At 64.0% G+C, this 87,577-nt stretch carries 84 protein-coding genes, 2 tRNA genes and 1 riboswitch; of the genes, 47 read left to right on the top strand and 39 right to left on the bottom strand.

Features of this window, described 5'->3' with window-relative positions; translation table 11 throughout:
- The coding region (locus tag F758_RS0129260) for a transposase (RefSeq protein ID WP_024513315.1) at positions 1-235 on the bottom strand (235 nt) is incomplete at its 3' end.
- 84 nt (positions 236-319) lie between these two features.
- On the bottom strand, positions 320-1,198 hold the full coding sequence (locus tag F758_RS0129255; protein ID WP_024511227.1) for an HpcH/HpaI aldolase/citrate lyase family protein: 879 nt from the start codon (positions 1,196-1,198) through the stop codon (positions 320-322).
- 104 nt (positions 1,199-1,302) lie between these two features.
- Between F758_RS0129255 and F758_RS0129250 the strand changes: the two genes are divergently transcribed.
- The gene (locus F758_RS0129250; RefSeq protein ID WP_024511226.1) at positions 1,303-1,953 is read left to right on the top strand and encodes a carbonic anhydrase; all 651 of its coding nucleotides are present in this window, start codon (positions 1,303-1,305) and stop codon (positions 1,951-1,953) included.
- 89 nt (positions 1,954-2,042) lie between these two features.
- On the opposite strand, the gene F758_RS0129245 is transcribed toward F758_RS0129250, so the two are convergent.
- Together F758_RS0129245 and F758_RS0129240 are read right to left on the bottom strand one after the other, a co-directional pair.
- Positions 2,043-2,591, bottom strand: coding sequence for a TIGR00645 family protein (locus tag F758_RS0129245; protein WP_024511225.1), 549 nt, complete (start codon positions 2,589-2,591; stop codon positions 2,043-2,045).
- Positions 2,592-2,618: 27 nt separating this feature from the next.
- On the bottom strand, positions 2,619-3,653 hold the full coding sequence (locus tag F758_RS0129240; RefSeq protein WP_024511224.1) for an aspartate-semialdehyde dehydrogenase: 1,035 nt from the start codon (positions 3,651-3,653) through the stop codon (positions 2,619-2,621).
- A 115-nt stretch (positions 3,654-3,768) separates the two neighbouring features.
- Between F758_RS0129240 and F758_RS0129235 the strand changes: the two genes are divergently transcribed.
- Both F758_RS0129235 and F758_RS0129230 read left to right on the top strand, forming a co-directional pair.
- Entirely contained in the window at positions 3,769-4,569 is an 801-nt protein-coding gene (locus F758_RS0129235; protein WP_024511223.1) for a hypothetical protein, read from the top strand.
- A gap of 144 nt (positions 4,570-4,713) precedes the next feature.
- Positions 4,714-5,091, top strand: coding sequence for a hypothetical protein (locus tag F758_RS0129230; RefSeq protein WP_024511222.1), 378 nt, complete (start codon positions 4,714-4,716; stop codon positions 5,089-5,091).
- Positions 5,092-5,285: 194 nt separating this feature from the next.
- Here F758_RS0129230 and leuB read toward each other — a convergent pair whose 3' ends face one another.
- Positions 5,286-6,398, bottom strand: coding sequence for a 3-isopropylmalate dehydrogenase (gene leuB / locus F758_RS0129225; protein WP_024511221.1), 1,113 nt, complete (start codon positions 6,396-6,398; stop codon positions 5,286-5,288).
- Between the two features lie 242 nt (positions 6,399-6,640).
- On the opposite strand from leuB, the gene F758_RS0129220 reads away from it, so the two are divergent.
- Entirely contained in the window at positions 6,641-7,819 is a 1,179-nt protein-coding gene (locus tag F758_RS0129220) for a YbfB/YjiJ family MFS transporter (RefSeq protein WP_024511220.1), read from the top strand.
- Positions 7,820-7,938: 119 nt separating this feature from the next.
- On the opposite strand, the gene F758_RS0129215 is transcribed toward F758_RS0129220, so the two are convergent.
- From F758_RS0129215 to F758_RS0129205, 3 genes are all read right to left on the bottom strand, one after another.
- The gene (locus F758_RS0129215) at positions 7,939-8,724 is read right to left on the bottom strand and encodes a molybdopterin-binding protein (RefSeq protein ID WP_024511219.1); all 786 of its coding nucleotides are present in this window, start codon (positions 8,722-8,724) and stop codon (positions 7,939-7,941) included.
- Positions 8,725-8,740: 16 nt separating this feature from the next.
- Positions 8,741-9,370, bottom strand: coding sequence for a cytochrome b/b6 domain-containing protein (locus tag F758_RS0129210; protein ID WP_024511218.1), 630 nt, complete (start codon positions 9,368-9,370; stop codon positions 8,741-8,743).
- A 432-nt stretch (positions 9,371-9,802) separates the two neighbouring features.
- Positions 9,803-10,564, bottom strand: a complete 762-nt coding sequence (locus F758_RS0129205; protein ID WP_024511217.1) for an SDR family oxidoreductase — start codon at positions 10,562-10,564, stop codon at positions 9,803-9,805.
- Positions 10,565-10,749: 185 nt separating this feature from the next.
- Between F758_RS0129205 and F758_RS0129200 the strand changes: the two genes are divergently transcribed.
- The gene (locus tag F758_RS0129200; RefSeq protein WP_024511216.1) at positions 10,750-12,279 is read left to right on the top strand and encodes a malonate--CoA ligase; all 1,530 of its coding nucleotides are present in this window, start codon (positions 10,750-10,752) and stop codon (positions 12,277-12,279) included.
- Positions 12,280-12,307: 28 nt separating this feature from the next.
- Positions 12,308-12,796 (top strand): DUF3658 domain-containing protein, encoded by a 489-nt coding sequence (locus F758_RS48215; protein ID WP_024511215.1) that lies wholly within the window; start codon positions 12,308-12,310, stop codon positions 12,794-12,796.
- An 84-nt stretch (positions 12,797-12,880) separates the two neighbouring features.
- Here the strand turns inward: F758_RS48215 and F758_RS0129190 are convergent, their stop codons facing one another.
- The gene (locus F758_RS0129190) at positions 12,881-13,738 is read right to left on the bottom strand and encodes a sulfite exporter TauE/SafE family protein (RefSeq protein WP_024511214.1); all 858 of its coding nucleotides are present in this window, start codon (positions 13,736-13,738) and stop codon (positions 12,881-12,883) included.
- Between the two features lie 107 nt (positions 13,739-13,845).
- Here F758_RS0129190 and F758_RS0129185 point away from each other — a divergent pair, with 107 nt between their 5' ends.
- The 9 genes from F758_RS0129185 (at position 13,846) to F758_RS48210 (ending at position 22,091) form a co-directional block, all read left to right on the top strand.
- Complete coding sequence (locus tag F758_RS0129185) at positions 13,846-14,757, top strand: LysR family transcriptional regulator (protein WP_024511213.1); 912 nt, start codon at positions 13,846-13,848, stop codon at positions 14,755-14,757.
- Positions 14,758-15,012: 255 nt separating this feature from the next.
- Positions 15,013-15,411 (top strand): succinate dehydrogenase, cytochrome b556 subunit, encoded by a 399-nt coding sequence (sdhC, locus tag F758_RS0129180; protein WP_024511212.1) that lies wholly within the window; start codon positions 15,013-15,015, stop codon positions 15,409-15,411.
- Positions 15,408-15,827, top strand: a complete 420-nt coding sequence (gene sdhD / locus F758_RS0129175) for a succinate dehydrogenase, hydrophobic membrane anchor protein (RefSeq protein WP_024511211.1) — start codon at positions 15,408-15,410, stop codon at positions 15,825-15,827. Before sdhC ends, sdhD begins: the two co-directional genes overlap by 4 nt.
- A gap of 3 nt (positions 15,828-15,830) precedes the next feature.
- On the top strand, positions 15,831-17,675 hold the full coding sequence (sdhA, locus tag F758_RS0129170) for a succinate dehydrogenase flavoprotein subunit (RefSeq protein WP_024511210.1): 1,845 nt from the start codon (positions 15,831-15,833) through the stop codon (positions 17,673-17,675).
- Between the two features lie 131 nt (positions 17,676-17,806).
- A complete protein-coding gene (locus F758_RS0129165) occupies positions 17,807-18,589 on the top strand; it encodes a succinate dehydrogenase iron-sulfur subunit (RefSeq protein ID WP_024511209.1) in 783 nt (260 codons plus the stop codon).
- Positions 18,590-18,735: 146 nt separating this feature from the next.
- Positions 18,736-19,122 (top strand): VOC family protein, encoded by a 387-nt coding sequence (locus F758_RS0129160; protein ID WP_024511208.1) that lies wholly within the window; start codon positions 18,736-18,738, stop codon positions 19,120-19,122.
- A gap of 70 nt (positions 19,123-19,192) precedes the next feature.
- Positions 19,193-19,678, top strand: coding sequence for a pyridoxamine 5'-phosphate oxidase family protein (locus tag F758_RS0129155; protein WP_024511207.1), 486 nt, complete (start codon positions 19,193-19,195; stop codon positions 19,676-19,678).
- Between the two features lies 1 nt (position 19,679).
- The gene (locus F758_RS52075) at positions 19,680-19,973 is read left to right on the top strand and encodes a hypothetical protein (RefSeq protein ID WP_024511206.1); all 294 of its coding nucleotides are present in this window, start codon (positions 19,680-19,682) and stop codon (positions 19,971-19,973) included.
- A 171-nt stretch (positions 19,974-20,144) separates the two neighbouring features.
- A complete protein-coding gene (locus F758_RS48210) occupies positions 20,145-22,091 on the top strand; it encodes an OmpA family protein (protein WP_084305714.1) in 1,947 nt (648 codons plus the stop codon).
- 287 nt (positions 22,092-22,378) lie between these two features.
- On the opposite strand, the gene argG is transcribed toward F758_RS48210, so the two are convergent.
- From argG to F758_RS0129110, 6 genes are all read right to left on the bottom strand, one after another.
- Positions 22,379-23,716, bottom strand: coding sequence for an argininosuccinate synthase (gene argG / locus F758_RS0129135; RefSeq protein ID WP_024511203.1), 1,338 nt, complete (start codon positions 23,714-23,716; stop codon positions 22,379-22,381).
- 112 nt (positions 23,717-23,828) lie between these two features.
- Positions 23,829-24,605, bottom strand: a complete 777-nt coding sequence (locus F758_RS0129130; protein WP_024511202.1) for a phosphatase PAP2 family protein — start codon at positions 24,603-24,605, stop codon at positions 23,829-23,831.
- A 128-nt stretch (positions 24,606-24,733) separates the two neighbouring features.
- Entirely contained in the window at positions 24,734-25,258 is a 525-nt protein-coding gene (locus F758_RS0129125; RefSeq protein ID WP_024511201.1) for a hypothetical protein, read from the bottom strand.
- A gap of 160 nt (positions 25,259-25,418) precedes the next feature.
- The gene (rlmN, locus tag F758_RS0129120) at positions 25,419-26,636 is read right to left on the bottom strand and encodes a dual-specificity RNA methyltransferase RlmN (RefSeq protein ID WP_051387064.1); all 1,218 of its coding nucleotides are present in this window, start codon (positions 26,634-26,636) and stop codon (positions 25,419-25,421) included.
- Positions 26,637-26,707: 71 nt separating this feature from the next.
- Positions 26,708-27,319: an invasion associated locus B family protein gene (locus F758_RS0129115; protein ID WP_024511199.1), complete on the bottom strand. Its 612-nt coding sequence runs from the start codon at positions 27,317-27,319 to the stop codon at positions 26,708-26,710.
- Positions 27,320-27,436: 117 nt separating this feature from the next.
- Entirely contained in the window at positions 27,437-28,273 is an 837-nt protein-coding gene (locus F758_RS0129110; protein WP_024511198.1) for an SDR family oxidoreductase, read from the bottom strand.
- A 144-nt stretch (positions 28,274-28,417) separates the two neighbouring features.
- On the opposite strand from F758_RS0129110, the gene F758_RS0129105 reads away from it, so the two are divergent.
- The 3 genes from F758_RS0129105 (at position 28,418) to F758_RS0129090 (ending at position 32,122) form a co-directional block, all read left to right on the top strand.
- A complete protein-coding gene (locus F758_RS0129105; protein ID WP_024511197.1) occupies positions 28,418-29,392 on the top strand; it encodes an NADPH:quinone oxidoreductase family protein in 975 nt (324 codons plus the stop codon).
- A 558-nt stretch (positions 29,393-29,950) separates the two neighbouring features.
- The gene (locus tag F758_RS0129095) at positions 29,951-30,892 is read left to right on the top strand and encodes a hypothetical protein (protein WP_035723418.1); all 942 of its coding nucleotides are present in this window, start codon (positions 29,951-29,953) and stop codon (positions 30,890-30,892) included.
- 21 nt (positions 30,893-30,913) lie between these two features.
- Positions 30,914-32,122, top strand: coding sequence for a TAXI family TRAP transporter solute-binding subunit (locus F758_RS0129090; RefSeq protein WP_024511195.1), 1,209 nt, complete (start codon positions 30,914-30,916; stop codon positions 32,120-32,122).
- Positions 32,123-32,180: 58 nt separating this feature from the next.
- Here F758_RS0129090 and F758_RS0129085 read toward each other — a convergent pair whose 3' ends face one another.
- Both F758_RS0129085 and F758_RS0129075 read right to left on the bottom strand, forming a co-directional pair.
- Positions 32,181-32,555, bottom strand: coding sequence for a YkvA family protein (locus tag F758_RS0129085; protein WP_024511194.1), 375 nt, complete (start codon positions 32,553-32,555; stop codon positions 32,181-32,183).
- Between the two features lie 278 nt (positions 32,556-32,833).
- Positions 32,834-33,136, bottom strand: a complete 303-nt coding sequence (locus tag F758_RS0129075) for a 4a-hydroxytetrahydrobiopterin dehydratase (protein ID WP_024511192.1) — start codon at positions 33,134-33,136, stop codon at positions 32,834-32,836.
- A gap of 221 nt (positions 33,137-33,357) precedes the next feature.
- Between F758_RS0129075 and F758_RS0129070 the strand changes: the two genes are divergently transcribed.
- On the top strand, positions 33,358-34,806 hold the full coding sequence (locus F758_RS0129070; protein WP_024511191.1) for a TAXI family TRAP transporter solute-binding subunit: 1,449 nt from the start codon (positions 33,358-33,360) through the stop codon (positions 34,804-34,806).
- A 206-nt stretch (positions 34,807-35,012) separates the two neighbouring features.
- Positions 35,013-36,587, top strand: coding sequence for an alkaline phosphatase D family protein (locus F758_RS0129065; protein ID WP_024511190.1), 1,575 nt, complete (start codon positions 35,013-35,015; stop codon positions 36,585-36,587).
- A 136-nt stretch (positions 36,588-36,723) separates the two neighbouring features.
- Here the strand turns inward: F758_RS0129065 and F758_RS0129060 are convergent, their stop codons facing one another.
- Positions 36,724-37,110, bottom strand: coding sequence for a response regulator (locus tag F758_RS0129060; RefSeq protein ID WP_024511189.1), 387 nt, complete (start codon positions 37,108-37,110; stop codon positions 36,724-36,726).
- Positions 37,111-37,292: 182 nt separating this feature from the next.
- Here F758_RS0129060 and F758_RS0129055 point away from each other — a divergent pair, with 182 nt between their 5' ends.
- The 3 genes from F758_RS0129055 (at position 37,293) to F758_RS0129045 (ending at position 41,653) form a co-directional block, all read left to right on the top strand.
- Entirely contained in the window at positions 37,293-38,054 is a 762-nt protein-coding gene (locus F758_RS0129055; protein WP_024511188.1) for a Crp/Fnr family transcriptional regulator, read from the top strand.
- A gap of 365 nt (positions 38,055-38,419) precedes the next feature.
- On the top strand, positions 38,420-40,246 hold the full coding sequence (gene typA, locus F758_RS0129050) for a translational GTPase TypA (RefSeq protein WP_024511187.1): 1,827 nt from the start codon (positions 38,420-38,422) through the stop codon (positions 40,244-40,246).
- 159 nt (positions 40,247-40,405) lie between these two features.
- Positions 40,406-41,653, top strand: coding sequence for a flavin monoamine oxidase family protein (locus tag F758_RS0129045; protein WP_024511186.1), 1,248 nt, complete (start codon positions 40,406-40,408; stop codon positions 41,651-41,653).
- A gap of 60 nt (positions 41,654-41,713) precedes the next feature.
- Here the strand turns inward: F758_RS0129045 and F758_RS0129040 are convergent, their stop codons facing one another.
- Entirely contained in the window at positions 41,714-42,121 is a 408-nt protein-coding gene (locus tag F758_RS0129040) for a thiol-disulfide oxidoreductase DCC family protein (protein ID WP_024511185.1), read from the bottom strand.
- 461 nt (positions 42,122-42,582) lie between these two features.
- Here F758_RS0129040 and F758_RS0129035 point away from each other — a divergent pair, with 461 nt between their 5' ends.
- Positions 42,583-43,092, top strand: coding sequence for a GNAT family N-acetyltransferase (locus F758_RS0129035; protein ID WP_024511184.1), 510 nt, complete (start codon positions 42,583-42,585; stop codon positions 43,090-43,092).
- Positions 43,093-43,404: 312 nt separating this feature from the next.
- Complete coding sequence (gene ppa, locus F758_RS0129030; RefSeq protein ID WP_024511183.1) at positions 43,405-43,935, top strand: inorganic diphosphatase; 531 nt, start codon at positions 43,405-43,407, stop codon at positions 43,933-43,935.
- A 148-nt stretch (positions 43,936-44,083) separates the two neighbouring features.
- Here the strand turns inward: ppa and folD are convergent, their stop codons facing one another.
- Genes folD through F758_RS0129015 form a run of 3 tightly spaced genes read right to left on the bottom strand, consistent with a single transcriptional unit; the run spans position 44,084 to position 45,640 of the window.
- Complete coding sequence (folD, locus tag F758_RS0129025; protein ID WP_024511182.1) at positions 44,084-44,968, bottom strand: bifunctional methylenetetrahydrofolate dehydrogenase/methenyltetrahydrofolate cyclohydrolase FolD; 885 nt, start codon at positions 44,966-44,968, stop codon at positions 44,084-44,086.
- Positions 44,969-44,981: 13 nt separating this feature from the next.
- Positions 44,982-45,302 (bottom strand): DUF167 domain-containing protein, encoded by a 321-nt coding sequence (locus tag F758_RS0129020; protein ID WP_024511181.1) that lies wholly within the window; start codon positions 45,300-45,302, stop codon positions 44,982-44,984.
- Between the two features lie 47 nt (positions 45,303-45,349).
- Positions 45,350-45,640, bottom strand: coding sequence for a YggT family protein (locus F758_RS0129015; RefSeq protein ID WP_024511180.1), 291 nt, complete (start codon positions 45,638-45,640; stop codon positions 45,350-45,352).
- A gap of 230 nt (positions 45,641-45,870) precedes the next feature.
- Here F758_RS0129015 and F758_RS0129010 point away from each other — a divergent pair.
- Positions 45,871-45,946 (top strand) — tRNA-Ala (locus F758_RS0129010).
- A gap of 119 nt (positions 45,947-46,065) precedes the next feature.
- On the opposite strand, the gene F758_RS0129005 is transcribed toward F758_RS0129010, so the two are convergent.
- The 5 genes from F758_RS0129005 to F758_RS0128985 form a co-directional block, all read right to left on the bottom strand.
- Positions 46,066-46,875 (bottom strand): glutamine amidotransferase, encoded by an 810-nt coding sequence (locus F758_RS0129005; protein WP_024511179.1) that lies wholly within the window; start codon positions 46,873-46,875, stop codon positions 46,066-46,068.
- A gap of 280 nt (positions 46,876-47,155) precedes the next feature.
- Entirely contained in the window at positions 47,156-47,935 is a 780-nt protein-coding gene (locus tag F758_RS0129000) for an SDR family NAD(P)-dependent oxidoreductase (protein ID WP_024511178.1), read from the bottom strand.
- Positions 47,936-48,185: 250 nt separating this feature from the next.
- Positions 48,186-48,656, bottom strand: coding sequence for a tellurite resistance TerB family protein (locus tag F758_RS0128995; protein ID WP_024511177.1), 471 nt, complete (start codon positions 48,654-48,656; stop codon positions 48,186-48,188).
- A 250-nt stretch (positions 48,657-48,906) separates the two neighbouring features.
- On the bottom strand, positions 48,907-50,316 hold the full coding sequence (locus tag F758_RS0128990) for an adenylate/guanylate cyclase domain-containing protein (RefSeq protein ID WP_024511176.1): 1,410 nt from the start codon (positions 50,314-50,316) through the stop codon (positions 48,907-48,909).
- A gap of 48 nt (positions 50,317-50,364) precedes the next feature.
- The gene (locus F758_RS0128985) at positions 50,365-51,753 is read right to left on the bottom strand and encodes a cytochrome P450 (RefSeq protein WP_024511175.1); all 1,389 of its coding nucleotides are present in this window, start codon (positions 51,751-51,753) and stop codon (positions 50,365-50,367) included.
- Positions 51,754-52,010: 257 nt separating this feature from the next.
- Between F758_RS0128985 and F758_RS0128975 the strand changes: the two genes are divergently transcribed.
- Positions 52,011-53,699 carry an MFS transporter gene (locus F758_RS0128975; protein ID WP_024511174.1) on the top strand — a complete coding sequence of 563 codons (1,689 nt, stop codon included), beginning with the start codon at positions 52,011-52,013 and terminating at the stop codon, positions 53,697-53,699.
- A 132-nt stretch (positions 53,700-53,831) separates the two neighbouring features.
- Here the strand turns inward: F758_RS0128975 and F758_RS0128970 are convergent, their stop codons facing one another.
- Positions 53,832-54,047, bottom strand: coding sequence for a hypothetical protein (locus F758_RS0128970; RefSeq protein WP_024511173.1), 216 nt, complete (start codon positions 54,045-54,047; stop codon positions 53,832-53,834).
- Between F758_RS0128970 and F758_RS49880 the strand changes: the two genes are divergently transcribed.
- Positions 54,046-54,357 carry a hypothetical protein gene (locus tag F758_RS49880; RefSeq protein WP_157450193.1) on the top strand — a complete coding sequence of 104 codons (312 nt, stop codon included), beginning with the start codon at positions 54,046-54,048 and terminating at the stop codon, positions 54,355-54,357. The genes F758_RS0128970 and F758_RS49880 overlap by 2 nt on opposite strands.
- A gap of 52 nt (positions 54,358-54,409) precedes the next feature.
- Positions 54,410-55,474 (top strand): polysaccharide deacetylase family protein, encoded by a 1,065-nt coding sequence (locus F758_RS0128960; RefSeq protein ID WP_024511171.1) that lies wholly within the window; start codon positions 54,410-54,412, stop codon positions 55,472-55,474.
- Positions 55,475-55,688: 214 nt separating this feature from the next.
- On the opposite strand, the gene F758_RS0128955 is transcribed toward F758_RS0128960, so the two are convergent.
- The 5 genes from F758_RS0128955 to F758_RS0128935 all read right to left on the bottom strand — a co-directional run bounded on the left by F758_RS0128955 (position 55,689) and on the right by F758_RS0128935 (position 61,323).
- A complete protein-coding gene (locus F758_RS0128955; RefSeq protein WP_024511170.1) occupies positions 55,689-57,191 on the bottom strand; it encodes a hypothetical protein in 1,503 nt (500 codons plus the stop codon).
- A 102-nt stretch (positions 57,192-57,293) separates the two neighbouring features.
- Positions 57,294-57,369, bottom strand: a tRNA-Thr gene (locus F758_RS0128950).
- Positions 57,370-57,465: 96 nt separating this feature from the next.
- Positions 57,466-59,316 (bottom strand): heme biosynthesis protein HemY, encoded by a 1,851-nt coding sequence (locus F758_RS0128945; RefSeq protein ID WP_024511169.1) that lies wholly within the window; start codon positions 59,314-59,316, stop codon positions 57,466-57,468.
- A gap of 7 nt (positions 59,317-59,323) precedes the next feature.
- Positions 59,324-60,526 carry a COG4223 family protein gene (locus F758_RS0128940; RefSeq protein ID WP_024511168.1) on the bottom strand — a complete coding sequence of 401 codons (1,203 nt, stop codon included), beginning with the start codon at positions 60,524-60,526 and terminating at the stop codon, positions 59,324-59,326.
- A 50-nt stretch (positions 60,527-60,576) separates the two neighbouring features.
- Entirely contained in the window at positions 60,577-61,323 is a 747-nt protein-coding gene (locus F758_RS0128935; RefSeq protein ID WP_024511167.1) for a uroporphyrinogen-III synthase, read from the bottom strand.
- Between the two features lie 345 nt (positions 61,324-61,668).
- Here F758_RS0128935 and tsaD point away from each other — a divergent pair, with 345 nt between their 5' ends.
- The 6 genes from tsaD to F758_RS0128900 all read left to right on the top strand — a co-directional run bounded on the left by tsaD (position 61,669) and on the right by F758_RS0128900 (position 67,124).
- Positions 61,669-62,742, top strand: a complete 1,074-nt coding sequence (gene tsaD, locus F758_RS0128925) for a tRNA (adenosine(37)-N6)-threonylcarbamoyltransferase complex transferase subunit TsaD (protein ID WP_024511166.1) — start codon at positions 61,669-61,671, stop codon at positions 62,740-62,742.
- A 103-nt stretch (positions 62,743-62,845) separates the two neighbouring features.
- Complete coding sequence (locus F758_RS0128920; RefSeq protein ID WP_024511165.1) at positions 62,846-63,826, top strand: NAD(P)H-dependent glycerol-3-phosphate dehydrogenase; 981 nt, start codon at positions 62,846-62,848, stop codon at positions 63,824-63,826.
- A 113-nt stretch (positions 63,827-63,939) separates the two neighbouring features.
- Entirely contained in the window at positions 63,940-64,353 is a 414-nt protein-coding gene (locus tag F758_RS0128915; protein ID WP_024511164.1) for an EVE domain-containing protein, read from the top strand.
- A gap of 427 nt (positions 64,354-64,780) precedes the next feature.
- Positions 64,781-65,062: a hypothetical protein gene (locus F758_RS49875; RefSeq protein WP_157450192.1), complete on the top strand. Its 282-nt coding sequence runs from the start codon at positions 64,781-64,783 to the stop codon at positions 65,060-65,062.
- Positions 65,063-65,069: 7 nt separating this feature from the next.
- Positions 65,070-66,194: an AAA family ATPase gene (locus F758_RS44705; RefSeq protein ID WP_024511162.1), complete on the top strand. Its 1,125-nt coding sequence runs from the start codon at positions 65,070-65,072 to the stop codon at positions 66,192-66,194.
- Positions 66,195-66,197: 3 nt separating this feature from the next.
- The gene (locus tag F758_RS0128900; protein ID WP_024511161.1) at positions 66,198-67,124 is read left to right on the top strand and encodes a tetratricopeptide repeat protein; all 927 of its coding nucleotides are present in this window, start codon (positions 66,198-66,200) and stop codon (positions 67,122-67,124) included.
- 89 nt (positions 67,125-67,213) lie between these two features.
- On the opposite strand, the gene F758_RS0128895 is transcribed toward F758_RS0128900, so the two are convergent.
- Positions 67,214-68,305, bottom strand: a complete 1,092-nt coding sequence (locus F758_RS0128895) for an adenylate/guanylate cyclase domain-containing protein (protein ID WP_024511160.1) — start codon at positions 68,303-68,305, stop codon at positions 67,214-67,216.
- A gap of 111 nt (positions 68,306-68,416) precedes the next feature.
- Here F758_RS0128895 and F758_RS0128890 point away from each other — a divergent pair, with 111 nt between their 5' ends.
- The gene (locus F758_RS0128890; protein ID WP_024511159.1) at positions 68,417-68,869 is read left to right on the top strand and encodes an SRPBCC family protein; all 453 of its coding nucleotides are present in this window, start codon (positions 68,417-68,419) and stop codon (positions 68,867-68,869) included.
- A gap of 173 nt (positions 68,870-69,042) precedes the next feature.
- On the opposite strand, the gene F758_RS0128885 is transcribed toward F758_RS0128890, so the two are convergent.
- A complete protein-coding gene (locus F758_RS0128885; RefSeq protein ID WP_024511158.1) occupies positions 69,043-70,188 on the bottom strand; it encodes a DNA topoisomerase IB in 1,146 nt (381 codons plus the stop codon).
- A 394-nt stretch (positions 70,189-70,582) separates the two neighbouring features.
- Here F758_RS0128885 and acs point away from each other — a divergent pair, with 394 nt between their 5' ends.
- Both acs and F758_RS0128875 read left to right on the top strand, forming a co-directional pair.
- Positions 70,583-72,532, top strand: a complete 1,950-nt coding sequence (gene acs, locus F758_RS0128880; protein WP_024511157.1) for an acetate--CoA ligase — start codon at positions 70,583-70,585, stop codon at positions 72,530-72,532.
- A gap of 386 nt (positions 72,533-72,918) precedes the next feature.
- Complete coding sequence (locus tag F758_RS0128875) at positions 72,919-73,431, top strand: L,D-transpeptidase (RefSeq protein ID WP_024511156.1); 513 nt, start codon at positions 72,919-72,921, stop codon at positions 73,429-73,431.
- Between the two features lie 13 nt (positions 73,432-73,444).
- On the opposite strand, the gene F758_RS0128870 is transcribed toward F758_RS0128875, so the two are convergent.
- Together F758_RS0128870 and F758_RS50980 are read right to left on the bottom strand one after the other, a co-directional pair.
- Positions 73,445-73,660 (bottom strand): DUF1674 domain-containing protein, encoded by a 216-nt coding sequence (locus F758_RS0128870; protein WP_024511155.1) that lies wholly within the window; start codon positions 73,658-73,660, stop codon positions 73,445-73,447.
- Positions 73,657-73,836 carry a hypothetical protein gene (locus tag F758_RS50980; protein ID WP_198026586.1) on the bottom strand — a complete coding sequence of 60 codons (180 nt, stop codon included), beginning with the start codon at positions 73,834-73,836 and terminating at the stop codon, positions 73,657-73,659. Before F758_RS50980 ends, F758_RS0128870 begins: the two co-directional genes overlap by 4 nt.
- Between F758_RS50980 and F758_RS0128865 the strand changes: the two genes are divergently transcribed.
- The 5 genes from F758_RS0128865 (at position 73,835) to F758_RS0128845 (ending at position 82,507) form a co-directional block, all read left to right on the top strand.
- Positions 73,835-75,181: an RsmB/NOP family class I SAM-dependent RNA methyltransferase gene (locus F758_RS0128865; protein ID WP_024511154.1), complete on the top strand. Its 1,347-nt coding sequence runs from the start codon at positions 73,835-73,837 to the stop codon at positions 75,179-75,181. The genes F758_RS50980 and F758_RS0128865 overlap by 2 nt on opposite strands.
- Before the next feature lie 213 nt (positions 75,182-75,394).
- Positions 75,395-77,110: a heparinase II/III family protein gene (locus tag F758_RS0128860; RefSeq protein WP_024511153.1), complete on the top strand. Its 1,716-nt coding sequence runs from the start codon at positions 75,395-75,397 to the stop codon at positions 77,108-77,110.
- A 145-nt stretch (positions 77,111-77,255) separates the two neighbouring features.
- Positions 77,256-77,336, top strand: a riboswitch (ZMP/ZTP riboswitch).
- A 24-nt stretch (positions 77,337-77,360) separates the two neighbouring features.
- Positions 77,361-78,953 (top strand): bifunctional phosphoribosylaminoimidazolecarboxamide formyltransferase/IMP cyclohydrolase, encoded by a 1,593-nt coding sequence (gene purH / locus F758_RS0128855; RefSeq protein WP_024511152.1) that lies wholly within the window; start codon positions 77,361-77,363, stop codon positions 78,951-78,953.
- Positions 78,954-79,281: 328 nt separating this feature from the next.
- A complete protein-coding gene (gene ggt / locus F758_RS0128850) occupies positions 79,282-81,033 on the top strand; it encodes a gamma-glutamyltransferase (protein WP_024511151.1) in 1,752 nt (583 codons plus the stop codon).
- A gap of 175 nt (positions 81,034-81,208) precedes the next feature.
- A complete protein-coding gene (locus tag F758_RS0128845) occupies positions 81,209-82,507 on the top strand; it encodes an MFS transporter (protein WP_024511150.1) in 1,299 nt (432 codons plus the stop codon).
- A gap of 145 nt (positions 82,508-82,652) precedes the next feature.
- Here F758_RS0128845 and F758_RS0128840 read toward each other — a convergent pair whose 3' ends face one another.
- Positions 82,653-83,318 carry a glutathione S-transferase gene (locus F758_RS0128840; protein WP_024511149.1) on the bottom strand — a complete coding sequence of 222 codons (666 nt, stop codon included), beginning with the start codon at positions 83,316-83,318 and terminating at the stop codon, positions 82,653-82,655.
- Positions 83,319-83,480: 162 nt separating this feature from the next.
- Here F758_RS0128840 and F758_RS0128835 point away from each other — a divergent pair, with 162 nt between their 5' ends.
- The 4 genes from F758_RS0128835 to F758_RS0128820 all read left to right on the top strand — a co-directional run bounded on the left by F758_RS0128835 (position 83,481) and on the right by F758_RS0128820 (position 87,245).
- Positions 83,481-84,080: a DUF2239 family protein gene (locus F758_RS0128835; protein WP_024511148.1), complete on the top strand. Its 600-nt coding sequence runs from the start codon at positions 83,481-83,483 to the stop codon at positions 84,078-84,080.
- A gap of 133 nt (positions 84,081-84,213) precedes the next feature.
- A complete protein-coding gene (locus tag F758_RS0128830; protein ID WP_051387066.1) occupies positions 84,214-85,512 on the top strand; it encodes an MATE family efflux transporter in 1,299 nt (432 codons plus the stop codon).
- Positions 85,513-85,657: 145 nt separating this feature from the next.
- Positions 85,658-86,578: a 2-dehydropantoate 2-reductase gene (panE, locus tag F758_RS0128825; protein WP_024511146.1), complete on the top strand. Its 921-nt coding sequence runs from the start codon at positions 85,658-85,660 to the stop codon at positions 86,576-86,578.
- 214 nt (positions 86,579-86,792) lie between these two features.
- Complete coding sequence (locus F758_RS0128820; protein WP_024511145.1) at positions 86,793-87,245, top strand: TetR-like C-terminal domain-containing protein; 453 nt, start codon at positions 86,793-86,795, stop codon at positions 87,243-87,245.
- A gap of 138 nt (positions 87,246-87,383) precedes the next feature.
- On the opposite strand, the gene F758_RS0128815 is transcribed toward F758_RS0128820, so the two are convergent.
- Positions 87,384-87,577: integrase core domain-containing protein (locus tag F758_RS0128815; RefSeq protein WP_024511144.1), on the bottom strand; the 194-nt coding region annotated here is incomplete at its 5' end.

Below are 87,577 nucleotides of genomic sequence, written 5' to 3'. Positions count from 1 at the left end.
CCGACCAGCGTCCTTCGCCAACAAAATGCAGCAGCGATTGATGCTGAGCCGCCACCCGCCCAGGCGCCGTCACGGCTGCAATCGGCTCGACGCTCTTGCGCTCACAAGGCAGCATCAGCCCCGCGCAATAGTCCCGAAGCGGCTGCGCTCGATCCTTGTGCCCAATCACGCTCACCAGGCCATCGACATAAGCGGCAAATCGCGATTCGCTGCTCTTCAACCCCCCGCGAGCCATCCTCAGTCCCTTCCGCTGATCGCAACCTCCCCCAANTACCGGATTCATTGCGGGCCAACACTGTGACTTTCTGACTCAGTAGAACTAATTCCCCATCGCCGCGATCGCATCGGCGATCGCGATGGTGCGCTTGGCCATTTCGGCGTGGAGCCGCTCAACCATTTGCCCGTCGAGCGAGATCGCGCCGCGGCCGGCATTTTCCGGCAATTCAAAGGCCGCGATGATGCGGCGCGCCTGCGCCACTTCTTCCGCCGGCGGCGTGAAGATGGCGTTGCAGGCCTCGATCTGGCTCGGGTGGATCAGCGTCTTGCCGTCGAAGCCAAGATCGCGGGCCTGCCGGCACTCAGCCGCAAAACCCTCGACATTGGAAAAATCGCTGTAGGGTCCGTCGAGCATTTCGATGCCGTTCGCCCTTGCGGCGAGCATGCAATGCGTGATCATCGGGACCATCGTGGAACGCCCCGGTAGCATCTTGATGCGGGTTTCCCGCGAAATGTCGTTGGGTCCAAACACGAAGCCGGCCAGACGCGTCCTGGGGTCACGCGCTGCTGCCGCGAGCTCATCCGCATGCAAGACGGCGCGCGCGGTCTCGATCATCGCCCAGACAGCAAGCGAGCTTTCCGCGCCGGCCTCGGCCAGGCGCGCCCCAACGCTGTTGAGGTCGTCGACGCTCGAGATCTTGGGCACCAGAATGCCGTCGGGCCTGGCCTGCGCCGCCATCGCGATGTCCTCGTGCCAGAAGGGCGTGTCCAAGGCGTTGATACGGATCAGGATCTCGCGCTTGCCGAACGGCTTGAGCTCTAGGGTTTGCGCAATCTGCTCGCGCGCCTTGGCCTTGGCGTCCGGCGCCACCGAATCCTCGAGATCGAGGACCAAGCCATCGGCCGGCAGGTTTCGCGCCTTCTCCAGCGCCCGCGCATTGGATCCCGGCATGAACAAGAGGCTGCGGCGCGGACGGGTCATGGCTTGGTTTCCTCTGATATTGGCTGGGAGCCGAGGCGATATCATTTTGCCTGCCCAATCGAAAGGCTTGTTCAGCCTCACCGCATTGGTTATGCGATTGGACCATGATCACGTTTCCGAACAAGCTGCTCGAGGGCTATCGGGCCTTTCGGAGCAATCGGCTGCCGATCGAGCAGTCACGCTATCAAGAATTGTCGGTGCGCGGCCAATCGCCCGAGGTCATGGTGATCGGCTGCTGCGACTCGCGCGTCTCGCCGGAGGTCATCTTCGACGCCGGGCCCGGCGAATTGTTCGTGGTGCGCAACATCGCGAACCTCGTGCCGGTCTACCAGCCCGACAGCGCGGCGCACGGCGTTTCCGCGGCCCTGGAATTTGCCGTCAGCGTGCTGCACATCAAGCATATCGTGGTGCTGGGACATGCCCAATGCGGCGGCATTCGTGCCCTCATCGACAAGAGTGAACCGCTGTCGCCGGGAGATTTCATCGGCAAGTGGATGGCCATGTTCATCAAGCCGGGCGAAGTCGTCGAGCAACGCGCGCACGAAACGATGCAGGAGTTCACCGTGCGCATCGAAAAGGCGGCGGTGTTCCGCAGCCTGGAAAACTTGATGACCTTTCCCTTCGTACGCACGAAGGTCGAGAGCGGCGAGTTGCAGTTGCACGGCGCCTATTTTGGCGTGGCGGAGGGTTCGCTGTTCGTGTTGGACAAGCAGACGAAAGAATTCAAGAGCGCGGCGGGCAGCGCACTGCCGTAGCGCCGTAGGGTGGGCAAAGGCGCGCAGGCGCCGTGCCCACCAATTCAAAGCACGCGGTGGGCACGCTTCGCTTTGCTCACTCTACGGCGCTACTCCCTCCTATCCACCGACCACCGGTCGGACAGCGCGAGCAGGAGGGCCGAGATCACGAACACCAGATGCACGGCGACCAGCCAGGTCATCCGGGTGGCGTCGAAGGCAGCGTCGATGTTCAGGAAGGCCTCCAGCACGTGGATCGCGGAGATCGCGACGATCGAGGCCAGCAGCTTCTGCTTCAGCCCTGCGAAATCGATCATGGTCATCCATGTCGGCCAGTTCCGATTGCCGCTGGTATCGATACGCGAGACAAAATTCTCGTAGCCCGAGAACACCACGATCAGGATCAGATTGGCGACCAGCGTTACATCGATCAATGACAAGGCATCGAGGATCGTGTCGGTCGACTTCGCGCCGGGTGCATGCAGGATGAACTCCCAGAGCATCCTGATGAACTTGAGGAACAGCACGGCGAGGCTGACGACGAGGCCGACATAGAAGGGAGCAAGCAGCCAGCGGCTGTTGAACACCGTGATTTCGAGGGCCCGCCCGATGCCCCTCAGCACCGGATTTGGCCTGGAAGGAACCGCCTGCTCCGACATGTGCTCCGGCTCCCGGTCCGCCCCGTCTCAGGCCGCCTTTTTCTTTGCAGTGAGCAGCTTGCGGTTGACCAGCACTTCCGCGATCTGCACCGCATTCAGCGCGGCACCTTTCCGCAAATTGTCCGACACGCACCACAGAGCGAGGCCGTTCTCCACCGTCGCATCCTCGCGGATGCGGCTGACATAAGTGGCATCCTCGCCGGCCGCCTCGTAAGGCGTCACATAACCGCCGGGCTCCTGCTTGTCGATGACGAGACAACCGGGCGCCTTGCGCAGGATGCTGCGCGCTTCATCCGGCGTGATCGGCTTCTCGAACTCGATGTTGACGGCTTCGGAATGGCCGACGAAGACCGGCACGCGCACGCAGGTCGCGGAGAGCTTGATCTTGGGATCAAGAATCTTCTTGGTCTCCGCCATCATCTTCCACTCTTCCTTGGTGTAGCCGTCCTCCATGAACACGTCGATCTCGGGGATGACGTTGAAGGCGATACGCTTGGGGAATTTTTTGTTGATCAGCTCGTCATTGGTGTAGACGGCCTTGGTCTGCGAGAACAATTCGTCCATCGCATCCTTGCCGGCGCCCGAGACCGACTGATAGGTCGCCACCACCACGCGCCTGATTGTGGCCGCATCGTGCAGCGGCTTTAACGCGACCACGAGCTGGGCCGTGGAGCAGTTCGGGTTGGCGATGATGTTCTTCTTGGTGAAGCCGGCGGCCGCATCCGCATTCACCTCGGGCACGATCAGCGGCACGTCGGGGTCCATGCGCCAGGCCGAGGAATTGTCGATCACGACGGCGCCGCTGGCCGCGATCTTCGGCGACCATTCCTTCGATACCGAACCGCCGGCCGACATCAGGCAAATGTCGACGTCGGAGAAATCGTAATGTTCGAGCGCCTTGACCTTCAACGTCTTGTCGCCATGAGAGACCTCGACGCCGACGCTGCGGCGTGACGCCAGCGCCACCACCTCGTCGGCGGGGAATTTGCGCTCATCCAGAATGGTGAGCATTTCCCGCCCGACATTGCCGGTCGCGCCGACCACTGCGACTTTGTAACCCATCATTCACTCTCCGACGAAAAATGCCTGCCCTCGGCTTGCTGCGGATAGAGAAGCGGCAGCGCTTCTATGCGAGAAATAGCCTCAACACAACGTTACCATGCCGCCAGCGCCTTTCATGCGACCGTCTGGGGCCGATCCGGCCAGTTCCCCGTTCTCGACAAGATTCCATCCGGCGCTGACGAGCTTTGCCGATGAAATCTGCGCCATGGTGGCGCGCCTGTTCGCCTATGTGGGGACCTTGGCGCTCGTCGCCATCCTCGCCGTCCATTTTGGGGAGCAACTGCCTCATATCGCGGGCTCGCGAGAGGCGCCCCGGTCGGACTGGAGCGTCGCTGTGCGGTCGGCACCGGCCTTTGCCCTGAGTGCTCTCAATCCAGACGAAAGATCAGGTACATACACCGTCCTTAGGCACCCGGATGGCGGCCGCAAGGATATCTTCCGCTGGATCGGCGAGGCCGATCGGCCGCTGGCCGAGCTCGAAATCTACCGATTCGGCGGCGAGGCCTCCTCCGGGCTGCCGCCGGTGGCCGATATTGCCGCCCGCATGCCCTTCGGCCGCACTGATTTGGAGGCCGCCGGCGTGATCGAGAGCAAATTCGGCCCCATTGCGCTGCTTCGGCGCGAGAACGTCCGAGATGGCACAAAGGCGTGCCTGGGCTTTCTCAAAACGAACGATGATGCCGCCTTGCGAATCTCGGGCTGGTCCTGTCAGGGCGATGGCCTGCCGGCGCGACGCAGCGCGATTGCCTGCATGTTGGACCGGCTGACGCTGCTCGGCGCCGGAAACGAGCCGAAATTGGCCGAATTGTTCGCGCGCGCCGAGTTCAGGCGGCAAGGCTGCGGGCCGGCCGGCGCAACAGCGGCGGGGGACTGGATCACCGAAGCGGCCGATCCGCATCTGCGCGGCGCGCTTTGATCTGCTGCAACTTTCGCAAGCAGGGGCGCATTATGTTCCAAGGTGTGGCCGGATTGACCTTGTGGGGATCGCCCGCCAGCAGATAAAGTGCAAATCAATCAGAGAATTGAGCATCCGCCTGGCTTGCAGTTCAAGGACGTCATGATGAGAAGGAAATTCGGAGCCGTTGGTCTCGCGCTGTTTTTGGCAGCGGGCGCCCTTGCAGCCAGCGGCGTTGCCCCGGCCAACGCCGAAAAGCTGAAATATGACAGGGATGGCCGTGTCACCTACGGGCCGAGCGGTCCTAATGTGGTTGTTCAGCAGGGCCCGCGTACGCGTCTGTACATTTCCAAGCGCTCCTGGCTCGATGCCGGCACCGAGGTGCTGCCTGGCGACCGCAAGTTCACCGACTATGCGTTTCCCCCGGCGCTGGGATTCCCGTCGTTCGCGCGCGAGAACAACAACCGCCCGATCGACCGCCAGCCGCTCAGCCCGCCGTCTGATCTGGGTGGTTGGTACCCGACCACGTTCCCGCTGTATTGAGGTTTAGGGTCGTCCCGGCGAAAGCCGGGACCCTTAGCGCGAGCGCTTGGGCTAGTCGTGATACCGCGGAATCTATCCGTAGAATGACGTTATGGCCGGGCTCGTCCCGGCCATTCACGCTTGTCGCGCCGAAAAAGCAAGACGTGTAAGCCCGGGACGAACCCGGGCATGACGAGCCAGGCGCCCCTGCCTCCCTACGCGTAAAGCCTCTCCAGCTCCTTCAAAATCGCTTCGCCCATCTGCGCCGTGCTGGCAGGCTTGCTCCCCTCGGACTTGATATCGGCCGTGCGCAGGCCGCTCGCCAGCACGGCGGCGATCGCCGCGTCGAGCTTGTCGGCAAGCGCGCCCATATCGAAGGAATAGCGCAGCGCCATACCGAAAGAGGCGATCATCGCGATCGGGTTGGCGAGCCCCTTGCCGGCAATATCGGGGGCCGAGCCGTGCACCGGCTCATATAACGCCTTGCGCTTCTTGCTCTTGACGTCGACTTCGCCGAGTGACGCCGACGGCAGCATGCCGAGCGAGCCGGTGAGCATCGCCGCGATATCGGAGAGCATGTCGCCGAACAAATTGTCGGTGACGATGACGTCGAACTGCTTGGGCGACTTCACCAGATTCATGCCGCCGGAATCGGCGAGCTGATGTTCGAGCACAACATCCCGGTATTCGCGGTCGTGGACCTGGGTGATCACCTCGTTCCAGAGCACGCCCGTCTTCATGACGTTGCGCTTTTCCATCGAGGTCACCTTGTTGCGGCGCTTGCGCGCGAGATCGAAGGCGACGCGGGCGATGCGCTCGATCTCGTAGGTATCGTAGACCTGGGTGTCGACCGCGCGCTTCTGTCCGTTGCCGAGGTCGGTGATGGTTTTGGGCTCACCGAAATAGACCCCGCCCGTGAGCTCACGCACGATCATGATGTCGAGCCCCTCGACGACATCGCGCTTCAGGCTGGAGGCCTCCGCCAGCGCCGGGTAGCACATCGCGGGCCGCAAATTCGCAAACAGCCCGAGATCCTTGCGCAGGCGCAGCAGGCCCGCCTCGGGCCGCACGTCGTAGGGAACGCCGTCCCATTTCGGGCCACCGACTGCCCCGAAGATCACGGCGTCCGCAGCTTTCGCTTTCGCCATGTCGCCTTCGCTGATTGAGGCTTTGTGCGCGTCATAGGCCGCGCCGCCGACCAGACCCTGCTCGGTCTCGAATTGCGCGAGGCCCTTGGCATTGAGCCATTCTATCAGGCGCTTCACCTCCGCCATCACTTCGGGGCCGATGCCATCGCCGGGCAGGAGCAGCAGTTTGTGGGTGGGCATGAGAAAGGTCCTTTGGTCTTTTCGTCATTCCGGGCGCCGAGCGTAAGCGAGGCGATCCGGAATCCATATCGGCCAAGAGCAAGAACGACGATGGATTCCGGGTTCGCGCTGGCGCGCGCCCCGGTTTGGCGAGTGGGCGGAGTGCTAAAGCGCCATTGCGTGATTGGCAAGACACCATTGCCGCCCCGATGGCTGGGCAAAGCCGGCTCCGCCTGCGACTATTCGCGGCGTCGGAGTATCCCTTGCACGCCCCTCAACATTCTTTGACGCCCGCGCGAGCTGCGCGGCTGATCCTCACCCTCTCCCTTGCCGCAACCGTTGGGCTCGGCATCGGCCGCTTCGCCTACGCGCTGGTGCTGCCGGACATGCGCGATTCACTGCACTGGTCGTATTCGGCGGCCGGTTTCATGAACACGATCAATGCCGCCGGCTACCTCGCCGGCGCCCTGTCGGCCTCGCACCTGGTCAGGCGTTTCGGTTGGTCGGCCGCGCTACGCGGCGGAACCCTTGTCAGTGTCGGCGCGCTCGCGCTCTGCGCGATATCAGGCGATTTCGTCGTGTTGAGCTTTGCGCGTCTCGTCGGCGGCTTCGCCGCCGCGGCCGGTTTCGTCGCGGGCGGCGCGCTGGCCGCCCAGATTGCACAGTCCCATCCCGAGCGGGCGAGCTTCTTGCTCAGCCTGTTTTACGCCGGACCGGGAATTGGCATCCTGGTCTCAGGCCTGGTTGCGCCGTTCGTCCTGCAAGCCTTTGGGGCGGGATCGTGGTGGATCGTGTGGTGGGCGCTGACGGCGCTTTCGACCCTGCTGACCATTCCGCTGTTGCTGGCGCCGATCGAGAGCAAGGCCGGCATCACCGACACTTCGCGGGCGGCGTTTTCGGTCTGGCCGGTCGCGATCTACCTCGCCGGCTACTTCCTGTTCGGCGCGGGATACATCGCCTACATGACTTTCATGATCGCCTATGTCCGCGATCTCGGCGGCGGCGCCCTGGCGCAGGCTGCGTTCTGGAGCCTGATCGGCCTCTCCGCCTTTGCCACGCCCTGGGTGTGGCGCGGCACACTCGCGCTGGACCGCGGCGGGCTGGCGACCGCGATCATCCTGGCTGTCAACACGTTTGGCGCGGCTTTGCCGATCTTCGGTCACTCGACCGCACTGCTCGCGGTGTCGGCTATCGTCTTCGGCGTCGCCTTCTTTGCCGTAGCTGGCTCGACCACCGCTTTCGTGCGCCTCAACTACGCGCCATCCGCCTGGCCGACCGCAATCGCGGCAATGACGATTGCCTTCGGCATCGGCCAGACGCTCGGACCGTTCGTGGTCGGCGCGATCACGGATGCACTCGGCAGCCTCAGCTACGCGCTGAATATTTCCGCTGCCATGCTGGCGCTCGGCGCAATCGCCTCGGCGCTTCAGAGGAAGCTTTAGAAAGAAAAACTGTGACGACGTCGTTCCGGGGCGATCGGGAAGCGATCGAACCCGGAATCCAGAGACTGCGGGCGCGAGATTCCGGGTCCGCGCTCGTGCGCGCCCGGAATGACGACACATCAGTTCCCGCTGAACGAATTATAGCCCTGGTCTTCCCAGTAGCCGCCCTTGTACTCGTTGGTGACCTCCATCGAGATCACATATTTCGGGTTCTTGAAGCCCAGCTTCGTCGGCACCCTGATCTTCATCGGAAAACCATAGGCGCGCGGCAAAATCTCATCGGCGAATCTGAACGTCATCTGGGTCTGCGGATGCAGCGCGCTCGCCATGTCGAGCGGCGAGTTGTAGCCGTCCTTGTCGGCACATTGAAACCAGACATATCTGGCGCGGGTGTCAGCGCCGATCAGCCCCAGAAAATCGCGCAGCGGCGTGCCGGTCCAGCTCCCGATCGCGCTCCAGCCCTCGACGCAGACGTGGCGCGTGATCTGTTTGACCTGCGGGAGCTTATAGAGCTCATCGAGGGTCCAGGATTTCTTGTTGTCGACGAGACCGCGCACCTCCAGCTTCCAATCCTTGCCGTCGATTTCGGGCGCATCGTCAAGATCGTAATAGGCGTTGAACGGAAACGGCTTGGTGATCGCGCTTTCGGGAAAGGTCGGCGCCAACGTATTTGGATTGAAGATCCAGGACTGCACGGCGTCATTGAATTTCGAGACCTGCGCCAGCATCTGCTCCGCGGAGTCGCTATCGAGCACGTCGCAGCCGGTGAGGAGCGTCAGCGCGCCCAGGCTCGCGCCGGTCGCGATGAAGCGGCGGCGCGTGAGGTCGGGCATGACCTTGACTGCATCCTTGATCAAGAGCCGCTTGTCGACGCCGGGGATCAGAGATGAGCGTTTGCGTCCCATTGAATGCTCCCTCCAATCAGCGTCCGATGATCATCGCGCGTAGGCTTTTCGGCACCAGGATCGCCAGCGCGACATGGACGATCAGGAACAGGCAGATCAGCGACATGCAGACGAAGTGCACATAGCGCGCCACGTCATAGCCGCCGAACAGCGCAGTCAGATAATGGAACTGCACCGGCTTCCAGATCGACAGGCCCGAGAGCACGATGACCACGCCGACCACGATGATCCCTGCATAGAGCAGCCTCTGCACGTAATTGTAGGTCGAGAGATCATCATGGGCGAGCTTGAGGGCCAGCGCCGCCTTCAAGTCGGCGAGCACGCCATTAGGCGTGATCGGCAGCAGTTTCTTGCGGAAGCGGCCGGTGGCAAGACCCACGATGAGATAGGCGAAGCCATTGATCATCAACAGCCACATTGCCGCGAAATGCCACAGCAGCGCGCCGGCGAGCCAGCCCCCCAGCGTGATGCTGCGCGAGAAGGTAAAGCCAAACAGCGGCGAGGCGTTGTAGATCTGCCAGCCCGACATGATCATGAGGATCATTGCGAGCGCATTGATCCAATGCATGACCCGCACCCAGGCCGGCTGGATCACTTTCGCCGGCTCGCGGGTCACATGATCCTCTGTCGCTGCAAGGCTCGACATGGCGGCTCCGTTTTGATCCCTTCTGGACAACTATACGCCCGGAAACGTCGTTTCGTTACTGAACACCACGCCATGGAATTTAATGCCTTTCGGCCATCGCCTTCACAAAAAAGCGAGCCGGAGGCCCCCCGGCTCACTCTTCAAATACCGGTCGGCGAACGAATTGGCATCAGGTTGCAAGTCGCCGCGGCGGTTTTCGAAAGGCGCACGCAACGGCCCCACGCTCGGTCGTCGTCCCGGCCAAGCAACTTGTCCGCCGTAGCTCGAAGAGCGAGGGCGAAACCGCAGAGCCGGGATCCATAACCACAAGCCTTCCTCATAGCGAAGGACATCGGCCGCGCTGCCCCAATGAGAGATCACGCGGTATGGGTCCCGGTTCTGCGCTCGCTGACGCTCACTTGGCCGGGACGACAATTGCTTCAGCCGCTCGCCTCAATCCCTGTTCGCCGGCGTCTGGATAAAGCCGCGGTTCCAGGTCGGGCTGATCAGGATTTCGTTGATGCAGACGCGTGGCGGGAGACTGGCGACGAAGGCGATGGTGCGGCCGAGATCTTCCGGTTGCAGCATCCTGGCCTGCTCCTCTTCGCTCGGCACCACGGGCCGCAACCTGAGAATCGGGGTCGCGACTTCGCCGGGCATCAGACAGCAGGCGCGCAGACCATTGACGCATTCATCCATGTTGAAGGAATGGGTCAGCGCCAGCACGGCATGTTTGGTCGTGGTGTAGGCCGGGCCCGGCATTTTCGAGACATGGCGGCCGGCCCAGGACGAGACGTTGATGATCAGGCCATCCTTCTGCGCCCGCATCGCGGGCAAGACCGCGCGCATGCAGTAGAGCGCGCCGTTGAGGTTGATCTCGACGAGCTTGTTCCAGCCGTCCAGTTCCATATCGGCCCAGCGTCGCTTGGGCACGTTGATACCGGCGCTGTTAACCAAAAGATCGATGCGGCCATGTCTGGCCAGGATCTGCTCGGCGGTCTTCTCGACATCGGCGGCGACGCTGACATCGAGTGCCACCGCCTCGGCCGCGCCGCCGCTCTTCTCGATCTTCTCAACCACCGTATCGAGGGCGTCCCTCCGGCGACCCGAAACCACAACCGTCCAGCCGTCCGCGGCCAGGGCCTCCGCGCCCGCCTCTCCGATGCCGCTGCCCCCGCCGGTGATCCAGGCCACGCGTTTCCCGCCGTTTATCATGCAAACCGTCTCCGTTGCTTTTTGAAGGGCGTTTTTGCTAATCCAGCCCCAACTCAAGATTATGATCCGATTAGACGGAATCGGATCATCATCTCATCCCTTTGTTTTTTGAGCATGATCTTTCCGGAAAAGCGCTTTCCACTTTTCCGGATCATGGTCTAGAGGCCGTGCCCACGGAATGTTGCATGAACACAACCGCCAACGCCAACCTGTTTTCCCGCCTGTTCGACCGACTTGACGACCCCAACCGGCTCGCAATCGAGACCCTCGACGGCGAGCGCATCACCTACGGAGACCTGATCGCGCGAGCCGGCCAATTCGCCAATGTCCTGGTCTCCCGCGGCGTCAAGCCGGGTGATCGTGTGGCGGCGCAGATCGAGAAATCGGTGGCGAACCTTGTGCTCTATCTCGCGACCGTGCGAGCCGGCGCCGTCTATCTGCCGCTCAACACCGCCTATACGCTCAACGAGCTCGACTACTTCATCACCGACGCTGAACCGTCGCTGGTCGTCTGCGATCCCGCCAGGGCCGAAGGCATCGCGGCGATCGCCGCCAAGGTGAAAGCGAAGGTCGATACGCTGGACGCCCACGGCAAGGGCTCGCTGACGGACGCCGCCGCCAAGGCAAGTCCGGCTTTCGAAACCGTCGCCCGCGGCAATGACGATCTTGCGGCGATCCTCTACACCTCGGGCACGACGGGCCGTTCCAAGGGCGCGATGCTCAGCCACGACAATCTCGCCTCGAACTCGCTGACCCTGGTTGATTACTGGCGCTTTACCGACAAGGACGTCCTGATCCACGCGCTGCCGATCTATCATACCCATGGCCTGTTCGTGGCGAGCAACGTCACCCTGTTCGCCCGCGCCTCGATGATTTTCCTGCCGAAATTCGATCCCGACGCGATCATCAAATTGATGGCGCGCGCGACCGCGCTGATGGGCGTCCCGACCTTCTACACCCGGCTTCTGCAGAACCCGGCGCTATCGCGCGAGGCCACCAGGCACATGCGGCTGTTCGTCTCCGGCTCGGCGCCGCTCTTGGCCGACACCCATCGCGAATGGTCGGCCCGCACCGGCCACGCCGTGCTCGAACGCTACGGCATGACCGAAACGAACATGAACACCTCGAACCCTTACGACGGCGAGCGCGTGCCCGGCGCGGTCGGCTTTCCGCTGCCCGGGGTTTCGTTGCGGGTCGCCGACCCTGAAACGGGCAAGGTGCTGCCGCCAGAAACCATCGGCATGATCGAGGTGAAGGGCCCGAATGTGTTCAAGGGTTATTGGCGGATGCCGGAGAAGACGAAATCCGAGTTTCGCGAGGATGGCTTCTTCATCACCGGCGATCTCGGCAAGATCGATGACAAGGGCTATGTGCACATCGTCGGCCGTGGCAAGGACCTCGTGATATCAGGCGGCTTTAACGTCTACCCGAAGGAAATCGAAAGCGAGATCGACGCCATGCCGGGCGTGGTGGAATCCGCCGTCATTGGCGTGCCGCATGCCGATTTCGGCGAGGGCGTCACGGCGGTGGTGGTACGCCATGCCGGCGCGAATGTAGACGAGGCGACCGTGCTGAAGGGCCTCGAAGGGCGCTTGGCGAAATTCAAGATGCCCAAGCGGGTGTTCGTCGTCAACGAACTGCCGCGCAACACCATGGGCAAGGTGCAGAAGAACATTTTGCGCGATACGTATAAGGATATTTATACCAAGGCTTAGGAGGCGCCGCGATGGCGGTGGACTCGACATGGACCGAGAGCAGGCCGCCGAAATTCATGAATATCTGCTCGATGCCGCCTATGCGATCGACGAGGCGAGAGCCGCGATCCTGGCTCTGGACGAGCATGATCGCGGCGAATTCACCGCCCCTCTCGAAACGGTGGTGACCGCGCTGCATTCCGAACTGCTTCGCGGCATCTATGACAGATTTCCGGATTTGATTCCGTTTAGAGAATTTCCCGCCATCACCAGCGCGCTCCGCTGGGACCAGGTTCGCATCCCACCTTCGGTGTCCGAAGCCGATATCGACTCCATTCTCTTCTCAGTCATGGAATGGCAATGGCGGAAGATGGCTCTGGTCGTCGGCATGGCATACGGACGATGCAAGGAACTCGGCTTGCCGTTCAGTGACGAGGCATTGGCCGCGCGCATCCAGGTGCTGGTCAAATCCGGGCGTCTCGAGGCCCAGGGTGACCTTCGCAGATGGCGACACAGCGAGGTGCGCCTGAAGGGGTGAAGCAAGCCGATCAAGTCGTCTCGGCCAAGCGAAGCGCGAGCCGGGACGACAGCTAATGATAGGCCCCGCTTCGCACGCCAACGATCATTGCCCGGAGGCGAGACTCACCACAAACCGGCTGCCGACAATGAGCAGATAGCAGCCGAAAGCGGCCTCCAGCATCCGCTTTGACAGCGCGTGCGCGGCCCGCACGCCGAGAGGGGCGGTGAACAGGCTCATCGGCATCACCAAGAGCGCGCCGATCAGCGAGATGTAACCCAGCGCAAACGGAAGCTGCAGCGCCATCACGTCCGGGTAGCGCGCCGCTGCCGGCCAGCCGGCATAGACATAGCCGATGGCGCCGGGAATCGAGATCAGCACGGCGAGCGCCGACGACGTTGCGACCGCCTGATGGATCGGCCGGCTGTAAAACGTCATCAGCAGATTGGAGAACAGGCCGCCGCCGATCCCCATCAGGGTGGAGAGGATGCCGACGAGAAAGCCGTACGCCTTCATCAGCAGCCCCTTGGGCAAGTCGTCACCGAACTTCCAGGCCTCGCGTGCGAAGAGTAGCCGCGCAGCGGCGGAATAGGCGACGGCGACAAAGACGATTTTGAACAGCCGCTCCGGCGCGTAGCGCGCGGTCACGCTGCCGGCGACGACGCCGATCAGAATCGGCAGCCACCATCGCTTGACGATTGTCATGTCGACTGCGCCGCGCTTGTGGTGGGCGCGAAACGAGCGGATCGAGGTCGGGATGATCACCGCCAGCGAGGTACCGACGCAGAGCGGCATCCGCACTTCCAACGGCACGCCGGCAAGCCGGAAGCACTCGTAGAACACAGGGACCAGAATGGCGCCGCCGCCGATGCCGAACAGGCCCGCCAGGAAGCCGGACAATCCGCCCACCACGATCAGCAAGGCTGCCAGTTCGATCACTTCCGAAATATCAAGGCCGGCCACGGCTACTCCAATCTTCGAGGTTCGGTGACACCATAGACTGTTGTTAAAAGCGGGAGTATCAGCGCGATCTGGCAAGATGCCTTGCGAGAAGCGGAAGGATCCGGGACATGGACCAGTTCGCAGCCATGGCAACCTTTGTGCGGGTGGTCGAGGCGGGGAGCCTGTCGGCGGCCGCCCGGTCGCTGCCGAGTTCATTGACCTCTGTCAGCCGCCAGCTTTCCGCGCTCGAACGCCATTTCGGCACGCAACTTGTCGCGCGCAGCACGCGCCGGCTCGCCCTGACCGAGCAGGGGCGTCTGCTTTACGACAGGGCCAAGGCGATCCTTGCCGAACTCAAGCAGGTCGAGCTGGCGCTGTCGGCCGGCAGCGAGGTCCCGTCCGGCCGGCTTCGTGTCAGTGCCCCGACGCTGATCGGACGGCTCTTGATCGCGCCGATGGTGCCTGAGTTCTTGCGCCGCTATCCTTCGGTGTCGGTGGATCTGCAACTCGTCGACCGCGCCGTTAACCTGATCGAGGAAGACATCCATATCGCGCTGCACGTCGGCCATTTGCCAGACTCGCAGCTCACGACGCGAAAGCTCGCCGACATCCGGATGGTCGTCTGCGCCGCGCCGTCCTATCTGCAGCGGCGTGGCGTACCCCAAACGCCCGAAGATCTCGGCCGCCATGACTGCCTGGTGTTTTCCGACGCGCCAGGCGCCGGCCTCTGGCGCTTCAGGACGCCGGCGAGCGCGGAATGCAAAATTCCGATAGCTGCCAAGCTCTGGATTAATAGCCTCGACGCACTGATGCTGGTGGCACAGGACGGCGCCGGACTCGTCCGAGTGCCGTTCTGGCAGGTGCGGCACCAGCTTGAGGAGGGCCGCCTGCAGCGGATCCTGCGGGAACACGAACCGCAGCCGGCGCCCCTCCACCTGTTGTTTGGATCGTCCCCCTTCGCCGCGCCAAAGACCCGCATATTCGCGGATTTTCTGGTTGCGCAATGGCGCGCATCAGACCCGTTCGGTGCGCGAGGTTGAGGCGGCTTCTAAGTAGTAAATAAAGATTCGTATCTTCAACTCCACACGGCTGGCCTGGTATACCAAGCCCGATTTTTCGGCGCTTTTGGCGCCACATAACGATGAACTCAGATTCGCTTTGCGGGCATTTGGCCGTTGCGCTGGCTCAGTCAACTCCGTAAATAGGGCCCGTCTCTCCCGCGATATTAAAGGCGCGCCGTCGCGGGCCCGCAAACGCCTCGAAAGCCGCTCAACGCAGCCCAAAGCAGCGAGAAAATGACCGCCAGGATCGAACGACCGCTCTCGCCCCACATCCAGACTTATCGATGGACGCTGACGATGATCATGTCGATCGTCCATCGCGCCACCGGCATCGTGCTTTACGTGGGTACCCTGTTGCTGGTCTGGTGGCTGGTCGCTGCCGCCTCCGGCCCCACCGCTTACGCCAATGTGCAGGCGTTCACCTCGAGCTTCATCGGCCGTGTGATCGTGTTCGGTTACACTTGGGCGCTGATGCACCACCTCTTGAGCGGCGTCAGGCACTTCGTCTGGGACCTCGGCTACGGCTTCAAGGCGAATGAGCGCGAGACCTTGACCTGGGGCGCCCTGATCGGCGGCATTTCCCTGACCGTGCTGTTGTGGATCATTGCTTACGCGATCGGAGGCGGCCGATGAGCTATACTGAATCCCACGGCGCGCCCCGCGCTTCGACCTCGATGCGCACCCCGCTCGGCCGCGTCCGCAATCTCGGTGCCGCCCATTCCGGCACGAGCGATTTCTGGCGCCAGCGCCTCACCGGCGTGGCCATGACGCTATTGATGATCCCCGGCATCGTGGTGGTGATGATGGTGCTCGGCCGCAATCAGGCAGGCGCCGCGCAGGTGCTCGGCTCGCCCTGGGTTGCGCTGATCCTCCTGCTCTTTATCGTCGCTTCGACCTGGCACATGAAAATCGGCATGCAGGTCGTGCTGGAAGATTACGTGCACAACGAGAAGCTCAAGCTCGCCGCCATTATGGCCAACAATTTCTTCTCGTTTGCGGTGGCGCTGGCGTCGATCTACGCCATCTTCAAATTGTCATCGGGAGTATAAGCCATGGCCGCTGAGGGCAACGGCAAGGCCGCAAACGGCGGCAGCGCTCCGGCTACGAACGGAAAATCCTACCCAATCGAAGATCACACCTACGACGTCGTCGTGGTCGGCGCCGGGGGCGCCGGCTTGCGCGCCGTGGTCGGCTGCAGCGAGGCGGGCCTGCGCACGGCCTGCATCACCAAGGTGTTTCCGACCCGCTCGCATACGGTGGCCGCGCAGGGCGGCATTTCCGCCTCGCTCGGCAACATGCACCCCGACGATTGGCGCTGGCACATGTACGACACCGTGAAGGGGTCGGACTGGCTCGGCGACCAGGACGCCATCGAATACATGGTGCGCAACGCGCCGGAAGCCGTCTACGAGCTCGAACATTGGGGTGTGCCGTTCTCGCGCACCGCGGACGGCAAGATCTATCAGCGCCCGTTTGGCGGCATGACCATTGACTATGGCAAGGGCCAGGCGCAGCGCACCTGCGCCGCCGCCGACCGCACCGGCCACGCCATGCTGCACACCATGTACGGCCAGGCGCTGCGCCATTCCGCGGAGTTCTTCATCGAGTTCTTCGCCATCGACCTGATCATGGACGACCAGGGCGCCTGCCGCGGCGTGATCGCGCTCAAGCTCGATGACGGCACGATCCACCGCTTCCGCGCCCAGACCACCATCCTCGCGACCGGGGGCTACGGCCGCGCCTATGCGTCCTGCACCTCCGCCCACACCTGCACCGGCGACGGCGGCGGCATGGCACTGCGTGCCGGCCTGCCGCTGCAGGACATGGAGTTCGTGCAGTTCCATCCCACCGGCATCTACGGCGCCGGTTGTCTCGTTACCGAAGGTGCCCGCGGCGAGGGCGGATATCTGGTCAATTCGGAAGGCGAGCGCTTCATGGAGCGCTATGCGCCCTCCGCGAAGGACCTCGCCTCGCGCGACGTGGTGTCGCGCGCCATGACGATCGAGATCCGCGAGGGCCGTGGGGTGGGCAAGAAGAAGGACCACATCTACCTGCACCTCGACCATCTCGATCCGAAGGTGCTGGCCGAGCGCCTGCCCGGCATTTCCGAATCGGCGCGGATCTTCGCCAATGTCGACGTCACCCGCGAGCCGATCCCGATCGTGCCGACGGTCCATTACAATATGGGCGGCATCCCCACGAACTTTCACGCGGAGGTGCTGACCAAGAGGAACGGCGACGACAATGCGGTGGTGCCCGGCCTGATGGCGATCGGCGAGGCGGCCTGCGTCTCCGTCCATGGCGCCAATCGTCTGGGCTCCAACTCGCTGATCGACCTGGTCGTGTTCGGCCGCGCCGCGGCCCTGCGGCTTGCAGAGAAGCTGACGCCAAACGGCAAGCAGCCGGACCTGCCGGCGAACTCGGCCGAGATGGCGCTCGGCCGCCTCGACCATTTCCGCAACGCGTCCGGCGGCACGCCGACGGCAAAACTGCGCGAAAGCATGCAGCACGTGATGCAGAACAATTGCGCGGTATTTCGTACCGGTGAGGTGCTGCATGAGGGCCAGAACCTGATCCATAAGGTGCACAGCGGGATTTCCGACATCTCCGTGTCCGACCGTTCGCTGATCTGGAATTCCGACCTGGTCGAGACGCTGGAGTTCGACAATCTGATCGTACAGGCGGTGGTGACGATGGAATCCGCCGCCAATCGCACCGAGAGCCGCGGCGCGCATGCGCGCGAGGATTTTGCCGAGCGCGACGACAAGAACTGGATGAAGCATACGCTGGCGTGGATCGACGAGAGCGGCAAGACCGCGATCGATTACCGCCCGGTGCACAACTACACCATGACCAACGACGTGCAGTACATCCCGCCGAAGGCGCGGGTGTACTAACACACACACTGTCATGCGCGGGCTCGACCCGCGCATCCATCTTGGAAGAATGATGGATTGCCGGATATCTTGGGTGAAGACGCGCTTCGCGCTTGTGCCCGGCAATGACGAGAAGGGCAAAGGCAAAGCAAATGGTTGAATTCGCGCTTCCGAAGAATTCCAAGATCACCGGCGGCAAGACCTGGCCGAAACCGGCCGGCGCCACCAACACGCGCGAATTCAAGATCTATCGCTGGAATCCGGACGACGGCAAAAACCCGCGCATCGACACCTATTACGTCAATACCGACGATTGCGGCCCGATGGTGCTCGACGGCCTGATCTGGATCAAGAACAATATCGACCCGTCGTTGACCTTCCGCCGCTCCTGCCGCGAGGGCGTGTGCGGTTCCTGCGCGATGAATATCGACGGCCAGAACACGCTCGCCTGCACCATGTCGATGCATGACGTCAAAGATGGCGCGGTGAAGGTCAATCCGCTGCCGCATCAGCCCGTGGTGAAGGATCTCGTCCCCGACCTCACCAATTTCTATGCGCAATATGCCTCGATCGAGCCGTGGCTGAAGACCTCTTCGCCGACTCCGCAGAAGGAATGGCGTCAGAGCCATGAGGACCGCGAGAAGCTCGACGGTCTTTATGAGTGCATCCTTTGCGCCTGCTGCTCGACCTCATGCCCGAGCTATTGGTGGAACAGCGAGCGCTTCCTGGGACCCGCGGCACTCTTGCAGGCGACGCGCTGGGTCAACGACTCCCGCGACGAGGCCACCGGCGAGCGGCTGGACAATCTCGAGGATCCGTTCCGGCTCTATCGCTGCCATACCATCATGAACTGCGCCAAGGCCTGTCCGAAGGGCCTCAACCCCTCGGAAGCCATCGCCGAGCTCAAGCTGAAGCTGGTCGAACGGCAGATTTAATCATCAAGCCGGTTACGTTCTGACCTCACTCGTCCCAAACCCGCGGGGCGAGCAGAGCTGCCTTTGCGGATGGAGCCAATTCCGCCACGACGGCATTGTTGAAATCACCTGCGAACAGGGTTCCTCCACAACCGCAGGAGACTTCGATGATCGACCATCTCGGCTTTCCGGTTTCCGACTATGCGCGCGCCAAGGCTTTTTACACCGCGGCGCTGGCGCCGCTCGGCTACAGTCTCATCATGGAAGTGATGCAAGAAGACCGGCCCGGTGAATCCGCGGCAGGCTTTGGCGCCAACGGCAAGCCCGATTTCTGGATCGGCGGCGAGGGCGCCCTGAACAAGCCGGTGCATGTCGCAATCGCAGCGAAAGATCGCGCGACAGTCGATGCCTTCTACAAGGCCGCGCTCGCGGCCGGTGGGCGCGACAATGGCGCACCCGGCATCCGCGCGCATTACCATCCCGATTATTACGGCGCCTTCGTGCTTGATCCCGACGGCCACAACATCGAAGCGGTGTGTCACACGCCGGAATAGGCGTTCCGCTGCGGAAGCGGAACATCGCTGTCGTCGCGCCGTTATCGCTTCCAAATCGAAGGGAGCGAACATGGCCAACAATAATGTCGGCGATATCGATCGCACCTGGGAACTGATGAAGAAGATCGGTTATGCGATGCTGGTCACGCATGACGGCGACAAACTGCGTGCGCGCCCGATGACCGCCTATGTCGAGCGCGACGAGGACGCCATCTACTTTCTCACCGATGCGCGGCAGCATAAGGACGAGGAGATCGCACGCGCGCCCGCGGTCAATCTGTCCTTTGCCGACACCGGCAGCCAGAAATACGTCTCGGTCAGCGGCACCGCTGCGGTGTCCAATGATCGCAACAAGATCAGGGAGCTGTTTTCGACGCCGGCGCGCGCCTGGTGGAACGATGCCAATGATCCCAATATTCGCGTGCTGAAGATCAGACCCGAGCAGGCCGAGTTCTGGGAGTCCCCGGGCAAGCTGGTCGCCTACACCAAGATGGCGGCCGCCGTTGTCAGCGGCACGCGTCCGGAGATCGGCGGCAACCGCAAGGTGGCACTGTAAAATGGGGATCGAGCCTCCGGAGGTCCCGCCGCCGACACCTGGTCATCCGACCGAGCCGCCGCCGGAGAACCCGCCCGGCAATCCCAATCCCGAAAGGCCGCCGCCGTTGCGCGAGCCCGGCGAACCGCCGCGGCCGGACGAATTGCCGCCAGGGCGACCGGACGAAGTGCCGGTGCGCGGACCGAATGGACCGCGCACGCCCAATCCCGCTACCGATGCGCAGATCGACAAACCGCCCGAACCTGGGCCGGACCTCGATCGTGGGGCGTCCGACATCCCGCAGGGGAAAATCTAAGCCGCCGTTTGAATCGCGCGGCTGAATGCGCCATGAATTGGTTCCACTCGGGGCCCGCTTTTTTCAGAAATATATCCGAGTTCATCAGCAAGGCCCGCCACATTGCGGCCTAACCCGTATTTGTTGATCGCCGCGCTTTTCACTCGAGCCATTCCGGGGAACTTCCAACACATGACAAGACTTCGTCTCGTGCTGCTTGCCACGACCGCCATGACGGCGATGCAGTTTGCAAGCTTTGCAACGCATGCCGAGAACGCGCCGCAGGTCATGGCGCAGGCACAACAGGGAGAAGTCGGCCCCGACGGCAAACCGAAGCAGCCGCCGAAGGAGGCTCCGAAACAGCCCCCGGGCCCGCCGAAGGGCGCGCCGCCCCCGGCTGCGCCGCACCCCGCTCCGCCGCCAGCCGCTCCGGCTCCGCATCCTCCCGCGCCGCCGCCCGGTGCCGCACCTGGGCATCCCACGCCGCCTCCGCCCGCGGCTGCGCCGCCCGCGCGACCAACTCCCCCGCCTCCGCCGCCGGCTGCGCATCCAACCCCGCCTGCCCCGCCGCCAGCGGCGCGCCCTGCTCCGCCGCCGCCTCCGGCGGCTGCGCCAGCGCCTGCGGCGCCCAAACAGCCGAGCCCGCCGCCGGCGCCGCCGCAGCACGCACCGGCCCCGCCACCACCACCGCCCGCCGCGGCACCAGCGCCGCACGCTTCGCCGAGCCCGGCTCCGATCCAACCGCATGCGGCGCCGAGCCCAACGCCCGTCCCCGGCGCGGCTCCGGCGCATCCGCCGGCAGCGGGCACCACCCCGCCACCGCCGCCCGCTGGCACCGTGCATCCAAATGCTGCGCAGCCTGCAACGCCGCCGGCGCCATCGCCCACACCGGGCGCGCCGCCAGCAGGCGGCCGCGCGGGCACCGCACCGACCACCGCACCACCCGCACCGGCACCTCAGGCCGGGGGCCCGGCTCCGGCTGCGCGTCCTGCCCCGACGCCGGGCACCACACCACCCGCCCCCGGCACCCCGCAGCCGGCACCGGGCGCGGCTGCTAAGCAGCCCACCAACCAGAGCGCCGCGCCGTCGGGCGCAGCGCCGATGGCCGTGCGCCGCCCGCCGCCGCAGGTGGCCGCGCCCCTGCCGCCGCCTCCGCAACCGCAGTCAAAGCTGACACCGCTGCCGGCCAATCCGGCCGCGGTGCAAGGGCCGCGGCGCCTCGAGGACTTCCGCAATGAACGGCGCGAGGTTCAGGAAGGCGGGCGGACCGTCATCACCGAGCCGGGCCGCGTCATCATCCGCGACCCCAGCGGCGAAGCTTTCGTTCGCCATGACGAGATGGAACGTTTCCGCTTCGGCGCGCGCGACATCGAGACCCAGCGCGTGGGCAACGAGACCCGCACCATCGTGGTGCGCCCCGACGGCACGCAGATCGTCACCGTGCTCGCTCCTGATGGCTCGATGCTGCGCCGGATCCGCCGCGACCCGATGGGCCGCGAGGTCGTCATCATCGACAACAGCTATCGTGATCCGCGCGCGGTCGGCGGCTTCTATGTCGACCTGCCCCCGCCGGTCGTCCGCATCCCCTACGACCGCTACATCGTCGATGCCGCGGACGCACCGCCGGACCTGATCTACGACACGATGGAGGCGCCGCCGGTCGACCGCATCGACCGCCGCTACACGCTCGACGAAATCCGCTACAGCCCGAACGTGCGCATGCTGATGCCGAGCATCGACGTCAACAGCATCAACTTCGACAGCGGGTCATGGGAGATTTCCCCCGACCAGGCGGCGAAGCTGCAGGTGATCGCCGATGGCCTCAACCGCGCCATCCAGCGCAACCCGCGCGAAGTGTTCTTGATCGAGGGTCACACGGATGCAACCGGCAACGACACCGACAATCTGTCGCTGTCGGACCGCCGCGCCGAAGCCGCCGCCGAGCTGCTGACCCAGCAATTCGGCGTGCCCGCGGAAAACCTGACCTCGCAGGGTTACGGCTCGCAATATCTGAAGGAGCAGACCGATGGGCCGAGCCGGATCAACCGGCGCGTCACCATCCGCCGCATCACGCCGTTGCTCAACGGCGGCACCGCGTCGCTGCCGCCGCCCCCACCGGGCGTCGCGCCGCCGCGATAAGGCGCAGCACGGGCGAAGATTAAACGGCCGGGAGCGATCCCGGCCGTTTTTTCACCCTTCGTCGTCCTGCCGAAAGCCAGGGCTCATAACCACAGGCTGGAGTTTGTGGCACATTTGAAGTCTCAGCACGCCGCAACAACATCCGCCTGTGGTTATGGATCCAGGATCTGCGCTCGCTACCGGACAACGGGGAGCCTGTCATCGGGCGCGTTCGCGCGACCTGATGGCGTTGCCGTCAGCTCGCTTGTCCGGGACGACGTGGGAAGGCGGTTTCCCGCCACGCGCATTCAGCCCTTCTCGCTGTCGAGCCTGAGGATGTCGGAGCCCTCCCCGATCGATAGCAAGCCTGTGCCGGCGTAGATATCGAGCTTGGCGCGCGTATCGGCGATGTCGAGGTTACGCATCGTGAGCTGGCCGATGCGGTCCGCCGGCGTGAACGCGGCGTCTTCCACCTTCTCCATACTCAGCCGCTCCGGCTGATAGGTCAGGTTCGGGCTCTCGGTGTTCAGGATCGAGTAGTCGTTGCCGCGGCGCAGCTCCAGCGTCACCTCACCGGTCACTGCGCGCGCCACCCAACGCTGGGCGGTTTCGCGCAGCATGAGGGCTTGAGAATCGAACCACCGGCCCTGGTAGAGCAATCGACCAAGGCGCAGGCCGCTGATCCGGTACTGCTCGATAGTGTCCTGGTTGTGGATGCCGGTGATCAGGCGTTCGTAGGCGATGTGCAAGAGTGCCATGCCGGGAGCCTCGTAAATACCACGGCTCTTTGCCTCGATGATCCGGTTCTCGATCTGGTCACTCATGCCAAGACCATGTCGTCCGCCGATGGCATTGGCTTCGAGGAAGAGCGCGACCGGATCGGCGAAGGTCCGGCCGTTCAATGCGACGGGCTGGCCCTCCACAAAGCGCACGGCAACCTTCTCCGCCTTGACGGCACAGTCGTCGCGCCAGAACGGCACGCCCATGATGGGGCTGACGATCTGGATGCCAGTATCCAGGCGCTCAAGATCCTTCGCCTCGTGTGTTGCGCCGAGGATATTGCTGTCGGTCGAATAGGCCTTTTCGGCGCTCATCTTGTAGTCGAAGCCGTTCGCAGTCAGGAACGCCGACATTTCCGCGCGGCCGCCCAGTTCGTCGATGAACTGCTGGTCGAGCCAGGGCTTGTAGATCTTCAGGCTCGGATTGGTCAGCAGGCCGTAGCGATAGAACCGCTCGATGTCATTGCCTTTGAACGTGGAGCCGTCACCCCAGATGTTGACGCCGTCCTCCTTCATGGCCGCGACCAGCATCGTGCCGGTTACGGCGCGCCCCAGAGGTGTGGTGTTGAAGTACGTCGCACCACCGGTTGAGATGTGGAAGGCGCCGGACTGGATGGCGGCGATACCTTCATGCACCAACTGCGTGCGGCAATCCACGAGACGAGCTTTTTCGGCGCCGAAGGCTTCGGCCTTTCGCGGAATTTCGTTGTAGTCGGCCTCGTCAGGCTGGCCGAGATTGGCGGTATAGGCGAAGACACGCGCGCCCTTTTGCTTCATCCACAGCAGCGCCGCGCTGGTGTCGAGACCGCCCGAGAAAGCGATGCCGACTTTTTCCCCTTTGGGCAGGCTCTTCAAAATCGTGCTCATAGAGCTTCCAATCGCTCGAAATGGCTGATGTCGTTGGTGACTTGGGTGCGCGCATATCAAATTTCACAGCCGCGGGCACCTGCTTAATGGTGGCTGGCGCGACCCGACTCGCTCACGCCGATGACGCGGGGCCTGTTTCACGACCCAAGAGCCGCCGGCGGAAGCGATAGCCGGGCCAGGCGAAGCGCGTCAGCGCGGCATCGACCCCCTCGTCCGACAGCCGGGTGCGCGGCCAGCGGTAAATGTAGCCGTGGGCGAGCCAGATCACGAGAAAGCTCACGAGGCCCGCGGCGGCGACGTCGGTGAAGAAATGACCACCAAAGGCCATGCGCAGCACGCTCGTGGTCAAGCCGAAGGCGGTAGCGGCGGCATAGGCGAGCGGCCGCCAGGCCGGCGGGACAAGGGCTGCCGGGGCGTAGGTCCAAAAGGCGGTCGCACCCTCGCCGGAGAAGAACGAGCAATTATGGCCGCAGCCGCCGCGCGGATCCCACCAGGCGACGAACGGCAGTTCGCCGTTGAACTCGCTCACCACGACGGGACGTGGCCGCCCCCAAAAGGCTTTGAAGGTGAAATTGGTGAGCACGCCCGCCGACAGCGTCAGCGTGAGCAGGAGGAAAACAACGGCACGGCCCGACATCAGAAGCGGCCGGTCCGGCCGCACCAGCTTGATGACCAGCGCCGCGATCGCCGGCATGGCGAGGCCCCAGGCGATCCACATCGCCGCATTGCGGGCGAAGGCAGCGAGCGAATCCTGCTTCAACGGAAACGCTCGCGACTGCGGATCATAAAACAGTGCCGCCAGCTTGAGGTCGAGTTCGGGATAGAGCCCGAACACAATGCCGATGACGACCGCCAGCGACAGCGCGATGAAGAGTCCGGTCCGGTTCATGGCGCGCGGTTTAGCGGAGGCATCGGAGCCTGAAAACCCCTGTTGTCATTCCGGGGCGATGCGTCAGCATCGAACCCGGAATCTCGAGATTCCGGGTTCGCCTCTTTCGAGGCGCCCCGGAATGACACTCACTTTGGCGGCGGCGCCTGCGGAGGCTCCGGTGACGGCGGCGGCCGCGATGCCGAGGGCAGCGGCGGGGGCGGATTGAGCTTGCGCGGCGGCACACGCCAGGCGCCGGCGGTGCGGCCGGCGATCATCCAATAGACCAGTCCCGCGACGATGCCGGCGCCGGTCATGATCTCCAGGTGCCGCCGCACAATGCCCTCGAAGCGCATGGTCTCGGTGTCGAAAGGAACCAGGCCCAGATAAAAGATGAGCCCGACCAAGCCGCCACCGATCGCGTAGGTCAGCACGTTGCGGATATAGAAGGCCTCGGTGATCGCCACGATCACCATCGCCGGTATCAGCGCGAAGCCGGAAATGACGACAAAACCGAATCCGAGCAGAATGTCGAACACGCCCTCATCGACCGGGCCAGTGCCGAGCTCGCTGAACTCCGGAAACAACAGCGCGCCAATAATGATGATCCCCGCCGCCAGACAGGCGGCGAGAAAGCCGAAGAAGACGAGGACAAGTCGGCCGATCAGCGCCATGAGAAAACGCCATTTCCGTCATTGCGAGGAGCGCGAGCGACGAAGCAATCCAGAATCTTGCTTAAGGAACTGGATTGCTTCGCGGAGCCTGTCATCGGCCCGCGCCTTGCGCGGACCCGTTGGCTCGCAATGACGAGTGCGGATACCGAACGCACAACGACTAGTCCGTCATGGCCATGGCACGCAGTGCCTGGCGCTCGCGTGCGGAGAGTTTTTCAGTCTCGGATTTCAATTGGCCGCAGGCGGCGAGAATGTCGCGGCCGCGCGGCGTGCGTACCGGCGAGGAATAGCCGGCGTTGAAGATGTATTCGGAGAACTTTTCGATCTGGTCCCAGTCCGAACATTCATAGGCCGTGCCGGGCCATGGATTGAAAGGAATCAGGTTGATCTTGGCCGGAATGCCCTTGAGCAGCTTGACCAGCAGCTTGGCGTCGTCGAGCGAATCGTTGACGCCCTTGAGCATCACATATTCGAAGGTGATACGCCGCGCGTTGGAGGCGCCGGGATAATCGCGGCAGGCCTGCAGCAATTCCTCAATCGGATATTTGCGGTTCAACGGCACCAGCACGTCGCGCAGCTCATTGCGCACCGCGTGGAGCGAGATCGCCAGCATGACGCCGATCTCCTCGCCGGCGCGGATGATATTGGGCACCACGCCCGAGGTCGACAGGGTGATGCGCCGGCGCGAGATGCCGATGCCCTCGTTGTCGGCGACGATCAAAAGCGCGTCGCGCACCGCCTCGAAATTATAGAGCGGCTCGCCCATGCCCATCATCACGATGTTGGTGACGAGCCGGCCGCTCTCGCGATTCTCCCAGTCGTTGAGACGATCGCGCGCGACCATCACCTGACCGACGATCTCGCCGGCCGTCAGGTTGCGCACCAGGCGCTGCGTGCCGGTGTGGCAGAACGCGCAATTCAACGTGCAGCCGACCTGGGAGGAGACGCAGAGCGTGCCACGGTCGGTCTCCGGGATATAGACGCACTCGACTTCATGCGGCTTCTCGACCTTATCGCCGGAAGGGAGCCGCAACAGCCATTTGCGGGTGCCGTCGTTGGAGATCTGCTCGGCGACGACTTCCGGCCGGTCCACGGTGAAATGCTTCGCGAGTTCGGCGCGCGTGTCCTTGGAGATCGAGGTCATCTCGTCAAAGCTCTTGGCGCCGCGGAAATAGATCCAGTGCCAGAGCTGCTGCACCCGCATCTTGCGCTGGGCGGGTGCAACCCCGATCTCGCCGAGCCGCTCGGAAAGCTCAGACCGCGACAGGCCGATCAACGACGGCTTCGCCGGCGGCACATAGGCCTCCAGCGGGACTTTTTCCAAGGGCAAGGGCGCCGCGGAACCGGCCGCAATCGCGTTGGTGATGGTGCTGATCATGACCGATTAGATAAGGCGTCCCGCGCTTGCTGGAAAGTCGCCATGAATTGGTTTAGTGCCGAAAAAATGAGTTAGCGCTTGCAGTCCTGCGCGATCCTGTCGAGCGCCTGCGACAGGCCTTTCAGCGAGAATGTATCGACCGTCTCGGTGCCTTTGGCCGAGACGCCCTTGACCACAACGTCGGAAGCGCGGCGCATCGCGTCCACCATGCGCTCTTCCTCGGCGGCGTTCTTGATCCAGAGCCCGTCTCCTTGCGTGTACATCGCATAGGTCGCGCCGCCGACTTGCAATGTCGATTCGGAGCCCGGCTTGAGCGCATAGCCGATCATGATCGAGACCTCGTTGAAGACCTTTTCCGCCGGACGCGTGGACACGAAGGCATAGGCCGGATCACGCGGCCGATTCGGCGGAATGGTTTTCGACGAGGTCGGCTTGGCCAGCGCGAAGCACACCTTCTTGCCGTTCGGCATGGCTGTGTAAGCTCCCCAGGTACCGAACTGGCCGATCAGGGTCGGCTCGGCACCGCCTGTGGCCGCGGCCGATGGCTTGGCAGCCGCTGGCGCCGGCTTGGCGGCGGCTTTTGCCTGCTTTGGCGAGGACGCGGATTGCGCCTGCGCGAGGTGAGCCACCCCGCACGCCAATGCATTGATGATCAGAATTGTCAGCGCCCGCCGAAACGACATGAGCGGTTGGTTCCCCCAATATTGTGACTGGAAGATGGCCCGGTGATCGATGCTTCGCCGGGCAAAGCCATAGCCGGGAACACGAGTCTTGGGAAGGCAGCCAGAGATTGTTGCCGGTCAGCTCTTCGCCCGTGAGGCGCGCAAAGTTTCCCATTGCGCCTCACTCCATTGCAACAGATCCTCCGCGCCCGACGAACGCAGATGGGCGCCGCCGTCCTGCACCACCATTTCGCCGTTGGTGTAGCTCGCGGCATCGCAGATCAGAAAACTCGCGAGGTCGGCCAGCTCGCGATGCTCGCCGACACGCCCCAGCGGATTGCGCGCAGCGCCCTCCTCGCGGCCTTCGGGGCGAAGCTGCCCCGAGGCACCCCGCGTCGGGAAACTGCCCGGCGCAATGGCGACAGTGCGAATGCCCTTCGGCCCCCACTCGACGGCAAGGCTCTTGGTCATCGCCAGCAGCGCGGATTTCGCCATCGCCGAGGGCACGGTGAAGGCGCGGCCGGTGATGGTCGATGTTGAAAGGATCGACAGCACCACGCCCTTGTGCCGACCTTCGATCCAGCGTCTGCCGGCGGCAATGGTGCAATAGAGCGCGCCATGCAGTGTCGGCGCCAGGATTGCGTCCGCCGCGCGGAACGACAGCCGCTCGGTCTGCGCAATGAACGTTGCGGCGGCGTTGTTGACCAAGACATCCAGCGGAGCCTCGCGCCAGAGCTGGTCCATCATCGCCTCAACCGCACCACCGTCGCGGATATCGCAGGCAATCGCGGTGACCTTGCCGCCGCACGCGGCGCGCATCTCGGCTGCCGTCGTCTCCAACACGTCCTGCCTGCGACCGCAGATGACGAGCTCAGCCCCGAGCTCCAGAAACCGACGTGCCATCACGGCGCCAAGTCCAGTGCCGCCGCCGGTGATCAGGATGCGCTTCTGTTTCAGCAGACCTTTTTCAAACATTGTTCGATCCCTCGTGAGACGTCGTTGCGACGAGCGCCAGCGACATGATGATCCAGAATGTTTGACGCGGCGATGGATTGCTTCGCGTCACCCGCAATGACAAGTTGGCGCGACAAATTCCGCGTCCGAAACTCAGGTGTATCCATGAAAGCCATTCTCTGCTCGCAATATTGCCAACCCGACGATCTCTTGCTGGCCGATGTGCCCGATCCCGTCGCGGAGGCCGGGCAGGCCGTGATCGCGATAAAGGCCGCGGCGCTGAACTTCTTCGATCTCCTGATGATCCAAGGCAAATACCAGATCAAACCGCCATTTCCGTTCTCGCCGGCGGCCGAGGTCGCCGGCGTGATTGAGAGCGTCGGGGCAGGCGTCACCGACCTCAGGGTCGGCGACCGTGTCATCGCCTCCTGCGGTCATAATGGCGCGCGCGAGAAGATCGCGCTGCCAGCCGCCTCCATTGTGAAGATTCCCGACAATCTGGATTTCGACCGCGCCGCCGGCATCATCATTATCTACGGCACCGCGCTGCATGCGCTGGAGGATCGCGCGAGTCCCAAGAACGGCGAGACGCTCGCGGTGTTGGGCGCTGCGGGCGGCACCGGCCTTGCCGCTTGCGAGCTCGGCAAGCTGATGGGGCTGAGGGTGATCGCCTGCGCGTCCTCGGAGGAAAAGCTCGAATTCGCCAAGGCGCATGGCGCCGAGCTGACGCTGAATTATGCCAAGGAGGACCTCAAGGAGGGCTTGCGACGCCTCACTGACGGCAAGGGCGCCGACATCATCTTCGATCCGGTCGGCGGCAACTATGCCGAAGCCGCGTTGCGTTCGATCGCCTGGGAAGGCCGCTTCTTGGTGATCGGCTTTGCGGCCGGCGACATTCCGAAGATGCCGCTCAACCTCGCGCTGCTCAAAGGCTGCGACATCCGCGGCGTGTTCTGGGGCAATTGGGCGCGCCTCAATCCCGCAAAGAACCGCGCCAATCTGGAAAAGCTCGTGCAGTGGACGGCGGACGGCAAGATCTCCTCGCATGTCGATCGGACGTTCCCGCTGTCGCAAACCGCCGACGCGCTCAAGGTGCTCGCGGGCCGCAAGGCCATGGGCAAGGTGATCCTGCATCCGTGACAGCGAGGCCCGCGCGCACCGCAAAAAAACGGCGGCTGCGGGTGCGCGTGGGCGGGCATCGCAAACCAGGCATTAACCATAACGGCCCACCGCGCAGAAGTTTCGCCCCAGGATCATATCCGCCGTTTCGCCATAATTTTGCCACACGCAGAACCGCCCCCGCGCTGCGTCCGATGTGAGCGCTCAGCCCCTGGCTGGCGCGACAAAGCGGAGGCAAACGATCCCCGCTGAAGCTGCAAATGTGATTGACAACACGTGGATTTTTCCGCTGAGGCCGACCGTGACCAGGTACGCCGGACGCTGCGCCGGATGATCTGCGATGCAGCGAATTCGAAGAAGATGATGCCCACAATTTCATTGTGAACTGCTCTCCTCTGCCTCAATGAATCCAAAAAATCTCCCCATTCGTGCCTGGCTGAGCCGTCTTTTGGGCTGATTCAGACGGCGGATTACCGCAGTTCCAGTAGCGGGGCGGCATCTGGACAATAACAATGAATAGCAGGGACATTGGCCAAGGCTGCCCCGACTGTTGCGTTGCAGTAGTGGGGAAGCATCACCATGGTAGAGCCAAGGACGCGGTTTCGTTCATACGATCACGATGTCGATGGGTTTGACGAAGACTTAACCAACTCTCAACCAGCGGCTTACAGGTTCGGGCGATCCGCGAGAAACGACTACACGCCGGATCAGTCGGTCCCATTGTTCCTGTCCGATCCCGACGGCGAACCAGAGCCGCACGAATTCGTCGCCCCACCGCGCAAGCGAGGGCTCGCCTCCGTCACATCAAAGATACTCTTGCTGGTCGTTGCGGCCTCAGGTGCGGCCGCGTTGTTCACCTGGTTCTCCTCCGATGCCACGCGCGACATCATCGTCAACGCAAAGGCTTCCATTTCCGCCGCAGTATCGCCGACCGCCGCTGCAAACACGGAGGGTGGTCAGCTCACCGCTGTCGACCTGCAGTTGAAGGATCCCACGCGTATGACCGCGCCGGCGCCGGCCCCCGGGCCCAGGGTGGTGGCGACTGCAACGGCACCATCGCGTGAGGAGATTTCAACTGCCTATCAGGCAGCCCTGCGAAGCGCAGCACCTGCCGCTGCGACGCCGCCTGTCCCTGTCGTGACGCCGCCTGCCGCTGCGGCACCGGCTGCCGCCGTAGCGCCGCAGGTTGCTGTCGCGCCGCCGGTTGCCGAGCCCGCCCCGGCGCCGCAGCCGAAGCGGATCGACGGCGCAGAACTTGCCACGCTGATGAAGCGCGCCAAGGATTTCCTGGCAATGGGCGACGTTCCCGCAGCGCGGCTGCTGCTCGAACGCGCCGCCGAAGCGCAGAACGCTGAGGCCGCGCTGATGCTGGCCCGGACCTACGACCCGGCTGTGCTTGGTCCCTCCGACGTCCGCAACATCACGCCGGAGCCGGACAAGGCGCGCGCCTGGTACCAGAAGGCCGCCCAGTTCGGCTCCGCCGAGGCCCGACAGCGCCTGGCGCAACTACCTGCCAATTAGCTTTCACATTCAGGGGACAACATGCGTAAGATTTTTGGACTGGCCATCGTTGCCATCGCGATGGTGTGCGGCCTCGCCGCGCGCGCCGAAGAGACCGAGTATGATCCGGCCAAGGTCAGCGACAGCCTCAGGGCCATCTTTCAATTCGGTTCGGCGCAGACCAAGCAGGCGCTCAACGCCAACACGGTGACGCTGATCACCGGCACGATCGGCGGCACCTATGTCCAGTTCGGCGCCGACCTCGCCTCCGTGCTGGACGACGGCAACAAGCTGCGCGTGCTCCCCATCGTCGGCCGCGGCTCGGTGCAGAGCGTCGCCGACATTCTGTTCCTGCAGGGCGTCGATCTCGGCATCGTGCGCGCTGACACGCTCGATTATCTCGAGCGCAAGGGCTTTGCGAAAGACATCAAGCGGCAATTCACTTACGTGACCAAGCTCTACAACGAAGAGATGCAGGTCATTGCGCCGAAATCGGTCCGCAATCTGAAGGATCTCGAGGGCAAGACGGTCAGCGTCGATCTGCCCAATGGGGGCACCTTCGTCACAGCACTGACCGTGTTCGAGCGGCTCGGGCTCAAGGCGAATTTCGTCTATATCGAGCAGCGCATCGCGATGGAGAAACTGAAGAAGGGCGAAGTTGACGCGGTGATCGTCGTCGGCGGCAAGCCCTACAAGTCTGTCAGCACCTTCAACAACGATGGCCGTTTTCACCTCGCCACGGTCGACTACGACAGGCCGCTGCAGGGCGACTACCTGCCGGCGCGCATGACCTCGAAGGACTATCCCAATCTGATCGCCGACGGCGAAACGGTGGACACTATTGCAGTGCCGGCGGTGCTTGCCGCCTATAATTGGCCGTCCAACACCGAACGTTATCGCAAGCTCGCGCTGTTCGTGGACGCGTTCTTCACGAAATTCCCGACCTTCCAACATCCTCCGTTCCATCCGAAATGGAAGGAGACTTCGCTGGCAGCCCCGCTGCCGGGCTGGCAGCGCCTGCCGGCCGCGCAGCAATGGCTGGAAGCCCACGGCATCGATCAGGCCATGCGCAATCGGTTCGAGACCTTCCTGCAGCAGAATCCCGCGGCTGCAAAGGGCATCCAGTCGGAGTCCGATAAGGAAGCCCTGTTCAAGCAGTTCCAGGCCTGGCAGGCCGACCAGGCCGAGAAGGAGAATGCAAGGGCCCAGGCGCCGGTTGCCGATAAGCCGATCAGGCGCCAGCGCAACTAGCTGTCTCCATCCGAGGCAAAAGAGGCGGAGCGGCGGCGGAAGCTGCGCTCCGGCCTTCTCAACTTTCGCTGTCGATGCCCCGCTTCAGCGCCGCACGCGCGGCCTCGCGATGCTCCGGCGTGATGTGAGCGGCAACCAGGCGGATTGCGGTGGCGAGAATGGCGGCATCGTCGGTGAAGCCGAGGACCGGCATCATGTCTGGAATGAAATCGAACGGCAGGATGAAATAGGCGATCGCCCCTAACAGCGCGACCTGGACATGCCGCGGCGTCTCCTTGTCGAACGCGCAGTAATAGGCGGCCAACAGATCCTCCGCGAACGGAAGCGTCGCCATCACGCGCTTGAACTTGCCCCAGAACCGCCGGCGCACGCTCTCGCGGTCTTCAGCCAGCCGATCGGCCGGCTCAAAGCCCACTGAATAGTCTGACGCCATTGCCAAAACTCCCCTCAAGCCTCTGGATCGTTCTGAGACACCATTTCGAACCGTCATCCTTCAGGCGCAGCCGCAAAGCGGCGGCCTCGAAGGATGAACGTCCCCGCAACGAGAGCCGGGCCCTCGCCCTTCGAGGCCCGCCAACAGAGCAGCGCTCCCTTGACGAGCGCCTCAGGGGTGACGAGACGAACGTAGGCCCGTTTTCGAATGTAGTCCGATCCTAGCTCCAGCAACTGGGCACTGGCTAGCGCCACCGCAAGCCTTGTGCCTTGCCGGGTTCAAACGCCAAACTGACCGGCAATGGCGTTCATCGCCTTGGCGAGCTTGATGTCGCGCTCGGTGACGCCGCCGGCATCATGGGTGGACAGCACCACCTCCACGGTCTTGTAGACGTTGCGCCATTCGGGGTGATGGTCGTGTTTTTCGGCGACCAACGCCGCACGGGCCATGAAGCCGAACGCCTCGTTGAAGTCCTTGAACACGAAGGTCCGCGTGATCGCCTCCCGGCCCTGAACCTCCGCCCAGCCGGGCAGGCCCTTGAGCTCCGATTTGCGCGCTTCTGCCGTCAGTCGGTTCACCATGATCGTCTCCCGTCTTGGCCGGAACTTTGCTTCACCGCGCGAGGCTGCGTAGCTCGCCCGCTAGGCCCTTGATTAGGCATAATCTTTTCGGACAGCGGCATCCGCTTTCCCCGATCATGCTGTAATGCCGCGAGCTGCCCGCCGGATCCGCTAACCATGACGCAGTTGTAACCCTTCGGGTCCAAGGATTTTGCTACAATGCTGCAAACTGCGCCGGCGCCATGAAGTTGAGCCTCAAACGCTTATTTGCGAGATCCATGACCGGAGGCCTCGATCCAGCCGCTCCACCGGCCCCAGCCCCGCCGCGCTCGCCGGGACAGCAAACGCTGTTGGTCGCGATCGCGCTGGTGCTCGCGCTGATCGGCACGGTTGCCGGCGGCTATTACTTTGCGATGCGGCCGGTGCTCCTGAAGATCGCCGTGGGCCCCGCCAACAGCGATGACGTCAAGGTTGTGCAAACGCTGACGCAAACGTTTGCGCAGACACACGGCTATGTGCGTCTGAAGCTCGTTCAGACCGACGGGGCCGTGGCCAGCGCGGAGGCGCTGTCGAAAGGCAACGTCGACCTCGCGATCATTCGGGGCGATCTCGATGTCCCTAAGAACGCGCAGGCGGTGGCGACCCTGCGCAAGAACGTTGTCGTGATCTGGGTACCGGCGGCCAAGGGCAAGAAGAAGTCGGGCGCGAAGATCACCAAGATCGCCCAGCTCGCCGGCCATCGCATCGGCGTCGTTGGCCGCACCGAGGCCAACGTGAATCTGCTCAAGGTGATCCTGCAGCAGTACGGCGTCGATCCCGGCAAGGTGGAAATCGTGCAGTTTCCGACCACGGAAGTAGCGGAGGCCATCCGCAATCAAAAGGCGGACGCCTACCTCGCGGCGGGCCCGGTCAACAGCAAGATCACGGCGGAGGCGATCGCCGCATCCGCCAAGGAAAGCGGCGAGCCGACCTTCCTCGCCATCGATCTGGCGGACGCGATTGCCCAGAACCATCCTGCCTACGACGCGGCGGATATTCCCGCGGGCGCCTTCAGCGGCTCGCCCGATCGCCCCGACGATGAGGTGAAGACCATCAGCTTCAACCACCACATCGTCGCCCGGAAGGGCCTCTCGGACACCACGGTGGCGGCACTCACGCGGCAATTATTCGCGGCGCGGCAGCAATTGATGGCGGAGTTTCCGCTCGCGGCCAAGATCGAGACCCCCGATACCGACAAGGACGCCGTCATCCCCGCGCATCCCGGCGCGGCCGCCTATGTCGACGGCGAGGAGAAGACCTTCCTCGACAAATACAGCGATTACATCTGGTGGGCCCTGATGGCGCTGTCGGCGACGGGCTCGCTGGGGGCCTGGTTCGCGGGCTATCTGAAACGCGACGAGCGCAACACCAACAGCCATTTGCGCGAGCGCCTGCTCGAGATGATCGCGCAGGCCAGGCGCAGCGATTCAGTGGAGGAGCTCGATCAGCTCCAGAGCGAAGCGGACACGATCCTGCGCGACACGCTGCGTTGCTTCGAGGACGGCGCGATCGAGCAAGGCGCGCTGGTCGCCTTCAACATCGTGCTCGAACAATTTCACCGCGCGATCGCCGACCGCAAGCTCCTGATCGCGACCATGCCGCAAAACCTGCAGCGCGCCGGGGCGCAGTTCCGCGCCATGGGGACGCTTTAATCCGGCCGTCATAGATTTTTCCTATAGCGGTTAGCGTCTTTCCGTGAAGCGCGGCGCGTCATTCCGGGGCGCCTCGAAGAGGCGAACTATGATGCGCAATTGCGCACCTGAGAATCTCGAGATTCCGGGTTCGATGCTGACGCATCGCCCCGGAATGACGGAGCCTAGGTCGCGCGTCGAAGCAGACTCAAAGCCCCGAGGCTCGCATGGCCATCAAAATCACCCGCAACAAATTCCGCCCAATCTCCCGCCGGCGTTTCCTCTCCACCGCGGCAGGTGCGGGCATCGGCGCGATCGCGATGCCCTATCTCAGCCGCGCCGCCGACCGGCCGCTGGTGACCCATGGCGTGCAGTCCGGCGACGTATCGTCGGATAGCGGCGTGGTCTGGGCGCGCGCCGATCGCGCCTCGCAAATGCTGGTGGAGGTCTCGACATCCGAGTCCTTTGCCGATGCGCGCGCGCTGCCGCCGATCGCTGCGCTGCCGGAAAGCGACTTCACTGCGAAAATGCTGCTGGAAAATCTGCCCGGCGGCCAGGACATCTTTTATCGCGTGAAGTTCCGCGATCTCGCCCATACTGGCGTCGAGAGCGAACCCGTGGTCGGCCGCTTCCGTACCGCGCCGTCCGACAAGCGCGACGTCAGTTTCGTCTGGGGCGGCGATGTCGCGGGCCAGGGCTGGGGCATCAACCCCGACGACGGCGGCATGCTCACCTTCTCGACCATGCGCAAGCACCGGCCCGACTTCCTGCTGCATTCCGGCGACACCATCTATGCCGACGGCATCATTTCCTCCGAGGTGAAGCTCGCCGACGGCAAGATCTGGAAGAATCTCACCATTCCGGAAAAGGCCAAGGTCGCCGAGACGCTCGAGGAGTACCGCGCCGCGCACAAATACAATTTTCTCGACGACAATGTGCGCGCCTTCAATGCCGAGGTGCCGATCTTCGTGCAGTGGGACGATCATGAAGTGACCAACAACTGGTCCGCTTCGAAGGAGCTTCCCGCCGCCTACAAAGAACGCAACATCGCGCTCCTCGCCCCGCGCGCGGCACGCGCCTTCCATGAGATGTATCCGATCCGCGAAAGCATCGTTGAACCGGGGCGGGTGTATCGGAGCATCAGCTACGGCCCGCTGCTCGACGTCTTCGTTCTCGACGAGCGCAGCTATCGTGGCGCGAACGGGCCCAATCTTCAGGAGACCTATGGTCCCGATGCTTATTTCATCGGCCCGGATCAGATGGCCTGGCTGAAGCGCTCGCTTCTGAGCTCGCGTGCGACCTGGAAGGTGATCGCCTCCGATATGCCGCTCAGCCTGATCGTTTATGACGACGCGGCCAACAGGCGCGGCTCGGAAGCGTTCGCGCAAGGCGATGGACCGCCGCGCGGCCGCGAGCTGGAGATCGCCGACATCCTGCGCTTCATCAAGACCGCGCCGATCCACAACACGGTATGGCTGACGGCGGACGTGCACTACGCCGCCGCGCACTACTACAATCCGGGCAAGGCGCAATTCCAGGAGTTCGAGCCGTTCTGGGAATTCGTCTCCGGCCCCCTGCATGCCGGCACCTTTGGACCGAACGAACTCGACAACACGTTCGGCCCCGAAGTGCGCTTCATCAAGGCGCCGGGTGAAGGCAAGCAGAACCTGCCTCCATCGGAGGGCATGCAGTTCTTCGGCCATGTCAAGATCGACGGCGCGACCGGACAGATGACCGTGACCTTGCGCGACCGCGCCGATGTCGCACTGTGGTCGACCACACTCGATCCGAAGCTGGGGTGATCGAAGCACACGCAAACCCGTCATCCTTGAGGTGCCGGCGCCAACGGGTCCGCGCAAAGCGCGGCCCGACGAGGCTCCGCGGCCGCCTGAAGGTGACGGGAAGCCCTGCAGTCCATTTCGATACCCTGCGCGTTGCCTACGATCGCGGCGCCTGCCGCAGTGCCGCTTCCAGCGCTTTGGTTGTGCACGGCTTGCTCAATCTTGGCCTGTCCGCGAACGCCTCCAGGACGTTCGCATCACCGCCATACCCGGTAACGAAGACGAACGGGATGCTCAGCGCGTCGAGCCTTTCGGCGACCGCAAAGCTTTTCTCGCGCATCAACGACACGTCGAGCAAGGCGAAGTCCGGTGCGCGTTCGCGGATCATCGTGAGCGCGCTTGCCACATTGCTAGCCGATCGCACCCTCCTCACCCCGCAGCCGCGAATCCTGTCCTCGAAATCGAGCGCGATGATCGGATCATCCTCCACGATCAGAACATCCAGCGGCAGGCCCGAAGGGCCGTCGGAAGACTCCGGTTCCATGAGTACGGGATCTCTAAAGGTTTGATTGGGGTGAGATCGGCGGACCCGCCTGCCCCGAAGGCGCGTCGGTGAGTTCCCGAAGATGAAACCACCACAAAGAACTTTCACTGTCTGCGCACTTCTGAACGGAACCTCGGAACCGCCTGGCCATTATCCTCGCCGGTGGAGGAGGGACCTTGGCGATGCTGAGGCGACGTGATGAAACGGCCGTGGTCATTGACCGGCCGTACAATAATCTACTGCGGCGGCTCGATGCGGATGACTATGCGCTGATTGCCCCGCATCTTTCTTACGAGGAAGGAGAGCCCGACGAGCTGCTCTACAGCCCCGGCGACAAGGTCAATGTGGTGCACTTTCCGTGCGGGCCGAGTCTCGCCACCTTCCTCGTCGCCAACGAAGACGGTCGCGATGTCGAGACCATCCTGGTCGGCCGTGAGGGCGCGGTGGGGGGCATTGTCAGCGAGGGATATCTGCCGGCCTACACCCGCATCTCCGTGAAATTCGGCGGGCCGTTCGTGCGCCTGCCCGTCGACCGGCTCGACGCGGCGAAGCTGCGGTCCAAGACCCTGCGCAACGTCTTTACCCGGTACGCGGACTGCATGCTGGCGCAGATCTTCCAGTCGACCGCCTGCAACGCGATCCACTCCATCGAGCAGCGGACCGCGAAATGGATCATGTCCGCGATGGAGCGTACCGATGCCGAGGAGATCGTACCGCTGACCCATGAGCAGCTTTCGACCCTGCTTGGCGTCGGTCGCAGCTATACCAGCCGGGTGATCCAGATTTTCAAGGCCGAAGGAATTCTCGAGACGAGGCGCGGCGCCATCCGGGTGCGCGACCGCACGGCATTGAAGGGACGCGCCTGTCTCTGCAACCAGTCAGTCAAGAACCATTTTGAGGAGGTGTTGAGCGGGGTCTATCCGATCGAGGAAGAGGGGGCCTGAGGGAGCCCGATTGGCGCCTAAAATCGGCCCTCACCGGCCAAACAAGCCATTGTTTTTTGGCGTTTCCTGAATATATTGCGGCGCAAACGCGTCAAAGGTGCCCGGTCTATCGGCCGGGCTTCCTTTTTGGGGTGTCGCACCATCCCGCAGCATGATCCGGAACCCGGAGGGCCGCGCGAGCGCAAGGCCGGGGCCTGGTTGTCCGAAACGATCATGCGCGAATCAAAGCAAGGAGTGGGACGGCCCTTCGAAGAAGGGTCATCGCGCTCTGATATCTCAGGTCTTGAGCGTTAACGGAAAACAGGTCCCGTTATCAGGCGAGATCGCGGCTTTACGTCATTGCCTGGACTGAAAAGAAGCACTGCATGAAACTCCGCAACGTTGCCATCATCGCCCACGTCGACCACGGCAAGACCACACTGGTCGACCGCCTGCTGCAGCAATCCGGCACCTTTCGCGAAAACCAGAAGGTCGCCGAGCGCGCCATGGACTCCAACGATCTGGAGCGCGAGCGCGGCATCACCATCCTGGCCAAGGCCGCCTCGGTGCAGTGGAAGGACACCCGCATCAACATCGTCGACACACCCGGCCACGCCGATTTCGGCGGCGAGGTCGAGCGCATCCTGAACATGGTGGATGGCGCCCTGGTGCTGGTCGATGCCGCCGAAGGCCCGCTGCCGCAGACCAAGTTCGTCGTCTCCAAGGCGCTGAAGGTCGGGCTTCGCCCGATCGTCGTGATCAACAAGGTGGATCGCCCCGACGCGCGGCCGACCGAAGTCATCAACGAGGTGTTCGATCTGTTCGCGGCGCTCGATGCCAGCGAGGAGCAGCTCGATTTCCCGATCCTCTACGGCTCGGCCAAGCAGGGCTGGATGGCGGAAAGCCCGGAAGGGCCCAAGGACGCCGGCATGGAGCCGTTGTTCGATCTGATCCTGCGCCACGTCGGAGAGCCAAAGATCGAGCAAGGGCCGTTCCGGATGATCGGCACGATCCTGGAAGCCAACCCCTATCTCGGCCGCCTGATTACCGGCCGCATCAGCTCGGGCGGCATCAAGCCGAACCAGCAGGTCAAGGTGCTGTCCGCCGATGGCAAAACCATCGAGCAGGGACGCATCACCAAGATTCTCGCCTTCCGCGGCCTGGAGCGCACGCCGCTCGATGAGGCCGAGGCCGGCGACATCGTCGCCATTGCGGGCCTCACCAAGGGCACCGTGGCCGACACTTTCTGCGATCCGTCGGTCGAGACGCCGCTGCCGGCGCAGCCGATCGATCCGCCGACAGTGTCGATGTCCTTCATCGTCAACAACTCGCCGCTCGCGGGCACCGAGGGCGACAAGGTGACCAGCCGCATGATCCGCGACCGCCTGTTGCGCGAGGCCGAAGGCAATGTCGCGCTGCGCGTCCGCGAAGCCGACGACAAGGACTCGATGGAAGTGTCCGGCCGCGGCGAGTTGCAGCTCGCGATCCTGATCGAGACCATGCGGCGCGAAGGCTTTGAGCTGTCGGTGTCGCGGCCGCGCGTGGTGTTCAAGAAGGACGAGGCGACCGGGCAGACGCTCGAGCCGATCGAGGAGGTCGTCATCGACGTCGACGAGGAGCATTCCGGCGTCGTCGTGCAGAAGATGAGCGAACGCAAGGCCGAGATGATCGAGATGAAGCCGTCCGGCGGCAACCGCCTGCGGCTGGTGTTCTACGCACCGACCCGTGGCCTGATCGGCTATCAGGGCGAACTCCTCACCGACACCCGCGGCACCGCGATCATGAATCGCCTCTTCCACGGCTATGCGCCCTACAAGGGCGAGATCCAGGGCCGCCGCAACGGCGTCTTGATCTCCAACGACCAGGGCGAGGCCGTGGCTTACGCCATGTTCAAGCTGGAGGACCGCGGCCCGATGATGATCGAGCCCGGCTGGAAGGTGTACAAGGGCATGATCGTCGGCGAGCACACCCGCGATAACGATCTCGAGATCAACGTGCTCAAGGGCAAGCAGCTCACCAACATCCGCACCACCTCGAAAGACGAGGCGGTGCGGCTGACGCCGCCGATCAAGATGACCTTGGAAAAGGCGCTCGCCTATATCGAGGACGATGAACTGGTCGAAGTGACGCCGAAATCCATCCGCCTGCGCAAGAAGTTCCTCGATCCGAACGAGCGCAAGCGCGCCGAAAAGGCCAAGGAAGCGGTGGCGTAGTTCTCAGTCATTCCCTGCGAATGCGGGGAATCCAGTATGCCGCGGTCTATCAGTATATGACTCCGGCCTCTGGAATACTGGATCACCCGCATGCGCGGGTGATGACGGCTATGCTTGCGGCGGCTTTAGCCGCTCCCGCGAACGTGCTACAGCCGAGCCATGGGCTCCCTCCCCTCCTCAGTCGACGTCGCCATCATCGGCGCAGGTGCCGCAGGGCTTGGCGCCGCGCACGGGCTGAGGAACTCCGGCCTGACGACAATCGTGCTGGAAGCGCGCGATCGCATCGGCGGGCGCGGCTACACCGTGCAGGCCGCTCCTGACGTGATCTTCGACGTCGGCTGCGGCTGGCTGCATTCGGCCGACCAGAACTCCTTCGTCGCGATTGCCGAACAGTTGAATTTCGAGGTCGATAAGACCCTCCCGCCGTGGCGCGAGCGCGCCTATGGCAAAGCCTTTCCGCAAGACGAACGCGACGATTATTTCCGCGCGCTCGACGCCTTCTACGAGCGCGCCTATGAGGCGGCGCTCAAAGGCGAGGATGCGCCCGCGAGCCTCTATCTCGAGCCAGGCAATCGCTGGAATCCGATGATCGATGCGATCTCGACCTACGTGAACGGCTGCGAACTCGACCAGGTCTCAATCCTCGACATGGACGCCTATGAGGACACCAACGTCAACTGGCGGGTGCGGCGCGGCTATGGCGCGCTGATGACGGCCTATGGCGAGTCGCTTCCGATCGTCCTCAACTGCAATGTCACGTTGGTCGATCATTCGGGACAACGGCTGCGCCTGACGACCTCTTTAGGGACGCTTCAAGCCGACAAGGTGATCGTCACAGTGCCGACCAATCTGATCGCCGACGAGGCCATCCGCTTTTCTCCCGCGATCCCTGCGAAGGTGGATGCCGCGGCAGGCCTGCCGCTCGGCGTGGACGATAAGGTGACGCTTCTGCTTGCGGATGCGGAGGCGCTGCCGAAGGACGGGAATTTACGGGGCCTCACCATGCGCACGGAGATGGGCACCTATCACATCCGCCCCTTCGGCCAGCCCTGCATCGAGGGATTTTTCGGCGGCCGCTATGCCAAGGCGCTGGAGGATGCAGGTGCGGGCGCGTTCGCCCAGGCCAGCATCGACGAGATCGTCTCCTTTCTCGGCAATGATTTTCGCCGCAAGCTTACGCCGCTTGCGGAGTCGCGTTGGGCCCATGACCCCTTTGCGCGTGGCGCCTATTCGCACGCACTTCCGGGACACGCCGGGGACCGCGCCATCCTCGCCGCGCCCGTCGATGACCGCCTGTTCTTCGCCGGCGAAGCCACCTCGCCGAACTTCTTCTCCACCGCCCACGGCGCCCGCGATTCCGGCGAACGCGCCGCAAGGGAGGTGTTGGCGGCGATTGGGAAACCATAGGCGTCGAACTCGTCATTCCAGGGCGGTGCGACAGCACCGAAACCGGAATCACAGTACGAGTTATTCCATCACCCGCGTCCGCAGCGCGGCGTCCGGCACGAAGCACGAGTCATACTTGCCGAAAATGCGGTAGCGATTGCGCGCGACGAGATTGTAAACGGCGTCACGCATTGACTTTGGCACAGCAAACAGGATGCGAGTCCAGCCGAAGGCGGGCAGCCGCGAGAGCACGGTCAACGCCGCATCCGATTTGAAATAGGCGACGCCGCCATGGATCACGGCATTGGTATCGGGATCGTCGGGATCGATGCCGAAGGCCTGCGCGAGCCGCGTGCCGTAAGGCGATTGGATCGCCGTGAAGCGGAACCGCGCATCCGCATCGCGCGCGGCGACGAAGCGCACCCAGCGCGAGCAGAAGATGCACACGCCATCATACAGGATCACGTCATCGTCGGGCCAAGTCGTCATCTCAGGACGTCATCTGTTGTGCAATATCGGCGGCCCGTGGGAAGCCACCGCGCAACATCGGGGACGGTACTAGCCATTGCCGCACGCGAAGCAGCGAACCTTCCGCACCCGCAGCGCGAAAGGCGATTTGCGCGGCGGCACCGGAGCAGCAGGCGAGGCCCAGTCGGAGCAAAGCAAGACCTGCAACCAAGGATCGCACCAAGTTCTGCCTCGTGCTTCGAGAGCGGCGGCAAACAGGCCGCGCCGAATCAAATCCAGTGCGTTTTTGACAGACGCAGCCGCTCAACGCGAGCTTGCCGCCCTGCCGCCTGCCTGCGCGTTCCGAAGACTGCTGCCTTATGCCGCGCATTGTCCTTTTCCGGCACAAGTCTCACCAAAAACTGATGCAGAAAGTCCACAGGTTAACCGATAATTAACGATAGACCTTGAAGCGAAGCCGCGGACTTGGTTTGATCATCGCCATGAGCACAACCCTGATCGAGGTCCGGCCGGCCAAAGCTGCAGACGCGGCTGCGGTGGCGGCTACGCATGATGAAGCCTGGCGCGCGGCCTATCAGGGCATCATCCCCGGCGCCGAGCTCGAAAAACTGATCAATCGCCGCGGCCCGCAATGGTGGGACAGTGCCATCCGCAAAGGCAGCCGCGTCAGCGTGCTGGTGTTCGGAGACAAGGTCGCGGGCTACGCCAATTACGGTCGCAACCGCGCCCGCAGCCTGCATTTCGAAGGCGAAATTTACGAGCTCTATTTGCGGCCGGAGTTCCAGGGCCTCGGCTTTGGCCGCCGCCTGTTCTCCGCAGCCAAGCGCGATCTGGCCCAGAGCGGCTTGCGTAGCATGGTGGTCTGGGCGCTCTCTGACAACGATCCCGCCACCGAATTCTACCGCGCCCTTGGCGGCCGCATGGTCGCCCGCTCGTCGGAGCGGTTCGGACCGAAATCGCTCGACAAGGTCGCCTTCGCCTGGACCAACTAAAACGGCTCTGGTCCCTGAAGAGGCCGCCTTAGCACAAAATGGTCGTCGGTTTTCCGAACAAGACCATCTTCAATAACAGACCGGGATGACGCCCAGAGCACGATCCGGACCGGAGGGCCGCCGCATTGGCGCAAGGTGCGCAGCGGCTCTTTCCGGAAAAGATCATGCTCAATCACAACCTGGAGAGAGATGACGATCGTCCCCGATCGCATCGCGCTCCCGGACGAAGTCAACACGCTCTGGTCTCAGCGCGCTTTGGCTTGTATCAGCATTTCTCAGAGCGCCTGACGTCCGGGCGCCACGGAGCCATTCATGCGTATTGACGCTGTCAGAATCGGGAACGACCCGCCACGCGAAGTCAACGTCATCATCGAAGTGCCGGTCGGCGGCGAGCCGATCAAGTACGAGATGGACAAGGAAGCCGGCACGCTGATCGTCGACCGGTTTCTTTATACCGCCATGCGCTATCCCGGTAATTACGGCTTCATCCCGCACACGCTGTCCGACGATGGCGACCCTTGCGACGTCCTGATTGCGAACACCCGTGCCATCGTGCCCGGCGCGGTCATGAGCGCGCGTCCCGTGGGCGTGCTGTTCATGGAGGACGAGGCAGGCGGCGACGAAAAAATCATCGCGGTGCCCTCCTCAAAACTGACCCAGCGCTATGACCGGGTGAAGACCTACAGCGACCTGCCCGAGATCACGCTGGCCCAGATCCAGCATTTCTTTGAGCATTATAAGGATCTGGAGCGCGGCAAATGGGTCAAGGTGCTGCGCTGGGGCGGCCCCGAGGAAGCGCATAAGCTGATCCTCGAGGGCATCGAACGGGCGAAGAAGAAGTAAGATTTAGCACCGTCGTTACGGGGCGATGCGCAGCATCGAACTCTGATGTGCAATTGCACATCTGAGAATCTCGAGGTTCCCCATGCGCAATTGCGCATCTGAGGTTCGCCCGCTTCGCGAGCGCCCCGGAACGACGAGCCGCAAATCCTCACACGGCCGGTTTCGGCAGCCCCGCGATCGCACAAGCCGCGCGCAGCGTGTTCACCAGCAGGCACGCCACCGTCATCTGTCCGACGCCGCCGGGCACCGGCGTGATTGCTCCGGCTACCTCTGCGACTTCCTTGAATGCGACGTCTCCGACCAGCCGCATTTTGCCGCCTTCCGCAGGCAAGCGGTTGATGCCGACGTCGATCACAGTCGCCCCCGGCCTGATCCAGTCGCCGCGGACTATTTCGGGCCTGCCGACCGCGGCATAAACCAGGTCGGCTTGCGCACAGAGCCTTGGCAGGTCGCGCGAACGCGAATGCGCGATCGTCACGGTGGCGTTTTCGTTCAGCAGCAATTGCAACAGCGGCCGCCCCACCAAATTGGAGCGGCCGATGACGATGGCGTTCATGCCCTCGAGCGAGGCGTGCACAGTCTTGCTCAGGATGATGCAGCCGAGCGGCGTGCAGGGCGCAAGCGCGGTAAAGCCGCCGGCGAGCCGTCCGGCGTTATTCGGATGCAGCCCGTCGACGTCCTTGGCGGGATCGATGGCGTTGATGATGGTCTCGGCGTGGAGGGCTTTGGGCAGCGGCAATTGCACGAGGATGCCATGTACGGCCGGATCGCGGTTGAGCTTGCCGATCAGCGCCAGCAGCTCGTCCTGGCTGACATCGGCCGGCAGCTTATGCTCGAACGAGGCCATGCCGGCCGCTTGCATCTCCCTGTGCTTGCTGCGGACATAGACCTCGCTGGCCGGATCGTTGCCGACCAAGACGACCGCGAGCCCGGGCAGGAGGCCATGGTCGCGCTTGACCCGCGCGACTTCGCCGGCGACGCGGGCGCGAAGATCGGCGGCAATGGCTTTTCCATCGATGATGCGAGCTGTCATGCTGCTCCTTCCATCACTTGTCCTTTTCCAGCGTCAACGCGCGCAAGGCCTCGCCGAGCTTGGCCGGATCGCCGTCGACCGCAACCTGCTTGAGCCGCGAGGTCGCGCCGGACAGCAACCGCACCCTGGCCTTGGGCACGCCGAGCGCCCTAGCCAAGAGCTCCATCACGGCGCGGTTGGCCTCGCCGCCATCGGCGACGGCACGAACCCGCACTTTCACCACGCTGCGGCCGTCCGCCAGCGTCTCGACGCCGTCAATGCCGTCGCGGCCGCCGCGCGGCGTCACCCGAAGCGCAACGGTGATACCATCATTCGAATAGCGCCAAGGATTCATAGAGGGATCCATGGCAGGATCCATCAAGCATCCGCCCAGCTAGCGGATCAGAACACCGCCGGATAGATGTAATACGTAATCACCCGCTCGATGAACATGATGATCAGGATCAGGATGATCGGCGAAATATCGAGGCCGCCCAGATTGGGCAGGATATTGCGGATCGGAGCCAGCAGCGGCTCGGTGATTCGATAGAGGAACTCGGCGACTGCCGCGACGAACTGGTTGCGCGTATTCACCACGTTGAAAGCGACCAGCCAGGACAGGATCGCGGATGCGATCAAGAGCCAGATATAGAGATCGAGGACGATGAGAACGATGTCGAGAACGGCTCGCATGGGGAAAGGGCTCGGGGGCTTGGGGCTGCGGTCGCGGGGATAACCTCTGCTAGATATCGGTTCCCCACCGCCCAAACAAGGGAACTTCCCGCCCAAAGCCGCGTGAAAAGGTCCGACCTCGCGGTTCTCGACCTCGCGATTGACTTCAGAATTGACTTGGCAATGGCGCCGACTTAAATGGCGCGATCGTCGGGCGTCCCTATATATTTCCAGACAGACGTCCACTGGACGGGGCCATAGCTCAGCTGGGAGAGCGCATCGTTCGCAATGATGAGGTCGGCGGTTCGATCCCGCCTGGCTCCACCACGCTTCGCCTTCGGCTACGCGTGGCGCAGCCCGCGCAGCCGAAGGTGAAGCGTGCCCGGCGTAGCCCGCAGGGCGAAGACGGGCTCTATCAATAGTTCCTCCAGCACACGCCTGCCCCCCTACTCCGCTGCCTGCGCCAGCACCGTGACCGGCTCACGCGCCAGCCACTCCTGCATGAAATGCGCAAGCCACGCACGCTCGGCGGCATCATATACCGCGCGATCGGCGAAGTGATGATGGCGGGGGCGGGCGCCCGGTGCATCCATCCGCTCGCAGCCACGCGTGGTCCAGCGATGCATCATGGCGTAGGTCACGTCGGGATGAAATTGCACGCCAAAACAATTGTCGTAGCGAATCGCCTGCACCGGGAAATCGTCGCCTTCGGCGAGCAGCTCGGCGCCATAAGGAAGCTCAAAGCCCTCGCGATGCCAGTGATAGACCTGATCCGGCCAATCCGGGCAGAGAAGACGTCCGGCATCGGTCGGGCGGATCGGGTAATAGCCGATTTGCGTCCGGCCTTGCGGATGCGGCGCAACCCGCGCGCCGAGATGCTTGGCGAGCATCTGCGCGCCGAGACAAATCCCCAGGAACGGCCGCTGCTCGCGCAAGGGGACGCCGATCCAGTCGATCTCGGCACGGATGTAATCGTCGCCGTCATTGGCGCTCATCGGCCCGCCGAAAATCGCGGCACCGGCATGTTCGTCCAGCGTTTCCGGCAAAGCATCGCCAAAACGCGGCCGCCTGATGTCCAGCCGATGCCCAAGCGCGCGCAGCGCGTTGCCGACCCGGCCGGGCGTCGACGTTTCCTGATGCAGGACGATGAGCACCGGGAGCTTTGGCCCGGCCGCCAGGGTCGCTTTGGCCGTCGCCCTTCCCGCGGGGAAGGGCAGCACGTCTCGACCATGAAGATGCTTCGACCGGTTGGACATAGTTCTGGTGCTCAGCGGGAAAGCATAGCTAAGCAATTGTTAATTTCGGGTGAGCGCTCTCATACGCAAAGCAAATGGCGGGCCAGAGCCAGTGTCGCACCGCCATCCCCGCGCAAACGGCCACGCCGCTTGTCGCTGGAGGTGCTCGCGAAAGCGAGCCTCGAAGAGTGAACGGCCTGCTGCGAGAGCCGCGGCCGTCGCCCTTCGAGACGGCCGGTTCGCGGCTTCTTCAGGGTGACGGTCAGCGCTTGGAGCGTTTCGATGAGACACGACCGAAGTGTTAGCGCTTCTGCGTCTGGAAACGCCCGACCGCAGCGAGGATGAACCCGCGCGGAAACAGGCGCAGCAGTGGCGGCACAAGCTTGATGCCCAATCCAGGCAGGACGGCGCGCTTGTTCGCCATCAGCCCGCGATAGGCCTGTTCGGCGACCTCCCGCGGCGGAACGTCCAAAATGGCAGAATCGAAGCCGGGCTCGAAGCCGGCGCGCGTTTGAAATTCCGTGCGCACCGGACCGGGACAGAGCACGGTGACCCGCACGCCATATGGCTCCAGCTCCTTGCGCAATGCCTCGGTGAACGAGATCACATAAGCCTTGGAGGCGTAGTACACCGCCATTCCCGGCCCCGGCAGGAAGCCGGCGATCGAGCCGACGTTGAGCAGGCCACCGCGGTTTTTGATCAGGGTTTTGGCAAAACGCGCGCACAGATCGGTCAGCGCACGGATATTGACGTCGACGATGCCGAGCTGGCCCTCGCGATCGAGCTCAACGCACGTCCCGAACAGGCCGAAGCCGGCATTGTTAACGAGATATTCCACTTCGACATCGGCGGCAGCCAGCGCCGCTTCGATCGTGCCGCCGGCATCCCTGGCTTCGAGGTCGCACGCGATCACGATGGGCGCGGGCTTGCCTTGCGCCTTGAGTTCATCAGCCAGTGCGGAAAGCCGGTCCACCCTCCGCGCCACCAGGGCAACGCGGTGCCCATTGCCTGCGAAAACGCGCGCCAGTTCGGTGCCTATGCCTGCCGAGGCACCCGTAATCAGCGTCACACGTTCGGTCACGATCCAATGGCCTTAAATTCAACTGCGGGGGTTTCGTCGGGAACGCCGGGACGAGAGCATAGGGTTGCGGGGCGATGCAAGCCGTCCGCGAGCATGGCGCCGTGCGCAAAAATCGAGCTCCCGCTGAACGAGCACTGGATTTGCCGGGGGTTGCCGCGTCAGGGGAGGAACAATCGGCCCCTACATTAAAGTTTCTTCATGTCGGCAGCGCCGGATTTGTGGCGTAGCGTGGCAGATCGCCGCCGCGACTTCAGGCACCCGCTGCGGCCTGCCGCCTGGCGGCGACACGATGCTTGAGCTCGAGCCGGTCGCGCGAGGAGACGGCGAGCAGGTCGGCCGCGCGCCAGACCACATTGTCCTCGAACTCGCTGACCTCGCCGTCGACATAGACGAGTTCCCACATCATCTCCACGATGCGTAGCCGCCCCTCCTCATTGACCTCACGCATGATGACGCTGGTGAAATGATAGAGGTCCACCGCCTCGCCCTCGACCAGGGTCGCGGAGCGGATCAACTGGTCGGCAGCGCCGGGATCGAGACCGAACCGGTTTTCGATCAGGCTGTGCAGCTTGCGTTTCTCGAGCTCGGAAGGGTCGCCGTCGAGCGAGATCACGTGGATCAGCAGCGCCGTGGCGGCGAGCTGATATCCATTGTCGTCAAAGGCGCGATTCCCTTGCGGGGAAACAACGTCGGCAATGAATTGGCGCAATCCGTCCAGCATCGATTCCTACCGCAATCGTTCAACTCTCCGCCGGGATGGCGGCTCCTCCCCGACTATATGAGTGGAAATATAAGCCCGCACAATCCGCAAAAATCCGCCAGCGACATTACGTTTCGGCAATGCCGCTGTCTCTTTCGCGTCATTTCGGGGCGATGCGCCAGCATCGAACTCCGATGTGCAATTGCAGATCTGGGAATCTCGAGATTCCGGGTTCGATCCCTTGGATCGCCCGGAATGACGGCGCCTGGAATTACGGTATTTCGTACACCACCATCTTGTCCGCGATGCCGCGCAGCGCCGCGTGCTTCTGTATCGGCGTGATCGCCTGCTTCTGCAGGATCGAGACCACGGCCGGCGTGTCGATCACCGGCGCGGTCACGTGGATCTCGCGCGAGGTCGACAGGCTCTGCACCCGCGATGCGATGTTGACGGTCTGACCAAAATAATCCTGCCGCTCGTTGAGCATCACCGCCAGGCACGAGCCCTCGTGGATCCCAATCTTGAGAAGAAGATCGTTGCTGCCACGCTGTTCGTTGAGCTCGTCCATCGCCGCGCGCATGCGCAAGCCCGCAATCAGCGCGTGTTCGGGACGGACAAAGGTCGCCATCACGGCATCGCCGATGGTCTTGACCACCGCGCCCTTCTCGGAGGCGATGATCTCCAGCAGCGCGCGGAAATGCGCCCGCACGAGGTCAAAGGCCGCGAGATCGCCGACCCGCTCATAGAGTGCCGTCGAGCCCTTGAGATCAGTAAACAAGAAGGTCAGCGAAGTGATCTTCAGCCGCTGGTCGACATTGAGATTGTCGGCCTTGAAGACATCGCGGAACGTCTGATTCGACAGCATCCGCTTCGCTGTGAGAAATGGCCTGCGCTTGCCGAGCAGCTCATGCAACGCATCGCCGGCGATGAAGACGGAGGGCAGCACCCGCACGCCGGCCTGATTGTCGACCGACAATCGCAGCGGGCCAGGCCGCATGGTCATCGAGCCCGTCGGCGGATGCAGCTTGTTGTAGACGAGCCCGAACTGCTGGCGCTCTTTGGTCGGCTCGCCCTGGACGTCGATGAAGTGGGCGGAATGCGTTACCGGCTCGAACAGGATGATGAATTGCTGTGGAAGCTGCAGCGACATCACGGCCTTCTCGCCTGCGGGCAATTCCAGCGCTTCGAGCGTCACTTCATCGGTGAGCGAAGAAAAATTCGCGGTATTGAGATCGATGCCGGAGCTCCAGAACACCTGCCTGTAGTAGTCCCACAAAGGCAGCGAGTTCGGGTCGTGCGCGGCGATCCGCCTGACCCTGGGGCTGACGGTGAAGGCCACCTCGACCTGCTCGTCGACGGACGGCTCGTAGCCGCAGGCGCACAGACCGCAATGATAGTCATCGGGACGCAGCGATTTCAGCGTGTCGTGCGCACCGAGAACACCGCCGCAGCCGGGGCACAGCACGTTCCAGCTCAGGTCAAACAGCCCGAGTCTGGACGCATGCAGGAAGCCGGATATCACTTTTTCTTCGTCGAGCGAGGTGCGTCTGGAAAAATCCAGCACGTTGATGCGATTGAGCTCGGCATCCGCGCCGGTCGCAATCAACTGACCGATCGCATCGGCGACGGCCGGGTCGGCGGTCTGTTTCAAAACCGAAATCTGGGCGGCAATGTCGCTCATGCGTAAGCCTAAATGGGATTGTGGAGAGCTCGAAACAATCCCCCTTCACTATCTTGGCGTGATGACAAACAACGGCGAGTGGTCCGGTTGGGTCGTGACCACGCCGACCGGCATCACTGGCGTCGTATCCTGCAACCCGACCCGAAATGCGGCGATCAGTTTGGCCAGCGCCAGCGTCGCCTCCACGAGAGCGAAATGCGCACCGATACAGACCCTTGGGCCAGCGCCAAACGGCAGATAGGCAAAACGGTCGGGCGGCGGTGAGGGCGGCATGAAACGCTGCGGGATGAATGCTGCCGGCTGCCGCCATATCTTTTCGTGGCGGTGCAGCAGCCAGGGCGCGATCATGATGACGTCGCCTTTGCGCACCGGCAGTCCCACGACCGTATCGGGCGCGGTTGCCGCCCGCGCGATCAAGAACGCCGGCGGATAGAGGCGCAGGCTTTCGTCGATCACCGCGCGGGTGAATTTCAACCGATCGAGGTCAAGCGCGCCATTTACGGCAACACTGCTGACCTCTTCCGCCACCTCGTCCTGCGTCGCGGGATCGAGCGCGAGCAGATACAATGACCAGAACAGCGTGAGCGCGGTGGTCTCGTGCCCGGCGAGGATCATGGTTGCGACCTCGTCGCCGAGCTGCTCCTCGGAAAAGCGTAAGGCCGTCTCGGGATCGCGCGCCTCGCCCATCAGGTCGAACAGATCGCGCGGCGGCGCGCCGTCATTCTTGCCGGCCGCGCGCCGTTCCGCCATCAGCTTCGCGATGAAGGCGGTCCAACGCTTGCGGAAACGGGCGCGGGCGAAATCCAGCGGGGTCGGCCAGGACAGCGGCAGCACCATGTCGAGGAAATGCGGCCGCGCCAGCTTGTTCGCATATTCCATGACAAAGTCGCGCAAGGTCGCGTTGTGCCGGCCCATCTCGAAGGAGAACATGGTGCGACCGGCGATCTCGAGCGTCATGCGCTGCATCACTTCGCGCAACTCAAGCGGCGCCCCGGCCTTGGCTTTCAGTTCCGCGACGGTTGCGTCGATCACCGCCAGCATATGCGACACGAGGGTGGCAACCGCGCGCGGCGTGAACGCCGGCGCCAGCGTGCGGCGCTGATGCTTCCAGGCGCGCCCCTCGGCAATCAGCACGCCGTTGCCGAGCATCGGGCGCAGCACGCGGATGCCGGCCGGCGTTCTCGAATAGTTTTCGTAATTGTCGACCAGCACGTGCCGGATCGCATCAGGCGTATTGAGGATGAAGCTGCTGCGGCCGAAGAATCTGCCCTGGACCACGTCCTCTTGATAGGCGCGCGGTCCCCAGGTGGAGATCGCGTTCTTGCGCATCCTGCTGATGCGGCCGATGGCCGACAGATGATCCGGCGCCAGCGGCGGGCTAGGCGGCACCAGCGGGGCTCGGGTGACGGGCGTGTCGTAGGCTTCAGCGATGCTCACGGGGCCTCCGGTCGGGGATCACAGAGACACTAGAGAGCTAGTTAGTCGGTTCAAAGGCCGCAATCGACGCCAGCGGGTCGAGCGCACCGTCGCGCCGGGCCAAAGCCGCGCGCCCGTCGTCGGATCCAGCCTTCACCTCCAGCCTGTTAGCCGGCATCTCCAGTCCAAATCGCTCACCTTGACCTGGACAGGGACAAGTTTTCCCGGGCATCACAAGCGCTCAAGAATCAGGCATAGCAGGCCCGACGGAACCCGCGATGACCGAGATGCCAAAAACCCAGATGCTCAGCGGCGACGGCATCACCGCGCCGCTTCGCTATGCCACCTTCCGGCGCATCTGGCTTGCGAGCCTGCTCTCCAATCTCGGCATCCTGATCCAGGGCGTCGGTGCCGCCTGGGCGATGACCCAGATGACCGCCTCGGCCGACAAGGTCGCGCTGGTACAGACCGCCTTGATGCTGCCGGTGATGCTGATCTCGATGCCGGCCGGCGCGATTGCGGACATGCATGACCGCCGCATCGTCGCGCTGGTCTCGCTCGCGATCGCGCTCACCGGCGCCACCGCGCTGACAGTGCTGGCTTGGCTCGGCTTGATCACGCCGAACTTGCTGCTGGCGCTGTGCTTCGTTGTCGGCAGCGGCATGGCGCTGATGGGACCGGCCTGGCAGTCCTCGGTCAGCGAACAGGTGCCGCCGGAGGCGCTGCCGTCAGCGGTCGCCCTGAACGGCATCAGCTACAACATCGCGCGCAGCATGGGTCCGGCGATCGGCGGCATCGTGGTGGCAAGCCTGGGTGCCGTGGCGGCCTTTGCGCTCAACGCCCTGCTCTATCTGCCGTTGATCGCGGCGCTGTTCCTTTGGAGGCGGGTCGCCGAACCGTCACGCCTGCCGCGTGAAAGATTCAGCCGCGCGATCGTATCCGGCGTGCGCTACATCACCAATTCGCCCTCGATCAAGATCGTGCTGATGCGCACCATGGTGACCGGCGTCATCGGCGGCGCCATCCTGGCACTGATGCCACTGGTGACCCGCGATCTCCTGCAGGGCGGCGCGCAGACCTACGGCATCATGCTGGGCGCCTTTGGCCTCGGCGCGGTGATCGGTGCGCTCAACATCGGCGAGGTGCGCAAGCGGCTGAGCGGCGAGGCCGCGATCCGCGCCTGCACGTTGTCGATGGGCGGGTCGATCGCGGCGGTGGCGCTCAGCCATCAGCCGGTGCTGACGGCGGCAGCGCTGGTGGTCGCGGGCGCGGTGTGGATGATGGCGGTGGCGCTGTTCAATATCGGTGTGCAGCTCTCCGCCCCGCGCTGGGTGGCCGGGCGTTCGCTCGCGGCCTACCAGGCTGCGATCTCGGGCGGCATCGCGATCGGAAGCTGGGGATGGGGCCGCCTCACCGATGCCGCGGGCGTCGAGATCGCGCTGCTGGTCTCGGCCGGCCTGATGCTGGCCTCGCCCCTGCTCGGCCTGTGGCTGCGCATGCCACGCATCGGCGCGCGCGGCGAGGACGCCGAGGTGCTCGCCGATCCCGAGGTACGGCTCGCGCTTACCGGCCGCAGCGGACCCTTGGTGGTCGAAATCGAATATCGCATCGCCCAGGACAATGCGCGGGCGTTCCATAACGTGATGCAGGACGTGCAACTATCCCGCCAGCGCAACGGCGCCTATGGCTGGTCGCTCGCGCGCGACATCGCCGATCCCGAATTGTGGACCGAGCGCTATCATTGCCCGACCTGGCTCGACTACCTGCGCCAGCGCAACCGCGCGACGCAGTCGGAGCGCGCGCTGCATCAGCAGGCGATGGCCTTCCACATCGGCCCCGATCCGGTGCGCATCCGCCGCATGCTGGAGCGGCCGTTCGGCTCGGTGCGCTGGAAGGACGAGACGCCCGACCGTGCCGCCAACGACGTGCTGCCGGTGATCGCGAGCGCCGCAGGAAGCAGCACGTAGTTCCCTGCACCGCTATCAGTACTTGCACCGTCATTCCGGGGCGCGACGACGTCGCGAACCCGGCAATCCAGAGCTTGTTGCGCGAGATTCCGGGTTCGGTGCTTGCGCACCGCCGCGGAATGACGCTTCGCGTCACTGCCCGTGTTCGGCCATCACCTTCTCGCAGGCCCGGCTGATGCGCTGACGGTTTTGCTGCAGGCAGGCCAGCACCGCCTGGTCGCCGTCGTTCATATGGGCGCGGCAAAAGCGCGCAACGTCACGTGCGCAGGCGTCATGTTCATGCGCGCTCTGCGCCAGAGCCTCGGAAGCAATCAAAGCAAACGGAATCAAACAAAGAAACCTGGTCATGGGTCACGCCTTTCAGGCCAAGCATGCGGCAAGGGTTCTAAAGCATGATCGGGAAAAAAGGCCAGCACCAAGCCGGCCTTTTCGAAGCGGGCGCGAGAACGCCGCGATCAGTTCGTATCCCCTTGGCAACCGCCTCGAGGGTGGCTGCGTTGTTGCGGTGGCCGCGACCATGCACCGAGCCGCCGGCTTCACTGAGGACTGTCGCGCGCTGACAGGCAACTGTGACATCCATCAGGAAAGCCGCCTCGCATCGAATTCCTTCACCAAATGGATTCGTGTTGGTGTCGCGTTAACACTTTCTTCGCATTAATGGGACCGCGCGAAGGCCGCGTTCCCCTTGATTGCGTATTGGAAACAGTGACATGCGTAGTGCGTTAGCCCTGATGCTGGGCAGTGTTGTGGTGGCGGCCGTGATCGCCGGCGCCTGGTTCTTGATTGCCGCGCCCCATACCAACGCCGCGCCCCAGACCGTGGCGGCCCATGAGGCGCCGGCGCTGCCGGCCAATCCGCCAGCCAAGCTCGCGGCCAAGGACGATGTCGAGGTCACAGGCGCGCTGGCGCCAAAGCCTGCCACCCCTTCCGCCCCGGCCTCGGCGGCCGCGCCGGCGCTCGCGGCCGCGCCCGTGCCGCAGAAGGCCTGCGCCAATCCGGACGCGCTGGGGGTTTCCCGCGTGGTCGAGGTAGACACCACGGGCGGCCCGGGCTTCGGCTTCGAGCATTTCAAGCAGTTCGATTTCCTGGCCGACAAGGAGGTCGTGCTGACCTTCGATGACGGGCCCTGGCCGAACAACACGCCCGCGGTTTTGAAGGCGCTCGACGACGAATGCACCAAGGCGGTGTTCTTCTCGATCGGCAAGCATGCGACCTATCATCCGGAGATTCTCCGGCAGGTTTTGGCCGCCGGCCACGCCGTCGGCGCGCACACCTGGTCGCACGCCAATCTGAACGGCAAGAAGATGACCGAGCAGATGGCCAGGGACGAAATCGAGAAGGGCTTCAGCGCCGTGAAATGGGCGCTGGGCACCGATCCCGCGCCGTTCTTCCGCTTCCCCGAGCTGCAGCACAATCCGGCGATGGTCGCCTATCTCGGCACCCGCAACGTCGCGATGTTCTCCTGCGATCTCGACTCCTTCGATTACAAGCGCGACGCCACGGCCGAGAAGGTCGTGAACAATGTGATGACCAAGCTGGCCAAGCTCGGCAAAGGCATCATCCTGATGCACGACTTCCAGAAGCATACTGCCGAAGCGCTGCCCGAACTGCTGAAGCAGCTCAAGGCCGGCGGTTACAAGGTCGTGCAGATGAAGGCCAAGACCACCTTCCAGACGCTGCCCGAATATGAGGAGGCGTTTGCGAAGGAGATCAAGGCACCCACCGCGAGCACGCGCCCGGTGTCGAGCGTGGTGCAGACGGTCTCGAAGCAGTAATCGACGTCACGCCGTTCATGATCGCAGCATGTCATTCCGGGGCGCCTCGAAGAGGCGAACCCGGAATTGCGACGGAGTATGTCGCAGGGTCGGCGCAAAATAAGAGCGCTCACCAATAATCCCGTCGCGATGGAGCTCGTCGATCACGCGTGCTTCGACGGATTCCTGGCGGCGCTTCTCCGATCTTCACCGAGGGAGCTCTCAAAGCGACCGATCATTCCGCCCGGCGAAGAATCTCCACCCCTTCGACGGACCCCACCGGCGAATAAGGCTTGAGAAGCTGCGATAGCTCGGCATCGGCCCGCGCCCAGTCCCCCCATCCATCGCGCAGATCGTCGATCAGAACGATATCGGGCGGCAGTTTCTTAAAATCCTCGATCAGCCATTTGCGTTCCAGCGCCAGATAGTCGTTCAGCCTGGCGTCCGTCGCCGCATCGACTAACGACCGCTCGCGCTTGAGCCGCACAAATCCGCGGATCCACAGGTTCTCCTGGCGCGAGACCCAGATGCCGCCGATGTCGCGCACCAAGGGATGTCCGATCGCCGCTTCGTGGCTCAAAACTAATGTCCGGGGATGCGGCTTGAGGCCAGCAACCGCTTCCTTGATCGGCCCAACATAGATCGTGGTATCGAACCACGTGGTGCCAATCAGGAATGTCGCGGCCAAGATCGGCGCGGAGGCCATGGCTAAGCGGCGCGGGCCACTCTCGACGATCAACGCGTAATTCATTGCGAGCATCGCGAGCGCGACCATCGGATAGGAATGGTAGGGCCAGCCGCGCTGCTGCAGGACGAACGAGACCATGAAACCGGTCGAGGCAAGGAGCGCGGCGAGCAACAGCGCGTCGGGCGGTCGTCGTCGCAGCGCGGTCGCTACCCAGGCGATGGCGAAGATTAGCGTTGCATTGTTCAGCAGCACGGCGGAGCCTGGCATCGACCAGGACAAGTAGACGTCGCGGACCAACGGATAGATGATGGTGAAATACTCGGGATAGAGCGCGTAGGTGCCGACACTGACGGCCGACACGAGCACGCCTGCGATGATGTTTTCAGGCGAAAACAACGTAAGCCATGAGCGCGACCGTATGGCGGTCCATGTGATGCAGAGCACCGCCGGCACCGCAAAATAGGGTTTGAACGCGAGCGTGATCGCTGCCCCTACGCCCGCAATCAGGATCGCCCAAATCGGCAGCGGCGCGCGCTCGGTGCGCAGCGCATAGGCGGCGAGCGCCGGCAGGAATGTGAGGGTCGCGATGTGCTCACGCTGCCCAAAGACATACATGGGCAGGATCGTCAAAACGGCCGCAGCCCAGACCGCGAACAGGCGCCATCTTGCCTGAGCCAGTGCTGGCGACAGCCGCAGGATCCGCCACACCGCGAACATGGACGCCGCCGCTAGCAGCAAAACCTGCGCATCGATCACATGTCTCGGATCGATCCCGAGAAGGCGCGCCAGCGCAACGCCCGGCAAATAGGCAAAGGCGGCCATCGGCGGGTTGACCTCGATGATATCGCGGTAGAGCCGCTGGCCATCCAGCATGCGTTCGGCGACCACGAGCAGCCAGCTCACATCGGTGTTGAGCGGGACGAGTTGCCGCATCACGATCGCGGCGGCGAATACCAGCCCGACCAGAAACCATGGCATCAGCCCACGTCGTTCCCGATCGGCCGGATAGGCCGGCGCCGGACGCGCAACGGCATCGACATCCGCGGTCATGGGGATGGAGGCGCTTTGTAAGACATCACCGCCCGACACTAACGGACGAGTCTTAACGCGCCACTTGCGGATGGAACGTGTGGGCCATCAGTACCGCAGCAATGGTGCCGCAAGAGGGGCTCGAACCCCCGACCCCGTCATTACGAATGACGTGCTCTACCAGCTGAGCTATTGCGGCGATTTCTTTGCGCGAGCAGACCCGGACAACGCGTGCGCACCTGATATCGGCGAAGCGGCGAGTTGGCAAGGACAACAGGCCGGGGTGGTCCAAAAGTTACCCGCCGAGGCGCGACCAAAACCCCCGCCAGCCTCCGGCCTGCGCCGGAGGCGCGCCGATTTGTTCCGAAAACTCGTCCGTTCGGGGCTCGTCCTCGACCCCGGGATCATCGGGCGGGCGGACAAGAGGGATCACGGGCGGTATCACCGTCCCTGGCTGCTTGCCGAGATCGGCGCGCGAACGGAACAAGGGCGCTGCCGCGGCAGTGGCCGATTCGGCCTGCGGTGCAGGGCCCGGTTTGGGCGGATCGACCGCCATCGGCATCGTTTCGGCCGGGGTTTCCCCGATCTTGGAGGCCGACGGCGCGTCGGACGGCGGCGCATTGTCCTTGACTGCCTGATTTTGGACTGCCTGATTTTGGACCGCGTGATTCTGGGCCGGCTGGTCCGCAAGAGCCCCGTCCTGCACCGGCGCTCCGGGTGCTGGGGCTGTGGGCGTCGCTACCGTTTCCCGCGGCGGCCCGGCGGAAGTTTGGGAGGTTGCGGGCTGCTCCCGCCGCGGCGATGGCGCCGCCAGCATCGCATCCTCGAAGGGCGAGGATTCGATGGTATGGCCCCGGTCCGAGGGCAGGCTGGCGACGGGGGTCTGCCACTGGAACGCGTCCAGCCGGCCAGTTACCGGCGACACCGGCCGCCAGCGATCGCTGACATAACCGTCCGCAGTCCAGGCCGGATCATGGCGTGCGCGCACCGCGCGCAAGGTCCAGGCACGCGCCTTGCCGCTGTCGGCATGCTCGGTGCGCTCGATTTCCGCCATCAGGAGCGCCACCCGCTGCGTCGGATCGGCCGTAAACGGCGCCAGGGCGGCGCGCGCTTTGGCGAATTCGGACGCATCGATCGCCGCGCGCGCGATCGCCAGCGCGCCCTCGATATGGCCGGGAGTCTTGGCGGCGAGCGTCTCGACCCGCACCAGCCGCTGCCGCGCCGAATCCCCCAGCCGCACATGCGCATAGGCGTCGGCGAGATCGGGATGCGGCTGCGCGAGCCAGGCCGTTTCCACCGTGCGCATCGCGCGCCGCACCTGGTGCGCCTCACTCTCGAATTTGGCGGCCAGCGCGGCCGCCGACACCAGCGTCGGCGCCAGCTTCACCGCCTCCATCACGCTTTCTCGCGCACGATCGCGATCGGTTTTCTCGAGCTCCAGCGCACGCGCCGTGAGCAGCACGCCACGCTGGCGGCGATAGGTCGGCTTGTCGATCAGGCCGGAAGCCAGATTGTTGTCGAGGATTTTCAGCGCGCCGCTCCAGTCACCCCTGGCGCAGCGGAAGCCGAGCACGGCATGCGAGGCCCAGGTCGATGACGGGGCAAGCTTGAGCGCCTCTTCCGCCAGCATCACCGCCTGGTGCAGATCATCGGCGCGCTGCGCCTCGATGAACAGGCCGCGCAGGCCAAGCAGCCGCGTATCATCGCGCTCGGCCATGGCGCGGAAGGCAAGGTTGGCGCCCTCACGATCACCCTCGAGTTGCGCCGCTTGCGCGTGCAAGAGCAGCGCCAGCGGATCGTTGCCGATCAGCCGGCGCGCCACGGCAGCATGGTTACGCGCTGCCGCCGCATCGCCATGGCCGATCGCGAGCAGGCCATGGGTGACGGCATGCCGCCCGCGCGCATGGCGCCGCTCGCGGCGATGACGCCGGATCCGCTCCGGCGTCCGCCATAAGCCGAGAAAAACACTCCAGGCAATCACCGCGGCAGCGGCAACGATGCCGAGCAGAAGCGCAAACACCGGCAGCGTTGCCGTGATCTTATAAGTACCCCAGGAGAGCACGACCTCGCCGGTCTGGTCGGCGACCCAGGCCGCGCCCGCGGCAGCGAGCGCGATAGCGAGCAGAAACAGGACGATGCGGATCATGAAAACTCTATTGTCCCGATTTGGCGAGCACCGCCATCGCCGAATCGGCGAATTGACGAGAGGCGGCGAGCGCGGCATCGCGCGCATCGACCTTGTCGAGCCAGGCTTGCGCGGGCGCGCGATCGGCCGGCGACAGCGTATTCAATTCCCGCCGCGCCTCGGCGAAATCATTGCGCAACGCCGCCGCCGTCACGCGCGCCACCACCGCACCGCGGTCGTTGCCGCTGCCGTCGGTACGTTCGATCTTGACCAATTTGGCTGCGCCCGCCTGCAGCCGATCGATGATGCCTGCACCGGACGCGGCGGCCGCCTGCGGCGCCGGCTGCAGTTTTGGCACCAGCGCCAGCAGCTCGCGGCTCAGCATCGGCGGATTCGGTACGCCGGTTGCGGCAAAGGGCTCCAGCGGCTTGAGTTCATCCGGGTTCGGCGCCAGGGTTTTGGCCGTTGCCAGTGCGGATGAATAGGGATCGCCATGGCGCACCGCAACGTCGAGCAGCGATGCCGCCACGACGCGCCGCAGCGGCAGATCGTCGGCGGCTTTGCTCTCGGCGATCTTTCCGTTTTGCTGCGCGATCGCGGCGCCCTCCGCGCGAACGGCGCGCTCGAGCTCCGCAATGCGATTGTCGAGGGGCGACAGATCGACATTGCCTGCGGCATCGCGCGGCGCCGAATTCAACTCATTGACGGCAGCGGCAAGCTTGTCCGATTGCGTGCGCAGATTGGCGAGCTCGCCGCGTAAGGATGCAATCGACTTATCAAGCGCGTCGGTGCGCGCGGCAAGCGCGGGATCGGTGCTAGGCTTGCCGACCTTGGCCTCGAGACTTGTAACCCTTGCCGAGAGCGCATCGACATCGGAGGCGCTGATTTGCGGCGGGGCCTGCACGGCCGGCCAGCCGAGCATCCAGCCGACGGCGATCACCAGCGCCGCGGCAACCGCGCCGGAAAACGGCGCGATCACCCAAGGTGAGATCGGACGCGCGTTCGACGTCGCCGACGCGGCCGGCTCGCCCTGCTCCGGGGCAGAGGACTGTTCCGCCGCGGACCCTACCTTCGGCTCCTTGTCGGCTTCGGGTTCCGTCGAGGCCGCATCGGCTTCCGGCGTGGGTGCCGTGGTGACTTCCGTGGCCTCGAGATCGATGGTTGGCGGAGCACGCCGTGCGCGGCCGGTGTCGGCCTGCGATGGAGCATCCTGTTGACTGTCATCGGCCATCGCTACGTTCCCGGATTTGATGAGCAGGTTTACCAGATTCGGCCCGCTCTTTACGCCAATCGGGAGCGCAAAGCACGGTCTAACGCCTCGAACAAGGCATTTTCGTTCGGCGAAGCCGCCACCGATACCTGCCGGGCGCCGGCCTCACGCAGCGCGGCCGCAACATTGCCGGAAATGCAGCATTGTGGCACGGAAAGTGCCGAAATCTCGATTCCCTCGGCCCGCACCGCCTCCAGGAAGGCGGCGGCGGTGCGCTGGGAATAATGCAGGACGGCCTGCACCTCGTTTGCTGCGAAAGCTTCGCAGACCTCGCGCGGCAAGGTGGAGAGCGCAACCATCCGGTAGGTCGTCTGCGTGACCACATCAAGGCCATGCTCGCGCAGCTCTCCCGCGAGATCGCGCGAAATATCGGCGCCGGCGAGATAAAGCAGCTTGCTTCTTTCCTGCAGCTCCTTCGCCCGCACGCTTTGAAGCAGACGCTCACGCAAAGCCGCCGCATCGCCGGATGCCGAGACCACCTTGGCAAACCCCAGCTCGCGCGCAGTTGATCCGGTATGGTCGCCGATCGCGAACAGCGGCAGCTCAGTCAGACGCGATTCCGCAAGCTGCGCCGCGATCGCGCGCAGCGCATTGGATGACGTGGCGATCACGGCATCGTAACGCACGCGCGGATCGTGCACAAAGGCAACCGGCTCGAACCGCAGCATCGGCGCCAGCAACACGTCAACGCCCCGCGCGCGCAACCGTGCCGCGCTGGCTTCATTATCAGGACGCGGACGCGTGAGCAGAACGGCCATGCCTAAACCTTTGCCAGAACCGGCACCCTCGAGCGTCATCTTGAGGTGCTAGCGATAGCGAGCCTCGAAGGATGCACGCCCCGCTGCGGCCTCCGGGCTGTTGCCTTTCGAGACGGACGCGGAAGCCGTCTCCTCAGGGTGACCGGTGATAGTTGGGAGCGCGCTTCGCTCCAAACCGACCATCTTTGGCCCCAACCGGACGATTGCACCTTATGACCGGGGAATGCTACCCGATTGTTACGAAAACGCGAGCGCAGAGCATGATCCGAAAAAGCGGGTACCGGTTTTTCGAAAAGATCATGCTCAAATAGACCAGAGGTTTTTGGATTGGATCACGACGAGCCGATGCTGGTCTTGGGGATCGAGACCACCTGTGACGAGACCGCCGCTGCTGTCATCGCGCGCCAGAGCGATGGCGACGGCAGGATTCTGTCCAACATCGTGCGCTCACAAATCGAGGAGCACGCGCGCTTCGGCGGCGTGGTGCCGGAGATTGCCGCGCGCGCCCATGTCGATCTGCTCGACGGCATCATCGCGCGCGCCATGCAGGAGGCGGACACGCGCTTCGATCAATTGTCAGCGGTGGCCGCCGCCGCCGGCCCCGGCCTGATCGGCGGCGTCATCGTCGGCCTGACCACGGCCAAAGCGATCGCGATGGTGCATAACACCCCGCTGATCGCGGTGAACCATCTTGAAGCGCATGCGCTGACCCCGCGGCTTACCAGCGGCCTCGCCTTTCCCTACTGCCTGTTCCTCGCCTCCGGCGGCCATACGCAAATCGTTGCGGTGGTGGGCGTCGGCAACTATGTGCGGCTCGGCACCACGGTCGACGATGCCATTGGCGAAGCGTTCGACAAGGTCGCAAAGATGCTGGGCCTTCCCTATCCTGGTGGCCCCGAGGTCGAGCGCGCCGCAAAGAACGGCGATTCCGGACGCTTCGCTTTTCCAAGGCCGATGCTTGGCCGCGCGGACGCGAACTTCTCGCTGTCAGGCCTGAAGACTGCCGTGCGCAACGAGGCGAGCCGGCTAGCGGAGGTCACGCCGCAGGACATCAATGATCTCTGCGCGAGCTTTCAGGCCGCCGTGCTGGAATCTACCGCGGACCGCCTGAGCGTCGGCCTGAAATTGTTCCAGCAACGTTTCGGCCCGCCGCGCGCGCTGGTCGCGGCTGGCGGCGTTGCTGCCAACCAGGCGATCCGCGGCTGCTTGCAGGATGTCGCGGCAAAAGCCCAGACCACGCTGATCATTCCGCCGCCTGCGCTATGCACCGACAATGGCGCGATGATCGCCTGGGCCGGCGCCGAACGCCTCGCGCTCGGCCTCACCGACACGATGGACGCCCCGCCCCGCGCCCGCTGGCTCTTGGACGCCAACGCCAAGGCGCCTGCGGGATATGCGAATACACGCGCGGGATTTTGATGATGCACACGGGATCCTGCCGCATGCGCCTCTTCACCTCNCCCCGCCGCAACCGGGGGTTACCCCGGTCGCGGCGGGGAGAGGGAGCATAGGAGGCCGGCGCATGGCCTCATTCACCTCCGTCGCAATCATTGGCGCCGGCGCATGGGGCACAGCGCTCGCTTGTGTCGCCGTGCGGGCGGGGCGCAACGTCACGCTCTACGCGCGCGACAGGGCGCATGCCGCGGAAATCGCAGCCGCCCGCGAAAATCCGCGGCTGCCCGGCGTCTTGCTGCCGGCTGAAATCGCCGTCACCAACGATCTCGCCGCCGTCTCCCGCGCCGATATAATCCTGATCGCGACGCCCGCACAGCATCTGCGGGGCGCCGTGACGGAGCTGGCACCTCTTGTCCGCGCGACAACGCCGGTGATCGCCTGTGCCAAGGGCATCGAGCACGGCACCCATCAATTCATGACCGAGGTGATCGCGGCCGTCGCGCCCCATGCGTTGCCTGCGATTCTCTCGGGGCCGAGTTTCGCCGACGATGTTGCACGCGGCCTTCCGACTGCGGTGACATTGGCGGCGAAAGACGAAACACTCGCCCGTGCGCTGGTGCAGGCGCTGGGCTCGCCGACCTTCCGGCCCTATCACACCACCGACGTGCGCGGGGTCGAGATCGGCGGCGCCGCCAAGAACGTGCTGGCCATTGCCGCCGGCATCGTGGTCGGCCGGCAGCTCGGCGCGTCCGCGCAGGCAGCGCTGACCACGCGTGGTTTTTCCGAGCTCGCCCGCTTGGGGCGCGCGCTCGGTGCGCGGCGCGAGACGCTGGTCGGCCTCTCCGGTCTGGGTGATCTGATCCTGACGTGCTCGAGCCCGCAATCGCGCAATTTTGGCCGCGGCGTTGCGCTCGGCCGCGGCGAACAGCCGCCTCCCGGCAAGCTCGCCGAAGGCGAGTTCACTGCGCCGGTGCTGGTCGAGCTGGCCGCTTCGCAAAACATCGATATGCCGGTATCAAGGGCGGTGGCGGCGATCCTGGGCGGACAGATCACCATCGACGCCGCAATCGAAGGTCTGCTGACGCGCCCCTTCAAGGCGGAGGAATAATTTCACCCGTCATGCCCGCGCTTGTCGCGGGCGTCCACGTCTTGCTAATTGAACGAAAGAAGACGTGGATGGCCGGGACGGTGCCCGGCCATGACGAACGGATGGTGTTTGCGATGAACTACTGGCTGGTGAAATCCGAACCATCGACCTGGTCGTGGGACCAGCAGGTCGCCAAGGGCGCCAAAGGCGAAGCCTGGACGGGCGTGCGCAATTTCACCGCACGGCAGAACCTCGTGAACATGAAGAAGGGCGACAAAGCCTTCTTCTATCATTCGAACGAGGGCAAGGAGATCGTCGGCATCGCCGAGGTCATCAAGGAAGCCTATCCCGATCCCACCGACAAGAGCGGCAAATTCGTCTGCGTCGACATCAAGGCCGAAAAGCCGCTGCCCAAGCCTGTGAGCATTAGCGCCATCAAGGCCGAGAAGAAGCTCGCGGACATGGCGCTGGTGAAATATTCGCGCCTGTCCGTGCAGCCGGTGACAGCGGACGAGTGGAAGCTGGTGTGCAAGATGGGCGGGCTGTAGCGGAAGCCTTTAGTTCGGCTTAACCAGACCAACCCGGGGCGCAGCGGGAACTTGCGCGTCTCGTCATGGACTTGCAACCGTTGATCGCTATTGATGGATCGAGTAACGTCACGACTGGATCGGCGCAATTATACCCGTCAATTTCGCGCAATAGACCATGCAATTCAAAGAGGATGGCTCGGAACATCCCGGTCTCTTCGATAAGCGCGCGGGCCATTCCGGCACCAGGCCGCTGCCGATGCTCGCCGTCCTCACCGGAGCTGTCATGTTGGGAGCCGCAGGCGGCTGGCTTATCAATGCAGGGGACGAGCCGACCGTGCCTCACGTGGCAGCGGTTTCGCCAGAGGATGTTCCGCAAGCAATAGCGACCCTCAGTCCGCAAGCCCAGCAGGTCGCAAAATCAGATTCCAGAGGATGCCGGCTTCCGATGGGCTTCATCACCGTCGCCACGCCCGGCAATCCGGCCGGCGGTACGGTCAGCTTCCGCACCAGCAAATATCAATCGCCGCAGTTTCACGTCAGCGAGACGCCGGAACAGATTGCCATCCCAAACCCGCTGCCGGAAACCGGCGGTGTCGATTTGCTGTCGGCTGACGGCATAGCAAAAGGTCTCCGGGTGTCGCTGTCGCCCACCGCAAGAATGGAGCCGGTCAACGGGACGGCCACAGTCAAGGTGATTTGGCGGCCGCGCCCATCATGCAAAGAGTGAGCACTTCGTGCAGACCTTTCTCACACCACGTTTCATCCTGACGTTCATTTTCATCGGCGTCGCGTCGGCTGCGATCAGTATGCTGCTGTTCAATCCGCAGCTCGGATTTGTGGGTTGGATTGCCAATCTGTTCACGGCGATGACACCATTGAAATTTTTTGGCGTAGTGGCGACCTTGCTGACTGCTGCGGGCGTCAGCTACGTGGCGACGCGCATTGGCGATGATCCTGTCGGCGCAGGGCTCGTGCCGGTTGGTAGCGGCTACACCTACGGGCGGCGGCTCTCGACCGATCCGGCGACCGGCACGACCAGTTTGGTGTCGCGCACCGCAGACGATGCGCTGAACGACCTCGAAGCCATGATCGGGCTCGGCAATGTCAAAGCCGAGATCAACAAGCTGTTAGCGAGCCTGGAAGTGGAGCGCCGGCGACGCGAGCAGGGGCTGCCTGTATTCGCGACCAGCAGGCACATGGTCTTCACCGGCCCACCGGGCGTCGGCAAAACGGTGGTGGCGCGCGCGATCGGCGACATCTATCGTTCGTTGGGCGTGCTGCGCAAAGGCCACTTGATCGAGGCCGACAGAAGCCAGCTCGTCGCCGGCTATGTCGGGCAGACCGCACTGAAGACGCTGGACGTCTGCCGCTCGGCGCTCGACGGCATTTTGTTCATCGATGAAGCCTACAGCCTCGCTTCGTCCGATCGACCCGGCGACTTCGGGCGCGAGGCGATCGAGACCATTCTCAAGTATATGGAAGATCATCGCGACCGCGTGGTGGTGATCGTGGCCGGGTATCCGGTGGAGATGCATCGCTTCATCGCCAGCAATCCCGGCCTTGCTAGCCGGTTCACCAAAACCATCGACTTCCCTCCCTACCAGCCGCCAGAGCTCTGTGAAATCTTCCGCGCGATGGCCGCCGAGCAACAATATCTGTTGCCGCTTGGCTTCGAGGCCAAGCTGACGCCATGGATCGAAGCGCAACGGAACGATCCGCAGTGGGGCAATGCCAGGTCGATGCGAACCCTGCTGGAAAAGGTGCGCGAGAACCACGCGCTGCGCACCTCGCAAGACCCGAATGCCAACGTCGCCGAAGTCGAGCTGGTGGACATAGAATCCGCCATCCGGGACAGCTAGGCCATGCGCTCGTTGGCAAATATCGCCGCATTGCACGGCGCCTATTGGAGTTTCGACCGGTGGTACCGCATCGCGTGGTACGTCTGGCCGGCTTCGCTGGCGCTTCTGATCTGCGGCTGGATCGTTGTCGAGAAGCCTGCCGCGGGAACGGCATCCGCGCCAGGCGGCTGGGCAAAGCCTGTTCCGACAGCCACGCCGTTGCCGGTGCGGCGGTCGCCGGTCCTCGCCAATTGGCCGAAGGAGCTTCATGACGATGTGACCACCTGCTTCTCCAACGGCGCCGATCTCAATCCATTGGTCGAAGCCTGCACGCGCCTGATCGAGAGCGGCAAGGTCGCCAGCCCTCAGCTCGCCGCAGCCTACAATCAGCGCGGCTTCATTCAGCGGCTGAAGCAGCCGGATCGCGCGTTGCAGGATTTTGATGCGGCTTTGAAGATCCAGCCGAACTATGCCTTTGCTCTCGTCAACCGCGCCTTCATCTATATGATGCGGAGCCGGTTCGATTCGGCAATTGAAGACTTGAACCGGGCAATTGATCTATTGGCACCGGGGCTCGCTGCCCGCGCGCACTATCTGCGCGGGTTCAGCTACGCCAGGCTCAAGAACTACGACAAGGCGATTGCCGACCTTGACGAAGCCCAGCGGGTCGAACCGAACAATCCCGATCCCTACCTCGCGCGCGCCGATGTCGAACAGCTCCAGCAGCACTATGACGCAGCGCTGCGCGATTTCGATGAGTTCAGCAAACACGCGCCGCGCGATCCGCGCGGCCTGATCGGACGTGCAGCGATCCTGGAGGCGACCGGCCGTCCGCAGGAGGCATTGGCCGCGCTCGATAGCGCGGTGAGCCTCGATCCCGCCAATACTCGCGCGCTCGCTGCCCGCGACCGCCTGCGCGCGCAACAGAGCGCGCCGGAGCGGCCCCAGTGAGCGGGCTCGCGTTGTCATGCGCAATTTCTCGGCGGCACTAAGTGTAGCGGTTGACGGTTTTGCTCGCCACACATGCGGGCCGACCCGGCTCAATCCTCAGGAACGGTGAAGACGGCGCACGGCGATGCTATCCCGCGCAGGCCATGCGTTCCCAGCGCAATCAGCGGCATTTCGGATTGTACGGCGAGCGCGCCTGACACAAGGATCGTTTTCTGAAGCGGCCGGCACAAGCCTTCCAGGCGACTGACCAGATTGACCGCCGCCCCGATCGCAGTGAAGTCCAGCCGATCGGCCGCGCCGATATTGCCCCAAAAAATCTCGCCCACGTGCAAAGCGACGCCGAACGGCAGGGGCGCCAGTCCCTGCTTGTCCCGCTCTTTGTCGAGATGCACCATGCCCGTTCGCGCCGCGGACGCCGCGCGTAGCGCCGCATCGCAGGCAGCCCGCGGCGAGCCGCCGACGACAGGGAAGATTGCGAGCACGCCGTCGCCGATGAATTTCAGCACTTCGCCGCCGAACGCGTGAACCGCGCCGGCGATGCGATCGAACCAGGCGTTGAGCGCTGCGATGACCTCGGACGGCGGATGGCTCTCCGAGAGCGCGGTGAACCCGCGCAGGTCGGCAAACAGCAGCGCGGCCTGAATGGTCTCGCCGACGTCGCGCCGCAAAGGCGCAACCAGCACCCGCGCGGCACTGCGCCGACCGAGATAGGCATCGAGGGCCGCTCTCAGCGTGTCGCGCGCTGCGAGAACCGCAAGCGGCGCCGCGGCGAAGCGGGCAACCTGCCGCAATTGGTCGGTCTCCACAGGCGTGAACGGACGCGGACCGATCCAGCCGAGCAAAGGCCCGTCCGACGGACCGATGCGATCCTCATGCACGCTGCCGGCCGCCAGGCCAGCGAGCCAGCGCCGGCCGGCATCGTCGGATGGACCTGCTTGCGGGGCGGGCAGCGGTCCTGCCGGCGCGAAGCCTAGCGCCTCGACCACCTCGCCACTCGCGGCACGCCATAACCAAGTGCGGCGGGCGATGAGCGGGTGCGGAACCATGAGCGTCAGTGCGCCACCGGTGAGCGGCAAGCCGTCAGCGACCAGCCGCGTGCCGAGTTCCGCAAGCAGCCGGTCCGCGCCCGCGGCCTCACAGGCGGCATCGACGAGCCAAGACGAGGTCGCGGAAAGCTGCATGGCACCATCATGGGGTTGGCGCCCCATCCTTGTCACGAGCTATCGCCATGATCATGTGTTGCCTGGCCATGTCTTGCCTGTTCGCGCCGCTCGGAAATTGAGGAGATGTCGATGACCGAACCGCCTGTCGTCCGACGCGAGGTGCAGATCGCCGCCCCGCCTGCCACCGTATTCGCTTTTCTGACCGATCCGGAAAAGATCTTGAGCTGGATGGGCAGCGAGGCGGAAACCGAGGCGCATCCGGGCGGGCTCTACCTCGTCAAAGGCTGCGGTCAGCGCGGCAAGACGGCTCGTGGTGCATTCCGGGAGGTCGTGCCGGTCCATCGCCTCGCCTATAGCTTCGGCTGGGAGGGGAGCGAAGAGGTGCCGCCCGGATCGAGCCTAATCGAGATCGACCTTGTCGACCGTGACGGCGGCACACTGCTGCGCATGACCCATAGCGGTCTTCCAGACGAAGCGCAGTGCGCCGCCCACGCGAGAGGTTGGGCGCATTACCTCGGCCGGCTCTCCATTGCCGCCGCTGGCGGCGATCCCGGCATCGATCATGGCGCCGGGTCGGGGTGACTATTCGAGCTCTTCATCGTGGAAGCCGTGACGGCAGAGGAATGTAAGCTCGTCTGCAAGATGTGTGGGCCTGGCGGGAAGGCTTCTCGACCTTGAACATGCACAGCAATGACGGCGTCAGATGTTCGAAATCGAATCCGAAGTTTTAGCAGTCTTGCCGAACGCCGATCCCGCTATTGCGCCGCGGCCATCACCACCTGCGCCAGGAGCTGCTCGCGCCTGGTCTGGGAGCGGCAGCCTTTCATCGTGGCGGCGAAGCGCTCCAGAATGCCATCCTCGAAGGCGGTGACGATGGTGTCGTGCACGTAGCTCTTGCGGCAGATCGCCGCCGTGTTGGAGAGCTGGTCGGCGGCGGCGCGCACCGCTTCCAGCACCTGGCGCTTGCGGCCGCGGGCGCTCTTGGCCGGCGTGATCCGCGACAGCGATTCCAGCGCCACGGCGGAGGCCATCAGCGTACGAAAATCCTTCAGCGTGATCGTGATGCCGGCGATGTCGCGCAGGAATGCGTTCACCTGGGTGGTGTTCACCGCGCGCACGATGCCGGAGCCGTCGCGGTACTGGAACATGCGCCGGCCCGGCAGGCCGCGCAAAATGCCGATGGCACGCACGAGCTTTGCTGCGTCGCATTCCTTGCGCACCGCCTTGCCGCCCTTGGCCTTGAAGGTCAAAACGACCGAATCCTCTTCCAGCGTCACGTTGGACTTCAGAAGGGTGCTGGCGCCGCGGGTGCCGTTCAGCCGCGCATAGGATTCGCTGCCCGGGCGAATGGCCGTGCGCGCGATCAGCTCGATGACGGCGGCGAGCGCGAACTCGCGGCTCGGCTCCTCGCCGCACAAGATCGCGGACACCTTGCGGCGGATCTTGGGCAGCGCGCCGACCAGCTTGGCCAGGCGGTGGGCCTTGCGCTGCTCGCGGACCTTTTCCCAATCGGCATGGTAACGGTACTGCAATCGGCCTGCGGCATCGCGCCCCACGGCCTGCAGATGCGAATTGGGATCGGGCGAGTAGCGGACCTCGCGATAGGCCGGCGGCACCGCCATCGCATGCAGGCGACGGATGGTGCGGGCGTCGCGGATGTGGGAGCCGTTGGCGCGCACGAAGGAATAGCCCTTGCCGCGCTTGATGCGGCGGATGGTCAATTCGTTCTGGTCGCCGAGCTTCAAACCCAATTCCTTGGCGAGAGCCTCGACCGAAGTCGTGCCGTTGAGCTTTGGCGTCGCGGCAGCCGGCTTGGGCCATTGGCTCAAGGCTTTCGCCAGTGCCACTTCAGGATCGGCGGAATCCGGCCGCGCCGCAGCGAAATTCTGCTGATCCATCATGGACTTACGCGCCTTACTCCTGTTGATCCGCCAACGCGGGGTATCGTGAGTTTGTTCCGGCAGGGCTGCTTCAAGCCCCGGAAGGCCATTTAGAGGGTAGTTTTCCACAAGGCGAGTCCCAAACGCTCGATCAGCGGTTTCCAAATACCGGTCATGGGAGGTATTCGACCGCTAGCGTTGACGGCGGGCCAAACCAAATCTGCGCAATTGCGCGAAATCGAACCGGCCAGTGCGAGCGGGAAGCGGCTTTGATTTTTCGCATGGTCAAGGACTCGCCGAAGGTCTTAGCTGTCCCGCTTGTCGGCGCAGGTGAGCCCGACGATAATCACTGTCGACAACGAAGACGGCTGTCAGTGCGTCAATGTTCACTGGCCGCATCGGTGGAGGGTGTGAAATGTCCGAGAAGATTTACGACGTACCGGCCGAGTGGGCGAAGCGCGCCTGGATCGACGAGGCCAAGTACAAGGAAATGTACGCCCGCTCGATCTCCGATCCCAACGCCTTCTGGGCCGAGCAAGCCAAGCGCCTCGACTGGATGAAGACCCCCACCAGAATCGAGAACTGGTCGTTCGCACCGGGGAATATTTCCATCAAATGGTTCGAGGACGGCGTCCTCAACGCCGCCTATAACTGCATCGACCGCCATCTGCACAGCCGCGGCGACCAGACCGCGATCATCTGGGAGGGCGACAACCCCTCGGAGTCGCGGCACATCACCTACAAGGAACTGCATGACGAGGTCTGCAAGATGGCCAACATCTTGCGCACCCGCAACGTCAAGAAGGGCGACCGCGTCACCATCTATTTGCCGATGATTCCGGAGGCGGCTTACGCCATGCTGGCCTGCGCGCGTATTGGCGCCATCCATTCCGTGGTGTTTGCGGGCTTCTCGCCCGACAGCCTCGCCCAGCGCGTCAACGACGCCCAATCCAAGGTGATCATCACTGCCGATGAGGGCCTGCGCGGCGGCAAGAAGGTGCCGCTGAAGGCCAATGTCGATGCCGCGCTCGCCAAGACCGAGGGCGTCGACTGGGTCATCGTGGTCAAGCGCACCGGCGCCAAGGTCGACATGAAGCTCTCGCGCGATCTCTGGTACCATGAGGCGGCCGCAGTCGTGACCACCGAATGCCCCTGCGAGCACATGCACGCGGAAGATCCGCTGTTCATTCTGTACACGTCAGGTTCGACCGGCCAGCCCAAGGGCGTGCTGCATACCACCGGCGGCTATCTGGTGTTCACCGCGATGACGCATCAATACGTCTTCGATTATCACGATGGCGACGTCTATTGGTGCACCGCCGACGTCGGCTGGGTCACCGGCCACAGCTACATCCTCTACGGGCCGCTCGCCAACGGCGCGACCACGCTGATGTTCGAAGGCGTGCCGAACTACCCCGACAATTCGCGGTTCTGGAGCGTCATCGACAAGCACAAGGTGAACACGTTCTACACCGCGCCGACTGCGATCCGGGCGCTGATGCAGGCGGGCGACGAGCCGGTGAAGAAGACCTCGCGGGCCTCGTTGCGCCTGCTCGGGTCCGTCGGCGAGCCGATCAATCCGGAGGCGTGGGAATGGTATCACCGGGTCGTCGGCGAGGGCCGCTGCCCGATCGTCGACACCTGGTGGCAGACCGAGACCGGCGGCATTTTGATCACGCCGCTGCCGGGCGCCACCAAACTGAAGCCGGGCTCGGCAACACACCCGTTCTTCGGCGTGGCGCCCGAAATCGTCGATGCCGATGGCAACGTGCTGCAGGGCGAGGCGACCGGCAATCTCTGCATCACCCGCTCTTGGCCGGGACAGATGCGCACCGTCTACGGTGATCACGCCCGCTTCGAGCAGACCTATTTCTCGACCTACAAGGGCAAATATTTCACCGGCGACGGCTGCCGGCGCGATGCCGACGGCTATTACTGGATCACGGGCCGCGTCGACGACGTCATCAACGTCTCCGGCCACCGCATGGGCACCGCGGAGGTCGAGAGCGCGCTGGTGGCGCATGCCAAGGTCTCGGAGGCCGCGGTGGTCGGCTATCCACATGACATCAAGGGCCAGGGCATCTACGCCTATGTGACGCTGATGGCGGGGACCGAGCCGAGCGAGGAATTGCGCAAGGAATTGGTCAACTGGGTGCGCAGGGAGATCGGCCCCATCGCATCTCCTGACCAGATCCAATTCGCACCGGGCCTGCCGAAGACGCGCTCGGGTAAGATCATGCGCCGAATCCTGCGCAAGATCGCTGAGGACGATCCGTCGAGTCTGGGCGATACCTCGACGCTGGCTGATCCCGCTGTGGTGGACGATCTCGTCAAGAACCGGCAGAACCGGAAAGCGACGGCGTAAGGAGGGGCCGCCGTCATTCCGGGGCGCTCGCATCGCGAGCGAACCCGGAATCCAGAGATTGCGGCGCGAGATTCCGGGTTCGCCGCTGCGCGGCGCCCCGGAATGAGGAGATTAATGGCGGGCAGCGGCGCACGGGCGCCGCTTACGCGACTGACAGAGGTTGTGGCGCTGCTGCGGCGCTTTCCAGGCGGATGCTGTTTCCAAATCATTTACTTTGTTTCCAACATCTTCTTCCCTCCCTCCGCCGAACGCGATCGACGCCCCCGCGTGGCAACCGTCTGGTTAACGCGCGCGGCTAAAGTGTGCCGGTCACCAGGCAGCTTGCGGCATTCGCGTGCGTCTGACGCCGCCGCGGATGGCGAGCGATGCAAGAGCGGAGAGGGTTGATGTCGACGAGGATTGCGGTGGCGTTGGCCGCCACCATCGGGGCGGGACTGCTGATGACATCGACGGCGCAGGCGCGGCCGGAGATCATCGGCATTCACAACGAATATTCGCCGGGAACGATCGTGATCCGCACCGGCGAGCGGCACCTTTATCTTATTCTCGATGCCGACCACGCCATGCGTTACCCCGTTGGCGTCGGCAAGGCCGGCAAGCAGTGGGCTGGCACCACGGAGATCGACGGCAAATACCGCTACCCGGCCTGGTCGCCGCCCGCGGAAGTCAAGCACGACAAGCCTAACATGCCCGACGTGATTCCGGGCGGATCGCCGCGGAATCCGATGGGAGTTGCGGCAATGACGCTCGCCGGTGGCGAGTATGCCATTCACGGCACCAATGTGCCGGGCTCGGTCGGCAGATTCGTATCCTATGGCTGCATTCGCATGCTCAACGCGGACATCACCGACCTCTACAGCCGCGTCTCAATCGGTACTCGAGTGGTGGTGACCCACTGAAGGGTTCAGCGCCTCAGAAATCCGAAGCGATGCCCTTTTTCTCCCAATCGCCATAGCGCGTCGGTTCCGGCCCCTTCGGGCCCTGAAATTCCGCCGGAAGAGGCTTCGCGTTCGCGGCGGCCGTGCGGCGGCGCGCCTCGGCTTCCGCGAGCGCGCGTTGGGCGGCCGGCGGAAGCGGCTTGCGTTCGGCAGCCGCGACGGGCGGCTTGGATGGCGAATCATTACTCATAGGCTTGCTCCCGACAGGCGCGCCTTCGCTTCCAAAACTTCGTGGGTGCCCTGCGAAAAAGCCAGAGACCGATTCTTACAAATGGCATATTCGGATGGCAGAGCTCTTGCTTGTTCAATGGCATGCCCCGACCTTTTGCGGAACTGCCCTTCTTTCTCCAAGTCACGTTCCAGCATGCCTCCCCAACGATTTGCGCCCCCCACCGAAGTGCCCGGCCTCGCGGCGCGACGGATCGCGGCGGACATTCTGGATGGCGTGCTGCACAAGCGTCGCACGCTGGATGACCAGGTCGACGGCGCTGGCGCCCATCCCGGCCTGAAGACGCTGCCCGACCGCGACCGCGCTCTCATGCGGCGGCTGGTTGCCACCATTCTGCGCCGGCTGGGCACGCTGACCCACGTGCTGTCGCGGCTGCTCGATCGTGGCATGCCGACCGACGCTCCACGCGCCCAGAGCGCGCTGATGATCGGCGCTGCGCAGATCCTCTGGATGGACGTCCCCGACCATGCCGCGGTCGATCTCTCGGTGCGGCTGGTGCAATCGGACCGGCGCGCTGCGAAATATGCCGGACTGGTCAACGCCGTGCTGCGCCGCTGCGCGCGCGAGGGTGCAGCGCTGATCGCGGAAGTCGCGACGGAGATGCTCGACCTGCCGCCCTGGCTCGCCAAGCGCTGGATCGCCCATTATGGCGAAGCGACCGCCCGCGAGATGGCCGCCGCGCTCGGCCATGACCCCTCGCTCGACCTGACCGTCAAAACGGATGCCGCCCAATGGGCTAGCCGGCTGCATGGCGAGTTACTGCCGACGGGCTCTGTGCGCACGCTGTTGCAAGGCTCGGTGACGATGCTGCCGGGATTTGCCGAGGGACAGTGGTGGGTGCAGGACGCCGCCGCCGCTTTGCCGGCACGGCTGTTCGGCGACATCGCCGGCAAGACCATTCTCGATCTCTGTGCTGCGCCGGGCGGCAAGGCCGCGCAGCTCGCACAAGCCGGCGCCAATGTCGTTGCGATCGACCGCTCGCCGGCGCGGATGGCGCGCCTGCGCGACAATCTTGCCCGGCTGTCGCTGCAGGCCGAAACCGTGGTCGCCGACGCCTGCGAGTGGCAAGCCGGAGATCACGGCTTGTTCGACGGCGTTTTGCTGGACGCGCCCTGCACCGCGACGGGAACGATTCGCCGCCACCCCGACGTCGCGTGGCTGCGCCAGGAAAGCGACATCGCGCAGCTCGTGCCACTGCAAAAGCGCCTGCTGGAAAAGGGCGTGAGCCTCCTCAAGCCAGGCGGAATGCTGGTCTATTGCACCTGCTCCCTCGAACCGGAAGAAGGCGAGGCCGCGATCGCCGCCTTGCTCGAGGCCGATTCCATGCTGCGCCGGGTGCCGATCGAGGCGAGCGAGATTGGCGAGCTCGCCGAGCTCGTCAATCGCGACGGCGACTTGCGCACTTTGCCCAGCCATTTGCCGCATCAAGACCCGCGCTTTGCCGGACTTGACGGATTCTACGCCGCGCGCTTGGTGCGCTAAAGCCTGGTCGCAACACGTGGATGTTAGCGCCCGTCCGCTGGTTTAGGACTGATTTTGCACCGGAATTTAGCTTCCGCGTCCTGATTCTCCCGCTTTCAAGAGGATGTTAAAGCTGCGTTTCCGGACTAAAAGGATTCGCCAGAAATACTTGCTTCCCCCAATTCAAGGCTAGGCGTGTCGGTCGCTCAACGCAGACGCATTTCGACCCTGATCATGGGCCGTTTCGCGCGGAACCTGATGGCGCGCGCCAGCGGCGGTTCGGCCGCCGTGTCGCGGCTGTGGCCGACCCGCGCCGACCGGCTGATCATCGCGCCGCACGACCTGCGCACGGCCGACGCCACTCGCGCTGCCGAAATCTATGCCGGCCGATTTGTGTTCGCCGGCAAGATCGTGACCTGCCACGGCCGTTCCATCTTCGATCTCGAGCCGCCGTCGGAAGATTGGGAGGTGGCGCTGCTTGGGTTCGGCTGGCTGCGTCATTTACGCGCCGCCGACACGGCGCTGACCCGCGCCAACGCCCGGGCGCTGATCGACGACTGGATATCCAATGCGGCGCAGAAGCGTCCGATCGCGCGCCGCGCCGACGTGCTGGCGCGCCGCGTGATTTCGCTGCTGTCCCAGGCCCCGCTGGTGCTCAGCGATACCGACGGCAAGTTTTACCGGCGCTATCTGCGCGGACTGACGCGCGAAATCCGCCAGTTGCGCTACGCGATGATCGACATGTCCGACGGCGTGCCGCGGCTGCAGGTTGTGATCGCGTTGTGCTACGCCTCGCTGTGCCTCGCCAACCAGGCGAAACACATCCGCAGCGCGAGCAAAAAACTCTCGGAAGAACTGCATCGCCAGATCCTGCCCGACGGCGGGCATATCTCGCGTAATCCCGGCGCGCTGATCGAGCTTCTGATCGATCTGTTGCCGCTGCGGCAAACCTTCGCCGCGCGCAACATCGCGCCCCCGCCCGCGCTTTTGAACGCCATCGACCGCATGATGCCGATGCTGCGCTTCTTCCGCCATGGCGACGGCTCGATCGCGCTGTTCAACGGCATGAGCGGCACGCCGTCCGATCTGCTCGCCACGCTGCTCGCCTATGACGATACCCACGGCACGCCGATGGCGAGCATGCCGCATACCGGTTTTCAACGCCTGGACGCAGGCTCCACGACCGTCATCATGGACACCGGCGCGCCACCGCCTGCAAGCGTCAGCCACGAGGCTCATGCGGGCTGCCTCTCTTTCGAACTGTCGTCAGGCCAAAGCAGGATCGTCGCCAATTGCGGCATGCCCTCGACGGGACGTGACAATTGGCGCGCATTTGCGCGCAGCACGGCGGCGCATTCGACGCTCACCTATCATGACACATCCTCCTGCCAGTTCGTCGAGCTGTCGGCGATGAAGCGGTTCCTGCAGGGCGCACCTGTTGTCGGCGGCCCGACGCATGTCGAGGCCTATCGGGAGGAGGTCGCCAATGGCGCGCTGCTGACCACCTCCCATGACGGCTACGTCCCGCGCTTCGGCGTCGTGCACCGCCGCGTGCTCCTGCTCTCCCATGACGGTTCCCGGGTCGACGGCGAGGATACGGTGGGCCCGGCATCCGGCGCGCGCATCAAGGGCCACGATACCGACTATGCGTTGCGCTTCCACCTGCATCCTTCCGTGAAGGCGAGTCGGCTGTCCGACGGACGTGGGGTCATGCTGGTGCTGCCGAACCGCGACGTCTGGACCTTCGAGGCGTTGGACGACAAGGTCGAACTGGAAGACAGCGTGTTCCTTGCCGGAAATGACGGTCCCCGCCGCACCGCTCAGATCGTGATCCGGCAGGATTCACGGCATGCCGGCTCGATCCGCTGGAGCTTTGTACGTTCGACCGCCTCGGCGGCGACGACCAACGCCGGCCGCAATGTGCGGCGCGAACCGGAATTGCCGCTGTAGAGCCGCGCTGGGAACCGTGTCCCGCATATGCGGCCGGGATGGTCAGGACGAACGCCCGCAGCGGGCCAAGCTTGCCACTTCGGCGCAAGGCGTAGGATCGGCGGCATCTAGCCGTTGTGAACGGCGCCGGAAGCTGCTAACCAGCCCGCGCTCGCGCGACTGGCGATTTTGGATGGAGCACCATCGGGAAGCGCGACACTCTCTGCCGCGCGCCTGGGCATAAGCACTCCCTGAACAGAGGATCTTGCTCATGACCAATCAGACTCGCCGCGTCGCCCGCGCTTTATTGTCCGTTTCCGACAAAACCGGCTTGATCGAATTTGCCCGCACCCTTGCGGCCCGAGGCGTCGAACTCATCTCGACCGGCGGTACCGCCAAGGCGATCGCCGCGGCCGGGCTGAAGGTGAAAGACGTCGCTGATCTCACCGGCTTTCCGGAGATGATGGACGGGCGGGTGAAGACGTTGCATCCCAAGGTCCATGGCGGCCTGTTGGCGATCCGCGACAACGCCGAGCACGCGCAGGCCATGAAGACGCACGGCATTGCGCCGATCGATCTGTTAGTCGTCAATCTCTATCCATTCGAAGCCACGGTCGAGAGGGGCGCCGACTTCGCCGATTGTATCGAGAATATCGATATCGGCGGCCCCGCGATGATCCGCGCCGCGGCCAAGAACCACGAGCATGTCGCCGTCATCATCGAAGCGCAGGACTATCAGTCGGTGCTCGACGAGCTCGCGGCCAATGATGGCGCGACCACGCTGGCGCTGCGCCGGCGTCTCGCGGCCAAGGCCTACGCGCGCACGGCCGCGTATGACGCCGCGATCTCCAACTGGTTCGCGAACGAATTGAAGATCGAAGCCCCGGATTATCGCGCGCTTGGCGGACGCCTGATCCAGCCGTTGCGCTATGGCGAAAATCCGCACCAGACCGCGGCTTTCTATGCGCTCGCCGGAAAGCGCGCAGGCATTGCCACCGCGCGGCAGCTCCAGGGCAAGGAATTGTCGTACAACAACATCAACGACACGGACGCGGCCTATGAATGCGTCGCCGAGTTCGACCCCAAGCGCACCGCGGCGTGCGTGATCGTGAAGCATGCCAACCCCTGCGGCGTCGCCGAAGGCCCGGATCTGGTGACCGCCTATCGCAAGGCGCTGGCCTGCGATTCGACCTCGGCCTATGGCGGCATCATCGCACTCAACCGCACGCTGGACGTGGAAACCGCGCGCGCGGTGATCGGCATCTTCACGGAGGTGATCATCGCGCCAGATGCAACGGACGAAGCCATCGCGATCATCGGCGGCCGGAAGAATCTGCGGCTGTTGCTGGCGGGCGGACTGGCTGATCCGCGCGCGCCGGGCCTTACCGCCAAGACCGTTGCCGGCGGACTTCTGGTGCAGGGCCGCGACAATGCAGTGGTGGATGATATGCCGCTGAAGACGGTGACCAAGCGCGCGCCGACGGAAGCCGAACTGCGCGACCTGAAATTCGCGTTTCGCGTCACCAAGCATGTGAAATCCAACACCATCATCTACGCCAAGGACCTTGCGACCGTCGGCATCGGCGCGGGGCAGATGAGCCGGGTGGATTCCGCGCGCATCGCGGCACGAAAGGCCCAGGACGCGGCGAAAGAATTGAAGCTCGCCGAGCCCCTGACCAGGGGTTCAGTGGTCGCCTCCGACGCATTCTTCCCCTTCGCCGACGGCATGCTGGCCTGCATCGAGGCCGGCGCGACCGCCGTGATCCAGCCGGGCGGCTCGATCCGCGACGAGGAAGTGATCAAGGCCGCCGACGATCACGGCATCGCCATGGTGTTCACCGGGGTCAGGCATTTCCGGCATTAACTTGGACACGTTATTCCGGAGCGATGCCACACAGTCCGTGCGAAGCGCGGCCGGATCCGCATCGAACCCGGAATCTGGAGATTGCGGCGGGAGATTCCGGGTTCGCCTCTTCGAGGCGCCCCGGAATGACCGCAAGAATAACTAGACGCCTCACCCCTCGCGAGCGAGGCCAATTCCGTTGCGCAAAACAACACTGGCACGTCATGCCAGCGGTCTCGCTTACGATGTTGGCAGCGGCGCCTCACGCCTTCGCGCTTTGCCAACTCCGCCGCAATCCCTATAGCATGGCCGCGACACTCCATTGGTCCCATCGCGCGCCGGACACCTGATGCTCGCTTTCATGACGACAAGGCGCAAGCTGCTCGCCTGCTTCGCGCTGCTGACGCTCTGCGTGACGACCGCCTCCGCGCCGGCGCAGCGCCGCAACGCCTATACGATACCTGCCGCCGAGAGCATCCATGCGTTCGCCGCCGAGCACGGCATGGTGGTGGCGCAGGAGAAGATCGCGGCACGGATCGGCGCGGACATCTTGAAGCGTGGAGGCAATGCCATCGATGCGGCGGTCGCCACCGGTTTTGCGCTTGCCGTGACCTATCCACGTGCGGGGAATATCGGGGGCGGCGGCTTCATGGTGATTCACCTTGCCGCAAGCAACGAGGACGCCGCGATCGATTATCGCGAGACCGCGCCGAATGCGGCCACAGCGGAGATGTTCTTGGGGCCGGACGGCAAACCCGATCCGGCCAAATCGCGCGATTCCGCGCTCGGCATCGGCGTCCCCGGCACGGTCGCGGGTCTCAGTCTGGCGCTGGACAAATACGGCTCCGGCAAATTTTCGCTGGCAGACCTGCTGCAGCCTGCGATCTTGTTGGCGCGAGACGGTTTCATCGTCACCGACGACCTCGCCGACACGCTGCCGCAATGGTATCGGCGGCTCGCACGCTGGCCTTCGTCGGCAAGGGTGTTTTCGCGGCCCGACGGGAGCTCGTTGCGCGAGGGCGACAGGCTGATCCAGTCCGACCTCGCGGACACGCTGACCGCGATCGCGGCGCAGGGGCCGCGCGGATTTTATCGGGGGCCCGTCGCGGAGAGGCTTGCCAAGGCGGTGACCGACGCCGGCGGCCTGATGACGGCGGATGACCTGAAGTCGTATCAGGTCGTGATCCGCACGCCGGTGCGCGGCAGCTATCGCGGCTACGACATCGTCTCGATGCCGCTGCCTTCCTCCGGCGGCACCGTGCTCCTGGAGTCGCTCAACATCCTCGAGGGCTACCCGCTCGGCGAAATGAAGCAGGGGTCCGCGCCGTCGCTGCATCTGATCATCGAGGCGATGAAGCGCGCCTATGCCGACCGCGCCCGCTATCTCGGCGATCCCGCCTTCGTCAAGGCGCCGCTCGCGACCTTGCTGGCGAAGGACTATGCCGCCAACCAGCGCGCCAAGATCGATCTTGAGCGAGCTACGCCATCAGCAGAGATCGCCACCGCGAAAGTGCCACACGAAGGCAGCAACACCACGCATTTCTCGGTGGTCGATCAGTTCGGCAATGCCGTCGCCAATACCTATACGCTGAACTTCAGCTACGGCGTCGGGCTTATCGCCGAAGGCACGGGCGTGCTGCTCAACAACGAGCTTGATGACTTCACGGCCGCGCCCGGAGCCTCGAACGCTTTCGGGCTCGTGGGCTTCGAACCGAACTTGCCGGGACCGGGCAAGAGGCCGCTGTCCTCGATGTCGCCGACGATCGTGCTCAAGGACGGCAAGGTCCTGCTGGTGACGGGCTCGCCGGGGGGCAGCCGCATCATCTCCACGGTGCTGCAGGTGATCGTCAACGTGCTCGACTACAACATGGACGTGGCGGCCGCCGTCGCGGCGCCGCGGCTGCACCATCAATCGCTGCCGGACCAGGTTTCGATCGAGCCGGGATTTTCTGCGCAAGCGCTGGCCGCGCTCGCCGCCAAGGAACACAGGATGGTGGAGTCGGCAGGCTACTCCTCCGCCAATTCCATACTCGTCACGCCGACGGGCCTGTTGGGCGCGCCGGATCCGCGCACCCGCGGAGCGGAAGCTGCGGGGCAATAAGCGCAGACCATGATCTCCGCGCAAACGCTTCGCGTTTGTCGCGAGGGAAACCGGTTTCCACTTTGCGCTAACGCGACCCTGCGGGTCCGGATCATGCGCTAGAGGCGCACGCCGATTGCGCGCCTGCGGCAGCGGAGTATAAGGCCGGCCAAATATTTCGGAAGAGGAAGCCCCAATGACAGCGGCCGACCCGTCGCCAAACGTCGAAACCGCCGCGATCGAAGACACCAGTCTGCTTGCATTCTATCGCGACATGAATCTGGCGGAGCGCCGGACCTTCTGGGCCTGCGCCGCGGGCTGGGCACTCGACGGCATGGACTTCATGATCTATCCGCTGGTGATCGGCACGATCATCGCGCTGTGGAAGGTCGATCCCGGATTCGCGGGCCTTGCCGGCACCGTAACCCTGCTCTCCTCCGCGGTCGGCGGCTGGCTAGGGGGCTATCTCGCCGATCGCATCGGCCGCGTCAGGACCCTGCAATTCACGATCCTGTGGTTCTCGTTTTTCTCGCTGGTCTGCGCCATCGTGCAGAATTTCGATCAGCTCCTGATCGCGCGCGCGGTGCTCGGCCTGGGCTTTGGCGGCGAGTGGGCGGCGGGCGCGGTGCTGATGGGCGAAGCGATCCGCCCGCAATATCGCGGGCGCGCGGTCGGCTCGGTACAATCCGGCTGGGCGGTCGGCTGGGGATTGGCCGTGCTGGCGCAGGCCGTCCTGTTTTCGTTGATGCCGGCGGAGATCGCATGGCGCTGGATGTTCGCGGTCGGCGCCTTGCCCGCGCTCCTGGTGTTTTATCTGCGCCGCTACGTCACTGAACCGGATATCGCAGCCGCCACCCGCGCCAGACAGACGCAAGCGGGTACCCATCCGCCACTCTGGGAAATCTTCTCGGGTCCTGTCCTGAAAACCACGATCCTCGCCTCGCTGATGGCGACGGGGATGCAGGGCGGCTACTACGCCGTCACCTTCTGGGTGCCGCGCTTTCTCACCACCGAGCGCAAGCTGTCGATCGTCTCATCCACCGGCTATCTCTCGGCACTGATCATCGGCTCGTTCGTCGGCTATCTGGTCGGCGCCTGGCTCGCCGACCGTATCGGCCGGCGCAACCTATTCCTGATCTTTTCGCTCGGTGCCATTGCCGTGGTGCTGCTCTACACGCAGTTGCCGCTCACCAACGAGGTGCTGTGGATCCTGGGCTTCCCGCTCGGCTTCTTCGCCTCCGGTTATTTCTCCGGCATGGGCGCCTTCCTCACCGAGCTCTACCCGACGCGGCTTCGCGGCTCCGGCCAGGGCTTTTGCTACAATTTCGGCCGCGGCATCGGCGCGCTGTTTCCCTATCTGGTCGGCGCCCTCTCGACCACGACGACGCTCGCCAATGCCATCGCGATCTTCGCAGTCGCAGCTTACGGCGTGTTCTTTCTTACTGCGTTTGCGCTGCCGGAGACCCGCGGCCGGGTGCTGCACGCGGATGCGTGAGCTGCGGAATAGCCCGAAGGAGCATGAAGCCAAACATCGTCATTCCGGGGCGCTCGCCTTAGCGGGCGAACCCGGAATCTAGACTAGAGGTTGTGGCGCGAGATTCCGGGTTCGATGCTTCGCATCGCCCCGGAATGACGGTGTCCTACCGCCCCACCTGATACGGCCCACCTTTCTCCAGCGCGCGCTGATAGGCGGGGCGGGCGTGAATGCGCTCCAGAAATGCCATCGCCTTGGGATGGCCCTGCTCGAGCCCACCGCGCGCAGCGGCCGCCTCCAGCGGATAGCTCATCTGGATGTCGGCCGCGGTGAATTCGCTGCCCGCGAACCATTCGCTCTTCGACAGCTCTTCTTCCCAAAAGTCCATGTGCTGCTTGAGCTGCGGGTTGACCAGCGTGGTCAGCGCCTGGCTCGACACTTTGCGCACCAGGGGGCGCAGCAATGCCGGCGCGCGCCTGGGCATCGCCGTGAACAGCAATTTCAGGAGCAGTGGCGGCATGGCCGAACCCTCGGCGTAATGAAGCCAATAGGCGTAGCGCAGCCGCTCCGGCGTCTTTGGCGGCGGAATCAGCCGTCCATTGCCGTAGGTCTCGATGACGTATTCGATGATCGCACCCGACTCGGCGATGGTGTTGCCGCTATCGGTGATGACGGGCGATTTGCCGAGCGGATGAACCGCGCGCAGCTCTTTCGGGGCGCGCATGTCTGGCTGCCGCTGATAGCGCACGATCTCGTAGGCGACGCCCAGCTCCTCGAGAAGCCAAAGCACCCGCTGCGAGCGCGAATTGTTGAGATGATGAACGGTCAGCATGAATACCCCCGAAGGCCTTGCTTGGGCGCTCCCCTAACAAATCGGCACAGCATTGACGATGTGGTGAAACGACGTGCGCGGATTGTTTTTACCCGGGCGATATTGACAGGGGTATTATACCCGGATAAAAAGCCGGCAGGATATCCCAAGGTGAGGTTTCCCATGTCGAACCAATTTACCGCCTTTGAGGGCCAGCGACGGCTGACATCCGGCGCGCTGACCGATGTCGCGCTCGCGGTCAAACGCGCCGAGCCGCAGGCCTCCGAGCCGATCGCGATCTTCAGCGACGAGACCGGCCGTCCCATCGACCTCGATCTGCGGGGCGGGGTCGATGAGGTATTGGCGCGGCTCACGAAGGGTTCAGCCGCCGGTTCCGCGCCAGAGCCCGTCGCAGCCGGCGAGCCGCGCGGCCGCGGCCGGCCGAAACTGGGCGTGGTCGCCCGCGAGGTGACGCTGTTGCCGCGGCATTGGGAATGGCTCAATGCGCAGCCGGGCGGCGCCTCGGTCGCTCTGCGCAAACTGGTCGAACAGGCTCGCCGGGCCAGCGGCGATGCGGACCGCCAGCGCGCGGCGCGCGACGCCGCCTATCACTTCATGTCCGCGATGGCGGGCAACCTGCCTGATTTCGAGGAGGCCGCGCGTGCGCTGTTCGCCGACGACCGCCGGAGCTTCGTCGCGCTCGTCGCGTCCTGGCCGACCGATATTCGTGACCACGTCATCAAGCTCGCCTACGCCGATCGCGCCGACCAGCTCGCGCCGTAAGCAACAATACCAAGACAATCAACTCGCGAAGCCAATGCGGCGCGCCATCGTGCCCGACGCTGCTCAACAGGAAAAAGCCGTGCCGACGACCGTCAACTCGCTTCGAAAACCGTTTCTGATCTTCCTCGCGCCGATGATGCTGAGCAACATCATGCAAGCCTTGTTCGGGACGATCAACAACGTCTACCTCGGCCAGATGATCGGCGTCGAGGCGCTCGCGGCGGTATCCGTCTTCTTCCCGGTGCTGTTCCTCCTGGTTGCCTTCGTGGTAGGGCTGAGCTCGGGTGCCGGCGTCTTGATCGGCCAGGCCTGGGGTGCGGCCGAGCCGAAGAAGGTCAAGGCTGTCGCAGGCACCACATTGACGGTCGCGCTGCTGCTTGCGGCCGTGATCGCCGTTCTCGGCGGACTGTTCAGCCGACAGCTCCTGGCCGCGCTCGCCACGCCGCCCGACATCCTGGATGCGGCAACCACTTACGCACGCATCATGATGATCATGATGCCGCTGACCTTCACCTTCATTCTGATCACCGCGATGATGCGCGGCGTCGGCGACACCATGACGCCGCTGCTTGCCTTGTCGGTCTCGACCGTGATCGGCCTCGCCGCGACACCGGCCCTGATCCGCGGCTGGCTCGGTCTGCCGCGGCTCGGCATCGCCAGCGCCGCCTGGGCGTCCGCCATTTCGAGCTTTCTGACCCTGTTGTGGCTCCACGTCCATCTGCTTCGGCGCAAGCACCCGCTGGCGTTCGACGGCGTGTTCTGGCGTTCCATGCGGCTCGACCCGGCCTTGCTCCGGATTGTATTGCGGCTGGGCATTCCCACCGCCATCGGCATGATCGTGATGTCGCTCGCCGAACTGGTGCTGCTCGGCCTCGTCAACAGCTTTGGCTCCAACGCCACTGCCGCCTACGGCGCGGTCAATCAGGTGATGAGCCATGTGCAATTTCCCGCGCTGTCGATCGCGATCTCGGTCTCGATCTTCGGCGCCCAGGCCATCGGCCGCGGTCACGCCGACCAGATAGGGGCCATCGTCCGCACCGGCCTGGAAATGAACATCGCCCTGACCGGCGGACTGGTCGCGATCGCCTACCTGTTCTCGCGCCTGCTCATGGGCTTCTTCATCACCGACCCGGCGGTGCTGGAGCTCGCGCAAGGACTGCTGCACATCGTGCTGTGGAGCACGGTGGCGTTTGGAATGTCGACGGTGTTTTCGGGCGCGATGCGCGCCAGCGGCACGGTGTGGATGCCGCTGCTGATCTCCATCCTGGCGATCAGCGCGATCGAGGTGCCGGCTGCGATCGTCCTCAGCCGCTTGTTCGGCATCGAGGGAATCTGGATCGCTTATCCCATCACCTTCTGCGCTATGTTCGTGCTGCAGATGAGTTATTACCTGCTGGTCTGGCGAAGACGGGCGATCGGGCGCCTGATCTGACCGACCGGGCCCAATCACAATATGATGATCATCATGGAATCGCCGGACGCGGCAACCCGAACGGGCCAGATAGCCCCGAAAGAGATGATGGCCAATGGCGCGCTGTTGCGCTATTTGCTTTCGAAACAACTAGGGATGCAACACAATGCGCGTTCTCGTGGTCGGTGCCGGAGCCATTGGCGGATATTTTGGCGGCAGGATGCTGCAGGCCGGCCAGGACATCACCTTCTTGGTGCGTCCGCGTCGGGCCGCGGAGTTGGCGTCCGCCGGCCTCGTCATCAAAAGCCCCAATGGGGACGTGACGCTGAAGAATCCACCCACAGTGCAGGCGGACGGGCTAAATGAGAACTTCGACGTGGTGCTGTTGAGCTGCAAGGCCTACGACCTCGAGGACGCCATAACGTCATTCGCGCCGGCTGTCGGGCCTCAAACCTCGATCATCCCGCTCCTGAACGGCATGCTGCATCTGGATATTCTGGACAGAAGATTCGGCCGCGAGCGGGTGCTCGGCGGCCTCTGCGCCATCGCGGCGACGCTGAACGACAAGCGCGAGGTCGTGCAGCTTGCTCCGATGCAGTCGCTAACCTTCGGCGAGCGCGACGGCGGCTTGAGCGAGCGGGTGCGCGCCGTCGCCGAGGTGGTCAAGAGCGGCAATTTCAACGGCACGGCCAGCGAAAACATCCTGCAGGACATGTGGGAGAAATGGGTATTCCTGGCATCGCTTGCCGCCACGACCAGCCTGATGCGTGCCTCGCTCGGCAATATCCTGGCCGCGCCCCGCGGCAAGGATTTCGTGCTTGGCATTTTCGATGAGTGCAAGGCCGTTGCCGCGGCGGAGGGTTATCCGCCCCGCGCGCCGTTCCTGGAACGCTCGCTCGCCATGCTGACGACGGAGGGCTCGCCGCTGACCGCATCGATGTTCCGCGACATCAAGGCCGGTCTGCCGGTGGAAGCCGATCACGTGATCGGCGACCTGATCGCGCGCGGCGAGGCCGCGAAGGTTCCGGTCCCGCGGCTGCACACCACCTACACCCATTTGAAAGCTTACGAGCGCGAGCGGGCTTAAGCTTGGTGTAAGGCGGGAGCGAGCTCCCGGCCAAACCCGCGGCTTGCGCGAAGATGTGAGCTCCGCTTGCATTTCGTGGTTGGCAATGGTGGGGACGTTCCGCTATTGCCGTAAGGGACTCACGCCTTACGGAACCGCCGTGCAGCCCTCGGACATCTTGGACGTTCCCCAAACAAGTTGGGACAAGCGAATTGCTGCTGATCTCACCGCCGAGATGGAGCGGCATCTCTCGGACAAGGTATCGACCATTCCGGAAATGCGCCGCATCCTCGCGGTCAGGGGCTATCGCGAACTGCGCGAGGCGGTGGAGCGGGAGATTGCCGGTAAGACGGGCGCTGACGCCCTGCGCGCCATGATGCTGGCGATGCGTCGCTACGCGCTGGACCGGCCGGGCCTCTCGGCGGCGACCTTCCGCACGCCGGAAATCGACACTCCGGAATGGCGCGCGGCCTATATGGAACTGGGCGCCGTCGTGCTCGGCGTCTTCGGCCAGCTCGGCGTGCGCGGCGAGCAGGCCATGCACGCGCTGCGCATCCTGCGAAGCCTGGTGCGCGGCTTCGTCCTGCATGAGATGGCCTCATCGTTTCTCGAGCCGCTCGGCCACGACCAGAGCTACGAACTCGCGATCAAGGTGTTCACCGAGGGGCTCGCGGTGCTGCGCAAGTGAAACGCAGCGATCATGCTGCTGCTCTAACGCATCCGCCTATCGAGTTGCCGGGCCGGACGAGCACTTTCGAAGCAATCCAGACTGTATTCGCGGACAAAGTCCGGATTGCTTCGCTTCGCTCGCAATTGTGCATGTTCACTAATTCGCTGATCGAATGGTTTGAGTCTGGGCGGCGGCGAAGTCCTTTGGGGTCTTGCCGCCGAGGGCCTGATGAGGTCTGAAATTGTTGTAGTAGATCAGGTACTCGAACAGTTCATTGGCGAAGTGCTCGAGGTTATCGAAGGTTGCGCCTTCGATGACGTCGTCGTCCAGTGTTCGCCAGAACCGCTCGA

Origin of the sequence: Bradyrhizobium sp. ARR65 (assembly GCF_000472385.1) — a bacterium.
Lineage (GTDB): Bacteria > Pseudomonadota > Alphaproteobacteria > Rhizobiales > Xanthobacteraceae > Bradyrhizobium.
Note: the sequence above shows the minus strand (reverse complement) of the source record. Positions and strands in the feature narration are given on the sequence as shown.

Excerpts from the sequence above, each read along its gene's own strand:
- F758_RS0129255 (WP_024511227.1), bottom strand. The coding sequence starts at position 1,198 with ATGACCCGTCCGCGCCGCAGCCTCTTGTTCATGCCGGGATCCAATGCG.
- F758_RS0129250 (WP_024511226.1), top strand. The coding sequence starts at position 1,303 with ATGATCACGTTTCCGAACAAGCTGCTCGAGGGCTATCGGGCCTTTCGG.
- F758_RS0129245 (WP_024511225.1), bottom strand. The coding sequence starts at position 2,591 with ATGTCGGAGCAGGCGGTTCCTTCCAGGCCAAATCCGGTGCTGAGGGGC.
- F758_RS0129240 (WP_024511224.1), bottom strand. The coding sequence starts at position 3,653 with ATGGGTTACAAAGTCGCAGTGGTCGGCGCGACCGGCAATGTCGGGCGG.
- F758_RS0129235 (WP_024511223.1), top strand. The coding sequence starts at position 3,769 with ATGCGACCGTCTGGGGCCGATCCGGCCAGTTCCCCGTTCTCGACAAGA.
- F758_RS0129230 (WP_024511222.1), top strand. The coding sequence starts at position 4,714 with ATGAGAAGGAAATTCGGAGCCGTTGGTCTCGCGCTGTTTTTGGCAGCG.
- leuB (WP_024511221.1), bottom strand. The coding sequence starts at position 6,398 with ATGCCCACCCACAAACTGCTGCTCCTGCCCGGCGATGGCATCGGCCCC.
- F758_RS0129215 (WP_024511219.1), bottom strand. The coding sequence starts at position 8,724 with ATGGGACGCAAACGCTCATCTCTGATCCCCGGCGTCGACAAGCGGCTC.
- F758_RS0129210 (WP_024511218.1), bottom strand. The coding sequence starts at position 9,370 with ATGTCGAGCCTTGCAGCGACAGAGGATCATGTGACCCGCGAGCCGGCG.
- F758_RS0129205 (WP_024511217.1), bottom strand. The coding sequence starts at position 10,564 with ATGATAAACGGCGGGAAACGCGTGGCCTGGATCACCGGCGGGGGCAGC.
- F758_RS0129200 (WP_024511216.1), top strand. The coding sequence starts at position 10,750 with ATGAACACAACCGCCAACGCCAACCTGTTTTCCCGCCTGTTCGACCGA.
- F758_RS48215 (WP_024511215.1), top strand. The coding sequence starts at position 12,308 with ATGGACCGAGAGCAGGCCGCCGAAATTCATGAATATCTGCTCGATGCC.
- F758_RS0129185 (WP_024511213.1), top strand. The coding sequence starts at position 13,846 with ATGGACCAGTTCGCAGCCATGGCAACCTTTGTGCGGGTGGTCGAGGCG.
- sdhC (WP_024511212.1), top strand. The coding sequence starts at position 15,013 with ATGACCGCCAGGATCGAACGACCGCTCTCGCCCCACATCCAGACTTAT.
- sdhD (WP_024511211.1), top strand. The coding sequence starts at position 15,408 with ATGAGCTATACTGAATCCCACGGCGCGCCCCGCGCTTCGACCTCGATG.
- sdhA (WP_024511210.1), top strand. The coding sequence starts at position 15,831 with ATGGCCGCTGAGGGCAACGGCAAGGCCGCAAACGGCGGCAGCGCTCCG.
- F758_RS0129165 (WP_024511209.1), top strand. The coding sequence starts at position 17,807 with ATGGTTGAATTCGCGCTTCCGAAGAATTCCAAGATCACCGGCGGCAAG.
- F758_RS0129160 (WP_024511208.1), top strand. The coding sequence starts at position 18,736 with ATGATCGACCATCTCGGCTTTCCGGTTTCCGACTATGCGCGCGCCAAG.
- F758_RS0129155 (WP_024511207.1), top strand. The coding sequence starts at position 19,193 with ATGGCCAACAATAATGTCGGCGATATCGATCGCACCTGGGAACTGATG.
- F758_RS52075 (WP_024511206.1), top strand. The coding sequence starts at position 19,680 with ATGGGGATCGAGCCTCCGGAGGTCCCGCCGCCGACACCTGGTCATCCG.
- F758_RS48210 (WP_084305714.1), top strand. The coding sequence starts at position 20,145 with ATGACAAGACTTCGTCTCGTGCTGCTTGCCACGACCGCCATGACGGCG.
- argG (WP_024511203.1), bottom strand. The coding sequence starts at position 23,716 with ATGAGCACGATTTTGAAGAGCCTGCCCAAAGGGGAAAAAGTCGGCATC.
- F758_RS0129130 (WP_024511202.1), bottom strand. The coding sequence starts at position 24,605 with ATGAACCGGACCGGACTCTTCATCGCGCTGTCGCTGGCGGTCGTCATC.
- F758_RS0129125 (WP_024511201.1), bottom strand. The coding sequence starts at position 25,258 with ATGGCGCTGATCGGCCGACTTGTCCTCGTCTTCTTCGGCTTTCTCGCC.
- rlmN (WP_051387064.1), bottom strand. The coding sequence starts at position 26,636 with ATGATCAGCACCATCACCAACGCGATTGCGGCCGGTTCCGCGGCGCCC.
- F758_RS0129115 (WP_024511199.1), bottom strand. The coding sequence starts at position 27,319 with ATGTCGTTTCGGCGGGCGCTGACAATTCTGATCATCAATGCATTGGCG.
- F758_RS0129110 (WP_024511198.1), bottom strand. The coding sequence starts at position 28,273 with ATGTTTGAAAAAGGTCTGCTGAAACAGAAGCGCATCCTGATCACCGGC.
- F758_RS0129105 (WP_024511197.1), top strand. The coding sequence starts at position 28,418 with ATGAAAGCCATTCTCTGCTCGCAATATTGCCAACCCGACGATCTCTTG.
- F758_RS0129095 (WP_035723418.1), top strand. The coding sequence starts at position 29,951 with ATGGTAGAGCCAAGGACGCGGTTTCGTTCATACGATCACGATGTCGAT.
- F758_RS0129090 (WP_024511195.1), top strand. The coding sequence starts at position 30,914 with ATGCGTAAGATTTTTGGACTGGCCATCGTTGCCATCGCGATGGTGTGC.
- F758_RS0129085 (WP_024511194.1), bottom strand. The coding sequence starts at position 32,555 with ATGGCGTCAGACTATTCAGTGGGCTTTGAGCCGGCCGATCGGCTGGCT.
- F758_RS0129075 (WP_024511192.1), bottom strand. The coding sequence starts at position 33,136 with ATGGTGAACCGACTGACGGCAGAAGCGCGCAAATCGGAGCTCAAGGGC.
- F758_RS0129070 (WP_024511191.1), top strand. The coding sequence starts at position 33,358 with ATGAAGTTGAGCCTCAAACGCTTATTTGCGAGATCCATGACCGGAGGC.
- F758_RS0129065 (WP_024511190.1), top strand. The coding sequence starts at position 35,013 with ATGGCCATCAAAATCACCCGCAACAAATTCCGCCCAATCTCCCGCCGG.
- F758_RS0129060 (WP_024511189.1), bottom strand. The coding sequence starts at position 37,110 with ATGGAACCGGAGTCTTCCGACGGCCCTTCGGGCCTGCCGCTGGATGTT.
- F758_RS0129055 (WP_024511188.1), top strand. The coding sequence starts at position 37,293 with ATGCTGAGGCGACGTGATGAAACGGCCGTGGTCATTGACCGGCCGTAC.
- typA (WP_024511187.1), top strand. The coding sequence starts at position 38,420 with ATGAAACTCCGCAACGTTGCCATCATCGCCCACGTCGACCACGGCAAG.
- F758_RS0129045 (WP_024511186.1), top strand. The coding sequence starts at position 40,406 with ATGGGCTCCCTCCCCTCCTCAGTCGACGTCGCCATCATCGGCGCAGGT.
- F758_RS0129040 (WP_024511185.1), bottom strand. The coding sequence starts at position 42,121 with ATGACGACTTGGCCCGACGATGACGTGATCCTGTATGATGGCGTGTGC.
- F758_RS0129035 (WP_024511184.1), top strand. The coding sequence starts at position 42,583 with ATGAGCACAACCCTGATCGAGGTCCGGCCGGCCAAAGCTGCAGACGCG.
- ppa (WP_024511183.1), top strand. The coding sequence starts at position 43,405 with ATGCGTATTGACGCTGTCAGAATCGGGAACGACCCGCCACGCGAAGTC.
- folD (WP_024511182.1), bottom strand. The coding sequence starts at position 44,968 with ATGACAGCTCGCATCATCGATGGAAAAGCCATTGCCGCCGATCTTCGC.
- F758_RS0129020 (WP_024511181.1), bottom strand. The coding sequence starts at position 45,302 with ATGAATCCTTGGCGCTATTCGAATGATGGTATCACCGTTGCGCTTCGG.
- F758_RS0129015 (WP_024511180.1), bottom strand. The coding sequence starts at position 45,640 with ATGCGAGCCGTTCTCGACATCGTTCTCATCGTCCTCGATCTCTATATC.
- F758_RS0129005 (WP_024511179.1), bottom strand. The coding sequence starts at position 46,875 with ATGTCCAACCGGTCGAAGCATCTTCATGGTCGAGACGTGCTGCCCTTC.
- F758_RS0128995 (WP_024511177.1), bottom strand. The coding sequence starts at position 48,656 with ATGCTGGACGGATTGCGCCAATTCATTGCCGACGTTGTTTCCCCGCAA.
- F758_RS0128990 (WP_024511176.1), bottom strand. The coding sequence starts at position 50,316 with ATGAGCGACATTGCCGCCCAGATTTCGGTTTTGAAACAGACCGCCGAC.
- F758_RS0128975 (WP_024511174.1), top strand. The coding sequence starts at position 52,011 with ATGACCGAGATGCCAAAAACCCAGATGCTCAGCGGCGACGGCATCACC.
- F758_RS49880 (WP_157450193.1), top strand. The coding sequence starts at position 54,046 with ATGGGTCACGCCTTTCAGGCCAAGCATGCGGCAAGGGTTCTAAAGCAT.
- F758_RS0128970 (WP_024511173.1), bottom strand. The coding sequence starts at position 54,047 with ATGACCAGGTTTCTTTGTTTGATTCCGTTTGCTTTGATTGCTTCCGAG.
- F758_RS0128960 (WP_024511171.1), top strand. The coding sequence starts at position 54,410 with ATGCGTAGTGCGTTAGCCCTGATGCTGGGCAGTGTTGTGGTGGCGGCC.
- F758_RS0128955 (WP_024511170.1), bottom strand. The coding sequence starts at position 57,191 with ATGACCGCGGATGTCGATGCCGTTGCGCGTCCGGCGCCGGCCTATCCG.
- F758_RS0128945 (WP_024511169.1), bottom strand. The coding sequence starts at position 59,316 with ATGATCCGCATCGTCCTGTTTCTGCTCGCTATCGCGCTCGCTGCCGCG.
- F758_RS0128940 (WP_024511168.1), bottom strand. The coding sequence starts at position 60,526 with ATGGCCGATGACAGTCAACAGGATGCTCCATCGCAGGCCGACACCGGC.
- F758_RS0128935 (WP_024511167.1), bottom strand. The coding sequence starts at position 61,323 with ATGGCCGTTCTGCTCACGCGTCCGCGTCCTGATAATGAAGCCAGCGCG.
- tsaD (WP_024511166.1), top strand. The coding sequence starts at position 61,669 with ATGCTGGTCTTGGGGATCGAGACCACCTGTGACGAGACCGCCGCTGCT.
- F758_RS0128920 (WP_024511165.1), top strand. The coding sequence starts at position 62,846 with ATGGCCTCATTCACCTCCGTCGCAATCATTGGCGCCGGCGCATGGGGC.
- F758_RS0128915 (WP_024511164.1), top strand. The coding sequence starts at position 63,940 with ATGAACTACTGGCTGGTGAAATCCGAACCATCGACCTGGTCGTGGGAC.
- F758_RS49875 (WP_157450192.1), top strand. The coding sequence starts at position 64,781 with ATGGGCTTCATCACCGTCGCCACGCCCGGCAATCCGGCCGGCGGTACG.
- F758_RS0128900 (WP_024511161.1), top strand. The coding sequence starts at position 66,198 with ATGCGCTCGTTGGCAAATATCGCCGCATTGCACGGCGCCTATTGGAGT.
- F758_RS0128895 (WP_024511160.1), bottom strand. The coding sequence starts at position 68,305 with ATGCAGCTTTCCGCGACCTCGTCTTGGCTCGTCGATGCCGCCTGTGAG.
- F758_RS0128890 (WP_024511159.1), top strand. The coding sequence starts at position 68,417 with ATGACCGAACCGCCTGTCGTCCGACGCGAGGTGCAGATCGCCGCCCCG.
- F758_RS0128885 (WP_024511158.1), bottom strand. The coding sequence starts at position 70,188 with ATGATGGATCAGCAGAATTTCGCTGCGGCGCGGCCGGATTCCGCCGAT.
- acs (WP_024511157.1), top strand. The coding sequence starts at position 70,583 with ATGTCCGAGAAGATTTACGACGTACCGGCCGAGTGGGCGAAGCGCGCC.
- F758_RS0128875 (WP_024511156.1), top strand. The coding sequence starts at position 72,919 with ATGTCGACGAGGATTGCGGTGGCGTTGGCCGCCACCATCGGGGCGGGA.
- F758_RS0128870 (WP_024511155.1), bottom strand. The coding sequence starts at position 73,660 with ATGAGTAATGATTCGCCATCCAAGCCGCCCGTCGCGGCTGCCGAACGC.
- F758_RS0128865 (WP_024511154.1), top strand. The coding sequence starts at position 73,835 with ATGCCTCCCCAACGATTTGCGCCCCCCACCGAAGTGCCCGGCCTCGCG.
- F758_RS50980 (WP_198026586.1), bottom strand. The coding sequence starts at position 73,836 with ATGCTGGAACGTGACTTGGAGAAAGAAGGGCAGTTCCGCAAAAGGTCG.
- F758_RS0128860 (WP_024511153.1), top strand. The coding sequence starts at position 75,395 with ATGGGCCGTTTCGCGCGGAACCTGATGGCGCGCGCCAGCGGCGGTTCG.
- purH (WP_024511152.1), top strand. The coding sequence starts at position 77,361 with ATGACCAATCAGACTCGCCGCGTCGCCCGCGCTTTATTGTCCGTTTCC.
- ggt (WP_024511151.1), top strand. The coding sequence starts at position 79,282 with ATGCTCGCTTTCATGACGACAAGGCGCAAGCTGCTCGCCTGCTTCGCG.
- F758_RS0128845 (WP_024511150.1), top strand. The coding sequence starts at position 81,209 with ATGACAGCGGCCGACCCGTCGCCAAACGTCGAAACCGCCGCGATCGAA.
- F758_RS0128840 (WP_024511149.1), bottom strand. The coding sequence starts at position 83,318 with ATGCTGACCGTTCATCATCTCAACAATTCGCGCTCGCAGCGGGTGCTT.
- F758_RS0128835 (WP_024511148.1), top strand. The coding sequence starts at position 83,481 with ATGTCGAACCAATTTACCGCCTTTGAGGGCCAGCGACGGCTGACATCC.
- F758_RS0128830 (WP_051387066.1), top strand. The coding sequence starts at position 84,214 with ATGATGCTGAGCAACATCATGCAAGCCTTGTTCGGGACGATCAACAAC.
- panE (WP_024511146.1), top strand. The coding sequence starts at position 85,658 with ATGCGCGTTCTCGTGGTCGGTGCCGGAGCCATTGGCGGATATTTTGGC.
- F758_RS0128820 (WP_024511145.1), top strand. The coding sequence starts at position 86,793 with ATGGAGCGGCATCTCTCGGACAAGGTATCGACCATTCCGGAAATGCGC.